The organism is Angelakisella massiliensis, assembly GCF_900104675.1.
Taxonomy (GTDB): Bacteria; Bacillota; Clostridia; order Oscillospirales; family Ruminococcaceae; genus Angelakisella; species Angelakisella massiliensis.
Window position 1 is genome coordinate 55157 of record NZ_LT629944.1, and the last position, 115343, is coordinate 170499.

A 115343-nucleotide genomic window follows, 5' to 3' on the forward strand; every position below is an offset into this window, starting at 1 on the left:
TGTGCCCCACTGCACCCCCTACCGCCTGGGCAGACATGGTTTGACGTCCCAGCTGCACGGCCATCTCCTTTGCCAGCTGCCCATAGGTAACTGTACTGCCCCAGGGAATCCGGCAAAGGAGCTGCCAAACCTGCTGCCGGAAAGGACTGCCCGCAGGGCGCAGAATCAAAGGCTCCTGGGGCTGTCTCCCGGCAAAATACTCATCCAGCCATCGTTCCAGGGAGCGGAAAACCGGGTCCTCAGCCTCTCCCCTCTGCCACAGAGCGGGGTCCCCCCCGCCCATTCCTTCATACTTTTGTCCCCGGAACCAAAGCCCCCGAAGAGCGTCATCCTCCGCCAAGGCAATGATCTCCCCCAAAGGGGTATTCATCCGGCGAACACGAAGCCCCAAAGCTGTTTCTGCTGTTTTACTCTCCACCATTTTACCTCCTCAGCGATTGTAGCGGAAGCGGGTACCCGCCAGGGACAGCCATACCTGACGGCACTGCTCCATCATCTCCTCCGGCAGCGGCGGCGTTTCCATAGCAGCCAGATTCTGCTCCAAATGGCTTTCCTTGCTCACTCCCAGAATCACCGAATCCACCTGCTGGTTGGAGGCGCACCACCTCAAAGCCAGCTCCACCGGGGTCATTTCTCCTTCCCGGGCGATTTCCCGCAGCCGTTCCACTGCCTGGAAATTTTCCTGGGACCAGTAGCGCTGCCGATAACCGCCATTGAGGCCGAACCGGCAATCCGCCGGAGGCTCCCCCTCATGGTGCTTGCCGGACAGCAGCCCTCCTGCCAGGGGGTTGTACACCACCAGCCCCATACCATGGTGCCGCAGCATGGGGGCCAACTCCTCTTCAATACCTCTGGTGATGAGATTATAGACATTCTGGCTGACCACGGGAGCAATGCCATTGCGGCGGTCGCTGATCCACAAGGCGTCGCAGATCTGCCAGGCGGCATAGTTGCTGATACCCACATACCGCACCTTTCCGGAGCGGACCAGCTGGGTCATGGTATCCAGCGTCTCCTCCAGGGGAGTATCATAATCCGGCTTATGGAGGTAATAAAGATCCACATAATCCGTTTGCAAACGGCGCAGACTGTCCTCCAGGCCCTGGATGATATGGCGGCGGCTGAGGCCACGATCATTGGGATCGCTGCTGCCGCAGGGATTGCACACCTTGGTGGCCAGAATCACATGATTCCGCCGTCCCTGGAGAGCCTTGCCGGTGATCTCCTCGCTGCGGCCGCTGACATACATATCCGCAGTATCCACAAAGTTAACCCCTCTGTCCAGGGCCCGATGAATCAGGGAAATCGCTTCCTTTTCCTCCACCTGTTCCCCAAAGGTCATGGTTCCCAAACAGGCCCGGGAGACCCGGATACCGGTACCGGTGAGCGTTCTCATTTCCATGGCTGGTTCCTCCTTTTAAAAAAGCAGATCTGACTTTGCTTCCATTGTATCCTATTGCCGTGCGGAAATCCAGAGCAATAAATATGAAGCGTACCGCATTTGACCGGATCAAGAAAATAAAAAACCGCTGATTACCAGTAGAGAATACGTTTTTCTCAAACCATCCAATTGATCTGAAAGTCCGGAGACTTTTTCTGAAATGACCGAAGAATATTTGATTGGATACAGAAGGAACCAACAGCCCCAAAAGGTGGATGCTGCTCTTTTTCATGCCCTGTCCCTTGATGAAGCAAAAGCTTTCATGTTACAATGCAAATGTGGACGGAAGATGTCCTGGAAGTTTCACCTGCTTTCAGAGGCATCTGACCCCTGTACGCAAAATCTGACCGCTGATGAAACCAGGTTCCATCTTCCCGGCCCGGTATGGGAGGGGCACTGCCTCTCTTTTCTGCAAACAAGTTTCCAGAAAGTTTGAAACATAAACTTTATATCAGCGGTTTCATTTTCGAGCCGCATCTCATTCAATGAGCCGCGGCAGGAGGTTCTCATATATGGAAAGCTATTGCGGGAAAAACTGCGTCCAATGCTCCTACCTAAACCAAGGGCGCTGTCCCGGCTGTAAAGACGGCCCGGGAATGCCTTATACCCGTGCCTGTCCCCTGGCACGATGCTGCCAGCAAAAGGGGCATCGTGGATGCTATACCTGCCTGTTTGCGGAAAACTGTCATCTGCTGCGGCAGAAGGATTCCTTGCCTTCCTGGAGGCCAACCGGCACTGCTTCCTTAAAAATCTCCTCACCGACTCCACCTCCTGCCAAGGAGCAGGCAGAACTGCTGCTTCGTGGATTTTGTCTGCTTTCTTTGTTGGAATTTCTGTCTTTTGGATGGTTTTTTCTCATTTCTCCCATCCTCTCCCATTCTCTTTCCCGGGGAATGTTGGTTTCTCTGGCTGCTTTGTCCACTTTGTTTTTCTCCTTGGCCTATTTCTATCTGAATCGGGCTCATACAGGTTACTATATCCCAGGTTCCGGTCCTCTGTGTCTGCTGCCAATCGCATTAGCCGCCATCTATATGGCGGGTCTGGAATCCGGTCAAAACAGTGTGGCATCCATGATGCTGGTGTATATGCTTCTGTTCTGCCTGGCAGAATGGGCGGCTTGCTTTTTTCACCGAAGTGTCGCTGCTTCCCTGAGCCCAAGCCTGGCCAAACGTTGGGCTATCCTGTACTGTTTCCTTCCCTTTCTTGTCTTTTTCAGCTCAATCGCCTATATGAGTTATCTTGTGGATCATCAAATCCCGGCCCCCATACTCCTGCCGTTGCTGCTGTGCCTGGTGCTTATGAAGGTTTTGAAGCTGATATTTCTCATTCAGACAGCTGTTACACTGGGCCGGTACCTTGGGGGAATGAAAAACGGTCCCCAAGCTCCCTGACCGTGAGGCGATTCCTGTTCCAGATGGGGTCTGGACCATGGGGCGGTCAGCCTTTGTCTTTTGGAACGTTTCGGGATACAACCTCACTTTCCACAGGCATTTTCTTTCCGGCGCCATATTCAAAAAATCCAATCATTTTTATCATCTTCGGGGAGGTGTTCATCCCATGGAAAGCTATTGCGAAAAAAATTGTATGCAATGTTCCTACTTTATTCAGCGCTGCTGTCCCGGGTGTAAATGGGGACCTGGTCAGCCGGTGCAGGGAGTCTGCCCCCTGGCCCGGTGCTGTCGGGAAAAGGGACATGGAACCTGCCGCTCCTGTTCCCTGGCCTATCATTGCGGGCTTCTGGCGCAGCGGGACTTTTTCCCACCCCGTCCAGCCTCCAGTCCATATCCTCCCCGCCAGGTCCGCCCCGCTTCCATTCCACAGGTACCGCCTCCCACAGTGGAAAAAGCAGCTATATTGTCCCGCTGGCTGGGTTGGCTCTTTTTTTTGGAACTGGCACAGATCATTTTTGCGGTAGTAATCGGTGTATTTCTAGTCTCCTTTAAAGTCAGTTCCATCCCGCCTATGGCGTCCCTTCTGTCAAATCTGCTGATTATCGGCATTTACTGTATCATTTATTTTCGTCTGTCGGAAGCGCAGTCCGGCTACCGCATTCCAGCGATAGCTCACATTGTTTGCTTTCCTTTGATCCTGGTCATTATATTTTTTCCCTCCTATAAGAATCTGACTTTTTACGCTGCGATACAGCTCATCAATACTCTCATTACCCTGGCAGCAGAATGCTTTGTTTATCAGGAAAATAGTAAGGCGATCCAGGGACTGAGCGGTGGGATTGCCCGAGGATGGAAATATCTGTATGTGGTGCTTATTTGCCTGACGGGCATTACGTTCTTCGGCGGACTGCTGTGTTTTATCGACCTTAGCCTTGGAGTTCTGCCGTTGCTGATGGCTTGCTTCGGCATTATGATCGAGTTTATCGTAAGCATGGTTCTTCTCCATAAAACAGTCAACACGCTGCTGGGCTACATTTCCGCCGCAGAGCAGTCCCGTGGGCCTTCCCTGTAAAGACATCTTTCCATTTTTCTTTCCTTTCCAGTCAAAAGACACACTCAGAAATTCACAGGCGCTGTGGGACATTCCACTTGCTTGCCCAAAACTAACTTCACACTGTTGAAGACGCTGTCGGATTTTTCTCCGGCAGTTTTCTTTTATCTTGGATAAAAAAAGAGCGGCGCAGCCTCTGCCGCACCACTCCATCCAAAAGCAATATTTTGTTTTTGCTCAGAGGCATTGGTCTTTTCCCGTATTTCCGCTCTTCGGCTTATTCTCCCGGGAAAAACCTCCCTTTCCGGAGTGCTGTATACTTTTATCCATTGGCATCCCAAGCCAAAAATTCCTGCACCCAGTAGATAACACCGTTTTTCCGATATACGCCAACGCCCATTCCATTGCCGTAATCGGAATAATCGGCCATCATTGTGGCTTTATGTCCAGGGGAATTCATCCATCCCTCTACCACCGCTTCAGGGGTCCGGGAGCCTTTGGCAATGTTCTCCATGAAGGTATAATGGCTGTACATCCCGCCGTCTTCTCCATTGAGACGATCATGGGAAAAATAGTCCGCAATCTCCTCCGCCCGGATCTGAGCATATTCCATGGCCGTTTCATGCTCCACCAAAGGCTCCAGTCCCGCCTTCTCCCGTTCCACATTGGTCAGGCGAATCACTTCCTGGGCAAATTCTTCCGCATCGTATTCCGGTACAGACAAAACCGGAATATCCATTTCCTCTGTCTCCAGGCCCCGGTACAGATTAAAATTTTCAATAAACCAGGCTTTCTGCTCCTCCGCCTCGGCATAGCTCAGGCCATTTTCCCGGATGATGGTACCCAGAATTTCGGCGGGAATTGTTCCCACCACATTGCCGCTGCCATCGGTGAATACATAAGCGGACCCACCATTATACGCTTTGCCTGTAACTGACACAGCAGGGGTGTCAGGGTCCAGGACATTGACCGTATACTTTGCCAGAGGACCATTTCCCGTCTGCTGTGAAGGCTGGCTGCTGGCGGAGGAAGCCGGCTGCTGAGGCTGCGGCTGAGACTGGGCCGGCTGGGGCTGAGACGTTTCGGAGGCCGCTGCCGCCTGAGAGGGCTCACTTTGGGAGGAAGAAGATTCCCCGGCAACAGAAGAGGAGGAGGCCTCGGCAGCTGCACTGCTGGAGGAGGAATTTTCCTCTTCTTCGGGGACTGCCTCAGATTCGCTCTGGGAAGAGACTTGCTGTTTCAGCTCATCCAATTCCTGCTGCAGCTGTTCCATCTGCTCCTGCAGCGCATCATATTCCTCCTGTGTCACACCGCTTTCAGCAGAAGCTGGCTCCGCTCCAGCATCGCCCGTACATCCCGTAATGGATAACATCATCAACAGCGTCAACGCAACTGAAAGGACCTTTTTCGCCAGCATCATATATTTCCTTACCCCTCTTCATATTCTTCTGCTATAGAGGATAACGCTTTTTCATTGTAATTTCAACCGCTTTTCCGCCTTGCCGGAAAGGGCCGGGATTCATCAAAAAGAAGGGAAAGCCCAAAATCCGCAGCTGTCCCCCCAACCACAAAACGTTTACCAAGGTGAAAGAAAGGGGTCTGCAGTGCGGCAGGAATGCGATGCGTGTGCGCTGATGCGGAACATCAAAAAGCTGTGATAAAAACAGAAAAATATATTTTAATAGAGCTTCACCCAACTATGACAAAAAGGGATTCCCCATACATATCGTACAGGGAATCCCTTTATTCAGCTTACTTCAAGCTCGCTCCGCCTATGGCCCGCCTTTGTTTATGAAAGCAGGTCATCTGACAGCACCGCCTGAAACAAAGGAAGATTACTCCTCGACAGGAGCTTCCTCAGCGGCAGTGTCCTCGTCCTGAAGGAGAGCCTTGATGGACAGGCTGGCGCGCTTTCTGTCATAGTCCAGCTCAGTGATCTTGGCCTGAACCTCATCGCCCACCTTCAGCTTGTCGGAGACCTTCTCCACACGCTCACGGGCGATCTGAGAAATATGAATCAGACCATCGATGCCGGGAATGATCTGGGCAAAAGCACCGAAAGCAGTGATGGACATGATCTTGACGGTGACCACATCGCCCACCTGATGGAGGGTCTTGATCTTCTCCCAGGGATTGTCCTCGGCCTTCTTGTAGATGAGGGAAACTTTCTTCTCCTCGGGATCCAGATCCTTGACGGTCACGGTGACCACATCGCCGATGGAAACAACCTCAGAGGGATGCTTGACCCGCAGCCAGGTCAGATCGGACAGACCAATGCGGCCATCCACACCACCCAGGTCCACAAACACGCCGAAGTTGGTGATGCTCTTGACGGTACCGGTGTACTGCTTGCCGATTTCAACATTCTCCCAGAATGCCTTGGCCAGCTCCTTGCGCTGCTCACGGATGACAGCGCTGATGGAGCCCAGAGCCCGGCGGCGCTGACGATTGGTCTCCAGGATCTTGAAGGAAACTTCCTTACGCAGCAGGGTGTTCAGATCGCCATCGCGGGGAACACCGGACTGAGAAGCGGGAATGAAAACCTTCACGCCGTTGGAAAGAACCAGAACGCCGCCCTTGATGACCTCGGTGACGATACCGGTGAGGATCTCTCCGGTCTCGCCGGCGTTCATGACCTTTTCAAAGCCGGCGGCAGCATCCAGACGTCTCTTGGAAAGCATGGTGGTGCCTTCCACATCGTTGACCCGGACGACCAGCAGCTCGATCTCGTCGCCTACCTTGACCAGATCCTCCGCCTTGGCGTTGGGATCGTCGGTCAGTTCATGGAGCGGAACATAACCGGCGTGCTTGGTACCGATGTCCACAGAGATCTCGTTGGGCTTAATGCCGGTGACGATACCTGTTACCTTCTCCCCGTTATATGTACTTTTGAAAGATTGCTCCAGCATCTCCTCGAAAGTCATGTCGTTGTTGATGTTATCCAGTCTGCTCATGGATTTTTGAACCTCCTTAATTATACAAGCCGGGGTCGAAGCACCGGCAGTAATTCCAATGATACGCGCGGCATGGAAAAGATTGCGAAACGGTTCAAGCTCTTCCGCCTCCTCCACCAATACCGTGGGGCAGTGTCCCTGGCAAATCTGGTACAGCTTCAGGGTGTTGGAGCTGTGCCTGCCGCCGATGACGACCATGGCGTCCGCTTGCCGGGCCAGCGTTTCCGCTTCTTCCTGCCTGACAACAGTGGCTTTACATATTGTATCAAATATCTTGAGATTTGTACACACTTTTTTTGCGCTTTCCGTGGATTTCTTCCATTCTGACAAGCGAAATGTTGTCTGCGCTGCCATTATATAGGAATAATCACCTTTATTTTCCAGTTCCTGCAACTTTTCCATCAATTCTTCCGCTGTCTGGAAGATGATACAGGGCTGATTGCAATGGCCCGCAATACCCACGACCTCGGGATGTGTGGGGTCGCCCGCCAGTAAAATCATGGTTCCTTCCGGCTGCTGCGCCACCAGCCGGTGAATTTTCTGAACGAAGGGACAGGTGGCATCCTTCCACTGAAGACCCCGGTTTTCCAGCTGCCGGTAAATTTCCGGCGGCACGCCATGGGCTCGGATCACCACCCGTGCACCGTCCGGAATCTCCGCTACAGTGTCATAGCTGCGGACCCCTTTTTCCTCCAGGTCCCGGGTGACGAAGGGATTGTGGATCACGGGCCCCAGCGTCGCCACTGTTCCGCCCAGGGCCGCCTCTTGATAGGTCATCTCCACCGCCCGGCTGACGCCAAAACAAAAGCCCGCTGACTTGGCGGTAATGATCTGTCTCATGACTGCTCCTCCGGGGGCAGCTCCATCATGTCGATGATCCGTCCCATCACCAGCTTGCTGACCCGCTTGAGAGAAGCGGTGCCCTGATCATCTCCAAAGCCCAGCTCCTCATATGGGATGGGTTTGCCGTATTTTACCCGAATGGGGCGGCGGTGAAGACCAGTCTTTTTTTCATATACCACCGCACAGGGAATGATCCCCGCTCCAGTGGCCCGGGCAATGAGCGCCATGCCGGACTTGGGGCGCAGCGGCTTGCCATCTGGAGAGCGGGTTCCCTCCGGGAAAATGCCCAGCAGACCGCCCCGACGGATCACTTCCTCCGAGCGGGTGATGGCGTTGGAATCTCCCGTCCCCCGGTCTACCGAAATCACACCCAGCAGATTCATCAGGCACCGGAGAAAGACATTGCTGAACAGCTCAGCCTTTCCCATAAAGTTGATCTGCCGCCGCATTCCCTGAGCCAAAAGCACCGGATCCCACATAGAGCGATGGTTGCAGGCGACGATGTATCCCCCCTGCTCCGGAAGGTTCTCCTGGCCGATATAAGTAACGTCCACCAGAAAAAATCGGACAATGGTGGTAACCCACTTGGCAAAACGATAAAACATAACGGTGGACTCCTTTCAGCGGACCTGATTCAGTTTTTCCCCAATGATGGAGGCCAGCAGCTCCACCGATCCCTGAAAATCCAGCTCTGTGGTATCCGCCAGAACGGCATCCTCCGCCTGACGCAAGGGAGCCGTCTCACGGTGAGAATCCCGATAATCCCGCTCCTTCACCTCCGCCAGAACGGTATCGTAATCGGTATCGATCCCCTTGGCCATCAGCTCCTTATAGCGGCGCATGGCCCGAGCCTCAGGAGCGGCGGTGAGAAAAATCTTGATGGAAGCATCCGGCAGCACCACGGTTCCAATATCCCGTCCATCCATGATCACCGGATTTTCCCGGGCCAGCTTCCGCTGCTGTTCCAGCAGAAAGGCCCGTACTTCCGGGATGGCGGATACCGCCGAGGAAGCTCTGGAAGCCTCGGGGGTGCGGATGGCTTCAGAGACATCCTCCTCCCCCAGAAAGATCCGCTGTCCTTCCGGGCTGAACTTCAGTGTGATCTGTACCTCCGGCAGCCGTGGAATCACCTGCGCCCCATCGGCGGGGTCCAGTCCCTGGCGGAGCATATACAGCCCCACAGCCCGATACAGGGCTCCTGTATCCACGTGGATCAGAGAAAAACGTTTTGCCAGCTCCTTGGCAATGGAGCTCTTTCCCGCTCCGGCGGGACCATCCAACGCAACAGCGATCATTTTTTCATTCCTCGTTTCTCAAGTATTGCCTGGGCCGCCTGCCAGGCAGTGGAAAATGCAATCTGTAAATTATAGCCGCCAGTATAGGCATCCACATCCAGCACCTCCCCGGCGAAATAAAGACCGGGACAGAGTTTGGACGCCATGGTGGACGGGTCCACCTCCCTGACCGATACTCCGCCGCTGGTGACCACAGCCTCCTCTATGGGCCGCAGCCCCTTGGGAGTGAGGGGAAATGCCTTCACCAGCTGCTCCAGCCGCTGCCGCTGGGCCCGTGTCACCTGATTTGCTTTCAGTTCCCCCGGCAGTTCCGCCGCGCGGAGCATCACCGGAACCATGGTTCTGGGCAGCAGCAGCCCCAGCAGATTTCCCAGGGCTTTATTGGGGTTTTCCCCCAGATCCCGCAGCAGACGGGCATCCAGCTGCTCCAGGGTCAGCCCCGGTTTCAGATCGATGGTCAGCCGATACCGGTCCGCCGGCCCCTTCATATAGGAGGAGGCAGACAGCACCAGCGGGCCGGAAACGCCGAAGTGGGTAAAAAGCATCTCTCCCAGCTCACTGTACAGGGGCTTCTTCTTTCCTTCCTCCCAAAGGGTGAGGGTGACGTTCTTGAGGGACAGACCCATCATGTCAGCGCAACAGCTCTCCCGGCAGAGAATGGGGATCAGGGAGGGGCGCAGTGGAGTGATGGTATGCCCTGCCTGCCGGGCCAGCTCATAACCGCTGCCGTCGCTGCCGGTAGCGGGATAACTCTTGCCCCCGGTGGCCAGCAGCACCGCCTGTCCACGGAACTCCCGGCCATCCTCCAGCGCTGCCCCCACCGCCCGGCCATCCTCCAGCAGCAGGCGGGAAACCTTGCCGCAGACCAGGGAAACATCCCCCTGGCGGATCAGGCGTGTCAGAGCGTCCACAATATCCCTGGCGCTGTCGGAAACAGGAAAGACCCGGTTGCCCCGCTCGGTCTTGAGGGGGACCCCCAGGCTTTCAAACAGTTCCATCGTCGCGCTGGGAGGAAATCCCCAGATGGCGCTGGTGAGAAATTTGGGATTCTGGCGGACATTCTTGAGGAAATCCTCCGGGGAACAGTTGTTGGTGAGATTGCAGCGGCCCTTGCCTGTGACCAGTATCTTTCTGGCAGGGCGTTCCCGGGTCTCCAGCACCCGCACCTTCAGCCCCTCCCTGGCAGCAAGACCGGCAGCGGTAAGGCCCGCGGCCCCACCGCCTATGACAATCAGATCATCCTGCTTCATTCCTTCTCCCCGGTTCCATCTGTTTTTTCATAAACGTTATACTCATCCCAAATCTTCTCCAATGTGGCATAGGTCTTGGAGATTTCATCCTTCTTCCGCAGACCCACAGCCACGATCAGGGCATTGATCAGGCTCAGCGGAGCGACAAGCGAATCCACAAAGGAGGCCATATCACTGCGGGCGAACAGCATCAGATCCGCCACCTCCGCCAAAGGAGCGGAAGCGCAGTCGGTGATAGCGATAACAGTGGCCCCCTGGCTCTTGGCAAACTTGGCCGCCTTCAGGGTCCGCTGAGAGTAACGGGGAAAGCTGATGGCGATGAGCACATCCCCTTTCTGGACCCGAACCATCTGCTCAAAGACCTCGCTGCTGCTGTTGTTGCTGACATTGCGGACATGGGCAAAGATATGATTGAAGTAAAAGGTCAGAAAGTTTGCCAGCATATTGGAGCTGCGGATACCCAGGATATAGATTTCCCTGGCAGCGGTAATGGATTCCACCACCTGGCCAAAAACATCCCGGGGCATATCCTCCAGCGTACGGCGGATCTTTTCCGCGTCCAGGTTCATCACTTTGGAGAGCACATCGGCATTGCCGATCTGTCCATCTATAATTTCCATCCGCTGGACGGTGGTCAGCCGGTTGCGAATAATTTCCTGCAAATTTTTCTGAAGCTGAGGATATCCCTCAAAACCCACCTCTGTTGCGAAGCGCACCACAGTGGATTCGCTGACACCTACCGTATCCCCCAAGCGGGAAGCGGTCATAAAAGCCGCTTTGTCATAATGTTCCGTGATAAACTTACCGATTCTCTTCTGCCCCTTTGAAAAATGAGGCATTTCCCGCTCGATTTTGAGCAGCAGATCGTTGGTCATATTGTTCTCCATTCCGCTCTTCTCCCAACGAGGAAGGGCATTTTATTTGCATCTGGCAGACCTCGCCCGCTTTTTCCTTTTGGGCAAATCCAAAGAAAAAAGCAAGTTGGCGCTGTCCCCATCCGTTATTCCCTATCATCATACCGGAAAAAAAGGCGAAAATCAAGAAAAACCCTGTTATTGTCACAAAAAATTGCAGGAGTTTTTCTCTTTTCCTGCATTTCAGTGTTTTTTCACTGGGATTTTGACTTTTAAAAGCTTCTGCCCATTCATTTCAAAAGCGTTTGACCATGGCGAAAAATCATGGTATAATAGCCAAAAAGTGGGTTTCATGCCGGTTTTGCGCTCTGTGGATCGCCGCCGGCACCTTTCATGTCTTTTGATGGACGCTGGAGCTGCGGCTGCTTTCATTTTTTCAGAATGTATGGGCCGGCCATGACCATTGTGATTACAGCACTGTTTATTATTTTCCTTTGAAAGGAGCTTTCCCGTGCAACACACCCTGTCCTACCATATTATCTGCCTTCAGAAGGACTTTGTACGTTTCTGCAACACCCGTTTGGGTGAAATGGGGCTGTCCAGAGGACTGCTGTTTTTCCTCATTTACATAGGCAAACACCCTGGCTGCTCCCATACCGCTTTATCCCGGGCATTGGGAATGGATACCGGCCACACCACCCGTTCCATTGCCAAGCTGGTGGAAACCGGCTTTGCCATTCGGGAACCCAATCCCTCCGACCGCCGGGGACTGGTCCTTCATCTGACCCCCAAGGGAGAGGAAACCTTTCACAAAATCTATGAGCTGTTTGTGGAGTGGGATGAGCTGGTCTTTGGTCATCTGGCTTCACAGCAGCGTGAGGATTTGACCTTGCTCCTGGATGAGGTTCTTACCCGCCGTCTGGAAAGCCATCCGGGATTGTTCGAGCCGGATCATTCCGGCCTGGAACAGGATGAGCTTCAGCCCCAGCATCTGCTTTGAACACCGGAATGATCTCAGTCCGTCTAAAACAAAATCATTAAAGCAACGCCCCCTGTGCAGTTTTTTGCCTGTACAGAGGGCGTTTTGAATTAACAAAACAGTTTTTCTTTTCTGAGATTTTTCCAAGATACTGCCGGTCTGCGCAGACCGCTTTCAAAAGAGAGCTTTCCCATCTCCGCTTTCCATCGTTTTTATCCTGTCTGAAAACACACCTGCTGCATATCCGTGGCTCATGCTCAATCCGTTGTTTTGAGTCATTTTCCCCATCAAAGTCCCATGGACAAAAGGGACAGTGTCAGCGAAGTCATCAGCCCTTTGGGCAGCTGAAACCAGCACGGAGGCAGCTCTCCCCATGTAATGGAGGCATAGTTCTGATAAAAGCTCACCTGATAGCCGCTGCCTTGGGCATGGGCCAATTCTGAGCCTGTTTTTTCCGGCTGCTGAGGCAAAAATCCCCACTGCTGCTGAAAATTCAAAGCCTCCCGCAGCTGTTGCGCCTTCTCCTGGGTCAACGCAGCTGAAAACTCCTTCCCCATGGCTGAGACTGTTACTTCACCTTTGAGCATAAGTTCCATTGTACGCTCCGGGTCCAGATACTGGGCCCCCAAAGCCGCCTGCTCTTGCAATGCTGTCAGCAGCTTTTCCCAGGTTCCCGACTCCGTTTGCCACAAAAGCTTTTTCTCCTCATCGGCAGCCATACCCTCCGGCAGCAAAAGCAAAGATATTTCACCGCTCTCCAGTGTCATCTGGGAAGGCTGTTCCGCTTCCACCTGGCTGTACTCCTCCGGTTTCCACTCCCATGGTTCGATCTCCTCCCACAGCTGCTGCGCCTCAGTGGAGGCAAGATTGATAAAATCCTGTGGCAGCACATCGGGAAGCGTCCCCTGGGGCACTGTGATCGTCATTTTCTCCCCATTCAGTGTCTCCGGCAGAAGGCTTTGCTCCTCCATAACGCTTTGGGGCTCCTGGGAATGGGAGGATGGAGTTTCCAATTCCTTCATCTGTACAGCAGCGCAGCCTGTAAGAAGCAGCGCCAGCAGTAAAACCACTTGCTTTTTCATCACTGGATTCTCCTTTCGGTCCCAAGGATTTCCAAGGGCTTTTTTTCAATTTTGTCCAGCAAAAGAAGGTTTCATACACTCCTCATCCCAATTTCCCCAGATGAAAGTATGTATATTGCAAAACAAAAGCGGCGGAATTTCTCCAGCCGCCAGATTTTTGCTTCTCCTTTTCCTGCGTGCCGCAAATGAGAGCGATGCCCTTTGAGAAACTGCGGCACAGCCCCATAAAACAGTCCCTGTCAGGCTCCCGCCTTCTCTCCTATCACAGTCTGAAAAGCCTTCAGCAAATTGGGATTGAAAGCGCCGCACTGTCCTCCCATAATCATCCCAAAGGCTTCCTGCTGTGTAAAGGGAAGCTTGTAACACCGCTCATTGGTCAGGGCGTCATAAACATCCGCCAGTGACACCACCTGGGCCCAAATGGAGATTTCCTCCCCCCGCAGGCCATCGGGATATCCCTTGCCGTCCCACCGCTCATGGTGATGGCGGCAGATGTCATAAGCATACTGATAAATTGGATTATCCTTGCTTTTTGGAATCTTCTCCAAAAGCTCACATCCCTTGATGGTATGGGTCTTCATTACCTCAAATTCCTCGGGGGTCAGCCTGCCCGGCTTGTTGAGGATGCTGTCAGGAATGGAGATTTTTCCCACATCGTGCATAATGGCGGCGGTTGCGATCTGCTCAATCTGCTCATCTGTGAAGGCGCAGCCCTCAAAGCCTCCCTCCCGAAGGCCCTCAAGCAGCTGCACTGTCAGATCATGTATCCGCTGAACATGCTCTCCCGATTCGCAGTCCCGAAACTCGATGGCTGTGGAGAGCGCTTCAATGATGGAAAGGTTCAGCTCCTGAATTTCCCGGGCCTGGATTTCCAGTTTTTCTTCCTGCCGGTTGACCAGGCTGCTCAAACGTTCTCTGGCTTGATACAGCTCCACCACGCTGCTGACACGCCGCCGCAGAAAATAGGGCACTACAGGTTTGCTGATAATATCCATCACACCCATATCATAGCCCTGACGCATTTTTTTCTCACTGCAATCCGCTGTGATAATGAATACCGGCACACGGGACAGCAGCTGCCGCTGATAAAGCTCCTCCAACAGCTGGAACCCATCCATCACCGGCATTACCACATCCAGCAGCACTGCCGCGATGGCGTCGGGATCCCGGCAAATGATTTCCAACGCCTGCTGGCCATTTTCCGCCTCCAGCAGGTCATAGTCTTCCCGGAAAGCTTCGCATAAAATAGCCCGGTTCAGCTCCATGTCATCCACTACCAAAATGGTGTTTCTTCCATGGCGCTGTGTCTGATGTTTGTCCTCTGCTTCTTCCAGAGCTCTTGCTATCATCCTTTACTCCGTTCCCCAGGGCTTTTCCCTGGCCATGTATTGATTTATCCTTCCAGCTGCCCGATGATCCGGCACGCTGACTCAAAAGCTTCTCTGACGGCAGGCATCAGCTGGGGCAGCTGCTCTGTCCGGCCCTGCCGCACTGCCACAACCACAGCGTCACAGGCAAAGCGCAGCTCCTCCAGGCCCAGATTTGCCGCCACCCCTTTGAGCGTATGAGCACTCATCTCCACCATTTTCCAATCCTTTGCCGCCATGGCGTCCTCCAGCTGCCGGAAAGTGGGATCTCCAGGCAGTCTGGTGAGAAAACGCATCAGCAGCTGCTCCTGTCCCCCAAAGCGGGACAGCGTGGTCTTCAAATCCATTTTCAGACTATCGGCTGCTTGTTCCAATTTCATTTTGCTTCCTCCTCGCCTTGTGTGTTCTTTATTTCATGGCCTTTTCATCCAGGTAAGTCAACAGTGTTTTATGCAGCACATCAAATTCAATGGGTTTGGAAATATGGGCGTTCATACCCGCTTTGGCCGTATCCGCCATATCCTCGGAAAAGGCGTTTGCCGTCACGGCGATGATGGGGATCCGCCCACTGTCCTCCCGTGCCATGGCCCGAATGGTCCGGGCAGCGGTACAGCCATCCATGACCGGCATCTGCATATCCATCAAAATCAGCTGGAAATATCCCGGGGGAGAATTTTCAAAGGCGTCCACCGCCTCCTGCCCGTTCCAAGCCCTTGTAACCTCCAGACCATGCATCTTCAGCAGCTCTTCGGCAATCTCCATATTGATGGCGTTATCTTCCACCAGCAATATCCGTTTGCCGGAAAAATCTTCTTGCTGTCCCAATGTGGAAAGTTCTTCGTGCTCCCTTTCCCCCGCTTGCTCTCTGGATACCCGCAGCGGTATGGTAACAACAAAGGTGCTGCCCTTTCCCAATTTGCTTTCCACACTGATCTGTCCGCCCATCTGCGTAACCAGTGTATGAACGATGGGCATTCCCAATCCGGTTCCTATCACATTAGCGGCCCCAAAACGTTCCTCACGCTCATAGGGAACAAAGATCCGGCGGCAGAACTCTTCGCTCATCCCCTTGCCTGTATCCCATACCGTCAGCTGATAAACCATTTTATCCTGATCGTTCCCGGAAAGCTGGCACAGCCGCACACCCACCTTGTCTCCGGGGCTGGTATATTTGACGGCGTTGGACAACAAGTTGTTGAGCACCTGATCCAGACGCATGGCGTCTGCACAAACAGTCCGGTCCTTCAGTTGGATCTCTACGGTCAGTTCCTTGTTTTGGTCATGTAATTGTTCCTGGAACAGCTCCACGCACTGCTGTACCTGATGTTCCAGGTTCAAAGGCTCCTCTTTAAAATTGTAGCCGCCGCTTTCCAGCTTGGACAGATCCAGCAGATCATTGATCAGCAGCAGCAAATGCTTGCTGGAATCGTTGATTTTACGAAAATAATCGGTATTTTTCTCTTGTGAATCCCCTTCCCGCAGCGCCAGCCCGGACAAACCGATAATGGCGTTGAGGGGGGTCCTCATGTCGTGGGAAATGCGGGAAAAAAACTGATTGCGGGAATCCATACTGCGGTGCGCCATTTCCAGCGATTCCTGGAGAAGGCGGTTTTTTTCAATCTCAGACACTTTTCTGGCGTTGATCTTTTTAAAAGCAAGGATCGCCTGTCCCCGGGAAAGGGCCTTGTCAAACAGCAGCTGAATGTTCACCCACTCATAATGGTTTCCAAAGCGCCTGCGGAAATCTCCGCCAAAACCGTTGCTGTCCTCCTCCACCAGCTTGCGGATATTTTCCAGGCTGAAGGTTTCAGCCAAAGATTGTTCCATATCAGGATGGATCACACTCTCAATGACCTCCAGCAGATGTTCATACCTGTCACTCTGCTGCAATTTGGGAAGAAGATCCTCCGCCGGACGAAAAATCTGGAATGTTCCCGCGTCCATGTCAATGAGGAACATGGCGTAGAACATATTGCTCAACGCCTGAATAACGCTCTCATACTGCTTATTCTTTTCCTCACTGGCCCGCTGCAGCAGAAAGGCCGCTACCGCCAGTGCCAAATAGAGCAGAAGAACTCCGGAAAAGAAGAACAGCATCAATCTGGCATTGGCAAGAAGCTTGGCATAGGGAATGGTAATAACAGAAACCCAGCCAAAATCTGTGGTATAAGAATAAATTCCCTGTTTTCGCCCCTGGGGATCCAGCACATAGCTTTCAGGATCAGCGGCAGCGCCCTGCTGCGCCTCCTCAAACAGATAGCTTACATATTCCTCCCCCATATTCTGATCGTCCACATGATTGCCGGCATAAGAAAGCAGGGTACCCTTGGCATCATAAATGGTCCAGAGGGAGCCTTCCGGGAGGCTTTCCAAATCGCTGCCCCGGTTTTTATCCACCATATACAGATCAATGGCCACTACATCATCAGAATTGTCAATTGTCCGGGACAAGGTAACCACCAGATTGCCGGTTACCACATCGATATAGGCATCTGTATAAGCCACTTCTCCCCGATTCTCCAACGCGTTCTGATACCACTGGGTAGAAGCCGCGTCATAGGTGGCGTCTCCCTCCCAATAGGTACCGGCCAGCAGCTGACCATCCACATAGCAATAAATATCCGTGTCGGCAATATCCAGCGACTGCTTCATGTACACCAGATATTCCTCCAGCCATTGGGTAATCCGGGCGGCTGCGGCATTTTCTTTTTTCATGGCGTCAATGGCTCTGGCAGCATTATCAAGGGCAAACTGATGCTTCATTCCCTGATTTTCCAGGTCTCTGGCCAATCTGGCCGCTACCTCGCTTCCGGCCAACTGAGCGTTTTGAAACTGCGACTGGGTGACAATATACAGTCCCACAAAACCTACAAGAAAAACTATGATCAGGAATGCATAGTTGAGCCGCAGCTGCCTGAGACCGCTGGCAAACAGCCCAGCAATTACACTCTTTTTTCTCCCTTTTCTCACCCTTCTGCCCGTCTCCTTTACTGTGCATCTGGAACAATTATACACATTTCCCCCACTGTGCACAAGAAAAACGCCTTTCTCTTTCTGTTTTCCTTTCAGCATTGCTTACAGCAAGCAAAAAAGCGGCGGGGGAAAATCCCCCGCCGCTTTCCTGCTTTATTCGGTTTTATTGTCAGCCAGGCTGAGCCTTACTCAGCGTCCGCAGCAATGTTTATACTTTTTGCCGCTGCCGCAGGGGCAGGGATCATTCCGTCCCACCTTGGCGCCCTTGCGGACAGGTTTACGGGCCTCGCTGCCATCAGTAGTGGCTACTGTGGGCTTTGCCACCTGTTCCCGCTTGACCGGCTCCTCCTTCTTCAGACGGATGAGCATCAGCTGCTTGACGGTGTCCTCCTTGATGGATTCGGTCATCTGCTCAAACATCTCGAAGCCTTCCATTCGGTACTCGATGACAGGATCCCGCTGGCCGATGCTCCGCAGGCCGATGCCCCGCTTCAGCTCCTCCATAGCGTCAATGTGGTCCATCCACTTGGTATCCACATTCCGCAGCAGCAGCATCCGCTCAATCTCCCGCATCAGCTCGGAACCGAACATCTGCTCCTTTTCACCATAAATCTTCATGGCCCGGTCGATGAGGGTTTGGCGGATCTGTTCCCGATCCACCTGCTCCAGCTGAGCGGTATCATACCGGAAGTCGGTGGGAACTGTCAGCCAGCCCAGATAATAGTCCCGCAGACCATCCAGATTCCATTCATCCTTGGGAACATTCTCCAGCAGATACTGGTCAACGCTGGTGGCAATGGTCTCCTCGATCATGGTGCGGATATTGCTGCTGATATCCTCGCCGTCCAGCACCTTTTTCCGCTGGCCGTAGATGATCTCTCTCTGACGGTTCATCACATCGTCATACTGAAGAACGTTTTTACGGATCTGGAAGTTGCGTCCCTCAATCTTGCTCTGAGAAGATTCAATGGTATTGGAGAGGAATTTGTTTTCAATAGGCATATCCTCATCCACGCCCAGGCTGTCCATCATGGACTGGACCCGCTCGCCGCCGAACAGGCGCATCAGGTCATCCTCCAGGGAAATGATGAACCGGGTCTCACCGGGATCTCCCTGACGTCCGGCACGGCCGCGGAGCTGATTGTCGATCCGGCGGGATTCATGGCGCTCGGTGCCCAGAATGAACAATCCGCCCACTTCCCGTACCTTTTCGGCTTCGGGGGCGATTTTGGCCTTATGGGCCGCCAGCAGCTCCTGGAACCGCTTCCGGGCCTCCAGGATCTCCTGGTTATCAGTATCACCGAAGGCTGTGGCCTCCTCAATAAGCTCATCGGCCATTCCTTCCCGGCGCAGGTCCGCTTTGGCCAGATACTCGGCGTTACCGCCCAGCATGATATCGGTACCACGGCCGGCCATATTGGTGGAAATGGTCACTGCTCCCAGCTTACCGGCCTGAGCGACGATCTCCGCTTCCTTCTCATGATACTTGGCGTTGAGGACCTCATGCTGGATTCCGCGGCGCCGGAGCATATTGGAGAGGATCTCCGACTTTTCAATGGAAACGGTACCCACCAGAATGGGCTGGCCTTTCTGATGGCACTCCACGATGGTCTCGATGGCGGCGTTGAATTTACCCTTCTCGGTCTTGTAAACCACATCAGGATGATCTTTCCGGATCAACGGCTTGTTGGTGGGGATCTCCACCACATCCAGACGGTAGATCTCCCGGAACTCGTCCGCCTCGGTCATGGCGGTACCGGTCATACCGGAAAGCTTGTCATACATCCGGAAAAAGTTCTGGAAGGTGATGGTGGCCAGGGTCTTGCTCTCCCGCTGCACACCGACCCCCTCCTTGGCCTCAATGGCCTGATGGAGTCCTTCATTATAGCGGCGGCCGATCATCAGACGGCCGGTGAACTCATCGACGATGATCACCTGGCCATCCTTGACCACATAGTCCACATCCTTCTGCATCACGCCCCGGGCCTTGATGGCCTGGTTGATGTGGTGGGCCAGGGTCAGGTTTTCCGGATCGTTGAGACTGTCGATATGGAAATATTCCTCCGCCTTTTGGGCGCCTCTGGGAGTGATGGTGGCGGTGCGGGCCTTCTCATCCACGATATAGTCCGCCTCGATGTCGTCCTGCTCCTCCTTGGCGTCCACTTCCTTGACCTTCATCATCTTCAGGGTCTTGGCAAAACGGTCCGCCTGCTCATAAAGATCGGTGGATTTGTCCCCCTGGCCGGAGATGATCAAAGGAGTACGGGCCTCGTCGATGAGGATGGAGTCCACCTCGTCCACGATGGCGTAATTGAATCCCCGCTGGACCAGGTTCTGTTTGTAAACCACCATGTTGTCCCGCAGGTAATCGAAACCGAATTCGTTGTTGGTACCATAGGTAATATCGGCGGCATAGGCGGCACGCTTTTCATCCTGCTCCATTCCGCTGACCACCAGGCCCACTGTCAGGCCCATCCACCGGTACAGCTTGCCCATCCACTCACTGTCGCGGCGGGCCAGGTAATCGTTGACAGTAACGATATGCACGCCTTTGCCGGACAAAGCGTTGAGGTAGGCGGGAAGGGTGGCCACCAGGGTCTTGCCTTCACCGGTCTTCATCTCCGCGATGCGTCCCTGATGCAAAATGATACCGCCGATGACCTGTACCGGAAAGTGCTTCATTTCCAGCACACGCCAGGCAGCCTCCCGGCAGGCGGCAAAGGCCTCCGGCAGGATATCGTCCAGAGTCTCCCCCGCCGCCAGGCGCTCCTTGAGCCGGGGGGTCATGGCCTTCAGCTCATCATCGCTCATGGCGGAGAATTTATCCTCCAACGCCAGCACAGCGTTGACCTTGGGCTGTATCCGTTTGAGCTCCTTCTCCGAATAGGAACCGAACAGCTTTTCCAAAAATCCCATCTGTGAGATCACCTCATGATTCTCTCGCCATCAGCGGCAGCGCCCCGTCCGGCGGTATTTTGCGGGCCAAAGCCCAATTGCTTCCAAGCATTCGTTTTATTCTACCCTTTCTTGCCTGCCCTTGTCAAACCATTCTGTGTCGATTCTATTGCCAAAGCGTAAAAAATAGTGCAGAAAAGGGATTTTCCTTTCAACTTTCTTCCACCTACTTGATAAAAAGTTGACGGGTCGTTATAATAATCGATGGTAAACCATCGGCAATCTACCAATACGCTGTTGAAAGGAGCAAGGATCATGAACTATTCCCACGAAGTAGAGAGTATGTGCACTCTCAGAAAGGGCCCCAACCACGGTCCCGCCCCCATTCCTGAGGAGGGAAGATGGGTCAAGGCCTATGAAATCAAGGATATTTCCGGCCTGTCCCACGGTATCGGCTGGTGCGCTCCCCAGCAGGGCGCCTGCAAGCTGACCCTGAATGTCAAGGAGGGTATTGTTCAGGAGGCTCTGGTGGAAACATTGGGATGCTCCGGCATGACCCACTCCGCCGCTATGGCCGGTGAGATTCTTCCCGGAAAGACCCTGCTGGAATGCCTGAACACCGACCTGGTGTGCGACGCCATCAACGTTGCCATGCGGGAGATCTTCAAACAGCTGGTCTATGGCCGCAGCCAGACCGCTTTCTCCGAGGACGGCCTGCCCATCGGCGCTTCCCTGGAGGATCTGGGCAAGGGCCTGCGCTCTCAGGTAGGTACCATTTTCTCCACCAAGCTCAAGGGCGTGCGCTATCTGGAGCTGGCTGAGGGCTACATCCTGTCCGTGGCGGTGGATGAGAATGACGAGGCCATCGGCTACAAGTTTGTCCGCCTGGGCAAGATGATGGAGGACATCCGTCATGGCGTCGATCCCAAGGAGGCCTTTGAAAAGAACATCAGCACTTACGGCAGATATGCCGACGCCCCCAAATACATTGACCCCCGCGAGGAATAAGAAAGGATAGGAGGTAATATCATGGCTAAGTTTGAAGGACAAGAGAGAAGAATGCCCAAAATCGAGGCTTGCCTCAAGGAATACGGTATGTCCACTCTGGAGGAAGCCAGAGACCTCTGCCTTTCCAAAGGTATTGATGTGGAGAGCATCGTCAAGGGCGTACAGAATATCGCTTTTGAGAACGCTGTCTGGGCTTATACCCTGGGCTGCGCTGTGGCCCTGAAGAAGAATGTTGCCACCGCCGCTGAGGCTGCTGAGGCCATTGGCATCGGTCTGCAGGCCTTCTGCGTTCCCGGTTCTGTCGCCGAGCAGCGGGCCGTTGGTCTGGGCCACGGCAACCTGGGCGCCATGCTGCTGCGTGACGAGACCAAGTGCTTCTGCTTCCTGGCAGGCCACGAATCCTTCGCCGCTGCTGAAGGCGCCATCGGCATTGCCCGCAACGCCAACAAGGCCCGTAAGGAAAATCTGCGGATCATCCTCAACGGTCTGGGCAAGGACGCTGCCTACATTATTTCCAGAATCAACGGCTTCACCTATGTGGAGACTGATTTTGACTTCGCCACCGGCGAGGTAAAGGTCATCCGGGAAGTTCCCTTCTCCGACGGTGAGCGCAGCAAGGTCAAGTGCTACGGCGCCAACGACGTTCTGGAAGGCGTGGCTATCATGAAGCTGGAGAAAGTGGATGTGTCCATCACCGGCAACTCCACCAACCCCACCCGGTTCCAGCACCTGGTGGCCGGCACCTACAAGAAATGGTGCTTCGAGAACGGCGTCAAGTACTTCTCCGTCGCTTCCGGCGGCGGCACCGGCCGTACCCTGCATCCTGACAACATGGCTGCCGGTCCCGCTTCCTATGGTTTGACCGACTCCATGGGCCGTATGCATGGTGACGCCCAGTTCGCCGGTTCTTCCTCCGTCCCCGCTCACGTGGAGATGATGGGTCTGATCGGCATGGGCAACAACCCCATGGTAGGCGCTACCGTTGCCTGCGCTGTGGCGGTTTCCCAGGCCAAATAATCCACACATTTATCTTTTCAGCCCCCGGAGTTTTTTCTCCGGGGGCTTTTTGCCGCTCCGTTTTCTGCCTGCCGTCATTTTTTCCTTTCAGCGCCGCTACAGCATTTTCCTCATTTTGCTTTTCTCAGAATAAAAATGCACTTTTTGTTCCAAATACATCCTCCTTTCCTTTTGCGTCATGCAGGTGTCAAAAGGCTTTCAATTTTGTAGCCTTGATTTTTGCCGCCAAAACTGGCCTTTGTGGGATATCAATGGTTTTTATCTCCAAAATGATTTCATTTTGTCAGCTATTTCAACCAACAGGGACATTTTTTACATTTGATTTTCAGGATTTATTTAAATGATTCTTTGAAATCGTTCAGTCCCTAACCACGATTTATTCAAAAAATCAACGTATACTGAATGCATCGAAGCTGGACCTTCACACTGCCGTACCGGCAGACAGCTTCGGTCCCGGACAGGATCGTTTTGGTCCGGCAGAATGAATGCAAAAGGAGATTTTATTATGAAAAAAATGATCGTTGCCGCTTTAATGGCCGCTCTGTTGGTGACCGCAACTGCCTGCGGCAGTACCAGCAGTTCCTCCAGCAGTTCCTCTTCCTCAGAGAGTTCCACTTCCTCACAGTCCTCCTCCGTTGAGAGCGAACCAGCTGAAGAAGCTTCCAATGCCGATGACGGCGAGGTGAGCACCGTTACCGGTGTGATTGAGGATGCCGCCATGAACTCCGTAGTGATCAAAACTGAGGATGGTCTCACGCTCAACTTCACTATTCCCGATGACGCTGATAAAACCGAAGTGGACGGTATGACCATCGGCGACACTCTGGAAATTACTTATACCGGTACCATTGATGGCGAGGATACTTCCGGCGCCGTGGTGACCAAACTGGTCCAGACTCCCGCTTCCGGCGAATCTGCCGCTTCCAGTGACGCTGCTGCTTCCGACGCGTCTGCCGCTTCTGGCGAGACCTCTTCCAGCGAAACTCCTACTTTGGAGGAAAGCACTTCTTCTGAGGCTGCCGCTTCTGACAGCGCCGCTTCCGATGCCTCTTCCTCTGCCACAGAATCTGCTGAGACCTCTGAGGCTCAGACTGCCGACACCACCTCTTCTTCTGAGGCTGCCGCTTGATTTTGCCGCACAATTTCTCTTTTACCAGTACATCATCCACAGAACCGGGGTCCTTTTGAGGGCTCCGGTTCTTTCACATTGACAATGTCCCCTGAAGAAAGCTACAATGGGGCAAGGTCGGAATCTCAAAATAAGTTTGAGACTTTTCCATTGAGTGCCGGGCTTCGTTTTTACTCTCATAACAGACAGCGGGGATACCAGTGATGCCCGAAATGGTGTGCTGCAAACCATTTACTGGACAGCTGCTGCCTGTTTGGAACTGATCAAGGAGGATATGCTGATGTTTTCTTTCCGTATTGCTGACAAAGCTGATGTGGATGCTGTTTTTTCTTTGATGGAGCAGGTGGTCCATTCTCTTGCGGATCCATCCCTTTTTATCCCTGAAACCCGTCAGTCGCTGGAACGGCATCTTAAAGAGGAAGGGATGATCCTGTTGGCAGAGGAAGAACAGCTGGCAGGATATTTGATGGTGCGCTTTCCCGGTAATGCAGAGGATAATCTGGCGGAGGACGCCGGGCTCTCTGCACAGGACGCTCTCCGCTGCGCCCATATGGAATCAGTGGTGGTCCATCCCGATTTCCGCGGCAGAGGTCTGCAAAAGCTGCTGCTTGAGCAGGCTGAACGGCTGCTCCCTGAAGGGATCGGCTTCGCTCTGGCTACAGTTGCCCCGGAAAATCACGCCAGCCTGACCAGTTTTCTCCGCATGGGTTATTCCATTGCGGATACCAAGATGAAATACGGCGGGAAAATGCGGCATATTATGATCAAAAAAGTCACCCATACCCAAGATCAAAAGTAAAAAAACAATTGGAAAAACAGCAAAAGTTATGACCAAACCATAAATTTTCCTTTGATTTTCTTGACGAAGGCCGACACTTCGTTTATGATGGTAAGGTATGATATGAAACACGGTATTCTGACCGGTTTATGGTACATTGCAATTTTTGTAAGAAGGAGTTTCTTTTTTATGAACCGCACTGTTGCCAAAAAGATTCTGGCCTTTCTGCTGGCGGCGCTGATTGCATTGTCAGCCTTGTCCGGGGTAGTGATGGTTTTCGCTGAGGACCCTGTTCCGCAATTGGCGGTCATTGACGATGATCTGTGGCATTTAAGCGGACGCACCTATCAGTATTATTTCAACACAGACGTTCAGGGGCTTGCTTTACCCGCCGGATTCTGGGAACATTATCAGCTGGAAGCTGAAATTCTGGAGGGCGAGGACGGCCTGAAGGTTTTTGAACTGACCCAGGACGAGGATGGGACCCCCATACTGACAGTGGAAGCGGAAGATGGTTTTGTCGCTCCACTGGGCGGCAATACTGTCCGTTACCTCCTGCGCTGTGTCAACAGGGAAACCGGCGCTCTGCTTTGCTATAATACATTTCTGCTGCGGACGTATCTGTGCGAAACAGCGTCAGAGCCTGTTACGGTTTCTCTGGAAGATCAGCTGGAGGCTGTGACCTTCCCGGAAGAGGCACAGCAGGGAGAGCTGCTGTTTGAGGATACGGCTTCCTTCACTTTTCCCTTGTCTGAAAAACGCACCTTTTTCCCTGGCTGGAGCAACGATTACACAGATGTGATTGAATCGTTGGCACAGCAGCACGGCGTCAGCTTTGACGTGCTGAATGTGCTGTTCACCCCCGTCTTTGACCAGGCAGGAGAATTGATCTTTTATACTGGGCGCCCTTACCTTTACCTGCTGGAAGGCGGCAACTTGATCCCCGTCTCCTCTTCCTACCATGATGGCGCTCATCATGTGACAACAGACCGTCTGGGCTGTTACCTCGCTTCCTCTCAACCCATCGACATAAAATAAGACCGTATACAGAGCCGTCCTGTATTCAGGGCGGCCGAGCGTGTCGAAAAAATTCGACACGCTTCCAGGGGGTATCCCATACCCCCTGGATACGCCGCTTGGTTCCTGACGAAACCAGCGGCGATACCCCCGGTTTCGCGCCCCGGTGGGCGCAGGTCGTGGTATAAAAATCAGGCGCATGTCCCTCTGAGTGTGCCGAAGGAGTTCGGCACACTTCCAGGGGGACCCAGTCCCCCTGGATACGCCGCTTGGTTCCTGACGAAACCAGCGGCGATACCCCCGGTTTCGCGCCCCGGTGGGCGCGGGTCGTGGTATAAAAATCAGGCGCATGTCCCTCTGAGTGTGCCGAAGGAGTTCGGCACACTTCCAGGGGGACCCAGTCCCCCTGGATACGCCGCTTGGTTCCTGACGAAACCAGCGGCGATACCCCCGGTTTCGCGCCCCGGTGGGCGCGGGTCGTGGTATAAAAATCAGGCGCATGTCCCTCTGAGTGTGCCGAAGGAGTTCGGCACACTTCCAGGGGGACCCAGTCCCCCTGGATACGCCGCTTGGTTCCTGACGAAACCAGCGGCGATACCCCCGGTTTCGCGCCCCGGTGGGCGCGGGTCGTGGTATAAAAATCAGGCGCATGTCCCTCTGAGTGTGCCGAAGGAGTTCGGCACACTTCCAGGGGGACCCAGTCCCCCTGGATACGCCGCTTGGTTCCTGACGAAACCAGCGGCGATACCCCCGGTTTCGCGCCCCGGTGGGCGCGGGTCGTGGTATAAAAATCAGGCGCATGTCCCTCTGAGTGTGCCGAAGGAGTTCGGCACACTTCCAGGGGGACCCAGTCCCCCTGGATACGCCGCTTGGTTCCTGACGAAACCAGCGGCGATACCCCCGGTTTCGCGCCCCGGTGGGCGCGGGTCGTGGTATAAAAATCAGGCGCATGTCCCTCTGAGTGTGCCGAAGGAGTTCGGCACACTTCCAGGGGGACCCAGTCCCCCTGGATACGCCGCTTGGTTCCTGACGAAACCAGCGGCGATACCCCCGGTTTCGCGCCCCGGTGGGCGCGGGTCGTGGTATAAAAATCAGGCGCATGTCCCTCTGAGTGTGCCGAAGGAGTTCGGCACACTTCCAGGGGGACCCAGTCCCCCTGGATACGCCGCTTGGTTCCTGACGAAACCAGCGGCGATACCCCCGGTTTCGCGCCCCGGTGGGCGCGGGTCGTGGTATAAAAATCAGGCGCATGTCCCTCTGAGTGTGCCGAAGGAGTTCGGCACACTTCCAGGGGGACCCAGTCCCCCTGGATACGCCGCTTGGTTCCTGACGAAACCAGCGGCGATACCCCCGGTTTCGCGCCCCGGTGGGCGCGGGTCGTGGTATAAAAATCAGGCGCATGTCCCTCTGAGTGTGCCGAAGGAGTTCGGCACACTTCCAGGGGGACCCAGTCCCCCTGGATACGCCGCTTGGTTCCTGACGAAACCAGCGGCGATACCCCCGGTTTCGCGCCCCGGTGGGCGCGGGTCGTGGTATAAAAATCAGGCGCATGTCCTGATTTTTATGATTTTGAATTTTGTTTTTCTTGGAAACAGGTTTTTCTACAATCTGAGCCGTCCTGTATTCAGGGCGGCCTGTTGCTTTTAAAACAGAAAATAGAAATATATTCAATAATTTGGATGATTTTGTTATTGCGCTTTTCTTTTCCGGTTTTCTTCAAAGCTCCGGCCGAAACCCGTGAAAATAGCGAAGAACGATTTAGAGGTGATTAGAATGGCTTCAAAAATTCCAGATATGGATGTCAAGCGTGTGAACCGCCGCAAGGTTTACCGCCAACTGCTTCAGTTTCAACGGGTTTCCAAGCAGGAACTTTCTAAGATTCTGGATATCAGTCTGCCTACGGTGGCACAAAACGTGCGGGAACTGATTGCTCTTGGACTGGCCGAAGAAAAGGAGGCTTTCGCTTCTACGGGAGGGCGGAAAGCCGCAGCCATCGCTCCTGTGCCCAACGCCAGAGCCGCTGTGGGACTGAGCATCACTCCCCAGCGCTACACCATGGTCTGCGTCAATCTGCTGGGGCAAATTATTTCCAAGCAGGTATGGAAAAAGGATTTTTCCCTGGACGAGGAATATCTGTCCCAGCTGCGCCGGTCCCTGGAGGAATTTTTGGTCAAATGCTCTGTGCCACGGGATCGGATCCTGGGGGTAGGAGTAACCTTGCCCGGTTCTCTTTCCGCTGACTGTTCCACCGTCATCTCTTCTCGCAGTCTCGCCATTTCCAATCTGCAAACCGAGATGCTCCTCTCCGGCTGCGGGCTTCCCTGCCGGTTTCTCAATGATTCTCATGCGGCAGCCATTACAGAATTCTGGGATCAGGAGAATCCCGGAAACCTGGTATATCTTTCTCTCAACAGCAGCGTCGGCGGGTCCTTTTCCTGTGGCGGACAGCTATACTCCGGTGACCGGATGCACAGCTGTGACTTCGGGCAGCTTGCCGTCATCAGCAAGGACGCTCAGGGACAGGATCGGGCAGCCCGACTGGAGGACTGCTGTTCTTCCCAGGTGCTGGCTCAGGCAGCCGGAGGATCATTGGAACGCTTCTTCCAGCTGGTGGAAGCCGGGGACCCTTCCTGCTGCAATGTCTGGCAAACCTACAGCGGACATCTGTGCCGGGCTGCCGCACAGCTTCATGCCATTTTCGACTGCGGCGTGGTGCTGGGCGGAGAAGTGGGCAGCTTTCTGGCGCCCCATCTCAGCTTTTTGCGCCGCATGATTTCCGACCAGACTTCCGGTGCTGATGACGTGTGCAGCTATCTGACTGCCGGCCGATATCCTGTGGAACCCTCCGCAGCCGGAGCCGCCCTTACCTTTATCCGGGACTTTTTCCGCTGCTTCTGACTGCCGGTCTGCCTGATATTTAACCCCCCCATGGATCGCTGTGTTCAGCAGTCTGATCCATGAGGGGCTTTATTTTTAAGAGAGGCTCCGTGCCACCGTGTCTGAAACGGGATACCTGTGCTGCGGTCCTGCCAATAAGGGGGATAGCTTATGGTTTTCTTTTATGGGAACAGGGAGCGCAGTCTGTCCCATACCTCCTGGGCCCGGACCGGCTTGACCAGATAGCTGTCAATGATGCCTTTTCGTTCGTTTTCCACCACCTGACGGTCCACAAAGCCGGTGAGCAGAAGGATACGCACCTCGGGATGGCAGGCTCTGGCCATCAGGGCGAACTGTGTTTCAGCCGTTCCGGAGGCGTCACATCCCAATACGATGGCATCCACCGTATTCTCCGTGCGCAAAACCTCCAGGGCCTCCTCCTGCCGCCGGAAGCTGATGGCTTCACAGCCCTCCTGACGCAGTGCCTTCTGGAGCATCAGCAGCACCTTTGGATTCGGCTCCACCAGCAGCACCTGGAGGGGCTCGCCCTGACGCTTGCTTTCTCCCTGGGAGGCGGCGACCCCTACCGGCAGACGAATGGTAAATACGGTTCCCTCACCAGGAACACTGTCCACCTGAATGGAGCCCTGATGTCCTTCAATAATGCTCTGTACAATGGACAGTCCCAAACCGGTCCCTTCCCCGTTCTTTTTGGTGGTAAAGAAGGGATCGAAGATCCGTTCCCGCAGTCCCTGTTCCATTCCGCAGCCGTCGTCCTGGAAGGTGAGCACCGCCCACTCTCCGGGGGAATCCACCCGCTGCTCCAAAGTACCTGTGACCCGAAAATGTCCTTGCCCACCCTTTTGTTCAATGGCATGATAAGCATTCACCGCCAGATTCAAAACCACCTGTCCCAGTTGGGTCTCGCTGCCCATGATCCGCCGCCCTTCCAGACAAAGGCTGCACTGGGCTTCCACTCCCTTGGGCTTGGCGCTTACCGCCATCTTCAGCGCATCCGCAACGACCTGCTCCAGATCCAGATTTTTCATCGTGGTCTCCCCATCCTTCCGGCTGAGAGCGGTGAACTGCTGGATGACCTCCTTTGCCCGGGCCGCCGCGGAATAAATTTCCCTGGCATCCTCATAGGCCTGCTCCTGCCCCGGTGTTACATCATCCATCAGCATCATGGAACAGGCCATGATGGGGGTCAGAAGATTATTCAGCTCATGGGCCATACCTCCGGTGAGTGTACCGATGGTCTCCAGACGCTGAAAATGCCGCAGCTTTTCCTCACTACGCCGCAGCTCCTCCAAAGAATCGTTGAGCTGACGCAGATACAGGTTTTCCTCTTCCATCCCCTTTTTCTTCCTGCTGACAGAATACAGCAGTGTCCCCATGATCGCCGAGGCGGCCGTCAGAATGAACAGTACGCTGCCAATGGAAATCAACGCCTGATTCATCGGCGCCATAATCTCATTGAAATCCGCCACAACACTGATGGAAAGAAAATCATTGCCAATCCAAAGGGGCGCAAAAGCGCATAGTTTTTTGGCGGGAGCCGGCGGCTGCTCCTGCCACCAATAGGACTGATAGACAGCAGTTCCCGCTTCTCCCCGCAGCTGCCTCTCCAGCAGCTCCTCCTCACCGGAAAGATCCAGCTGCCCATACCGCTGCCGCCAGCTTTCCAGCGCCGAACTGCCCACCACCTGTGAATCCACATGGACCAGTGTTATTCCGCTGGAATGGCACAGGGAAACCGAACCCCTTTGGCCAATGGAGACCAGGGACGCGGTATCTTCACACATTCTTTCCACATCCACCATGCTCTGTACCCGATGGTTGGTTCCCACAGAGGCGGAAATGGCCAGATACAGCTCCCCCTGTTCATTGGCATACACCCGCAAACCGGCAGCTGGTGCATCGGGGGTCAGATTCGTATAAGGGCCTTCCTTACGGGTGGTTACCAGCACCTCTCCCTGAGCGTCGGTAAGCATGATATCCGCAACAAAGCTGCCGGTGGCGGCATTATAGTTATCCAGAAAATCCAACAGGGTTTCATCCTCGCCAGTGGACAAATATTCCGCTACTCCCTCCACAAACTGGGGATTTGCCCGGATGACATCGAAATCTTTTCGATAGTTGTTCAGATAATTTTCCAAATTGCTGGCAGCGGAAGTCATCAGCACCGTCAACTGATGCTGCTGGCTGTCAATCTCCTTCTGCTGCATCTGCCGGTACAGAGGCGCGATGATCCATGTGCCTATCAGTACCGCTGTAGTCAGCAGAGCCATCAGCCGTACAAGATTCTGCCCTCTGCGCGTTTTGATCCAATTGAACTTCATAACCGTCCCCCGTTCGGTGATCTGGCTTTTATTGTAATACACCCCGAAAAGAAAGGAAAGCCCCCCTTGGTCAGGACGGCTCCTGCCTCCTTACAAAACGTCCGGTCTTTGTAAAATTTTCCTTTGTTTGAGAATTTTGCCTCCCCCTTTTTGCTGCCGCATAGTTTTTTCTGTACAACCCATCCCTTTATATGATACAATAACGTTATTATCATTGCTTCCTAAGGAGGAATCGCCGTGGCGAAGGAACGGGTATTGATCGTAGACGATGAACCCGCTGTCCGCAAGGTACTCACCCGGGTGGTGGAGCGTATCGGGCTGGAGGCGGAAACCGCTGCCAGCGGCGAAGAGGCTCTGGCACTGCTGAGCTACGGAAAAACCTTTGATCTGGTGCTGCTGGATGTCATGCTGGGAGGAATGGACGGCTTCGCGGTGGTGCAGCAGCTGCGGGAGAAAAAGAATGAGATCCCCATCATGATCCTCAGCGCCCGCTCCGAGGAGGACAATACCCTTTACGGGCTGGAGCTGGGGGCGGATGATTATATTGCCAAGCCCTTCAATCCTGTGGTGCTGGGCGCGAAAATCAAAGCCCTCATCCGCCGCAACAAAGCCGTTCAGCAAAATTCTCAGGCCCAGGTGGCCGGTCCCTTTGTATATCACAGCGATACCATGCGCCTGGAAAAAAACGGAGTGGAAATCCCCCTGAGCAGCAAGGAAAATATCATGATGAAGCTGTTTCTGGACCATCCGGGGGAGGTTTTTACCAAAGAGCAGCTTTACCGCCATGTGTGGGGAGATGTGATCGTGGACGGCAACGCGGTGATGGTTTATATCAGCCATCTTCGCGCCAAAATTGAAGAAAACCCCAAGAATCCCTGTTTTCTCCGCACTGTTTGGGGAATGGGGTATCAGTTCAATCCCGATGGGACGGAAGAACCCTTCTCCACATGAAGCTTTTCCAGGGATAACAAAGGTTGACAAAAGTTTCCCACAATGGTAAAATAATCGCAAATTTGATACTTTTCCGAGCTTTTTTCACCTACAGGCTTTGCCCAAGGTCAAAAGCCGCGCGCCCAACCGGCGCCAGGGTCCCGGAGGAAACTCCCTGGCCTTCCTCCCTTTGAAAAGGAAAAGCACCGCTGCCCGCTCCACGGCCCCGCCCTGGATGAATTGTGCGTCAGAATGCTTTCCTCCCCTCAAAGGGGAGGTTTTTTTATCGGTTCAAATGCCGGATCTACCGGTTACTGAAGGAGGAATTTGAAATGAACACCTTTGAACAGGATCTGCAGGAGGCGGTAGCCTTTCACGGACATCTCTGCGGGGGCCAGATGAGCGGCGTCCGCATGGCCCGGTACGCTCTGCGTTTGCTGGGCATTGAGGAGCCCAAAAAATCCAAGCGCCTGATCTGCTACATCGAAACCGACCGCTGCATCACCGATGCCATCGGTACTGTCACCGGCTGTTCTCTGGGCCGCCGTACCCTGAAATGGCTCAACTACGGTAAAATGGCCGCCACTTTTGTGGACCTGGAAACAAACAAGGCCGTCCGTATTTCTTCCAACGGCAAGCACTACGCTCCCCAAGGCGCTGATTTGGTGGAATATTTCTCCAAGCTTACGGATGAGGATCTCTTCAACGTTCAGTGGGTAACTGTGGACATGGCTCCCGGCGATCTGCCCGGACCTCCCTGTGCCACAGCCGTATGCAGTCAGTGCGGAGAATCCGTATTGGATGGCAAGCACATCATCCGCAATGGACGGGTCCTTTGCCGGGCCTGTGCCGACGGCGCTTACTACAAGCCCGCCCAGGACTGAGCCCACCGGAGCAGCAAAAAGGCTGGGGCGGCAGCCTCAGCCTCTTTCTCCTGACCCACGGGATTTGAACAATAAAACATTTTACTCCTCCGGCCAGTCATCTTCCGTGGTGTAATACTGGTACAGCAACCGGGGCAATTTGTCCCGGTTTTCCTTTGTCACCATCACTACCCGGACCATGGGATGCTCTGCCACTGACCGGAGAAACGGATTATCTTCCAGCCGCAATACCCCCAGCACAGGCCAGGGAAGAGCCAACCGCTCCAGCACCGCCTGGGTGAAGGGACGGATACCGCTTTCCATAAAGCCCAACTCGTCCATCAGGGTCACACATCCGGGGCGGGCGCTCTGTCTGAGCAGTTCCACTGCCAATCCCTCAAAGGCCCTGGGGTCACAGGGCTCCTTATGTTCCGGTGTTGTGAAATGGACCGCCTCCATCTTCCTTTTGCCATCGGGGGAACAGACATACACCCGTCTGCCCTGCTGATCCACCTGAGAGCGTGTGACAAAGCCAGCCACCTCTCCTGGCCACATTTCCAGGAACTTTTCAATAGCGGTGGTTTTGCCCACCTGTTTTTCACCTGTCAAAAAAAGATGTTTTTTCATCGTTTGCCTTACCCCTTTACAGAAACCGGCACACACCGGCATCCCTTTGGGCGCCCAAAAGGTTCAAGCCGTTTCTGTATCTGCTTTTTGTACCGGAAAGACTTGTAGCGCACCCAATGATTTACTTCATCCTACCACCGCAGCCCTCAAAAGTCCAGCTGCCCTTTGAGAAAGGATGTCTGCCAAATGTTTCAATGGACCGACCAAAGCATGGATTGGTACGAACAAGCTGCTCTTCATTGCGACTTTCACCGGCGTGTGGCCTGCCTGGCCCAGCCCTACCTGGAAGGATGCGATACCATCGCGGACCTGGGCTGCGGCCTGGGTTACCTGAGCATGGAGCTTTCTTCCTTCTGCCGGCGGATGATCTGTGTGGACGTCAGCACACCTGCCCTGGGCCGATTGGCGGAAAACTGCCTCCGACGGAACATCACCAACCTGGAGACGCTGGAAGCTGATTGGACCCTGTGGCAGCCACATCCCCTCCCGGACGCTGTGGTGCTCAGCTATTGCAACGGTCTGGGACGTAACCTGCCAGTGCTCTCCCGACTGGCCGGTAAGGTCATCCTTTCGATAATGCCTGCCTCCAACGAGGAAAATGACAGCTATGACCTCAACCGTTATCTTCCTCAGCGTGCCCGGTACCGGGGACGGGAAAACCACAAAACCGTTGTTCCGGTACTTCAGGCTCTGGGAGTGCCATATCAGGAAACTCCTTTTTCCCTTCCTTTTGGGCAATGGCTCCGGGATGAGGAGGAAGTGAAAACCTTTCTGGAATATTATTTTGATTTTCATCCCACCGCCTCTCAGCTGGAAGAATATCTGGCCTCCCACAAGGCGGAAAATGGGTACTATCTGCCCAATGTCAAACACGGCTATGTGGTGGCGGTCAAAGTCCAGGACCTGCCGCCCCGGCTGCTGAAAGGAGCAATGGATGATGTGGAGTCTCTATAAAAAATTACTGGAAGGAATCCCTGAGGACAGTCCTGTCATCACATCGGTACGGCCCGGTTTGTGGACAATGGTGACCACCGCGCAGGGAACCGCCGGTGTGGCCATGTTTCTGCGCCAGGGGGAATGTCCTGAGACAGATGCCATCCGAAACGCAGTAGGACATCCCCTTCGTCAAGCTGCGGAGCTGGTCACTTCCTGGAATTTTCTGGAGGCGGCAGTGGGAATGGCCGCCATCAATGCCTGGTATAACACGCCCCAAAACGCCAAAAATATGGGCTGGCAGGAAAGCGATCCTGAAACCGATATTTTTGAACAGTATCTGCCTGAGCTGGAGGGAAAAAAGGTAGCCGTCATCGGCCGCTTCCCCAGACTGGACACGGTGGTTGCACCCCATTGTACCCTTTCGGTGCTGGAACGGGACCCCGGTCCCGGAGACCTGCCGGACAGTGCCTGTGAATATATTCTGCCTGGGCAGGACTTTGTTTTTATCACCGGCTCCGCTTTTGCCAACAAAACCATGCCCCGGCTGCTGGAACTGAGCAAAAACGCCCGGGTAATCCTTACCGGTCCCAGCGTGCCCCTGGCTGATTGCCTGTTTGAGCACGCCGAATGCCTGGCTTCCAGCGTCGTGTTCCATCCAGAGGTTCTTTCCAACCATGAGGATGCCGGTATTCCTCCCAACCGCTTCCATCACAGCAGCCGTTTTGTGCTGGTGCGCCGTTAAGGCAGATCTGTTGTTCCGCAGTCTCTCTCTTCCACAAGCCAGGACAAAGCCGTCCGCTGGGTGAAAAATTTTATTTTTATTTTGACAAAAAGCGCCTGTGGTATCTTTCCTCTTTCAGGGCATGATGATAGAGGGAGGTGAAGCGGATGAATCAAAAAAAATTTGCCGGTGAGAACGCCATAAAACCGGAGAAAAAAATCTCCCTGGGGCCTGATCTTGCAGCTGATCCAGGCAAGCGGCTGTGTCCCAAATTCGACTGCACCGGCATGGCCCGGCAGCATATATCCGACGGAGGCCGTACTGGCCCACAGGTGTTGGATAACTGCGCCGAGGAGCATATCCAATAAAAGCAAAATGAGGCGGCTGCCTTTGGAAATATTCCAAAGGCCGCCGCCTCAGCGTATCAAACGAAATCTTTTAAAAGATTTTGGAAACCCACTGACGTGGAGAACAACCCCTCTTACAAGAAGCTGTCATACAAACTAAAAAAGATCAGGCAGACAAAGGCCGCAAAAATAGGTGGAAGAAAAAATAGCGGGTGGAAAAGAGAAATGGAGCGGAAAGCCCTGCTGTTCTTCCCTCTCAAACTGATAAAGGGTAAATCATAATATACCTTTTGTTTTGTTTTTACAAAATATAACTTTTTGTATTTTAAAAACTCCTCTGCGGCTCAGCAAAGCAGTCCCCATACATAGAACCAAACAGGTTTCTGCAAGGGATGGGATGGAAATAAGCCTGTCCTCCAATCTTCCTTTGTCTGTGGCTTTAAATCACCACTGCCTTGGGGGACGTTTCCCCGCAGCCGGCAAAACGGTCCATCACGCTTCCTTTTTCTCCTCCAGCTCTTTCTGCCGCGCCGCGTAAAGCAGACGTCCGATCTCTTCCATTTCCCGGTCCGTGGCCGCAATGATCTCGGCGCAGCGTTTGAGACGGGAGGCAATTTCCCCGGAATCCTCCTGGTTCTTTTTATAGTACATCTGATGCTCCAGGCTGGCCCAAAAATCCATCGCAATGGTCCTCAGCTGCACTTCCACCTTGACGTTGCGCTTTTTGTCGGCAAAAAATACCGGAATCTCCACGATCATATGATAACTGCGGTAGCCGTTGGGCTTTGGATGCTTGATATAATCCTTCACCTCCAAAAGCCTCACATCATCCTGACGGGTGAACATCTCCGCAACCTGGTAGATGTCCTCGATAAAAGAGCAGATCACCCGAACCCCGGCAATATCGCTGAGATTTTCCACGGCCGATTCCCGGCTCAGCTCCAATCCCCGCCGTTGCAATTTGTTGACAATGCTTTCCGGGCTTTTGATCCTGGAAGTAATAAATTCAATTGGATTTCGGTTATGCCGGGTGGACAGATCCTCATTGAGCACCTCAAACTTGGTGGTCACTTCCCGCAGCGCACAGCTGTAAAGGGTCTTTATCTTGGCAAACTCCCGAACCAGATCTACCAGTCTGGCATCATTCAGACGCAATTTACTTTCCTGGGTCTCATCCATATATTTGATCTCACGCTGTATAATGCTGCTCATCCTTTCCTTTATAAGCCGTTTTCCCCACATACTTTTAACCTGAGCTTTCCTGTTAAAAATTTCTTTCTGTCCAGGGGATATGAGGGGGCACTATTTCTCCTTCTTTTCCCTTCCCGCTTCTATGGGATCTTCTTCCCGCGGGAAATGCTGCCAACCACCGCCATCAAAAGCACCGGAAACACTACCGCCGCCAGCAGACCTGCCCTCAGGCCCATTTCAGGTGACAGCTCCGCCGCCAGACCAACCAGCTGCGGGCCGGTAAAACAACCCAAATCCCCTGCCAAAGCCAGCAGCGCGAACATCGCCGTCCCTCCCGCCGGGCAGGCCGCCGCGCTGAGACTGATGGCACCCGGCCACATCAGCGCCACGGAAAGCCCGCAAAGGGCACAGCCCAAAAGCCCTATAAGAGGATGCGGCGCGAAAACCGCCAGCAGATAACTGACCACACACAGTCCCCCGCTGCACATCAGCGCCGGAACCAGGCGCAGCCGCTCTCCTGACGCTCCATAAAAGGCTCTCGCACCGCCCATGAGCACCGCAAAGGCGCAGGGCCCCAGCAGGTCTCCCATGGTTTTATCCACTTCCAAAGCTGTTTCCGCGAAATAGGAAGCCCACTGGGACATAGACTGTTCGGCTGCCCCGGCGCAAACCATCACCGCAGCCAGCAGCCAAAACATTTTCATGGAGGACAGCTTTTTCAGCGGCAGTTCCTCACCCTCCGCCACCAGCCTGCCAATGGGCACCTTTGTAAAGACAAAGCCGTTGACCAGCGGCAGCAGCGCCCAAAAGCAAGGAATCAGCCCCCAGTTTTCTTCTCCCGCCAGCCTCAGGCCCAGTGTGGTCAAAAGAATGAACGCCACACATCCCCAACAGTAAAAGGAATGCAGCAGGCTCATAGCCTTGTCCTTTTCTTTGGAAGGAACTGCCTCCACAATGGGGCTGACCAGCACCTCCAGCAAACCGCCTCCCACAGCATTAAGCAGCGTTGACAGCAGCAGCACCAACAGCGGACGGGAGGATAAAGGTGTCAGCAGTCCAATGCCCACCAGTCCCGCCGCCGCGCACAGGTGCGCCAGCACCATACACCGGCGGTAACCCAAGCGGTCGGCATATCGGACCGCCAAAAGATCTGTTATGATCTGAAAACCAAAATTGGCGGCAATCAACAGGGAAATGCTGCCCAGGCTCAGCCCCAGCCGTGTCTGATAAAGCACAAACAGCAAAGGACTGATATTGTTCACCACCGCCTGTACAATATATCCCCCATAACAGGCCCAAATGGTCCACCGGTAGCCGCTGCTGAGCCGCTCCATGGGCTTCACTCTCCCTTTTTTCACGGCTTGCGCCCTTTACACATAAGATTCATCTTCTCCGGGAATACTGCCCTTTGTTGATTCGGACGGATGCGTACGCCGGAATTCTCCCGGTGAAATTCCATTGAGGCGGCGGAACACCTTGCAGAAATAGTTGCCGTTTGAAAAGCCAACCAGGCCCGCGATCATCTCCACCGAATGTTCCCGTTCCAAAAGATACTGCCGGGCCGCGTTGATGCGCACTTTGATCAGATATTGCCCCGGCGAGATGCCGAATTCCCGGGTAAACAAACGGATCAGATGGCATTTGCTCACCGCAATGCGGTCCGCCAGATCCTCCACTCCATCCAGATAAGGATACTCTTCTTCAATCAGCCGCTTTGCCTGCATAGCCAAGCTTTCCTCTTCCATTTCTCCGCCCCCTTGACGCCTCAATGGCTCTTCATATAATCCATCAAGATTTTACCCTTTTTAAAGGAGAAAATCAAGGGTATATCAATTACTTACCCTTGTCTCAGGGGACAGAGGATGATAAGATGGGTACATGAGTTAAAAACATCACCTTTCGTTGATGTTTTTTTAGCGGAACTGATACAAAAGGAGGCCTTTTCATGGCAAGCATTTCCCTGCGTCATATTTACAAAATCTATCCCGGCGACGTCACTGCGGTCAATGACTTCAATCTGGAAATCCCGGACAAGGAGTTCGTCATTCTGGTTGGTCCTTCCGGCTGCGGTAAGTCCACCACCCTGCGTATGATCGCCGGTCTGGAGGAAATCTCCAAAGGCGAGCTGTACATCGGCGACCGTCTGGTCAACGATGTGGCACCCAAGGACAGAGATATCGCCATGGTGTTCCAGAACTATGCTCTGTATCCCCATATGACCGTTTACAAGAACATGGCTTTCGGTTTGGAGCTGCGGAAGGTCCCCAAGGAGACCATCAAGCAGAAGGTAGAGGAAGCCGCCAAGATTCTGGACATCTCCCATCTGCTCAACCGTAAGCCCAAGGCGCTTTCCGGTGGTCAGAGACAGCGTGTGGCCCTGGGCCGCGCCATGGTTCGTGATCCCGCCGTGTTCCTGCTGGACGAGCCGCTGTCCAACCTGGACGCCAAGCTCCGTGCCGCCATGCGTACCGAGATCACCAAGCTCCATAAGAAGCTGGGCACCACCTTCGTCTATGTTACCCACGACCAGACCGAGGCTATGACCATGGGCGACCGCATCGTGGTTATGAAGGACGGCGTCATCCAGCAGGTGGATACTCCTCAAAATCTGTATGATCGCCCCGGCAACAAGTTTGTCGCCGGCTTCATTGGTTCTCCTCAAATGAACTTCATCGACTGCACCATCGAGAAGAAGGGCGAGGCGCTCTTTGCAAACTTCGGCAAATACAGCCTGGAAATCCCCAAGGGCAAAACTGCTGATGGCGTTTTCGACAACTACATCGGCAAGAAGGTCATCATGGGCGTCCGTCCCGAGGCCATTCATGACGATGAGCTGTTCCTGTCCAACTTCCGTGAACTGGAAGTGGAAGCCAATGTGGAAATTGCAGAGCTGATGGGCGCTGAGATCTATATCTACATGGTAGTGGAGGGCACCAACATTGTGGCCAAGGTTCCTCCTCGTTCCACCTACAAGCCCGGCGATGTCATCAAGGTTGCCATCGATATGAACAAGACCCACTTCTTCGATGCCGAAACCGAAAAGACCATCTGCAACTAATTTAGTCATCTTCATTCTTTTTCACTCTATCATAGAGACGGGGGAGAAGCCAAGTGCTTCTCCCCCGTCTCTGTCTGTCGAAAACCCTTTTTCCAAGAAAAAACAAAATTCAAAATCATAAAAATCAGGACATGTGCCTGATTTTTATACCACGACCCGCGCCCACCGGGGCGCGAAACCGGGGGTATCGCTGCTGGTTTCGTCAGGAACCAGGCGGCGTATCCAGGGGGACTGGGTCCCCCTGGAAGTGTGCCGAACTCCTTCGGCACACTCAGAGGGACATGTGCCTGATTTTTATACCACGACCCGCGCCCACCGGGGCGCGAAACCAGGGGTATCGCCGCTGGTTTCGTCAGAAACCAGGCGGCGTATCCAGGGGGTATTGGATACCCCCTGGAAGTGTGCCGAACTCCTTCGGCACACTCAGGCGGGGGAGAAGCCAAGTGCTTCTCCCCCGCCTCTATTTTCGGGCAAGGGTTTTTCTTTTCATCCAACAGGCATCTTTTTTGATGTCAAGCAGGATCAGGACGTGCTGCCCGCCTGGGCAGCTGAATCGTCTCCAGACAAACGGATCAGTGTTAAACTGAGCAGAGTCAGATTGGGTGCGCCTGTATAATTGATAACCGATTTGGAGGAAAGGCGAAGGGTGGCATTCTCCACAGCATTAAACGTACCTTGGGCACTGTAAACCGCACTGTCGGAGTCTTCGGAACGACTGACCTGTACAATCATCCCAGGAACATTCTGATTATTCTGCTGCAAAGAGAAGGTTGTATTCAAGGATACATTAGCCGGGACCTGAACATTGTACAGTGCCAGATAGGTTCCGGGTTTCTTGATGAGCACCCCTACACCGTCGCTGAAAAAGTCACTGGGCGAAGACGATTCGGAATTGGCGAGGGTAACTCCACCCGAAATCGCTTGATTGCTGACACTATCATTTTGCCAACTGTGGTACCAAGTGTTGGTTGCAAATGTGCCGGGTTGGCCTTGGGCTCCGGTTTCACCCTGGGGACCAGCAGGGCCCTGAGGACCGGCAGGGCCTTGAGGACCAGCGGGGCCCTGGGGACCGGTTTCACCCTGAGGACCAGCAGGGCCCTGGGGACCGGTTTCACCCTGAGGACCAGCGGGGCCCTGAGGACCGGTTTCACCCTGAGGGCCAGCGGGGCCCTGAGGACCGGTTTCACCCTGGGGACCAGCAGGACCCTGGGGACCGGTTTCACCCTGAGGACCAGCAGGGCCCTGGGGACCGGTTTCACCCTGAGGGCCAGCGGGGCCCTGAGGACCGGTTTCACCCTGGGGACCAGCAGGACCCTGGGGACCAGTAGGACCTTGGGGGCCAGCAGGGCCTTGCAAACCAGTTTCACCCTGCGGGCCAGCAGGACCCTGGGGACCGGTTTCACCCTGAGGACCAGTTTCACCCTGCGGGCCGGCAGGACCCTGGGGACCGGTTGGTCCCTGCAGTCCAATGGGACCTTGGGGACCAGTTTCACCCTGCGGGCCGGCAGGGCCTTGGGGACCGGTATCACCAATCGGTCCCTGAGGACCCATGGGACCCGCAGGACCGGGTCTGCCTTGGGGGCCTACAGGACCCTGGGGACCGGGACAGCAGCAACAGCGATTGCGATAAGCGTCATTCATAAAATCACCTCCTATATTGGTGCAATACTATGTTATGCCGCAGGCGGGCGGCAGGAACCTGAAGAAAGATAATACTAGAAGTATAATGTAGAATAAATTTATCCAAATCAACAAAGTTCTTTCTTCTGGCTCCTCCTTTTTATCAATGGGTGCCTGTGATATTTTCCATTGCTTTTTCCCATTTGTTTCTAAAAAGTCCTTTTGGAAGGCGGAATATTCTCAAAAATGTATTATTTTTTAGATATTATACATATTGTATTTTAATTACAACTATAGCCGCCAAATCAGCCAGTATCTCGAATTGGTCCTGTAAGGGTCTGTTACCAGTATGTGCGCCAAGGAAGCACTGGATTTTTATTTCACTCACATTCCTTGTTCCACGGACCGCAAACGGGCCGCCACTGTTCCAGCGGACACTTCCTATCCCTGACAGCGGTTTCTTTGCTCAATGCCTGAAGCCAGGACTTTTTATGATATATCTTCACTGGCAGAACCGGTGATTTCCTTACCAAAACAAAACAGGTACGGAAACCATTTACAGTTTCCGTACCTGAAACCAATTCAATATAAAAATTTTATCTGTCCTTAAACAGCGAGGTCAGGGAAATGGAACCCTTGGAATACTGAAGATATTTCCCTTCCGCAGCCAATCTGACTGTTTTTTCCTCCAGCCCCAACGCTGCCGCTCCATCAGCCGCAGTCAATGGACGCAATTCCTTTCCATGAAACAAAAATTCCTGCTGCCCGGCAACCAGCCACCGGGCCACCTGGGAGAGAATCTCCCACCGGCGCTGCAAACGGCCGATCAGCTGCCGCCCTTCCTCAATCTCCCGGTCCAGATATTCCCGGGTCAGCTGATCCACCAGATCCAAGCGCTCCAGATAATAATGATTGATGGCCAATCGGGGGCCAGACACCACCGACACCCGTAAACTGCCCTCCCACAGATCTGCTTTCACATCCGGCAGTACAACCGGCTGCGGGCTGGAATAATTGCTGCCGGGCTTGGGATTGAGGGTGCGAATCTCTTTGAGCGCCTGGCGAACCTCTTCCACAGTGCTGCCGGTATCCTCCGCGATTTGTTCCAGCTCGCCCCGGGCCAAAGGTTCCAGAAAATCCTTCACGATACGAATGGACAGCGGCATACAATCTTCCCTGCGGCGCAGCTGAAGCAGCAGACACTCCTGAAGATTTCCGGCGCATACGCCCGCCGGATCAAATCCCTGCAGCACCTGTACTGTCTGCTCCACCTGTTCACGGGAAAGACCGGTTTCATCCGCCAACTCTTCGATGGAACGTTTGAGATAACCTTTTCGGTCCAGACAACCAATAATATATTCCGCCACCGGCAGCAAAACTGTTTTCTCCGTAGTCATCAGCTGGAGCATCAGCACATCTCTCAGGGTGGGATTTGCCGCCACATTTCTGCCATATGGAGACAGCGGCCGGTCCCCGGGAATGATATCTTCATCCCGGGGTGTAAAATGCTCGTCCGCTTCCAGCACAGGATTATTCTCCAGTGCCTGCGCGACGTATTCTTCCAGCTGGAAGGACGTCATGGACAATAATTCATTCATCGACTCCATTTCCTGATGGGACATTGCTCTTCCTCCGTATTACTGCCAGAATCAAGGCTGCATATTAGTTTGAAATGCACAAAAACATTTCACAGTCATTCTCTATAAATGTATTATAGTATAAATCAAACCGCTATACAACCCCTTTCCCCGTTTCCCAGGAGAAAGCACCTTTATTCCTCTGTTTCCTCCCCCAAAAGCTCCCGGGCCGCTCCAGCCTCCAGAGCGGTTACCTGCTGAAGCTTTTTCTGGATCACCCTGGTGCGCACTCCCACCAAACGGTCCAGCTCCTGCTCCGCCTGCTCCAAACGGCTGCGGGTGCTTTGGAGTACCGCTCCAAACCGGTCAAACTCTGTCTTCACAGCCCCCAGCACCTGCCATACCTCGCCGCTGCGCTGCTGGATGGCGAAGGTGCGAAAGCCCATCTGCAGGGAGTTGAGCAGGGCAGCCATGGTGCTGGGACCTGCCACATTCACCCGATAATCCCGCTGCAGCTGCTCTACCATCCCCCGCCCCACTACCTCGGCATACAGTCCCTCAAAGGGCAGGAACATAATGGCGAAATCGGTGGTATAGGGCGGGTCGATATATTTATCCCGAATATCCTTGGCAAAGGCGCGAATCCGGCTTTGAAGCACCGAAGCGGCTTGCTGGACCGCTTCCGGCGAACCGCTGTCCGCCGCGTCCCGCAGATCATTATAGGCGTCAGCGGGAAACTTGGAATCAATGGGCAGCCAGACCGGGTCCCCATTCTGGACCGGAAGACGCACGGCAAACTCTACCACTGCCCGGCTTCCCCGTTTGGTGGCCACATTGACCCCATACTGCTCCGGCGCCAGAATATCCGATAAAATCGCTCCCAACTGCACTTCTCCCAATATGCCCCGGGTTTTGACGTTGGAGAGGACCTTTTTCAGGTCCCCTACCCCAACCGCCAGGGTCCGCATCTCGCCCAGACCGGTGTAAACCTGCTCCAGCCGCTCGTTGACCAGCTGGAAAGACTGGGTCATCCGGTCATCCAAAGTTTTTTGCAGCTTTTGCTCCACAATGGCTCTGATTTCGTCCAGCTGCTGGGTATTGTCCTGGCGAATGAGATTGAGCCGTTTTTCCACTGTCAGACGAATGTTTTCCAGCTTTTGTTCATTTTCCATGGCATAGCTTTGAAAACGCCGTTCCAGCTGATTCATCTGCACCGACGACTGACGGCTTACCGCTTCCATAGCCGAACGGGTGGCTTCACTCAGCTCCTGCCGCTGTCCTCTCTGCCCTTCATTGAGCTCCCGGCGCAGTTCCTCACATTTGTTCAGAACATCCCGGTTGCTCAAAGCGCTGACCCGGCTGCTCAGTACGATCACCAACGCCAGCAGCGCCAGCGTCAGCAGCACCAGAATACCCAGCGCTATCAATAAAATCTGTTCTGTCATTGTCATATATGATCTGACCTCCTGTGAAAACTGAGAAAAAAGCAACATCTGCAAACTGTCGGGAAAACATCCGGAAAGCCCTGTCGCCTTCTGTCAAACAGCAGCTGACACCTCTGGGATATACAGCCCAGTATACCACGTTTTTTTCCCATGGCGCAATGGATGAGAGGATATTGACACAGAAGGATCTTTCAGAAAAAAGTTGCAACAAAATCAGGAAAAAGTTATAATATAAAGAATTGTTTGACGCAAGCTTCTTGGGAGGGTGCTACATATGACAGATTTTTTGGTGCGGACCTTTATTCGTGACCACGAACAGGTCACCAACAACAAAGTGCGGGAACTATATGGCCGTCTGGGCAGTACAGTGGGTATTCTGGTCAACCTCCTGCTGTTTGCCGGAAAGTTCATCACCGGTACCATTTTCGGCAGCGTTTCCATTACCGCCGACGGCGTCAACAACCTGTCCGATGCCGGTTCCTCGGTCATCTCTCTGCTCAGCTTCCGGCTTGCTTCCCGTCCCGCAGACCGGGAGCATCCCTTCGGCCATGCCAGAATTGAATACATCTCCTCTCTGGTGGTGGCGCTGCTGATTTTGATGCTGGGCTTTGAGCTGGGCAAATCCTCTGTGGAAAAAATTCTGCATCCGGAAATGGTGGAATTCAACCTGCTGATGGCAGTGGTGCTGGTCTGTTCCATTCTGCTGAAGCTGTGGTTATATTTGTTCAACCGCAATCTGGGGCGACGGATCAATTCCTCCATGATGGCCGCTACCGCCGCCGACAGCCTTTCCGACGTAATGGCTACCTCCGCTGTGCTGCTGTCGGTTATTCTCAGCCCCATCATTGGTTATCCCCTGGATGGCTGGATGGGTCTTGTGGTGGCGGTATTCATCCTCCGTTCCGGCTACGGCATCATCCGGGAAGCGCTGGATAAGCTGCTGGGAGACGCCCCCACCCAGCAGTTGGTGGAGGATATCGAATCCTTTGTATCCAATCACGAGGGTGTTCTGGGTGTCCATGACCTGATGGTTCACAGTTATGGCCCCAACCGCTGCTTTGCCTCGGTTCACGCGGAGGTATCGGCCAATGAGGATATTCTCAAAAGCCACGACATGATCGACAATATCGAACGGGAGATTCTGGAGGAAATGGGGGTCCACCTGGTGATCCATCTGGACCCTGTGGTCACCGACGATCCGGAGGTTAACCGCCTCCGCCAGCAGGTGGCTGAGCTGGTCCAGCAGATCGATCCCTCCCTGACCATCCACGACTTCCGCCTGGTACGGGGCGAAACCCACAGCAACCTGATTTTTGATGTCACAGTTCCTTTTGATTGTACTGTCACCAATCCTCAGCTGCTGGAGCAGATTGAAAAGGGAATCAAAGCCCTTTCTCCTCACTATTACGCTGTGGTGACGATGGATCGTTCCTATACATCTTCCGTCGCAGGGACAGCGAAAATGGACTGAAAAAAACGGGCCGGAGACTTTTGAACTGCACCCCATTTGTTAGACAGTATGATATACTGACTAAGAAGTGGGGTGCTTTATTATGCCAAAAGGAATACCAAACAAACGTTATACACCAGAATTCAAGAAGCAGGTGGTTGAGGCAGTCATGCAAGATGGCCTTAGCTATGAGGAAGCTGCCAAGCTATACGAAGTCCATGGACATGGACGCATTCAAAGCTGGGAACGGATTTATCTGGAAGAAGGTCCGGAAGGCCTTGCTATAGAGCGTCGAGGACGCAGGAGTACGGGCGAAACGGAGAGACTGCCAAGCAAAGTGGAAGAGGATTTACTCGCTGAGGTTCAGCGGCTACGAGCAGAAAATGCTTACTTAAAAAACTTGCAAGCCTTGGTTTTGGAAGAAGAGCGACGCCAGCACAAAAAGCGCAGGTAGTTCAAAAACTGAGGCATGAATTCTCGCTGTCGTTTCTGCTCGAAATCGCTCAACTTCCTCGTGCTACCTTCTACTATCATCTGAAGCAGATGAGGGTACCAGACAAATACAAGGAAGTCAAAGCAGAAATCACCCTGATTTACCACGAGAACAAAGGACGGTATGGGTACCGCCGTATCACAACTGAGTTACATAACCGTGGATTTATTTGCAATCACAAGACTGTCCAGCGGCTTATGAAAGAATTAGGCTTAGTCTGCCGTGTCAGAATCAAGAAATATCATTCTTACAAGGGAGAAGTGGGCAAAATTGCTCCTAATTTGCTAAACAGGAATTTCTGTGCTGAAGAGCCAAACCAGAAATGGGTCACCGATGTGACAGAGTTCAGCCTATTTGGCCAGAAGCTCTATCTTTCTCCAATCCTGGATTTACACAACGGGTATTTGGTGAGTTATGCCATCTTTGACCGACCGATTCTGAGTATGGTTACTACCATGCTGGATAAGGCTTTTGAAACAATACCAGATGCAACAGAGTTAATCCTTCATTCCGACCAAGGTTGGCAATACCAACATAAGCAGTACCAGCGTATGCTTCGTAAGAAAGGAATTCAACAGAGTATGAGCCGCAAAGGTAACTGTCTGGATAATGCTGTTATGGAAAATTTCTTTGGCTTACTCAAAAGTGAGTTGCTGTATCTGCAAGAATTTGAATCTATGGAGCACTTCAAGCGGGAACTGCTGGACTATCTGGATTACTACAACAACCGCCGCATCAAGGCAAAGCTGAAGGGCTTGCCGCCTGCTCTTCACAGACAACAAGCCCTTTCGGCTGCTTAGACAATTTTTACTTTCAAATATTGTCTAACTTTTTGGGGTCACTTCACTTTACTCTCCGGCCCGTTTTTTGTCTGAAAATCTGTAAAAGGGAAAGAACCCCAGTCATCTGCGATCAAAGGGATTTTTCCATCTGAAAGTACACCACCGAAATTGTACCATCCAGCTTGCGGCAAAAGATTGGCCGCTGCTTTGATTTACTTTTTTGCGCTGGAGACGGCAGTGGTTCTTACCATTGTGCTGCTCCGGACGTTCCCTGATATTTACCCCCAACCTGGACCGGTCTAACAAAGATACCGGTCTTTTTTATTGGAACAGATTCTTTCATTCTTCCCCTGAAACAGAAGAACTCAGCTGAAAATATACAGGTGCACTCCAAAGGGCGGCGGTCATTTTTCCTCACAGCTCCAGCAGCCTGTACAACTCTTCATAGCTGTGGACAATGTAATCCGGCTTTGCGTTTCCCGCACCAACGGAATGGGGATTGTACCAGCAGGCCTTCATTCCCACTCCCTGAGCTCCGGAAATATCCGCCCGGAGTGAGTCCCCTACCATCAGGGAATTCTCCGCCTTTGCTCCCGCATCTGCCAACATGCGCAGGAAAAAGTCAGGGCTGGGCTTTTCACATCCCAAATCCTCCGAAACATATACCTTCCGGAACACATTGGCCAAAGGAGAGCGGGCAAGCCTTCCCCGCTGCACTGCGGCAATACCGTTTGTGGCCAGGTAAAGAGGATACTTGCGCGCGGCAGCCCGGCAAAATTCCTCAGCCCCGGGGAACAAAAAAGCCATCTCCCCCAGGTAACGGGTATATCCGTCACTGAGGGCCTCCAGGTCCGCTGAGAATCCTGCCGCCTCCAGCCACAGACGAAACCGTTCCCGGCGAAGGGCGGTTTTAGTGATGCCTCCCTGTTCCAGCAAGGCCCACATTCTGGCATTGATGTCACTGTACAGCTGGTACAGCTGCCCATCATGAGGCAGCGACAACTCCAGGCAGATGGCGGTAAAGGCCGCGCGCTCCGCCCGTTCAAAATCAAATAAAGTCTGGTCCGCATCCAAAAACAGATGGGTCACCTGCATCCGTTTTCCGCTCCTCCCGTTATTTCATGAACAAAATACCGGACCACCCCTGGCCTGAAAGGAAATCAAGACGGCGGCTCTTTTTCCTTTTGCAAAAGGTTTTACCATTTTCTGCAAGTATGGTACGAAACTGACTTTTTCAGATACAAAAAAATCATTTTTTTCCAAAAGCCTCAAGAAATTCTTTCTTTCCTTCGTTATATAGAGCAGATGGCTTTCCGATGTTTTCAGTATAACATACTCTGAGGGCCGGATAAACCCGGTTTTTCAAAAGTTCTTTGTGTCCCCATGTTGACAAAATTTGATTCATATCGTATTATTGTATTAGTTTCATAATACAATAATCAGAAAGGAGCCGATGGGATGCAGTGGCAGATTCAAGGGGACAGACCCATTTATATTCAGCTGCTGGAGCAGATCAAACTGGGGATCATCTCCGGCGTACTGCCGGCAGGAAGCCGGTTGCCTTCGGTGCGTGACCTGGCGGCGGAAGCCAAGGTCAACCCCAATACGATGCAAAAAGCTCTGGATGAACTGGGCCGGGAGGGGCTGGTTTTTTCTCAGAGAACCAGCGGACGTTTTATTACTGAGGACCGGCAGCTGTTGGATCAGCTGAAAACAGAGCTGGTAACCCAGCATCTGGAGCAGTTTCTGGGACAGATGCGCTCTATTGGTCTGACCCGCGAAGAGGTACTGGCCATCATCAAAGACAAGCTGAGTGAGGAGGAAAAAGAATGAATACCGACAACAGGTTCCCCCTGCTGGAGATCCGGAACCTGACTAAGATCTACAGCAATATCCAGGCTCTCAACGATATCTCCCTCACCCTGGAGCGGGGACGGATCGTAGGGCTGCTTGGACCAAACGGCAGCGGCAAAACTACCCTGATCAAGCTGATCGCCGGTCTGCTTACCCCCACTCATGGGGACATTTTCATTAATGGCTACCGGCCCGGTAAGGAAAGCAAGGCCATGATCTCCTATCTGCCGGACCGCACCTATCTCAACGACTGGATGAGGGTGATGGACATTATCGCCTTCTTTGCCGACTTTTACGCTGATTTCAGCTCTGCCAAAGCCTATGATATGCTTTCCCGGCTGCAAATCGATCCCCACGCCCGTCTGAAACACCTCTCCAAGGGCACCAAGGAAAAGGTGCAGCTGATTCTGGTCATGAGCCGCCAGGCTCATCTGTATCTGCTGGATGAGCCCATCGGCGGTGTGGATCCGGCTGCCCGGGATTATATCCTCAGCACCATCATCGGCAACTATAATCCTGATGCTACCGTCATCATCTCCACCCACCTCATCAGCGATGTGGAACGGGTGCTGGATGATGTGGTGTTCCTGGCCTATGGCAAGGTGGCCATGGTCTCCTCCGTGGATGACATCCGGGAAAAACAGGGCAAATCGGTGGACGAACTGTTCCGGGAGGTATACAGATGCTGAGTAAACTGCTGAAATATGAATTCAAATCCACAGCCCGGATCTTTATCCCGCTGTATGTGGTACTGCTGGTGTTCTCCCTGGTGGGGCGGCTTTCTCTGAGCAGAATGATGGACGGCGCCCCCATCAATCCCTCCTTCATAGCCTTTTATGATCTTGTGGTAGGTGTGGTGATGGTGGGCTATGTGCTGGTGATCTTCAGTGTCATCATCATCGGTCTGGTGGTGGTTGTGCAGCGGTTTTACAAAAATCTCACCGGCCGTGAAGGCTATCTGATGCATACCTTACCGGTGCCAACCCATCACCTCATCCTTTCCAAACTGCTGGTAGCTGCCGCCTGGCAGCTGATGGGCTGGATCATGATGTTTTTGTCAGTCATGCTGGTGGTGTATCAGGGAGAGGCCGCCCGCTCCCTTCAGGAGTTCTTTCGGGAAGTGGGCAACCCCATTTCCTTCATCTTCCGGCAGCTGGGTGTGAATCCCGCCGGCTTCTCGCTGATGATGGTGCTGTCCATCATCGTCTCCTCCCTGGCCAGCCCGCTGATGATTTACGCGGCCATCGCCTTGGGGCAGCTGTTTAAAAAGCATCGCATCGTGGGTGCTGTCGGCGCTTATATCGCTCTGTCCATGATCACCAATACCATTTCCAGCGTCCTGACCACCGGCTTCAATCTTACCGGCACCAATCTGTCCACTACTGCGGAAATGGGATTTTTCCTCAACGGTATCATGATTCTCTCCCTGGTGCTCCAGATCCTGATGGGTGTGGGATATTTCTTCCTGACCAACTACATTCTTTCCAATCACCTGAACCTGGAATAAGCATGGAGTGTTTCCTTTAAAAAGACCAAGTTTTCCTTGACTTTTACCCCCCGGCGTGATATGGTGTAGGTGTAAATTTTCAGGGAAAGACTGTGAAAAGGAGTAGTAAGCAGACACACCCATTCCTCAGAGAGCGGCGGATTGCTGAAAATGCCGCGTATGGGACCTGCTGAAGTAGCCTTGGAGTCCCGGATCGAAAGAAACTGCGGTTTTCAGTAGTCCCCGGCGCGGCGTCCCCGCGTTATCAAAGGTCTCGGAATGGTTTCCGTTCCGGTGGAGTGCGCCCCTTTTCAGGGGGCGAACGCAGGTGGTACCGCGTAAAAGAACCTTTTACGTCCTGTCGCGCAAGCGGCGGGACGTTTTTTGTTCCCTGGAAAAACAAAACTACGCGGGCGGCAAGGCCCGCGGCAGGAGGTAAAAGAATGGCTAAAGAACTGGCTAAAGTGTACGATCCCCAGTCGGTGGAAGATCGTCTCTATGCTTTCTGGCTGGAGAAGAATTATTTTCACGCCGACGTGGACCCCAAAAAGACCCCCTATACCATCGTCATCCCCCCACCCAACATCACCGGACAGCTGCACATGGGCCATGCTTTGGATGAGACCCTCCAGGATATCCTCATCCGCTGGCGGCGGATGCAGGGCTATTCCGCCCTGTGGCTCCCCGGCACCGATCACGCCTCTATTGCCACCGAGGCCAAGATCGTCAGCGCCATGAAGGAAGAGGGGCTGACCAAAGAGGACCTGGGCCGGGAAAAATTCCTGGAGCGGGCCTGGGCCTGGAAGGAAAAGTATGGCGGACGCATTGTGGAACAGCTGAAAAAGCTGGGCTCCTCCTGCGACTGGGAGCGGGAGCGTTTTACCCTGGACGAAGGCTGCAACAAGGCGGTCAACGAGGTGTTCTGCCGCCTGTATGAAAAGGGCCTGATCTACCGGGGCAACCGGATGGTCAACTGGTGCCCCCACTGCAACACCTCCATTTCCGACGCTGAGGTGGAGTATCAGACCCAGGACGGCCATTTCTGGCACCTGCTCTACCCTGTCAAGGAAACCGGCGAAATGCTGGAGCTGGCCACCACCCGTCCTGAAACCATGCTGGGCGATACCGCCGTGGCCATCAACGGCGCTGACCCCCGGTATGCTCATCTCCATGGCTGCCATGTGATCCTGCCCCTGCTCAACAAGGAGATCCCCATTGTCTGCGACGATCACGCCGACATGGAGAAGGGCACCGGCGTTGTGAAGATCACCCCCGCCCACGACCCCAACGACTACGAAGTGGGCAAGCGCCATGATCTGCCCATCGTTCGGGTATTCACCTACGACGGCCATATGACCGGAGCTGCAGACAAGGCCGCAGCCGACGAGCTGTTTGCCAGCGGCCGTGCTGCCGCCGGTGAGCCGGAGGTACTGGACTGCGGCAAATACGCCGGCATGACCACCATGGAGGCCCGGAAGGCCATCCTGGAAGATCTGGAGGCCGGCGGCTTCCTGAAATCCGTGGAGCCCCTCCAGCATGAGGTGGGCACCTGCTACCGCTGCCACAACACTGTGGAGCCTATGGTTTCCAAGCAGTGGTTCGTGCGGATGGAACCCCTGGCCGCTCCTGCCATTGAGGCGGTCCGTTCCGGCCAGACCAAATTTGTTCCTGAGCGCTTTGACAAAACCTACTATCACTGGATGGAGAACATCAAGGACTGGTGCATCAGCCGCCAGCTGTGGTGGGGCCATCGCATCCCCGCCTACTACTGCGCCGACTGCGGCGAGATGGTGGTCTCCCGGGAGGAGGTCCACACCTGTCCCAAGTGCGGCGGCGTCATGACCCAGGATGAGGACACCCTGGACACCTGGTTCAGCTCCGCTCTGTGGCCCTTCTCCACCCTGGGCTGGCCGGACAAGACCCCGGAGCTTGATTACTTCTATCCCACCAACACCCTGGTCACCGGTTACGACATCATCTTCTTCTGGGTGGCCCGGATGATCTTCTCCGGCTGCGAGCAGATGGGACAGACCCCCTTCGATACCGTCCTCATTCACGGACTGGTGCGGGACGCTCAGGGACGCAAGATGAGCAAATCCCTGGGCAACGGCATCGATCCCCTTCAGATCATCGACCAGTACGGCGCTGATACCCTCCGCTTCGCTCTGGCCACCGGCAACAGCCCCGGCAACGATATGCGCTTCTCTGACGACAAGGTGAAAGCCAGCCGGAACTTCGCCAACAAGATCTGGAACGCCAGCCGCTTCATCCTGATGAACCTCTCCGATGAGATCACCAGCTGCCGTCTGCCGGAGAAGCTGGAAACTGAGGACAAGTGGGTGGTCAGCCTTTACAACACCCTGGTCAAGGAAGTGACCGACAACCTGGAGAAGTTCGAGCTGGGCATCGCGGTGCAGAAGCTGTATGACTTCATCTGGGATATCCTCTGCGACTGGTATATCGAGCTGACCAAATCCCGCCTCCAGGCCGGCGGAGAGACCGCTCTGGCCGCCCAGCAGGTGCTGGTATATGTCACCGCCAATACCCTCAAGCTGCTCCATCCCTTCATGCCCTTCATCACCGAGGAGATCTGGAAGAACCTGCCTCATGAGGGAGAGGGAGAGAGCATTATGGTCTCCCAGTGGCCCACCTACAGTGAGGAGCTGACCTTCGCCAAAGAGGAAGCGGACTTCCAGAAGGTGATGGACATCATCAAGGCTATCCGCAATCAGCGTGCCGAGATGAACATCCCCCCCAGCAAGAAGGCCAAGGTGTGCATCGAGACCGCCGAGCCCAAGGTCTTTGAGGACGGCGCTCCCTTCATCATGCGTCTGGCTTCCGCCTCCCATGTAGAGGTGGGCGGGCCCTTCTCTCCTGAGGGAGCGGTACAGGTCATCACCTCCGCCGCCCGTGCCTTTATCCCCATGTCCGACCTGATCGACCGGGAAAAGGAGCTGGCCCGTCTGGAAAAGGAGCGGGCAAAGTGCCAGAGTGATATCGACTTTGTCCTCAAAAAGCTGGATAACCCCGGCTTTGTGGCCAAGGCCCCCGCTCAGGTGGTGGAAGCGGAAAAAGCCCGCCTCCAGACCCAGAAGGACCGCCTGGAAAAGATCCTGGAGAGCATCAAGGCTCTGGGCTGAGACAGGCTTTCAAAATAAACAAAAAGATAAAAAAGGAGGAGTATCCTGTGATGGGATACTCCTCCTTTTGAACATCTCGAAAAAGTTGGATACATATATCCAGGGGGTATTGGGTCCCCCGGTTTTGCGCTCCGGTAGACGTGGGGCGTGGCATAAAAATCGACCACATATCCACCCTGATTGGGGAAGCAAAGTCTGATGGAGAAGACGCTGAAGCCACCTGAAAATGGGCTTCAATCCGTTTCCTTTCCTGTTTGTTCCCCATTTCTCCCCTGCTCCCGCCTCAAAGCCAGCACCTTGGGGGCGGCGGTGAGAAACCAGACGGAAAACTGTTCCGGGTGGGTCAAAAGCTCCTGCTCCAGCTGGGGGATCGGCACCCATCGCAGCTGGGCTACCTCTGTGGGTTCCGCACGGAGAGGACCGTCATACTCTCCCACAAAAACATGGTCGAACTCATACTCATACAGCTGCTCATGAAACCGGTGACAATAAACAAAGGAAAACACCTCTGTCATGGGGCAGTCCGCTCCTACCTCCATCATGGTGCGCCGCCGTACCGCTTCCTCCAGCTTCTCCCCCGGCCTGGGATGGGAGCAGCAGGCATTGGACCACAGACCGCCGGAATGATACTTCTCCTCTGCCCGCTGCTGAAGAAGCATTTCTTCCCCACGGAAAAGAAATACCGAAAATGCCCTGTGGAGCATCGGCCTGCGGTGAGCCTCTGATTTGAAAGCATAACCGGTTACATTGTCATATAAATCCACCAGCAGCAGCTGGTCTTCTTTTTGTTCCATCATCGGACGCCTCCTTTTGGGGGTATCGCTTGTGCTGCAAAGTATCGGATCACAATGATATCAGTATACGGACCTGAAAGCAGAATTGTCAAGGTGCAAAAAATAAAGAAAGAATTTTACAGGAATTTGATAAAATATTTAAAAAAATCCCCCTCTGCCCATGGTAGAATGTAGAATCAGACAACAATCAAAATCAGTTGCAAGGAGTGACGGTATGCTGCAAAATCAAACCGTTCAGGCGGTCATCCTGGCGGCGGGAAGCAGTACCCGCTATGGTTTTCGGGATAAGCTGTACGAGCCCCTGGGGGGCCATCCGCTGCTGTGGCGGAGTGTTCACGCCTTTCTGGAGCATCCGGCGGTGGATGCCGTGGTACTGGTGGCGCGGCAGGACCGGGTGGAATTCTGCCGGGGACTGTTTGCCGGCGAAGAACGACTGACGGTCATACCCGGGGGAGAGAGCCGCTGCGAGTCCTCTCTGCTGGGAGTGAAAGCCGCTGAAGGAGACCTGGTGCTGGTCCACGATGGGGCACGGCCCTTCCTCAGCGGGGAGGTCATTGACCGGTGCCTTGCCGGGGCTTTGGAGACCGGGGCCGCTGTGGCCGGCGTGCCGGCAGTGGATACAGTCAAGGTGTGTGACAGCGGACGGATGGTTCGTTATACCACCCCACGAAAGGACACCTGGCTCATCCAGTCCCCTCAGACCTTCCGGCGAAAACTGCTGCTGGAAGCCTATGAGCAAGCGGACCCCCTGGACCCGTCTCTCACTGACGACTGCATGGTAATGGAGCAGGCGGGCTTTCCTGTCCAGGTGGTGATGGGCTCCCGGGACAACTTCAAGGTCACCCGGCCGGAGGACTACCAGCACGCCCTGGCCCTCTGCCGCCGGGAAGAGGAACGCCCCGCTCCCGCCTCTGTCTGGCGCACCGGAATCGGCCAGGACAGCCATCGCTTTGAGGAACCCGCCACCGGCAAGCCTCTGATTCTGGGTGGCGTGACCTTTCCCGGTTGTCCCGGCCTGTCGGCCAACAGCGACGGCGATGTGGTGCTCCACGCCCTGTGCAACGCCATTTCCGGCATCACCTGCGAAAACATCCTGGGCACCCGGGCGGACATTATTTGCAGCAGCGGAGAAAAGAACAGCCGGGTCTATGTGCTGGAGGCGTTAAAATATCTCCGGGGACGGCTGACCCATCTCTCCTTTACCATTGAGTGCGCCCGTCCCATCATCAGCCCTTACATTCCCCAGATGCGTCGGGCCATCGGGGAGCTGACCGGCCTTGGGGAAAATTCCGTGGGCATCACCGCCACTTCAGGAGAACAGCTGACCGACTTTGGAAGAGGGTTGGGCATCAGCGTTTTCTGCATTGCAACGGCGGAGGAGGTAGGCTGATGGATACTCTCACCCTTTTTCCCTGCGCCAAAATCAATCTCACCATGGAGGTATTCGGGCGTCGGGAGGATGGCTATCATCACATCCGCTCGGTGATGGAAAGTGTCAGCCTCCGGGACCGGCTGACCATCCGAAGGATTCCCTCCGGCTTCCGCTTTCACTGCTCCATACCGGAACTTTCCGGGGAGGATAACCTGGTGGTACGGGCCTGGCGGCTGCTGGCAGACCGCTTTGCTTTGGACGGAGCGGAGCTGGAGCTGGAAAAGCAGATCCCCTGGGGCAGCGGCATGGGGGGAGGCAGCAGCGACTGCGCCGGGACTCTCCTGGGGCTTGCGCGGATGTTTCAGCTTCCCCTCTCTCTGGAGGAGCTGATGAAATTGGGCAAATCCCTGGGGGCGGACGTTCCCTTTTGCCTGCTGGGACAGCCTGCCCTTGCGGCGGGAATTGGAGAAATCCTCTCCCCCCTCCCCGCCGGCCCCCAGCTGGAGCTGATCATCCTGATGCCTCCCGCCTCTTTTTCCACTCCGGAGATGTACCGCCGTCTGGACAGCCGCCCCGAAATCCCCACTCCCATATCCCTCACCTCCTTTTTGGAGGGATTGGAGCAAGGTGATGTGAGGCAGATCACCCATGGACTTCTCAACCACTTTGAAGAGGCGGTACCCGCTCCCCAACTGCTGAAAAAGGCCAAGGATTCCCTGCTGGCAGCCGGGGCCTGGGGCGCCTCCATGACCGGAGCGGGAGCGGCGGTGTTCGGCATCTTTCCTGACAGCGCCGCGGCAAACCGGGCTCTGGATCATCTTATTTTGGAGAAAGACTGGCAAATTTACCGCTGCCACACCCTGGCGGACCCATGGAGTGAGCAGGCGCAGAAAGAAGGAACGATATGATCGCATATGGACTGAGCGGAGCTATGACCCGCCTGGAGCGAGAGGGTCCCATTTTCCTGGGGCTGGTGGGCATCGGGCAGATGGGACGGGCGCTGCTGACCCAAACTCTTCACCTGCCCGGGTTCCGCCCCAGGGTACTGGTGGACCACAGACCGGAGCGGGCCAAAAAAATTCTGCTGGAAGCGGGCTTCTCTCCTTTGGATCTGGTGGAGACCTCCTCTCCCCAGCAGGCCCAGGCGGCTCTGGAGGCAGGGAAAACCGTTCTCAGCGAGGATGACAGTCTCCCCGCTCAGGTGGGGATGGTGGATGTGGTGGTGGATGCCACTGGTTCCCCGGAAGCGGGGGGACGCATCGCTCTCCAGGCCATCCAGGAGGGAAAGCACATTGTTTCCCTCAACGTGGAAAGTGATGTGGTGGCGGGTCCGCTGCTGACCCGTATGGCCCGCCAGGCGGGAGTGGTATATACCGGCTCCGCCGGGGATGAACCTGGAGCGGTGATGGAGCTGTATGACTTTGCTCTCACCATGGGAGTGACCCCCCTGGTCATCGGCAAGGGAAAAAACAACCCCCTCAACTACAGTTCCAATCCCGATACCGCCGCCGAAGCCGCTGCCCGCCATCAGATGAACCCCCGGATGCTGGCCTCCTTTCAGGACGGCACCAAAACCATGGTGGAGATGACCGCCATGGCCAACGCCACCGGTTTCCAGCCGGACTGCCCGGGGGCTCACGGCCCTGCGGGAGGGGTGAACGATCTCCTCCGGCTGTACCGGACACGGCAGGAAGGGGGCATCCTGGAACATTACGGTGTTGTGGAGTATGTAAACGGTGTGGCGCCCGGGGTATTTCTCATTTACACCACCCCCCACCAGGAGCTGCGGCAGGAGCTTGCCTATCTCTCCCAGGGAGAAGGCCCCCATTATCTGCTGTACCGTCCCTATCATCTCACCAGTCTGGAGACCCCCCGGACTATCCTCCGGGCAGTGCTGTATGGGGAAGGTTCCATCCTCCCCGCCGCCGGAGCTCCCTACGCCGATACTGTGGCTGTGGCCAAACGGGATCTGAAAGCTGGAGAAACCCTGGATGGAATCGGCGGATATACCTCTTACGGCACCATCCTCACCAGAACTGAGGCGAAAGCTTGCAATGCCTTCCCCATGGGGCTGACCTCTCCGGGGGTCAAAGTGCTCCGGGATATTCCTCAGGGAACTATACTCACCTGGGATATGGTGCAGCCGGACGAGGATTCCGTTCTGCTGAAGCTTCGCCGCCAGCAGGACGCTCTGGAAGCAAGGGGGAGTCTTTAAAACTCCCGCCAGGTATTCCAACAACCAAAGACCCTGGATACGGTCCGTCAGAAACGGGCACGCTCCAGGGTCTTTCTTTATCATTTTAGGTTTTGGGAAAAATTCAGAATCTTTTCCAGGTCTCCTTGGTAAACAGCAGCAGCAAGGGGAACAGCTCCAGACGTCCCGCCAGCATATCAAAAATCAGCACCAGCTTGGCGCCCCCGGAAAACAGGGAAAAGTTGCGGATGGGACCCACCAGCTCCAGGCCGGGACCGATGTTGTTGAGGGTAGCGGCTACAGCGGTGAAGTTGGTGATCAGATCGTGGTTGTCAAAGCCCACCAGCAATACAGACACGGAAAAAACCACAAAATAAGTGATGAGGAACACATTGATGGACCGCAGCACCTCATGGGTGACGGTATGACCGTCCACTACAATCTTCTCCACCCGCTGGGGATGGATGAAATGATGCAGCTCCTTGCGGATGGACTTGAACAGAATGGTAAAGCGGGAAACCTTGATACCACCGCCGGTACTGCCCGCGCAGGCGCCGATGAACATCAGCAGCACCAGGATAGTTTTGGACACCTCCGGCCACAAATCAAAGTCGGTGGTGGAAAAACCGGTGGTGGTGATGATGGAACCCACCTGGAAGGCCGCCTGCTGAAAGGCGTGAAGGGGGCTTTCATACATATCCCGAATGTTGAGAGTAATGATCAGGATGGCCGCGGCAATAATCAGCAGATAAGCCCGAACCTCCTCCATGGAAAAGGCTTTGCGGAACCGCCGCAGCAGCAGCAAAAAGTAGAAATTGAAGTTGACCCCGAAGAGGATCATAAACACTGTTACTACATTTTGCAGGTAAGTTGAATATCCAGCGATACTGTTATTTTTGATGCCGAAGCCCCCGGTACCTGCTGTACCGAATGTGGTGGTAACAGCATCAAACAAGGGCATCCTGCCCGCCAGCAACAGCAAAATTTCCAAAATCGTCAGCAGGATGTAGATGCCGTAAAGGATCTTTGCTGTGGACTGTACCTTGGGTACCAGCTTTTCCACCTGAGGGCCGGGGCTTTCCGCCCGCATCAGGTTGATGTGGGAACCTCCTGTCAGGGGCAGCAGCGTTAACAAAAACACCAGTACCCCCATACCCCCGATCCAGTGGGTGAAACTGCGCCAAAACAGCAGACTTCGCGGCAGCACCTCCACATCCGTCAGGATGCTGGCGCCGGTGGTGGTAAAACCGGACACCGTCTCAAACAAGGCACTGATGGGATCGGTAATTGCCCCAGTAAACAAGAAGGGCAGCGCTCCAAAGACGCTGATGACGATCCAGCCCAAGGCTGTAACCACAAAGCCTTCCCGGAGATACAGCATCCTTTTGGCCGGCTTGCGGCGGACCATAAGCCATCCAAGCAGCAGACACAGCGCAATGGTGATCATAAAGGCGGAAATACCGCTGTCCATATCCAAAAACGCCACCAGCAGCGGAAGGACCATCAGCGCCCCTTCGCACAGCAGCAGCCATCCCAGCAGATAAATGACCATATGCAGATTCATATCGGTCCTCCGTCAACAAGCAATGATATCCCGCAGATCATGCAGCCCTCGTTCCAGCGTCACCACAATGACGGAATCTCCCACCTGAATGCAGTCTCCGCCTCTGGGGATGATCACCTGGTCCCCCCGGGTAATGCAGCACAGCAGCAGATTTCCTTTCAGCGGCAGCTGCTGCAGAGGGACACCGGTGATCTCCGATTGCTCCGATACCGTAAACTCCAGCGCCTCCACCCGGTCATCCAGAATCCGGTACAACGTTTTGAGATTGTTTCCGGCCCTGTTTTGAAGCGCACGGACATACTGAATGATAAAATCGCAGGTGATGTACTTGGGATATACCACACTCCCCAGGTCCAGCCCGTCCAGAATGTCATCAAACTCCAGACGGTTGACTTTGGTAATGAGCTTGGCGTGGCTGTGCTTTTTGGCGAAGAGGGCCAAAAGAATATTTTCTTCGTCCATATTGGTCAGTGAAACAAAGGATTCCGCAATGGGCAGGCCCTCCGCCAGCAGCAGCTGACGGTCGGTACCGTCTCCATGCAGGATGGTGGCATCCGGCAAAAGCTCCGCCAGTGTGTCGCACCGCTCCTCATCCCGCTCCACGATCCGCACCCGGATACCTTTTGCGGTCAGATCCTTGGCCAAATAATAACCGATGGTTCCTCCTCCCACGATCAAGGCGCTGCGCACAGGATGGGTAGGCATTTTCAGCTTGACAAAAAAATCCACCGCGTTCTCATGGGTGGCCAGGAAAGAGACTAAATCTCCGTTTTGAAGCATAAAATCTCCTCCGGGGATGATGACCTCCGTTCCCCGCTCCACGGCGCACACCAGAATATCACATCCCACCCGGCCGGGAATGTCTTTGAGAAAAGCTCCGTCCAGGCCATGGTAGGGCTGAAGCTCAAACTTGATCAGGCGCACCCTGCCGTCCGCAAAGGTATCAATGTTGCTGGCAGCGGGAAAACGAAGCAGACGGGAGATTTCAGTGGCTGCCGCCAATTCAGGATTGATGATGGTGGAAATGCCCAGCTGCTGCTTGATAAAATCCAGCTCATGGCTGTAAGCGGGATTGCGCACACGGGCAATGGCGTGGCAATGTCCCGCTTTCTTCGCGAACATACAGCACAGCAAATTCAGCTCGTCAGAGCCTGTTACCGCAATAAGCAGATCGGCATCCTGCATTCCCGCCTCGGTAAGCACGTTAATGGAGGAGCCGTTGCCCACAATTCCCATAACGTCAAATTCCTCGGTGACCCGCTCGATCCGCTCCCGCTTGGTATCCACTACCGTTACGCTGTGCCCTTCCTCACTCAGCTGACGAGCCAGGGCCATGCCCACTTTTCCGCAGCCAACCAAGATAATTTCCATAAATTTATCCCGCCTGTTCCGTTGCTTTGTTTGTGCTGAATTCGCTTTTTACATGAAAAATCGGTCAAAAATCAACAAATAACATCCATTATTATAGCATTTTCTATATAAAAGTCTACAGCAGGACAAAGGTTTCCCCAAAAAATCTCTTGTGATACGCAAAAACGCCAGCTGTGTCCTTCAAACAAAGCACACAGCTGACGAAAATCAAAGCTTCTCTTTCAGCAGGAGGGGGAATCGTCCCGATGGCTCACCAGATAGGACAGTGTCATCAGACTATCCCGAAGATGAACATTGACAGTGGAAACATTCTCATGGCTGTAGGCAAAGTCATAAGAGGAAAAATTCCAAAACCCGATGATGCCCAGGCGTACCAGATGGTCCGCCAAACTCTCCGCCGCTTGTTTGGAAACGCAGATGATGGCGATACGGGGATGGTGTACGTTGCAAAAATCCTCCAGCTCCGAAATGTCCTGAATGGTAAGGTTGGCCAGCTGCTGTCCGGCGGTTCCATCCGTCCGGTCAAAAGCTCCGATCAGCTGGAAGCCGCAGCGACGCAGGTCCACCTGGTTGGCAATGGCCTTACCCAGATTGCCCGCGCCGATGAGAATGGCAGGGGTCAGATTGGTCACACCCAAAATACTTCCAATCTCCCGATGAAGCAGCTCTACATTATAGCCGTAGCCCTGTTGGCCAAAACCGCCGAAGCAGTTGAGATCCTGTCGGATCTGAGAGGCAGTAACTTTCATCAGCTGGGAAAGCTCTTTGGAAGAAATTCTGGTGACGCCTTTATCCAACAGCTCCCCTAAAAAGCGATAATAACGGGGCAGCCGATTAATGACTGAACTGGATACTGGTTTTTCATTCTTCATTATTCTTTCTCTCCTTTTCCGTCTTCTGCTACCTCTATAAAAGCCGCAGCCGCGGCCCGTGGTTTCCATACAAAAATAACGCTTTGGATAAATTCACCTTTAGAAAACATAACTAAAAACATAATACAACGGAACAGCCCCTTTGTCAAATCATTGGCTGGAAATCTTCTCGCGCCCCAATTGCAAACTTTCAGTTAATCTTTCCCCGGGGCGGTTTCTTTTTCTACAAATAAGGTGTATAATAAAAAAGCTGGAGGTCTTTTGCGAAAATTGTCCTCCAGACAGCGGTGATGCCCCTCCATAAAGGGCACCATCTGTCAGTCAACAACTTCAACGGGGGTCGATGGATTTGAAAAGCAGGACGGAAATGGGCATGGCGCTCCAACCGTTGACGCTGGTGTTGGTAACCGATCAGTTCAAGTGTGAGCGGCTTATCCGTGCCGGCCGTCAGTTGGCCCAGCGGGACGGCACCACCCTGGAGGTCATCAACGTGGCCGCCGCCGGCGTGGCGCAGAATCCTGAGGCTATTGAATATCTGTATCGTATATCCAAAGAGAACGATGCGGCAATGATGATTCATTACAGCGACGAGCCCTCCCGTTTCATCACCCAACTGATTCGGGATAACCGTCCTTCCAATGTGGTCACCGGCCTGCCCCAAAAAAGCAATTCCCTTCTTCACAAAATCTGGATGCGCTTTGAGCAGGTTTCCTTTTTTACTGTGGACCATGACGGCAAGCTCAGTCCTGTCACTCTTCGGGACCGGGTGATCGCGTAAAGGCCGCACCATATGTTTTGAGGTGTCATCATGAAGAAGGAAACCGTTATCTATCTTTCCTCCAATGGCCGCAGCCGCATTTCCGCGAAGCTGTTCCTGCCGGAGGATGATGTTCCCGTCAAGGGTATGGTCCAGATCAGCCACGGAATGTGCGAGTATGTGGGACGCTATGAGCAGCTGGCGCAATATCTTTGCGACCGCGGCTACGCCGTCTGCGGCAACGACCATTTGGGCCATAAAAATACCGCTCTGCTCAACCGTGAACGGCTGGGCTATTTTGGCAATGTCGGCAGCTGGAGCTATCTGGTGGAGGATCTGGAGCTGCTGCGCCAAAAGCTTGCTCCCCGCTTTCCCAGGCTGCCCTGGTATCTGCTGGGGCACAGCATGGGCTCTTTTATCGCCCGGATGTACCTTCACGCTTTCGGCATGAACATCACCGGACTGATTCTCAGCGGTACAGCAGGCACCACTCCCGCCGCACTGGCCGGTAAATCCATGGCTGCCTCTTCCATTGTGCTCCATGGCCCCCGTTATGTCTCCAACGCTGTATACGGCGCGGCCAGTAAATCCTTCAATCGCCGTATCCACCATCCCAGAACCTGGGCGGACTGGATCAGCCGGGACCCGGATATTTGCGCCGCTTATGTCCAGGACCCCTACTGCAACTTTAAATTCTGCGTGTCCGCTTACTACGATCTGTTTCAGATGCTGCTGCTGTGCAACCGTAAAGAATGGTATGGTGCTGTGCGCCGAACCCTGCCGGTACTGCTCATTTCCGGTGAGGAGGACCCGGTGGGCAATTATGGAAAAGGGCCCCGGGAAGTGGCGGAAAAGCTGCTTAAACGGGGCTTGGATGACGTAACGCTGCTGCTTTATCCCGGCGGACGTCATGAAATGTTCAACGAAATCAATCGTACAGAGGTTTACGAAGACCTGTACCAGTGGCTGGAACGGGAAACTACTGAAACCATTTGAATATGTTTCTCAAGCAAAAGCTCTCCATCCAGGACAGTCTGTGGATGGAGAGCTTTGTTTGATACTTGCCGGTTTTACCAGTTGGTCACAGCCTTCAGGTGCCGGTGCTGGAATGCTTGGGGATAGCCACAGGAAGGTCCCAACGGTACTGGGCTGCCAGAAAGCGAATCAGCACCACTACTCCCGCGCCCGCGAACATGGCCAGAGATCCCAGCGGTTTCATCAGCATCAAATGTACTATCGCTCCGGCAATGGAGGCCAGAGCATATACCCGTTTGCGCAGCACGATGGGCGTAATCCCCCCCAGCACATCCCGGAGGATACCGCCGCCTGCACCGGTGAGAACCGCCACAAAGACCATCAGAAAGGAATTGTTTTCATATCCCAGCTCCACAGCGGTATTCACGCCCACCACTGTGAATGCTCCCAGACCGATGGCGTCCATCAGCTCAATAAAACGAAGGAAGCGCTGGCTGCCCTCCTCCTCCAGCAGATGATTATTCCTGCGTATGAGTATAAAAACCGCCAGGCTGGTGATTGCTGAAACAGCCACATATACCGGTTTGCGGAACATACTGGGAGGAATGTTTCCCAGGATCAGATCCCGGATCAAACCGCCGCCCACTGCGGTACATCCCCCCAATACCAGTACGCCGAATATATCCATCCTGCGGCGGATGGCCACGGTGGCGCCGGAAAAAGCAAAGGCAATCGTGCCGATGATTTCAGTAAAAAATATAATTTGCTGTGAAACGCTCATGCTGGACCGCTCCTTGTCCCCAGAATTCCAAAAGCCAGGATTACCTGAGACATTGTAATCCCGCCAAAGCCAAAAAGCAACTGTTTTATCCGCCAAAAGCGGACATTTTTTCAAAAAAATCTCTCCTAGCAATAAAGGGGAAAAATGTCAAGTCTTGCGGCAGAGGAAAAATTCGGATAGAATATTTAGTGTTTGAGATGTATTTAAGACAGAAAGGAGGAATCCGATACGGATCGGATCAAGGATATCTATACCAGCGAGGCTTATGCAGGATTTCTGAAATATTGTAACCAGCGGGGCTGGGTGACAATGGATGATCTGGCCAGATGCTCCTTTGAGGAACTGGGCATCGCAGCCGATTTGTCGGTGGGAATTGTCAGCCGTATCCAGGCGGTTTACCGTGCCTACCAGAAGAGCAATTTTATTGAGAGCACACCGGTGAAAAAAGCCGCTGCGCCTCAGGCGGTCAAGGAGGAGGATTCTGCGGTGGTGGAAGCCTACTTCCGCGCCAACGCTTCCAAGCTGATCCACATGAATGAAATTGTACGGGCCACCGGACTGAAAAAAGCGGCGGTAGCTGCTGTGTTGGCCAAGGCTCCCTGGTGCCGGGAAGTGGATGGCTCCACCTATTTTTATCAGCAATAAAAAAGTCTCTCCAGGGACACTCTTTTACAGAAAAGAGCTTTTGAAACGCGGTATTTCGACCGCGTTTTTCTTTTTGCCGTAAAGTTGTCTATAAAATAGTATCAAAATGCAGATGTTTCTGCTACAATGAAATAAATGGGACAGAAAGGGGGATTTTATTTGCTGATCTCCGATCTATTGCCGGAGAAACAGATCTTGACCGGCGCTCATGCAGCGGATAAAAATGATGCTCTTCAGCAAGCGGTCCGTTTGCTGCGCTCTGAAAAGGTCCTCTCCAGTGAAGAACAATTTCTGGCACAGGTCCTGCGGCGGGAAGCCGAGGGATCTACAGGCGCCGGCGGCGGTCTGGCAATCCCCCATGGCAGATGCTCCGCTGTACTGCGTCCTGCCCTGGCCGCTATGACTATTCCTGACGGAGTGGAATATGCTTCCATGGACGGTCAGCCGGTTCGGCTGCTGTTCCTGATCGCCGCGCCGGAACAGGATAACGGTGTATATCTTTCTGTGCTGAGCACCCTTGCCCGGCTGCTGATGAACCGGGATCTGCAGCAAAAGCTGATTTTGGCGGCTGACGCCAGGGAGTTTCGCCAGGCACTGCTGGAAGCGGAACAAACTCCGGCCGGTTCAAAAAACGCACCGGAAACGGCAGAAGATGCAAAAACCGGTTCCCGCCGGTATCGTCTGCTGGCTGTAACCGCCTGTCCTACAGGGATCGCTCATACCTATATGGCGGCCCAGGCTTTGGAAAACATGGCTGAAGAGCTGCAGCTGTCTCTGAAGGTGGAAACTCAGGGGGCGGAAGGTGTGAGGAATTGCCTGACCCCAGCGGAAATCGCTCAGGCGGAATGTATCATCATCGCCGCCGACCGCAACATTCCAATGGATCGCTTCAATGGCCGTCCTGTGATCCAGGTGAGTACCTCCTACGCCATTCATCACAGCAGGGAGCTTTTGCTGCGGGCTGTGGACGGAGGCGGGATGCTTCAGGAAACAACCCGTCCTCAAATTACCGACCTGCTGCTGAAAAACGATCCGGACGGCGGACCCATTCACGGGGAATCCCTGCCCCGACGGTGGTACCGTTATCTGATGAACGGCGTTTCCCATATGCTCCCCTTCGTCATCGGCGGGGGAATCATCATTTCCCTGTCTTTTCTGGCCGATACCCTGCTGGCTCCGGGGGATTCCCTGTTTACACTGGGGCAGAATTCCTCTGTAGGAGACTTTCTGCGGACGGTGGGCTTGCAGTCCTTTCGGCTGATGCTGCCGGTTTTGTCCGGTTACATCGCTGTGTCCATCGGGGACCGGCCCGCGCTGATGGTAGGGTTTCTGGGAGGCGCTTTAGCCAGCGCAGGGGGATCCGGATTTTTGGGCGCCCTGCTGGCGGGTTATTTGGGAGGATATCTGGTGCAGCTGCTGCGCCGTCTTTTCGCCCCACTGCCCAAAAGTGTGGAGGGCATCCGTTCCATGCTGTTTTATCCTCTGTTGGGCACCTTGATCATCGGCTTTGCCGTTATGTTCTTCATTAATCCTCCCCTGGCCGCACTCAATGTGCTGGCCACCAGCGCCCTGGAAAATATCAGCGCTACCGGAGGGATGCTGCTGGGCGCTGCCCTGGCTTCCCTGATGGCTCTGGATATGGGAGGTCCTGTCAACAAAGCGGTTTATCTCTTCGGTACGGCTTCCCTCCTCAGTCCCAGCGGCGATCTGCTGCCTTCCGCCATTATGGCGGCCATTATGGCTGGAGGCATGGTGCCGCCTCTTGCCATCGCCCTGTGCGCCACCTTCTTTCCCAACCGCTTCCGTCCCAGAGAACGTCAATCCGCCCTGACCAACTATATACTGGGCCTTTCCTTTGTTACAGAAGGCGCGCTTCCCTTCGCCGCCACAGACCCGCTGCGGGTCTTTCCCAGCTGTGTGGCAGGCGCTGCCGTAGCCGGAGCCTGGACGATGGCCTTTCGCTGCCGGCTGCCCGCTCCCCACGGGGGGATTTTTGTGCTGCCGGTGATGGAAAAACCTTTGATGTTTCTGGCCGCTCTCCTTGTGGGCTCTGTAATCGGAATGCTGCTGATGGCTTTTCTCAAGCCTTCTGTCCAAAGCAACGATTGAACCGGTTTTCCGGGCATCTCAATCTGCTTTGTTCAAAACGGTTCTTTCCTTCCCTCAGACTTTTGAAATAAAACAAACTGACACGGGCGCTGCTGCACTTGGGTGCAAGGCGCCCGTTTTTGCTGTTTAGCGGGAAAACCAATAGGCGCATCTGATCACATTCCATACATCAAAAATGTCATATGGGTCTTCGGGCTGTCAAGGCGTTCTGCTCCTCCGTTTTTTCGGCCTTCCTGCCCCAGGCAGCGTTTACACATTTGAATGGGGCTTTGAAATTTTCAGCTGTCTTTCCATAGGGATGGGGATGTCGGCAAAATCTTGACAAATGATAGGGAAAAGTGTATTGTAATAATTGTCTACCAATTAAATCTACAATTGGAAATCAAAATACGGGAGGCAGCAGAAAAATGCTGGAACTGAAAAACATCTCGCTGACTGTGGAAGACGGCGCGGAGCTGCTCAACGACGTCAGCTTTACAGTGGATGACGGCAAGCTGGTGGTCATTACCGGCCCCAACGGCGGCGGAAAATCCACCCTGGCCAAGGTCATCGCTGGTATCATTCAGCCCTCCTCCGGTCAGATCCTGTTTGACGGAGTGGACATCACCAATAAAAGCATCACCGAACGGGCCAAAATGGGGGTCAGCTTCGCCTTTCAGCAGCCGGTACGCTTTAAGGGTCTGACGGTCCGGGAGCTGCTTCATCTGGCGGCAGGCGAGCAGCTGACCGATGAGCAGGCTTCCACCTATTTGTGCGAAGTGGGACTGTGCGCTTCCGAGTATATCGACCGGGAAGTAAACGGAAGCTTGTCCGGCGGTGAAATCAAACGGATCGAAATTGCCATGATCATGGCGCGGCGCACCCGCCTGTCCATCTTTGATGAGCCGGAAGCAGGCATCGACCTGTGGAGCTTCAACAACCTCATCGATGTTTTCCATAAATTGCGCCGGGAACTGAAGGGCTCTTTGATGATCATCTCCCATCAGGAGCGCATCCTGGATGTGGCGGACCGGATCATCGTTCTGGCAGACGGAAAGGTGGCCGCCCAGGGGTCCAAAAACCATGTCCTCCCCGAACTGCTGGGAGGCAAGTGCAAATTCTGCTGCGGACAGGAGTGTGTCAACGACCATGAATGAGATTACCAAAAGCCTTCTGGCCATGATCGCGGACCTGAAAGGGGAACCCGACGGGGCCTATAATATCCGGGAGGACAGCGGCTGCGCGGGCCGTCAGTCCACTGCCAACGTGGATATCGTTCCCAAAAAGGATAAACCCGGCATCGACATTATCGTCAAACCCGGTACCAAGGGAGAAAAAATTTATATTCCTGCCTGCGTCACCCACAGCGGCGTCAATGACCTGGTTTATAATGACTTCATCATCGGCGAAGACGCGGACGTAACCATCATCGCCGGCTGCGGCGTTCACAGCGAAGGAGAGGAGGACGCTGTCCATAACGGCATTCACAGCTTCTCCGTGGCCAAAAATGCCCGGGTACGGTATGTGGAAAAGCATGTGGGCACCGGCAAAGGCACCGGCAAACGGCTGATCAATCCTCAAACCTATATCGTACTTGACGAAGGCTCCTATCTGGAAATGGACACCATGCAGATCAAAGGCGTGGATTCCACCAAGCGCATCACCAAGGCTGCTGTAGCGGCGGGGGCTAAAGTGGTGGTGAAAGAAAAGCTGATGACCCACGGGGAGCAGTACGCTGAAACCGCCTTCACTGTGGATCTCAATGGGGAAGGCTCCGGCGCGGACCTGGTGTCCCGTTCTGTGGCCAGGGATCATTCCCGTCAGCTGTTCCGCTCCTGCATCAACGGCAACGTGGCATGTACCGGCCATTCCGAGTGTGACGCTATCATCATGGATCAGGGTGTGGTCAGTGCCATTCCTGAGCTGACTGCCAACCATGTGGATGCTGCCCTCATTCATGAAGCCGCCATCGGCAAAATCGCCGGTGAACAGCTGATCAAGCTGATGACCCTTGGCCTCACACCTGAAGAGGCGGAAGCCAAGATCATCGAAGGATTCCTGAAATAACTTTTTGAAAGACAGCAAAGGCCCCCGGTGGTAAACCACCGGGGGCCTTAAGTGTGCCGAAGGAATTCGGCACACTTCCAGGGGGACCCAGTCCCCCTGGATACGATTCTGGTTCCTGACGAAACCAGCGGCGATACCCCCGGTTTCGCGCCCCTGTGGGCGCGGGTCGTGGTATAAAAATCAGGCACATGTCCCTCTGAGTGTGCCGAAGGCATTCGGCACACTTCCAGGGGGACCCAGTCCCCCTGGATACGCCGCTTGGTTCCTGACGAAACCAGCGGCGATACCCCCGGTTTCGCGCCCCGGTGGGCGCGGGTCGTGGTATAAAAATCAGGCACATGTCCCTCTGAGTGTGCCGAAGGCATTCGGCACACTTCCAGGGGGACCCAGTCCCCCTGGATACGCCGCTTGGTTCCTGACGAAACCAGCGGCGATACCCCCGGTTTCGCGCCCCGGTGGGCGCGGGTCGTGGTATAAAAATCAGGCACATGTCCTGATTTTTATGATTTTGAATTTTTTCTTGGAAACAGGTTTTCTACAGTTTGATGCCCCCGGTGGTAAACCACCGGGGGCGTTTTATCTGCTGAGCGTATGCAAAAGCTGTTGGAAAAAGCTGTGCCCAAAGGGAGTGCTCTTTTGAAACTGTATCCTTCAGATGACGGACATCAGATTTTCCCGAAGGAACTATCCCTTCCCACTAAAGCGATATTCCTGATGTGCTTAAAACGCTTGCGCAAATATCAGGGATTCTTCCTGGATGGAGAGCAGGCACCGTAGCTGCTGATAATATCCTCCGCCACCTGACGGCGGGTAAGGCAGCGGTCCATCGCCCGTTTTTCAATGGCTCTGTGGGCCTGAGGTTCGGTCATCTCTTCTTTGTCAATCAGCAGCCATTTGGCCCTGTTGACCAGACGGATCTCCTCCATTTTTTCCTCAAGGGTCAGGGTCTTTTTCCCCGCTTTTCTCAGCCGTTCCCTGGCACTTGCCATCCATTCCAACGCCTGAATCGCCATCTGCCGGGAGGTGGGCTTGGGCAGGAGAAAAACTCCCTGCTCCGCTGCCTGATCATAAATTTCCGGATACATCTCCCGTCTGACCAGCAGTAATACTACCGATTCTCCTTCCCGGCACAAATCCACCGCAAAACCCACAGCGGTTTCGTCAGGCAGGGGAGCATTGACAATAACAAAATCAAACGCCTTTTCAAGCAGAGCCCGTCTGGCCGCACCCACACTGGCCTCCTGTCTCACCAAAGTATAAGGAGGGCCGGAAAGCAGCGGAAGCAGCGCCCCATTAAAGCTTTCCGACGCTGACACCAGCAGAACACTGTAGGACCGTTCCTTGAGGCTCATCGCAGCTTCCCTCCCCTTCTCTTATTTTCTACAGCAAATCTTCATCGTTGTCCGCAGTACAGTTCCACCAAACCAGCCGGCATCCTCTGTTTTATAAAATCACTGTTTCTGGCCGTTGCCGCCGCTTCCTGCAGGCTTTCCGGCAGGGCTTTGAATTTTTGAAGCACTTCTCCCGGGGCAGTGAACAGATTGATGTCTGCCGGTTCCACCAGGGGAAGCTTCTGGGAAATGCCATAAAGACCCGCATAAATCAGCAGGGCAAAAGCCAGATACGGATTGGCCATGGGATCCGGCGAGCGCAGCTCCGCCCGGCGATAGGCGTCCGCAGCCGCCGGGACCCGGATGAGCTGAGAACGATTTTCTTGTGACCAGGAGATATACCGGGGTGCTTTGGCGCTGCCGAACCGCTGATAGGATTGAGAACTTGGGTTAAGAAAAACTGTCATTTCCGGAATCTTTTCCAGAATACCAGCGATGATCCAGGGCAGCAGATCTTCTCCACTGTCGCTGCGGGCGGAAATATTGATGTGGAATCCGTTTCCCGGCCGTCCTGTCAAAGGCTTGGGGGAAAAATCCGCCCACAGTCCATTGGCCCCCGCCACCGCCTTGACCACTGTCTGAAAAGTCATGGCGTCATCCGCCGCGTTCAGCGGCCTGGAATAGCGGAAGTCGATCTCGTTCTGGCCCGGGCCCTCCTCATGATGAGAGCTTTCGGGGAAAATGCCCATTCTCTCCAGAGTCAGGCAGATCTCCCGGCGGACATTTTCTCCTCTGTCCTCCGGCGCCGCATCCATATATCCCGCCTGGTCATGAGGCTCTTTGGTAGGCTCCCCTTTTTCGTTGAGGCGGAAAAGATAAAACTCCAGCTCTGAACCGAAGAAAAAGTGGATTCCCTGCTTTTCCGCCTGCTCTACCGCCTTTTTCAGCAGGCTCCTGGTGTCGTTGTCCAGCACGGTCCCGTCAGGATGGCAAACCGAGCAGAACATCCGTACCACACGCCCATGCTCCGGACGCCAGGGCAGATCTGTCAGTGTCTCCGGGTCCGGCCGCAAAAGGAGATCGGATCTGGTCTCATCCCCGAAGCCCCGAATAGCGGAAGCATCAATCGCAATGCCATGTTCAAAGGCCCGGGGCAGTTCTCCCGGCATGATGGCAATATTTTTCTGTCTGCCGAAAATATCACAAAAGGCAAGACGAATGAATTTAACGTCCTCCTCCCGGACGTATTGCAGTACTTCCTGGGGAGAATATTTCATACAAACACCCGCTTTCCTGAAATTCAAATCCTGCCGCTCAGGGATACGCTTTTCCATGGCACAGCCAACTGATCCCGGCAGCCTTCAGATGGGAGAGAAGAAACTGAAAACAAACCTTTCCCCACACTCTTCTCCCATTTCTTTAATGGAAAAGCGTTCGTAAACAGAGGGCACCTTCCCCCTGAAAACGAACGCCATTGCTCATTACTGTTGTATTTTAGCATCCAAAAGCGGCCCTTGTCAATGCCGCGATGATATCTTCCTGCCGATCTTTCTTTTTTTAAAAAACCAATCAAGTTTCTCCTTTCTCCGCCTGGTGGGGCAAGAAAATTTTCTTTCACATTTTTGTCAAAAACTGACTGTTATATCCCGAAAGAGTGCGCACACAATAATAGCGCAAACGCCAAAACATCAAATTCAACAACTACTTTTAAGGAGTGTATTTTCATTATGGCTAACAAGAAAGCGAAGGAAGCTCTGTCCAAGATCAAGAACGAGGCTGCCCAGACTGTGGGCGTTACCCTGAAGCAGGGTTATAACGGCGACCTCACCTCCCGTCAGGCCGGCAGCATCGGCGGCGAGATGGTCAAGAAGATGGTGGAGTCCTATGAGAACTCCAATTCTTCTTCCATGCAGTAACATTCTGATCCCTCAGTGATCGTGGGCCGGGTTTCTTCGGAAACCCGGCTTTTTTCTTTGCAGAAAATGTGCGGAACTAATCTCATCTGTTTTCATCCATAACGAGCCTGCTTTCTACCGCTGTTTCCAGTGCTGTGATAAGCATCTTTTCCCTACCGGCCCCAAACAGAGTATCTCTGGCTTCATCAGCACAAAAGAAATACAGCAAAGCAAAAACTTGACTTTGCCGCCGGTTTGGCTTACATTAATGAATAAAAACACCTCTCAGCCACTGTAAAGGAGCAACATGAAATGATCGGAACCATTGCCAACACCGCCACCATCCTTGCCGGCAGCATCATCGGCAGCACCCTGCGCAAGGGGATCGGAGAAAAATACAAGTCCGCCCTGATGGACGCCATGGGCCTTGCCGCCACCGCTCTAGGCATCAATTCCATCGTTCAGGCCATGCCACAGTCCAAATATCATGTGTTGTTTATTGTCAGCCTGGCTCTGGGAGGCGTTATCGGCACCCGACTTTCTCTGGATACGGCTTTTGAGCGGGCGGTTTCCCATATTTCCCGGGGCTCCGATCTGGCCCGGGGATTGTCCACCGCTATTTTGCTCTACTGCGCCGGCACCCTTTCCATTCTCGGGCCTATCCAGAGCGCCCTCCAGGGGGATCATACCTATCTGTTCACCAACGCCATTCTGGACGGTATCACTTCCATCGTCCTCTCCTCCACCTTCGGCATCGGCATCGCCCTGGCGGCGGTGGTTCTGTTTTGCTGGCAGGGAGCCATTTACCTGCTGGCGGGGCTGATCGCCCCTTTTGTTACCGACACACTGATGACTGAAATCAGTCTTGTGGGAGGGGTCCTTATCCTCTCCTCCGGTCTGGGAATCCTGGGCATCAAACAGATCAAGACGCTCAATCTTCTCCCCGCCCTGTTGATTCCTCCGGTGGCAGTGACCATCCTGTCTGCCTTTGGGATTTGAAGCCGCCCTTTTACCCTTATGGACACTCATCCTGTCGCAAAACTTTCTCCCCTGTTTCCTGTCAGGGAAACCGGCGCTGTAAAAAAACAAAGCCAATCGGAAACGACGTTTCCAGCTGCCTCAATGATTCTGACAAATCGCTGGAGCAGAACAATTAGCGTGAAGCTTTTGCAAAGAAAGAAGTTGGATTTTACAATAAAATCCAACTTCTTTTCGTTTCCTATAGTGAAAGAGAAAAGACTTTTTCACAAAACACACCAAGAGTAAGGAGGCATCATGATGAAAGTCCCAACGATTCTGTCTTTTTCATCTTTGCTGCTGGCTGCGGCCATGATACTGAACGGCTGCGCTCCAACGGCGGAGCAAAACGTTTCCCCGGAAGTTTTTCATCAGGATTCCTCCTCCTCTTCTCAATCGGTTTCCGCTTCCTCTTCCACCCCATCCGGCTCCAATACGGAGGAGGCGGTATTTACCGACCTGACCAGCTTGGTGTTGTCCCAAGAATTCCCTTCTCTGGAACAGATAGCCCTCACCCCCGACGGGGACAAAATTCTTTTGCTCACTGCAGGAGGGGAAAAAAGCCGCCTGGTGTCGCTGGAACTGTCCTCTCAGAAAGAAACGGTTATAACGGAGCATTCCCGGATTTTGCGGATGGACTGCTGGAATGATGAAGTCTATCTTCTCACAGAAGATTCCGTGATCAAACAGAACCTGGAAACCGGAGAAAAATGGACGTTTCCCACAGCGGAGGATGTCTCTCTGCCATCGGCCCGTGTTTCCGGGGACGGCGCCTCTCTGGCGGTACCGGGGAAAGGGCTGCGGCTGATCCCGCTGGAAGGAAATGGAGAGCCGGTCACACTCCTCCCTGGAGAATCCCGGAATGTGACCTTGGTTCGTCCCCTGGAGGAGGGGCTTTTTGCCGTCGCCCTGCGGGGAGAAGAGGGAGAGAAATACACCTGCGTTGTAAACAGCCAGGGAGAGATCCTTTTCCAGGGACAGCTGAATGGATCTTACCCCACAGTCTGGCAGGAGGGAATTCTTGTGTCCCAGGATCAGGAAACCCAGGGTGACGGAACAGTGGCCCTGGTGAATCTGGAGGCCGGTCAGGTCAAGGAATTCACCCTCAAGAACAGGGGGGAAGAAAACGCCGCCGCCATCAGCGCTGACGGCCGATGGATCTTGACCGGACTGTTTGAGGACAGTTCCGGTATTCTCTGGGTAAACCTCTATGATACGGACAAAGGCCAAAGCTGGCACTATACTCTCCCCTCCTCCCTTTTTCAGGGAACGCCCAATCTGGTGGGCGGGGGAGATTCCCTGCTGCTGACCAATGATGGCGTCGGCTTTCTGCGCCTGTTGGATTCGGAGGGTTATCGGCTGGTTCAGGTGGATTTTCCTCAGGAAAAGGGCATGGGAGAACAGGTTCTGGTGAAAGAACTGAACCAGGAGTTGTTTTTTCCCTCATAAAAATGATTTTGCTGCATAAAAGGCCGCCCCTGACAGGAACATTTTCCGGTCAGGGGCGGTGCCTTTATGCAAAATTTTCACTGTCTCGGCAGCTGTCAGGGCAAAGAAGGATTTTCCTGTCACTGAAAACGGCAGGCGATCCCCGCCTCCTTCAGCAGCGTCAGGGCAAAACCATAGTTGCCCCGCAGACGGTCCAGTTGGCTCCTGGAAAACAAAATCAGCCCTGCGCCGCTCTCTCCCCCGCCATGGCGGAGAAACACATTGGGCAGCAGCAGCTGGGAACCTGCCAGACGTGCCAGATACTCGCCCTTATTGGGATCATTGAGCAGCGGCAAAATCACCGTATTTTTCCCTGTGGGATAGGGAAGCTTTTTTTCCACATCCAGCCACAGGGGAAAATCCGCCGCAATCACCAGATCCAACCCTGTACAGCTTTCACGGGGAGCCGACGGTCCTTTCTTATCCAGCACAAACAACCGCTGACCGCAAAGGCTGCCCAGTTTCCGGCGAAGGCGAGAGGCTGTATGGCCGCTGCCGATGAGCAATACCTGTTTATTTTCAGCGTCCTTTTTCATGACACTCCCTCCTTTGACAGACGAATGGTGACTTTAGGACAGGTAAAAAGTTTTTCCCGGATACCTTGGGGAAAGAAGCCGCCCGTCCGCTTTGGAAGGCAGTGGAAGGGCCATCCTCAGAGGGCGGGCGGCGAACAAGCATCTATCTTTCCCACAGAAGAGGCTTTTTCACTTATTTCAGAACAACAGATGGGAGATGAGGGCCAGAACAGGAACAGCAATGATGGTACGGACGATGAACACCAGCACCAGCTCGCTCATTTTCACCTTCATGGAAGAGCCCAGCATAGCGTTGCCCGCCTCGGTCATAAAGACGATCTGCATGATGGCCAGCATCACCACAAAGAAAGCGCTCTGAGGGGCCACACCCTGGCCGGAGATGGCGATGACAGGGAGGCTCACTTCAATGAAGCCCAGCAGGGCGCCGGGAGCGATAGCCGCGGCATCAGGCATTCCCAGCAGGGACAGGATAGGGGCAATGGGCTTGCCCAACCAGGTGAACACAGGGGTGAAATGGACCAGTGTCAGGGTAACCACCACAATGGGGATCATATAGGCGATGATCCGCTGAGAGAATTTCAGGGCGTTGAGGAGGCTGCCCACAAAGGCCTTGAGGGTAAACTCCTCACTTCTGGCGGCTGCGGCGGCCAAAGCCCGCTGGAAACGGCTGCCTTCCTGGACCGGCTGAGGCTTTTCCTCTTCACCGGAAATATATTCGTTCTTTACCAGGGAGAGAGGGGGAATCCGTACGGTGACAGCAGTCATGAAGAACACCAGCAGCAGAGTGATAATAACCATCTGCCCGTAGCGCTCCTCCACACCGGCCATGGCGGCCAGCACGCTGATATAACCCACGCTGACGGTGGAGAAGTTGGTGATGGCGGTCATGCCTTCCTTCCGGGTATAGATGCCGGAAGCGTAGTATTGATCGGACATATAAACGCCTACAGCAGGAGAGACCATGAAGGCGGACAGACAGTTGACAGCAGCCTGACCGGGCATTTTGAAGATGGGGCGCATCAGAGGCTCCAGCAGCGTGCCCAGGAACTCCACGATACCGGACTTGAGCATAAAGATGATCAGCCAGCCGGCGATGGTGACGGTGAGCATGACGTTCTGGGCCAGGGTGATCACCTGTCCGCCTATGTCGGGATTCTGGAAGATGGAGGCAGGGCCGACTTTCAGAAGGATGCACAGGACAAAGATAAAGGCCAGAATGTAAAAGACGAATTTGGAGGGTTTGTCATCCTTGTGGAACTCCACAAACTTGGGGGATTTGACCACTTTGGCCATAAAGATGGTGAACATCAGAACAGAGAGGGAGATCACCACCAAAATAGGGAGAATCGGCCCAAGGAAAGCCTTGATGGTGTTGATGAACACCACAATGGGCACTGTCGCGCCGCTGACGGGGATGAGGAATAAAAAGATACCGATGAGGCTGAGGATGATAAATTTCGCGATGCCTTTGGTTCCGACTTTCTCAGTCATAAATAAGTACACCCTTTCTACATTCGGCCACAGGCCGGATTACACAGCTTCAAAACACCAGATGGGATACCAGCGCCGCCAGAGGAATCCCCAGAGCGGTGCGCACAACAAAGGTCAGCAGCAGGTCTTTGAGACGGATGGGCACCTGGGAGCCCAGCATGGCGTTGCCCGCCTCGGTAAAGAAGATAATCTGTATCACCGACAGCAGCACCACAAAGAAGGCGCTTTGGGGAGCCACTCCCTGGCCGGCGATACTGATGGAGGGCAGGCTCACCTCCACAATGCCGATGAGCACTGACGGCGCGATTTTTGCGGCGTCCGGCAGCCCCAGCAGCGCCAGGATGGGGGCAATGGGCTTGCCCAGCCACTGAAACAGGGGGGTATAGTGGACCAGGGTGAGCACCAGCACCACACAGGTGATCATAACACCGATGATCTTTTGGGCAAAGCAGAGAGCGCTTACCAGACTGCCCCAAAAGGCTTTCCAGGTAAATTCCCGGCTTTTTTCCGCGCCTGCGTCCAGGGCCTTGCGCCACCGCTGGCTGAAGGTCATTTTTTCCGGGCGGCGCATTGCGGGAGTCTGGGGAGTGCCGTCGGCATAAATCTCCGGTTTCAGGGAAAGGGGCGGAATCCGGACGCAGATCATAGCCATCACCAGCACCAGGATAAAACTCCACAGAATCACCTGGCTGTACATCCCCTCAATGCCCGCCATGGACACCAGCACCCCCATGTAGCCCACGCTGATGACGCTGAAGCTGACGATGACGGAGCAGGCTTCCCGCTGGGTATAGCTTTTGGAGAGATAATACTGTTCGGTGAAATATACGCCCACCGAGGCGGAGGAGACAAAGGAGGACAGGCAGTTGACTGCCGCTTCACCGGGGAGACGAAACAGGGGGCGCATTACCGGTTCCACCAGAATGGAGACAAACTCCACCACACCGGATTTGAGGATGAATACCACGCCCCATCCCGCCAGGATAATGGTGGTCATGACGGTGGAAGCCAGCTCCAGCACTTTTCCTCCCACATTGGGGTCCTGGAGAGGCGCCGGACCCACACCCAGCAGAATCAGTACAATCAGCAGGGCGGTGGAGAAGAAGAAGCCCACCTTCACCGGACCTTCCCGCTGCAGATACTTCCGAAAGGGTTCCAGCCTCAGACCTTTTCCCAGTACCACAAACACTGCCAGAGACAGGCAGGACAGCACCGGCAGCAGCACCACCCACCGGCCCAGGAGGGCCTTGAACTGTCCCGAAGCCCAGACGATGGGGGCACTGCCCCCTATCACCGGAACAAAAAATAACACGATTCCCAGGACACTGAGCAAGGTGAAGCGAAAATAATCAGTTTGTCTGCGTTCCATGTTGCTCTCCTCTTTTCTTCTGTCTCAACGGCCCGGGAAATTTCAGACCGTTTCTTCCACCAGTTCTTTGCAAAGCGGTGGAAAACTGGCCAGGCTGCTGCTTTTTGCCTTTTGGATCTGCTTTCCGTTTTTGGGAGAAAGCATTGGTCAGGGCAGAAGCCGGTTTTTGTGGATCCATTCAACCGAATTTCCAATGGAACCGGTTTTCATCTTCCGCCATAAGAACGGCATTTCACCGTTCAGTGGAATTTGGCCAGTACGTCCTCCATCACACCCTTGGCGGCCCAGACCTTGTAGTCCCGGTCAAACTTTTCAGGGGTGATCTTCATGATCAGGTCGGACAAAGCCTTGCCGGCAGCGGCTACCGTCTCATGGGTCAGAGCCTTGCCCACCAGCGCTTCCTCCGCTGCGGTCACCTCCACAGGAGTGAGAGAAATGGCTCCGGCGATGATCCGGGCGGAGCGAACCACACCCTGATCATCCTGATCCAGACGCACCGCCAGGCCGATACGGGAGATGGTCACCTTGCCCCGGAAGCCCAGCTTCACAAAAGCGGTACAGCCTGCACCTTTTTTCACCCGGAAGGCCACGATGGCTTCCTGATGGCCCAGGGAGGTACGACCAGGGCCCAGCACCACTTCATGGATGGGGGCTGCCCGCAGTCCCGCCGGACTGGCTATGACCACCTGGGCCTCCAGCATCCACAGCACCGGCAGGGTGTCTCCGGCCGGGGAGGCATTGGCGATATTGCCGCCGATGGTGCCGTTGTTGCGGATCTGAGGCGAACCCACATCTCCTGTCGCGTCAGGAATAGCTCCCAGCTCAGGGCGGAGGAGAGGGCATTTTTCCAGCTGGGTCATGGTGCAGGCAGCACCGATTTCTATATAGTCCTCTTTCTCCTCCACAGTGCGGCACTCCTTGACGCCGCCCATATACAGCAGGGCGTCCGGTTTCACCGCTCCGCTGTGGAGACGGATGATCAGGTCCGTGCCGCCGCTGATGATCTTGCTCTCAGGGGTCAGCTGACTCAGATCCCGGCAAAGTTCTTCCATATTGTTGGGATGATAGTTCTTCATCATGCCTGCTCCTCCTCCATTTCCCGTGCGGTGCGCTGGACAGCCCGGATGATCTGGCTGTAACCGGAACAGCGGCAGATATTGCCGGAAAGGGCCACCCGGATCTCTTCCACTGTGGGATGGGGATTATGCATCAGCAGCGCCTTGGCGGACATGATCATACCAGTGGTGCAGTAGCCGCACTGGACGGCGGTTTCCTCCACAAAGTTCCGCTGGATGCGGTCCAGCTCCCCGTTTTCCGCCAGTCCCTCAATGGTCAGGACACTGCGGCCCTCCAGCTGGCAGGCCAGCACCAGACAGGAATGGACCGCTTCCCCGTCGATGATGACGGTGCAGGCGCCGCATTCTCCTTCGCCGCAGCCTTCCTTGGTCCCGGTCATGTGGAGATCCTCCCGGAGGAGATCCAACAGCCGCTTGTCAGGAGCCACCTCCAGGGAAGTGGTCTTTCCATTTAATACAAAGGTCAGTTTCATCTTATTGAACCTCCTTGGATCTCAGATACTTGGTGATGGCGTCAGGATTGAGGGGGATGAAGTTCAGTTCGCTGTCCAGAGCATCGTTGACAGCACCCATGACCGCGGCGGAAACCGGATTATGTCCCACCTCACCGATGGACTTGGAGCCGTAGGGGCCCTCAGTACCGCCGTCCTCAATGAACTCTACCTTGACGCTGGGGGCCTCAAAGGAGTTGATGACGTGATAATCTTTCAGGCTGCCGCTGGGCACACCGTTGTCCCTGATAAGGACGTGTTCGGAAAGAGCCGCGCCGGCGCCCATCACCACAGCGCCCTGGGTCTGGGCCACACACATCTCACGGTTGATGGCCTGGCCGATATCGTGAACCGCCAGGTAATCCAGAATTCTGGTCATGCCGGTATATGTATCCACTTCCACCAGCGCGAAGTGAGCGCCTGCCACACCGGGATTGGTGGTGGGGATGTACTCGTGGCTGACAAAAACCTCCCGCTTGATCTTCTGCTGGGAAATATCCGCCACATCGCTCCAGGCAAAGGAGATGCTGGGGTCCTTTTTGGAGTAGACCTTCTGGTTCTCCACCACCAGGTCCTCCACCGGAACACCGGTGTACTCGCTGATGTGCCGCGCCATCCGCTCTTTGAGCTTGGCGGCACAGTCCTCCACCGCCCGGCCCAGAACATAGGTGGTGCGGCTGGAGAAGCAGCCTACATCCAGAGGAGTGAAATCGGTATCTCCTTCCAGAATCCGCACCTGCTCCGGCTGTAAGCCCAGAGCTTCGGCAGCGATCATCTTCATGGCCATGACGGTACCGCAGCCGTGATCGTGGAGGGTCATGTTGCAGCGGACGGTGCCGCTTTCATTCAGGCGCATCTCCACACGGGCAAAGTCGGTTTTGCCGGGATAGAAGTTGTTCACATGGCCGCCGACGGATACGCCCAGGCCCCTCTTGTACCGCTTGTTCTCAGCGTTGAATCGGGCCACTTCCTCTTTCTTCTTGGCCCACTCAAAGTGATCCCGGCCCTGTTCCAGTGCCTGATAGATCTTGTAGTTGCCCAGAGAGGTATTGGACATGGGATCGATATCGTTTTCCCGCATGACGTTCTTCATCCGCAGTTCCACGGGGTCGATGCCCAGCCGTTTGGCGGCCACGTTCATGTTGTACTCCAGCATGATAGCCGCTTCAGGGCCGGTCCATCCGCGGAAAGCGCCGTTGACGATGGTGTTGGTGATGACCGCCCGGGAAGAGAAACGGCAGTAGGGATATTTGTAGACCCGGAACATCTTGTGGGCCACGGTGCGGGCATAGTTGATGGAGTTGCCTACATAGGCGCCGGCATCCAGCGCCAGATCACATTCCACGCCCTGGAGCTTGCCATCCTTTGTAAAGCTGAACTTGGTATCAAAGTGCATGGGCGCCCGGCTGTAGGTGGAGATCATGGTCTCGCTGCGGTTATATACCACCTTCACGGGACGTCCCACCCGGATGGCGGCAGCGGCGGCCAGAGGCTCCAGCACCCATTCCTGTTTGCCGCCGAAGGAACCGCCCATGGTGGTTTTGACCACGCGGATGTTGTTGTAATCCATTTCAAACAGCTCGCCCACCATGGTACGGATACCAAACACCGCCTGGTTGGGGGACCAGATGGTCAGCTCCCCGGTATATTTGTTGTAATCGGCCACGCAGGCGTGGGTCTCCATGCAGACGTGGTTGATACGGCCGATATCGGTGGTGGTCTCAATCTCCACCAGATCTCCTTCCGGCTTCTCGCCTACAGTATGATGATACTCGCCGAAAACCGCTCCTTCAGGAAAAACGTTGTCGATCTTGCCGCTCATGCTGTCCTGGAGGTTGAGGGAATAAGGCAGCTCTTCGTATTCCACCTTGATCAGTCTCACCGCTTCCCGGGCGATTTCCGGAGTTTCCGCCACAACAGCGGCTACACGGTCTCCCACAAAGCGGACATGAGAATTGAAAATCCGCTCATTCTTCACCAGATCCTGACGGAACTGGGTTTGATAGCGGCTGTATTCCTTTTGGGTGGTGTTAAAGCAATCCAGCACATCCACCACGCCGGGCAGAGCCAGGGCCGCGGAGCTGTCGATGCTCTTGACAATGCCATGGGGAATGGTGCTGAAAAGCACCGCAGCATGAAGCATTCCCCGCAGCTCCATATCCCCCGCGTATTGGATTGTTCCGGTCACTTTGCCTACCGCGTCGTGGATAGGCCGGCTGGTTCCAACAAATTTCATGGTCACTTCTCCTCCATGGCCCTTCCCCTGCCTCGGGGCTTGAAAAAGGCCGGTTTGTTGTTGTGTACTTTTTGTCAGCCAATGGGGCAGATACAAGCAATTCATATCACGCCCGCATTATTCGTTAAAATTGTAACGCTTATTAAGTTACATGTCAATACTTTATTAAGTTTTTTATCTACAATTTTTTACTTAAATATTTTTGTATATTTAGCTAAGTAGATATTTTAATATCAATCTTGCCCAGCTATTTCTTTCCCGCAACAAAAAACACCTCTTGCCTGAAGTTTGGAGACGAAATGCACTTCGTCCCCCAATTTTCAGGCAAAAGGTGTTTTGAGCGTACTGTGAAAGTTCAACACACTTTCTGGGAGTATTGAGTAACCCTGACTGCGAACCTGGCTGCCGATAAAATCAAGTTCGATCCCCCGGTTTTCCCACCCAATGGGAGCGGGATAGCAATCAGGCGCATGTCCTTATGATTTTGAATCTCCTTTTCTCTTTGAAAGCAGGCTGCGCTCCCATATCACCGGCATTACCGCCGGAAAAAGGAATACAGACATACCAGAGCAATCAGCAGCAGCAAAAGAATCCGCAGCACCTTACCGCCACGGACAGCCCGGATCATTTCCATCAGCCAGTATACCGCCCAAAGAAACAGCGCTGTGAAAATCAGCCCCATCCCAACCAGCGTTCCCACAGTGAAAAAAGGATGAGGATAAGCGACGCCCGTAAACATCAACAACAAAAGTATCAGAAAACCAAGAACGGTACAGCCTATGGCAGCAGGATAAAGATATTTTTTCATTTTTACTTCCTCTAAAGCATGATGGCAAACAAGGTTTCCCAAACGACAAAACCGCTGTGTCCAAAATGACCAGGCACAGCGGTTCTATTTCCATTTATCTGTTTTGGAAGCGGATCACATCGGTTCCAGCCGCCGGACAGAATCCCGGCAGACCAGTTTTCCCTTTACAGTGATGGTTTCCGCCTGCCCCGGGCCATTGCGCAGCCGAAATACCGCACTTACCGCTTCTTCCGCCATCGCCGCCAGATCCACATAGATGGTGGTCAGCTGAGGGTCGCACATGGTGGCAAAGATATAATCATAAAATCCCACCACCGATATGTCCTCCGGCACCCGATAGCCCTGGCTTTGCAGATACCGGATAAAATGATAGGCAGTTTGGTCACAGTTGCAGACAAATGCTGTGGGCAGATGCTCCGGCAGCTGGAAGGTCTGGCGGAAGTTGTCATCCTCCCGATCCTCCAGAATCCAGTCCTCATAATAAGGAAGGCCGTGAACCAGCAGTGCTTTGCAATAACCGAAAAAGCGGTCCTGAATCCCACTGTTTGCCCAGAGGCTGCCTACAAAGCCGATCTCTCTGTGGCCCATCTGATACAGATAGCTGCTGATGCGGAAGCTGTTGAGAAAGCTGTCCGCCGTTACTGCCGAAGCCGGCACTTCATCATTGTAAAAATCCACCAGCACCAGAGAAAGCCCGGTTTGATGAAGCTTTTTCAAATACGCTGTGGACATGGTGCCCAATACGATGATACCGTCCACCCGTCCCGTATTTGCAAAGGGAGGCAAAATCCCTGCGCTTTCCTCTTCTTCCCTTACGATCTCGATCAGCCCCAGATGCCTGGCTTTCTTCAGCGATTGGATGACATTCTGGGACATAGACCAGTAAAAGGAATGCTCCGGCTTGGTATACCGCTGGGCGATGACCGCTCCCACAGTGCCGGTGCAGTCCGCCGCCAGCTTGCCGATGGTGGGCACATAGCTGTAGCCCATCTGCTCCGCGGTGGCCTTGATTTTGGCGCGCAGTTCTTCACCCACACCCTCTTTGTCCGCCAGCGCTTTGGAAACCGTTACGCTGCTGACGCCCAGTGCCCGGGCTATATCGGACATCCGAACTCCGTTTTTCATGGTAACTCCTTTGATCCGCAAAAGTTGATTTGCAAAAAATAAAGTAACTGTAAGCTTATGATACTATTTCTTTTAAGAAAAAGTCAAGGCTTGCGGGGCTCTGTGTCCTGCGGACAGATGAATTTCAAAATACGCTGATAATCCTCCGGCGTATCCATATCCATCGCCACCCCCGCTGTATCTGTCTCCATCAGTTTCCACTGGTCTTTCCACTGTTCCAGCGCTCCCCGCAGCCCCATGGTGCCGTCATGGGCAAAAATGCCGGAAAAACAGCTGCGGCCAATGACTGGCGGATGCCCCTTCTTGCCCTGATATGCCGGATAAAGCACAGGGGGCCTTGTGCGGCGGAACTCCTCCAGCAGCGAGGCCACCAGCGGCGCTTCCACCAGAGGACAATCCACCGGCAGCAGCAGAATGCAGTCACACTCCCCCGCTGCCCGCAATCCTGTCAGGACTGAAGAAAACATCCCCTGTTGGTATTGGGGATTAAAGACAGCCTCTCCGCCTGCTTTGATAATTTCCGGCTCCAGCGTCTGCCGCTCATGGCCGGTGACCACGATCACCCGCTCCGCTCCCCCCTGACGAAGTACACGGATCTGATGTCCCAGCACCGTCTCTGCTCCCAGCGGCAACAGCGCTTTCAGCTGTCCCATCCGGCTGGAAAGCCCCGCCGCCAAAATGATTCCCACCGCCTGCATTAGTCTTTCCTCCCTGACGCTTCCATTTAATAATCTTTCATTTTAATCAGTATAAGCCATCCCGCTGCGCGTGGCAAGAAAAACAAAGGGACCGTTGTAAGGGACAGAAGGACACTTTTTGACACATTTCCACCATATTCAAAGAAAAATATTAAAAAAAAGATAGATTTTTCGACGATTTTAGCGTTTTGCGCAATTTTTTTGCTTCCACTTTGGCGTTTTGTCTGCTATACTGTTTGCAAGCATCGAGCGCCTCGCGGGTCAAACGAGCCTCGATGAAGAAATGAAATGGAAGAAGGATCGAGTATGAAAATTACCAACGTGAAAATTGAGAAATTCTACATCGAGCTGACAGAACCCTTTAAGGTGGCTTTTGCCGAGGTGACCCACTCGGTAAGCGTTCTGATCAAGATCGAAACCGATGAGGGTATTGACGGATATGGAGAAGCCGCTCCCTTTGCTCCTGTCACCGGTGAGACTGCCGAAGGCACCATCGCTGTACTGGAAATGTTCCGTCCCGGCCTCATTGGTATGAATCCTCTGGATATTGAGAAGATCCATGCCATGATGGACAGCCTCATTCACGACAATGGCTCTGCCAAGTGCGCTGTGGATATTGCCCTCCACGATATCAAGGGCAAAGTGATGGGCCAGCCGCTGTACCGTGTACTGGGCGGTTACCAGAAGGTGGTACAGAACGATGTGACCATCGGCATCAGCACTCCTGAGAAGATGGCGGCAGCCGCGGCGGACTATGTCCACAACCAGGGCTACCGGATTCTGAAAATCAAAGCGGGCATCGATCCCGACGAGGATCTGCGCACCCTGAGCCTCATCCGGGAAGCGGTAGGTCCCTCCATCCGTCTGCGGGTGGACGCCAATCAGGGCTATACCATCAGCAAAGCCATCTATGCCCTGGAAGGGATGAAGAAATACGGCATCGAGGCGGTGGAGCAGTGCCTGCCTGACTGGGATCTGGATGGCGCTGTTTACCTCAAGCAGCATGTCACCGGCATTCAGCTGATGCTGGATGAATCCATCCACACCACCAAGGACGCGGCCAAAGCCTGCAAGCTGGGCGCTGCCGACATCTTCAACATCAAGCTTATGAAGTGCGGCGGCCTCTATCGCGGCGCTCAGATCAGCACCTTGGCGGAGAATTTCGGCATCACCTGCATGGTAGGCTGCATGCTGGAAACCAAGATCGCCATCACCGCCGGACTGAGCCTGGTGGCTTCCCGGAAGAACATCACCGAAGCGGACTGCGACAGCTTCCTCTATTATAAAGACGCTGACAATGGTATGCCCGGCGGCTTTGAGCGGAAGGGCGACCAGTTCACCCTCTCCGAGAAACCCGGTCTGGGCCTGGATATTTCCTTCTGATATCCCCCTTTGAGAAAGAAGAAAAGGAGAAGTGACCTATGTTTCCTCTGTTCCAAACCTCTGAAAGCATGCTGGCGGTAGTGCTGTGCATGATCGCCGTGGCTTTCTGGGTACAAAAATTCAAGGGCTTCCGGACACTGGGCCCCGCTTTGTTCGTTATCGTTGCCGGCATCATCCTGGTCAACCTGAAAATCGTTACCAATAACTGCCCGCTGTACGGTACCATTTCCACCTACTGCATTCCCATTTCCATCTCCCTGTATCTGCTCAACGTGGATTTCAAGAAGATCGTCAAAATGTCCCGGCAGCCGCTGATGTCCATCGCCTCCGCGGTGTTCAGCGTCAGCCTGGTGGCCCTGATTTTCGGTACCATCTTCGCCCCTCAGATCGATGAGGGCTGGAAAGTGGCCGGTATGTTCGTGGGTACCTATACCGGCGGCAGCTCCAACCTGACCGCCATCGCCACCGGCCTCAACGCCTCCGCTTCCACCATCGCCGCGGCCAATGCTGCTGACTATGTGATCGGTATGCCTTCTCTGATTCTGATGTTCGCGGCTCCCGCGCTGATGAAAAACTCCAAAAAGTGGCAGAAATTCTGGCCCTATTCCTTCACCGACGAGGAACTGCAGGGCGACGGCAGCCACACTGAGCTGATGGCAGCTCAGGAATGGAGCATCAAGGAGATCGCCATCCTGCTGGCCATTGCCGCCTCCGTGGTTGCCATCTCCACCAAGCTTTCCACCTTCTTCAGCGCTGATTTCGCCAGCGCCGGACGCATCCTGCTCATCTCCACCCTCTCTATCCTGGTAGCGCAGGTTCCTGCTGTCCGCCAGCTGAGAGGCGCCAACAACCTGGGCCTGTTCTTTGGTATGATGTTCCTGTGCGTGGTGGGCTTCTCTGTGGATATTCAGGGCTTCCTGGGTTCCGCTTTCGCCATCACCGCTCTGTGCTTCTGCGTCATTTTCTTCAGCCTGGTTCTCCATCTGATCATCACCAGAGCGCTGAAAATCAAGTATGAGTACGTTCTGCTGGGCATCGTTGGCGCTATCGCCGACGGTACTTCCGCCGCTCTGGTTGCTTCCGGCGCCAAGTGGAAGAGCCTGATCAGCGTCGGCCTGCTGATGGGTATCATCGGCGCTGTCTGCGGCAACTACTGCGGTATCGCCATCGCTTATCTGGTGCGTGCCCTGGCCGGAGTGGCATAACAGTCTTCAAGTAAAAATTTTTTCTTAAGCTTTTCGGCGGGGGAACGCCTTGGGAGGGTGAACATGGTTATTCCGTGTCACTGTGGATCCCGGGGCATCCCTCGCCGTTGAAGCACTAAAAATATGTAGTTTTGATTTTCCTTTTCAGCTATACTGAGTACGAAACCAAGCGGCACACGGCTCTCCGCCTGTTTCCCGGCTTCTGATCTTTCTACGGCTTCTGACTTTGAAGCCATTTCCAAAGAAGCGCAGATAAAGCCTTTGGTATGACAGGAGATGGAGAGCTCCTGTTTGGATGGAAAATCACAGCTGATTAAAACAAAAAAGGAGAACGGACCATGACACAGTGGAATTTCTATTTTTCCGGCGTGCTTTGCGGAAAGTTCCTGGAGGACGACACTTCCCTGATGGTGGAACGACTGGATGAAAAAACCGTACAGTGGCTTCCTAAAGCTCCCCTCACTGAGGAAAACGACGCTTTTTTCAAGGTGTTGTGCAACAGAAGTATGCTTTCCTTCTTCCAGCATCGTAAGGAATATGAGAGCAAAATGTCCTCCGCTCCGGAAGTGTTTGTCACCGAAAACGGTCAGCGGTTCCAGGCACGGCGGGGTGAAGCCTATTTCCAGCGGGATATCAAATTCCCCATGGATCTGTTTCATCAGGGTGGCGTTATTTTCGCGGTAGTGATGAGCGGTCGGGATTACACCGCTGTTTTGGTGAAGAAAGGAATGGAGCGGCAGACCCCTGTGGCACTGTGGGAACAGGTTTTCCCCGGCACCATCGCAGATGGCGATGAGTATCAGCCAGGGCCCTGCTTCCCCATCCGGATGCTGGGAACCTTCCAGGTGCCGACCCGGGATGGCGAAAAGCTGGCCACCGATGTCTATCTGCCGGTTGATCCCATCCGCACCCGCTTCCCCTCTGTACTGGTGCGGACCCCTTATGGAAAGGGGAAGGGGGCGGAAGGCTATTTCCGTTTCCTGCACCGCGGCTATGCTGTTATCATCCAGGATGTGCGGGGCCGTGAGGACAGCACCGGAGAATGGGAGCCGCAATATCATGAAATTGAGGATGGCGATGACACCCTTAACTGGATGGCTGCTCAGGAGTGGAGCGACGGCCAGGCGGCTATGACCGGAGGCTCCTATCTGGGATATGTACAGTGGGCAGCGGCGGCCAGCGGCAATCCCCATCTGAAAGCTATGCTCAGCAGCGTCTGCGCCGGCAGCGCCTTTGTGGATATCCCCCGCCGGGGCGGCTGCTTCAATTCCGGTATGCTGGCCTGGGCCTTCGCCATGACAGAACAGCGGATGCGTCCCGATCTGATGGTCCGGGATGACTGGGATGAGGTGCTGAACATCCGTCCCCTGAAGGATATCCCCGTCAAAGCTTTGGGACACGAGGTGCCCTTCCTCTCCCACTGGCTGAAACACCGGGATCTGGACGAATTCTGGAAGATGTCCAACTGGCAGAAGCGCTACCAGGGCGGTGCGGTGCCGGCACTGATCATGTCCGGCTGGTTTGATGACAACGGTATGGGTACCACCGAGGCCCTGGAGCTGGTGAAAAACTGGCCCAAAGGCAGCTGGAAAGCGATCCTTGGTCCCTGGATGCACAGCGGAAACGCCAACTATGACCTTCATAAGGTTTGGCTGGGTGAAGATGCTCTGCGCTATGATATGGACATCCAGTGCATGCTGTGGCTGGAGCATTTCCTCAAAGGCGTGGACAACGGCATTGAGAAAACTCCTGCGGTGGAGTATTACACTCTGGGAGACAACCGCTGGAAAACAGCGGATAGCTGGCCGGTGGAAAGCTCAAAGGTCTGCACCTATTATCTCCAGAGCGGTTCCGCTCCCGCTGCCGGAACCGGGGACTGCTGCGGCGCCGGTTTGCTCAGTGCTCAGGCCCCTGGGGACAGCGGTGTGGAAGGCTATGTCTATGACCCGGAAAATCCGGCCACCCATATTGTGGATATGTCTGAAAACGAGCTGGAGGTACCGGAGGATTACACCAAAGAGGAAGGCAGAGCAGATATCCTTTCCTTCACCACCCCTGTGCTCACCGCTCCTCTCACCGTTACCGGCGAGCTGCGCGCAACCCTTTATGTCTCCTGTGACTGCCCGGATACCGATTTTGTGGTACGCCTGACCGATGTGGACGAAAACGGACGGTCCGTCAAGCTGGCGGACGGCGTCATCAGCGCCAAGTACCGCAACAGCTTCGAGCAGCCGGAATATATGGAACCAGGACAGGTGTATAAAATTCCTGTGCGTACCACCAAAATCTCCAACACTTTCCTTCCCGGCCACCGGATGCGTCTGACCATCACCTCCAGCGCCAAGAACTTTATCTTCCCCAACAGCAACACCGAACTGGGCTTTGACAGCCAGGAGCGTCGCAAAGCCAACATTACCCTCCATTGGGGCGGCATAAACGCTTCCTGCGTGGAGATTCCGGTGGAAGAATAATTTCTATCTGTATAAAATACGCTTTATATCCAAATAGGATAATTTCAAAAAAGATTTTTTGTTAAACCAATCTCTGCAAAATGAAAAGCACAGCGCCGCGGAACCAGCTATCAAGCCAGTTCCGCGGCGCTGTTTGTTTTCTTTAAGGCAGCTGCAAACGTTTTTGCGATATTTGCCCATTACAGAAGAGCGTCTACTTCCTCCCGGGTGGGGATGGAGGTCTGGGCCCCTTTTCTGGTGACGGAAATGGTGGCAGCTGTATTGCCCATCCGGATGGCGTCCATGAGCGAACGTCCCTCCGCCAATCCGGTAACAAATCCGCCGTGGAAGGTATCTCCCGCCGCTGTGGTATCCACCGCCTGGACCTTTTTGGTCGGGATCAGCTGCGCTCCCTCCTTGGTCACCAACAGAGCACCTGCGCTGCCCATGGTCGCCAGAACCGCACCCACACCTTTCTCGCGGATCAGCATTCCCGCAGCCTCTTCCGCCTGTTCCACCGTATCGGTGGACATACCGGAAAGCTTCGCCAGCTCAGTCTCATTGGGTGTGAAATAATCCACCGACCGCAGCAGCTCGTCCGGCAGGCTGTCCGGCGCCGGGGCGGGATTGAGCACCACAGTCTTGCCATGGGCCTTGGCCAGACGCACCGCTTCCATTACCGCCTCCATGGGGATCTCCAGTTGAAGTACAATAATGTCATGGTCAGCAATCAGCTGCTCATGGGCACGGATGACCTCCGGACCGCACTGTCCGTTGGCTCCAGCAATAACAATAATGCTGTTTCCCCCCGTGCTGTCCACGGTGATGACCGCCAGGCCTGTAGGAACACCCGGGCAGACAACCAGAGGAGAAACATCCACCCCGGCGGCGCTCAGGCTGTCCCGCAGAATGCTGCCATTGGCATCATCTCCAATGCATCCCAGCATCGCTACATTCTTTCCCAGCTTTCCCGCGGCACAAGCCTGGTTCGCGCCCTTTCCGCCAGGCACATAGGCCAGGGATTTGCCCATGATGGTCTCTCCGCGAAGGGGCATTTGCTCTACGTTTACCACCATATCCATATTCAGGCTGCCAATAACCAAAATACGCTGTTCCATTCCTTTTCCTCCACCATTTTCAGTAACACTGCAACGGAAATCCTTTTTTCTTATTATAAAACCATTGGAAGGGAAAGTCCATCCTTCCCTTCCCGCTTAAAGCTGGAAAAGGCGGCGCGGTCAAAACCGCGCCGCCTCAGCTGAGCTCTTATGATGGAAACAAAATCAAACAATCAGAGCAGCCAGTTTTTCCGCCATGTCCTTGATATCTACGCCAGCGGCAAACTGCAGGCAGGTACCAGTGGGATAGCGGGTCTTTTCCACCCAGCGCTCCGGAATACCGGAAATGCCGTACTTGGCTCCCAAAACGCATCCTGCTACCGCACCGATGGTGTCAGCATCCCGGCCAAAGTTGCCGGCCAGCAGTACACCTTCCCGGAAACTGCTGTTCTTCATCCGCAGGCAGGCAAACGCGGAGGGAAGCGCTTCAGCAGTTGTGGCCCAGGTGGTGGTGAACAGCTCATCATGGAGAGGCATCCAGGCATCCATGACACAGCCTTTGGCGTCATCCACGATCTGGAAAGCCCGGTTCATGTTGTAATAGAGCCAGGATTCCTGGGGAATCACCTTGAGCACAGCGTCAAAGATCTCATCCATGGAGGCATCCACCATCGCCAGAGAGACAGCCACAGCTACTGCTTGGGCGCCCCAGATACCATCTCTGTAATGGCTGACAGAGGCATCGATTTCCGCCAACTTGGCCGCACGCTCCGGATCTCCGGCGCAGATGATTCCCACCGGACCGATCCGCATAGCGGAACCATCGCTCATATGATAGGTATTGAACTTGCCGGACAGGGGAGGCCGCAGGCCTTTCCGCAGATTGTTGGCAGCCTCAATTTCACTGGCGCCGCCCCGCTTGAATTCATCCTGTACCGCCACATCCTCCAGCCAGGCCTCGACTACCTTTTCGCTGGTCAGCTCGCCACCGCACTTGATGAGGGTCTTTGCGGTGAGCAGAGCAAACTCGGTATCATCGGTGCTCCAGGAAGCGCCTTTGTTGAAGTCAGTGGTGAAACCATAGTTGACACGATTTTCCTGCTTTCTGCACGCGTCTCCCAGGGAGTCTCCGATGGCCAGACCGGACAGGGCGCCGTATGCCTTCTCAAAGGCCAGTGCAGGGTCTGCCGCCAGTTCTTTTCTTGTTCTCATGAATGGACCTCCAGCTTTGTTAGTTTGATGATCCGCCAGGGGGCCTCAAGCCCCCTGGCTCAGTTTCCGTATTGCTTTTGTTCCAAGGGATTTCAAATGAGGATCAGCCCAGCACACCGGCCAGATACTCACTGAAAGCGTCGCCGCCGGCAGCATTCCACTCCGCCACAAAGTCATCAAACTCGGACAGGGGCTTGACACCTCTGACAAAGTCGGCGGAATACTCATCATAAAGCAGCTTCATGGCATCCCACTGAGCGGTCAGCTCCTCGGGAACCAGCACGTTGACATCCTCTACATAATACTGATCGGAGAGGGTCAAAGAATCCTGAGCAGCCTGGCTGTAGATGGGTTCGGCCAGAGGAGGCTCGGGGTTGAAGTTGTTGGTGGTAGGATGAATACGGGACCACCACTCAGGGAAGCGATCGGTAAAGACGATCTGATTGTTCTCGATGTTGTAGTGCTTGCCTTCGATACCGCACTTATCCAGGATACGTCCCTCGGGGCTGGCCATGAATTCCAGGAAAGCCCAAGCGGCATCCTTGTTCTCGGAATAAGCATTGATGGCAAAACCACGGGAAGCCTTGGTGGTATCCACCGCGGAGTAACCCTCGGCAACACCCTTGGCCGGAGGCAGCGCCACCAGCTCGGTGCCCTGAACAGATACCATCTTGTCATTGTAGATCTTGATGGTGTCACCAGCGTTGCCAGCGATCATACCAGCCTTGCCGTCATAGAACTTCTGCTCCATGACATCCCAGGTGTTGGTCAGATACTCGGGATCCAGCAGGCCCTCTGCATACAGCTTGGCGTAGAACTCCAGCTTGTTCTTCTCAGCCTCTGTAGCCTTGGAGAATACCCACTTGCCATCCTGCTTTACCAGAGTGGCGGTAACGCCGAAAGCCTGATTGAAGATGCTGTTGATCCGGGCCAGGTTGCCATCACCGTTGTTGTTGGCATTATCGGTGGTCAGCGCATATTCCACCAGACCCTTGTCCTTCATTTCCTTGAACAGAGCATAGTAGTTGTCCACAGTGGGATCTTCCACCAGCTTGGCATAGCTGTCCAGAGATTCCGCCCAGTCCTTACGCATGACAGGGACGGGAGTACGGGCAGGCTCCAGCCACAGCAGGTAAGGATAGTTGGTGATCTGAGCCTCATTGACGGGAAGCATGATCTCCTTGACAAAAGTGGAGCCCTCCACATAAGGAGTCAGATCCTCCAGCAGACCCTCCTGGGCGATAGCCAGGTCACCACCCTGGAAATAAATGATGTCCGCATCGATCTCTCCGGTACGCAGGCCCAGAGGAACCGCGGTGCCATAAGAACCCGCCGGGGGCTCCACGATCACCAGATCGATATACTGGCCGTGGGAAGCCATTTTCTCCTCCACAACCTTCTCCATCTCAATGACGTCCTCCTCAGTGGGCAGAACATCTTTGATGAGCAGGCTTACGGTAACCGGAGCATCAGCAGAACCAATATCAGGCCACTCGCTGCTTCCGGTGGGGGCCGCAGTGCTGCTGCCGGAGCTGGCAGGCTGAGACGCAGCGGAAGATGCTTCCTCCTGAGAACCGCCGCAACCGGTGCACAGCGCCATGGTCATCATGGCCGCCAGGGCGATTGACAACAATCTTTTCATTCTCTTAACCTCCTGAACAATCATTTGGGGTTCGCGATACACTGTGGTTTTATCTGCTATTCCCGCTTCACGGCGGGAAAGAGACCAAAAGAATCATTCCTTTACACCGCCGGCCATAATGTCCTTGGTGTAATATTTCAGTACCAGGGGATAGATCAGCAAAATGGGGATGATGGCTACGATCATAACGGCATACTGCAGAGCGGTGTAATCGATCTGTGCCAGTTCATTGTAGTTGAGCAGGTTTTGGGTACCGATGAGGGTGGTGACATCGCCATCCACCACAAATTTCCGCAGTACCACCTGCAGGGGGCTCTTGGAAAGAGAACTGATGTAGACACCGGAACGAAGGTATTCATTCCACCGGATAACGCCATAGAACATGGTCAAAGTGGCAATACCGGGCTTGCACAGGGGGGCCGCCACAGAAAAGAGCATCCGGATATGTCCCGCGCCGTCAATGGTGGCCGCCTCAAACAGGGAGGTGGGGACCGCCTCAAAGTAGCGCATCATAATAACCAGATAATAAACATTAACGGCCATGGAGAGAATAACGGCCCACTGACTGCCCATCAGCCCCAGATCTTTGACCACGAAGTATTCGGGAACAAGACCGGGATCGAAGAGCATCATGATGATGAAGAACACCATCAGCACCCGTTTACCCAACAGCTTCGGCCGGGTCATGACATAGGCGGCCGTGATGGTCAGCAGCATATTCAGCGCCGTACCCACCACAGTGATGAAGATGGAGTTGAACAAGGAAGGTACGATAACGGGGTTGCTGGCAATGACCTGATAATTGATGAAATTCAGATCCTTAGGGATGATTTCCAATCCCATCATGGAGCCGGAAACCTTGGGATCAGAAAGGCTGCGGGCCAGCATATTCAGCATGGGGATTACGATGCTCAGGGTAAAGAGGAACATGATGAGCATCAGCACAATCTGGGAAAGACTGATTTTATATTTGCGTTTTGGCTGTTTCATCCTTTTCTCCCCTCCTTACCAGACACCCTTGCCGGTGGCCTTCTTGGATGCCACATGGGTCAGCAGCACCAGTACCACACCCACAAGGCCCTTAATGAGCGCCACGGCACAGGACAGGGAATACTGTCCGTTCTCCAGACCCAGACGGTAGATGTAGGTGTCCAGAATATCGATGACGCTGTTGACAGCGGGGTTGGTGAAGTTGAACACCTGATCGAAACCGGCGGACATAAAGAAGCCCAGGTTCAGGATGAACATGGTGGTCATGGGCACTACCAAAGCGGGCAAAATGATGCTCTTGATGATCTGCAGACGGTTGGCGCCATCAATGGCCGCGGCCTCATACAGGTCAGGGCTGATGGCCAGGATGGCGGTGAAATAGACGATGGAATCCCATCCCAGGCTGCGCCAGCCTTCAGAGAAGAACAGCACCCAGCGGATGGCTCCCTTATCGGTCATAAAGTCAACCGGTTCCATGCCAAAGAAGCCCATCAGCTGATTGACCGCACCGGTGCTGGGATTGAGCAGCGCCATCCAGATACCGGCGATAACCACCCAAGACAGCAGGTGAGGCAGATAAGAGACCACCTGCACATATTTGCGGAACCGGGTGGAACGGATCTCATTGAGCATCAGCGCGAAAATCACGAAGAATGGGAACAGCAGCACATACTTCATAAAGCTGATGACCAGGGTGTTCCACAAAATGTCCCCAAAGGCAGAGCTGTCAAAAATCATCTTGAACCATTTCAGCCCTACCCATTCCCACGGACCTCTGGCACGATAGTTGTAAAAAGCCATCCGCAGGTTCCAAATTGGCCACAACCGGAACAAAATGAAGTAAATCAGTGTCGGCAGCAACAACAGATACAGGACCTTGTCCGCCCACATCTGATGCAGAGCCCGACGCCATCCTGGCTGCTGATTGATGATGACTGGTTGTTTTGCTTTCATCTGCTGACCTCCTGTTTCCATGGATTTTCGCCTTAAAAAGCAGTAATCGACGAAAGAAATAGATAAACCGGTTTCGTACACTGTTTTTCATTATAAATATCTTTTTGGGCGTTTTCAAGGGGATACTCGCCCAAAAAAGGAACGATATATTTGTATTATCCCTACAAAACTCTTTCTAATTGACAATTTTTTATTTATTTTTATAAAGATTGGGCTTTCTGCAATCTAAGGGAACATTTTATGGTTCACTGAAATCGTAAACCAGTTACGTCAAAACAAGCAAAAAATGAGGCTGAAATTTTACTTTCAGCCTCATTTTGTATTTTCTTGTTTCGCTTTGATAAAAGCTCTTTCCCTGCAGCTCTTCACAGAGAAATGATCATTTTTTATTGCTTCTGGGCCTGGTGGTGCTGCGCAGCGTCAGCGTGGGAGCCACTGTAATGTGGCGAAGCCCACCCTCCTGACCATTGATAATGGCCATCAGCATACGCGCGGCTTCCCGGGCCATATCATAATGAGGTTTGACCACCGTGGACAGCTGCGGTTCAAAAATCTCCGACAGCTCAATGCCGTCAAAGCCGATCACTTCCACCTCTTGGGGCACCTTTTTTCCTGCTCTCTGCAGAGCCTTTACCACACCGATGGCAATCAGGTCGCTTCCTGCAAAAACCGCGTCAAATTTTTCCCCGCGGCTGAGCAGACCATTGATCGCCTGAAAACCATATTCAATGGAAAAGGAGCCGAAGCCCACCAGCTTCTCATCCAGCGGAATGCCCGCGCCATCCAACGCTTGCCGGTAGCCCTCATACCGCTGAATGGCACCGGAAACCCCTTCCGTACCATCCAGATATACAATCCGCCGGTCCCCCGACTGGATCAGATACTGCACCGCCTGCAATGCTCCTTTGACATTGTCGCCTGTAACGCTGCCGTCGCTGAGATAAAGATCAAACGTACGGCCGATCAGCACAATTGGTACGTTATATTTGCTGAACTGCGCCAGAAAACTGTCATTGGAGATACCGGAGCAAAGGATCACACCATCCATCCGATGGTCCACCATGGACAATAAGTGCGTCTTTTCTTTTTTAGGGTCGGAATCAGAGTTGCAAAGGCACATGGAATAGTTGTTTTCGTCCAGGCAATCCCCTACCCCCCGGATGATGGCAGGATAAAAGAGGTTGGAGGCATCGGGAATGATCAAACCAACCATGCCCGAACGTGCTGTGGTGATACTCCGTGCCAGTGTGCTTGGGCGATAGTTGAGATCCTTCATGGTTTTAAGGATTCTGCGTCTGGTTTCCTTGCTGACGCCTTCATTCTTATCGTTGATCACTCGGGAGACCGTGGCCTTTGAAACACCGCAGATCTGAGCGATATCTGCAATGCTGTATTTTTTTTGCATTTCAGTCTCTCTCCTTGCTTGATTTTACGAAACTGGTTTCGAAAAAAAGCGCATTCGCCTTTTCCTTTCTCTTTAGCTTGATTATAAAATGCTCACGAAGCAAACACAAGTGATTTTATTGATTTTTCCAGCTTTTCTTTCGCTTTGAGTAGTTGTCATAAAGGTTTGTTCAAATTATTATGTATTTTGGCCCATTGTTTTTTCCTTTTTTTCTGGCTATAATGATGGTTGTGAGAGAAACCGGTTTCTTTATGAAATCGGAAACAACAACACGCTGTTTCAGGAGGTAACTCAAAAATGGTCGATCGCTATTTGGAAAAAGTTTATGCAGGTTTTCTGGGCATGAACATTGGCATCCGGCTGGGCGCTCCGGTAGAGCCTACCATCTGGACCTATGACAGAATCCGCAATACATACGGCGATATCCACGATTACGTCAAGGAATTTAAAAATTTCGCCGCTGACGACGATGCAAATGGTCCCGTTTTCTTCCTGAGGGCATTGTGGGATGATGCCGCCAACCGGCCGCTGGAGCCTCAGGATGTGGCCCGTGCCTGGCTCAACTACGCCCGTGAAGGCGTCGGCATGTTCTGGTGGGGCGGTTATGGCCGCAGCACCGAGCACACCGCTTATTTGAACCTGAAGGCCGGTATCCCCGCTCCCAAATCCGGCTCCATTGAACAGAACGGCAAGATCATCGCCGAGCAGATCGGCGGGCAGATCTTCATTGATACCTGGGGTCTGGTCAATCCTGATAACCCCGCCAAAGCTGCTGACTATGGTCAGGTGGCCGCCAGCGTTTCCCATGACGGCAACGGCGTTTGGGGCGCCCGCTTCTTCTGCGCCGCGATCTCCAAAGCCTTCACCACCAGCGATATCCGGGAGATCATTGATGCGGGTCTTGCTCAGATCCCCGGCGACAGCGATTATGCCAAAGTGGCTCACGCTGTGCTGGACTTCCACAAGGCCCATCCCCATAACTGGAGAGACTGCTACCAGATGCTGGTACGGGATTGGGGTTATGACAAGTTCGGCGGCGTCTGCCACATCATTCCCAATGCCGGTGTCTGCGTGCTGTCCATGATCTATGGCGGCGGCGATTTTGCCCGCACCATCGAGATCGCCACCATGTGCGGCTGGGATACCGACTGCAACGCTGGTAACGTAGGTACCGTACTGGGCGTGGCCTGCGGCATCGAAAATCTCCCTGAGCGTTATCGGGGCCCCATCAATGACGGCCTGGTATTGTCCGGTATTTCCGGCTACCTGAATATTCTGGATATCCCCTCCTATGCCAGAGAAGTGGCTGTTCTGGGCTATCGTCTGGCCGGGGAGGAGGTCCCCTCCAGCCTGGCTGAGAGCTTCCGGCCCGGAGAAGTCTATTTTGACTTTGAACTGCCCGGTTCCACCCACAATATCCGCCTGTCCGATCCCTTCTTCTGCAAAGCCTGGCACAGCACCGAGCACGCGGCTGCCGGCAGCGGTTCTCTGAAGATCCTGGTGGACCGTATGAGCCGGGGCGACCAGTGCAAGGTTTTCTACAAACCCTTCTATCGCCGGGACGATTTCTCCGATGAGCGCTACAGCCCTGTCTTTACCCCCACTGTTTATTCCGGCCAGACTGTTTCCTTCCAGCTCTATCTGGATCAGTGGACCGGTTGGGAGACTGTGGGTATCGCTCCTTATGTCCGTACCACCAGCGACAAGAAGGATCACCTCCAGGGCTACATTAAGCTGGTACAGGGTCAGTGGATGACTGTTCAGTTCCAGATCCCCGATGTGGGCGGCGACCTCATTGATGAGGTGGGCTTTGTCATTGAGGGCTACTCCGTTTCCAAAGCCAAGACCCTGGGCTGCATGTATCTGGATGAGTTCTCCATCTCCGGCAAGGCTTCCTACACCATCGCCATCGCCAAGCAGGCCAAGGAGCTGGGAAGCATCACTCCCTTCTCGGTGGATCATGGCGCCTGGGAGAAGGAAGATGGTAAGCTGTCTCTGATGCGCTGCGAGCCTTCCTTCGCTTATGCAGGCAATTACTACAGCAAGGATTATAAAGTTTCTGTTCCCGTCACTCCCCTCAACGGTGATTGCCACCTGATTCTGGCCCGGGCACAGGGCGCGATGCGCGGCTATGCCGCTGGTCTGTGCGAAAACGGCACTGTCCGGATCTACAAAAATGACTTTGGCTTCTCGGTACTGGCCGAGGCTCCCTTTGAGTGGAAGCCGGAGCGCAGCTATCTGCTGGAGCTGGAAGTAAAGGGCAGCACCATCTCCCTGACAGTGGACAGCCGCAAGCTGCTGACTGTGGAGGACGATTCCTTCTCTTATGGTATGTATGGCTGTGGTTCCATCACCATCGGACGCACCCTGTTCGGTGACTTCAAAGTGGAGGAGCTGTAAGTAATATGAAAGAGCTGAAAATCCTTTCCCCCTGTGGGATTTTGGGTTACGGTTATCCTGAAAGCTCCTTCCTGGCAGGAATGGAGCATCATCCCGACGCCATCGTGGTAGATGCCGGAAGCACCGACGCCGGTCCTCACAAGCTGGGGGCCGGGGTGGCTATCGTCAGCCGCCAGGCCTGTAAAAAAGACCTGGAGATCATGATCCTCAATGGTCTCAGGGCCGGCATCCCTGTTGTCATCGGTTCCGCAGGTGGTTCCGGCGGGCGGGTCCATGTGGAGTGGACCTGGAGTATCATTCGGGAAATTCTCCAGGAAAACGGCTATGAAGATAAAAAAGTGGCTGTTGTCTGGGGTGATATTCCCAAGGAAGTAGTTGCCCAGCGTTTGGCGGAAGGCAAAGTCACTCCTCTGGGGATGGCGGTACCGGAACTGACTGCGGAGCGCCTGGAGCGCACCACCGCTGTGGTGGCTCAGATGGGTCATGAGCCTATCGTCAAGGCGCTGGAGACCGGCGCTGACATCATTCTCTGCGGCCGTGCCTACGATCCCTCCCCCTTCGCCGCTGTGGCCGCTTTCCATGGCTTCAATCTGGCCTACGGCTATCATGCCGGAAAGATCCTGGAGTGCGCCGCCCTGTGCGCCGAACCCGGCACTACCAAGGATTGTATGCTGGGTACTATCCGGGAGGACGGCTTTGTGGTCACTCCCCTCTCCAGCGAGCGCCGCTGCACCTGTACTTCCGTAGCGGCCCACACCTTCTATGAAAAGGATCATCCTTACCTGCTCCATGGTCCCGGCATTGTGCTGGATCTGGAACAGTGCACCTTTACCCAGATGGAAGACGGCCGCAGCGTCTTTGTCACCGGCAGCCGCATCCATACCACCGATCCATACTACATCAAGCTGGAAGGCGCCATGCAGGTAGCCTATCGTACCTTTGTGGTAGCGGGCATCCGCGATCCTCTCCTCATTGGCAGACTGGAAGAGGTGGAGGCTCTGGTAGAAAAGCAAGTGCGGAACTATTACAAGGAGCTGCCCCAGGATTCCTTCCGTATTCACTTCCTCAACTACGGCATCGATGGTGTGATGGGCAAACTGGAGCCCCGCAGGGATGACCTGCCCCATGAAGTGGGTGTGGTATTTGAAGTGCTGGCAGACAGCCAGGAGCGGGCAAACGCCATCTGTGCCACCGTCCGTTCCACCTTCCTCCACTATGGCTACGAGGGCAGAAAGTCCACCGCCGGAAATCTTGCCTTTCCCTTTGCTCCCAGCGATGTTCCCTTCGGTCCTGTGTATGAGTTCTCGGTCTATCATCTGATGGAAGTTCGGGACGGCTGTGAAATGTTCCCCTTGGAAATGAGAACAGGAGGCGACAAAGAATGAAAAAGCGCCTGTACGATGTGGCCAAAGTTCTCCGTTCCAAGAACAGCGGCCCCTTTGAAATCACTCTGGACTGCCTCTTCGATGACGCTGCCATTTACGAGAAAATCAAAAACAGCGGCATCATCAACAAGGAGCTGGTCTCCCGGCTTTACGGCATCACCCCGGACCGGATCACCAACATTGTCTTTTTTGACCCGGCTCTGGGCTTCAAGATCACCTTTGCCCGGACCATTTCCTCCGGCACCTCCCTGGACACCGATGTTTACGGCGCCCAGCAGCACGCTCCCCTGATGGAACTGATGGTGGAGGTTTGATTCTATCCGCAATAGCAAAAATGGCCATGTCCTGCTTCGCAGCGGGGCATGGCTTTTTGCTTTTCACAAGTATCTGTCCCCATGATTGATACTGGAATCCGCCGTTGGAGATATGCAAACATCTGTCAACCGCATTTTCGCGGAATTAATATTAAGAGCTCTTGACATTTTCTTCTTTTTCCTGTATCCTCAAAATGTAAAGTATATTTAACATTTTGCGTCAGGAGGTTATCCCAATGAAAAAAATGGATGAAATGGAGCGCAGCATTCAACTTCGTTCAGAAGAATGGGGCTATCGTGTCGCACTGCTGATGCTGTGCGGATGGACGCTTTTTAACAGTTGGCAGACCCTCGCGTATGGCGCAAAGCACAATCCTCTTCCTTCCCTGATTCTTTGCGCCGCTGTCAGTGTGCAAAGCTTTGTACAAATGGGGCTGAAACAGAAGATGGTGGAGGGAGACGAAGAATACCGTCAGCCCAATCTATTGCTGCGGTCCATCATCCTCTCCATTGTGGTCACAGCAGTGATCCTGTCGGCGGGTACCTATTTCCTGGTGAAGGCATAAGCCCATGAAAAATATCGTCAAACAGCTGAGAAAACAAGCAGGACTGCGCCAGGAGGATCTTGCCAAACTGCTGGGGGTCAGCCGCCAGACCATTATCGCTATCGAAAATGACAAATATGACCCTTCCCTGGAGCTTGCGATGAAAATTGCAAAGCAGCTGGGACTTGGGGTGGAGGAGATCTTCTTTTGGGAGTAATTGGTGTGAAATCAATTTCTTTTGGGGCATTTTATCACATCTCTCCTGCAGCAGGCAGCAGATCGGCCGGTTGATTTTACAGAAATGATCTGCTGCAGAAGGTTTCTTTTTTCTTTTGTCAGATAATGTTTTGTCCACTGATGCAGCGGAAAATCAAGAGACAGAAATCCTTTCCCGAGCATTCAAAAAGATTCTTATTTTATTGATATCATGCATTTGGCGAGGCTGATTTTCTCTTTCACGCAGCACTTCTTCCCATGAGCAAATTTCTTTTTTCTCTTGACAAATATACTCATTCAGGATACAATAAGCTCGTCAGTGACACCCCCCCAGGGTGGGGGTGATTTGTTGGGAGCCTCAAGAGTGAAAAGGAGCTTTTCCATGAACAAACAAAAATTCAATGTTACCGGCATGACCTGCAGTGCTTGCAGCGCTCATGTGGAAAAAGCGGTGCAGAAGGTACCCGGCGTCTCTCAGGTAACGGTGAACCTGCTTCAAAATTCCATGCAGGTCAGTTGGGATGATACCGTTTCTTCTGCCGACACCATCATCGCCGCGGTGGTGGATGCCGGATATGGCGCTTCTCTGGCTGCCACCAAAAAGGCCGCTGCCGTTTCTAAAAATGAAAACACTGCCGCCCAGGAGATCCGCTCCATGAAACTGCGGCTGAAAGTGTCCTTTCTTTTTCTGATTCCCCTGATGTATGTTTCCATGGGCCATATGATGGGTCTGCCATTGCCGGAATTTTTCCACGGCAACGCCAACGCCATCACCTTCGCTTTCACTCAGCTGCTGCTGGTGCTGCCCATTATGTACATCAACCGCAAATACTATATCAACGGCTTCAAAGCCCTATTCCACCGCAGTCCCACCATGGATTCTCTCATTGCTGTGGGTTCTTCTGCCGCTGTCATCTATGGTATAGCAGCCATCTACGCCATTGGCTGGGGGCTGGGCCATGGGGACGAAGCGTTGGTATCCCGGTACTCCATGGACCTGTACTTTGAATCCGCAGGCACCATTCTCACCCTCATCACTCTGGGAAAATTCCTGGAAGCCCGCTCCAAGGGCCGCACCTCCGACGCCATCGCCAAACTGATGGACCTGGCGCCCAAAACCGCCACCCGTCTTCGGGACGGCGTGGAGGAAGAAGTGCCGGTGGAGGAGGTACTGGCCGGGGATGTACTGGTGGTGCGCACCGGGCAAAGCATCCCTGTAGACGGCGTGGTGCTGGAGGGCTCCGCTGCTGTGGATGAATCCGCCATCACCGGTGAAAGCCTGCCTGTGGAAAAGGCGGCGGGCGACCGGGTCACCGGCGGCACTGTCAGCCGGTCGGGTTACTTCACCTTCCAGGCCCTCCGGGTTGGGGAAGACACCACCCTCGCTCAGATCGTACGGCTGGTGGAGGATGCCAACAGCTCCAAGGCGCCCATCGCCAAGCTGGCGGACCGTATCAGCGGCGTTTTTGTACCGGTAGTCATGACCATTGCGCTGGCCGCTGCCCTCATCTGGCTGGCAATGGGTTATTCCCTGGAACACGCTCTGTCCACCGGAATTGCGGTGCTGGTCGTCTCCTGCCCCTGCGCTCTGGGGCTGGCTACCCCCACTGCCATTATGGTAGGTACCGGAAAAGGCGCGGAACTGGGCATCCTCTACAAAACCGCCGAGAGCCTGGAAAATATCCACAAGATCGATACTGTGGTGCTGGATAAGACTGGTACCGTTACACAGGGCAAGCCCGCCGTCACTGATATCCTCCCTGCTCCCGGAGTGGATGGTAAAGAGCTGCTGCGGCTGGCCGCCGCCATAGAAAAGCCTTCCGAACATCCTCTGGCCGCCGCTGTGGTGGCCAAGGCCGCTGAGGAAAATCTGACTTTACCCCAAGCGGAAAATTTCTCTGCCGTAGCCGGTCAGGGTGTTCTGGGCACGGTGGAAGGCCAGGCCATGCTGGCAGGAAATCTGAAAATGATGGAGGCGAACGGGATTTCTCTGGAAAGCCTTGCTGGTAAGGGAGAGGCTTTTGCAGAGGAAGGAAAAACGCCCCTGTTCTTCACCTCAGGCAGCAAGCTGTTAGGTATTATTGCCGTAGCGGACGTGGTCAAGCCCACCAGCCAGAAGGCAATTGAAGAGCTGAAAAAAACGGGAATCCATGTGGTGATGCTCACCGGAGACAACGCCCGTACCGCTGAGGCCATCCGCCGTCAGGTGGGCGTGGAACAGGTCATCGCCGAGGTCCTGCCCCAGGACAAGGAGGCTCATGTCCGTCGTCTCCAGGAGGAGGGCCATAAAGTGGCCATGGTGGGCGACGGGGTCAATGACGCTCCCGCTCTCACCAGGGCCGATGTAGGTGTGGCCATCGGAGCTGGTACCGACATCGCCATTGAATCCGCCGATGTGGTGCTGATGCGCAGCGATCTGCTGGACTGCGTTACCGCTATCCGTCTGGGCAAGGCAGTCATCCGCAATATCAAGGAGAACCTGTTCTGGGCCTTCTTCTACAATTCCATTGGCATCCCCCTGGCGGCAGGCGTTTTCTATCTCTCCCTGGGGCTGAAGCTCAATCCCATGTTCGGCGCCGCCGCTATGAGCATGAGCTCGGTGTGTGTGGTGAGCAATGCCCTGCGGTTAAAACTGTTCAAGGCTCCATGGGCCGCCCCCGCTGCCGCCTGCGGCGGAGCCTGCCCGGTGGATTCCGCTTCCCGGGAAAAGGCCCCTGCCGCCGCTTGCAATGGGAGCTGCCCAGTTGATTCTGCTCCTCAGGAGACGGTCTGCGCTGTCTCTGAAGAAATAAAACAATCATCATCCAATGAGCAATTACAAGGAGGAACTTTTACCATGGAAAAGAAAATGATCATTGAAGGTATGGCCTGCGGCCATTGCTCCGCCCGTGTGGAAAAAGCCCTGAATGCTATTGACGGCGTTTCCGCCACTGTGGATCTGGCGGCCAAATGCGCTACTATCACCCTCACCAAAGAGGTGAGCGACCAGGTTCTCACCGACGCCGTTACCGAGGCCGGTTATGACGTCATCTCCATCCAATAAGGAGGAGAGGCTATGAAAGCGGACCATGAAAAGGTCAGCCGTCTGTTAAAAACCGCCCGGGGGCAGTTGGATGGGGTGCTGCGGATGATCGATGAAGATCAGTACTGCATCGACATCGCCAATCAAATTCTGGCTGCCGAAGCCATCCTCCGCAAAGCCAACCGGGAGGTAGTCCGGGCACATATGGAGTCCTGCGTTGCCCAGGCCATGGAAAGCGGCGACGAACAGGCCAAGCAGCAGAAGTTGGATGAAATCCTCCGGCTGCTGGAAAAAATGGAGCGGTAAGCGCTGCAAAAAGTTAAAACGGGCCTTTCCCGGATGAATTGGGAAGGGTCCGTTTTGGTTTGCGGGAAAATCCGAGGAAGAGACGAGAAAGGGGGATACGTCCAAAGGGTCGCAACCCTTTGGAAACCCATCGCCCCGGCTGCAGCGATCTGGTTAGGCTGAAACAGTACCTGCCACGGTCTTAATTGGTACCTTTCAGTTTTAAGGGAACGAGCGGAAGGGAAAGGCTCTGCCCCTGTCCCGGCACAGGCAGTTTTGCCCGCTCGCTATTGGTCCGGGTAAAGCCGGACAAAGCCGCTCGCTGCTTTTTTCTCCAGCAGGACATACGAAAAGTCAAAAGTTTTTTCTTTGCCCGCTTTTCATTGGTTTCTGCCGCAGCTTGACTTTCGTATATACCTTGCTTACCGGATAACCGGTCTGGCAGATACCGCCTGGCACTGACGGATGACTGCGTTGCACCGGCGGGTATGATACTCCAGGTAGGCTTTCTGAGCCTGCCGGCGGAGCCGGTTCTGATCTTGGTAGGTTCTCCACCTGGCACAAGTTTTGTGGCAGCCCTCAAAATAATCCGGGCAGGTATTTTTGCAGGGGATCATAGGAAAACGCTCCTTTCAAAGATGGAATCATACCCACAGAAAATCAACAAACAAAAACAGCCGGACCTTCTGAGGGCAGTCAGCAGCAGCGCCTGCCCCATTGAAAGTTCCGGCTGATTTTAACCTGTTGCAGAGAGGGGTGCAAGTTATCGGGACAGAAGCCCGTACCTGTTATTTGAGCACACATCGGCCAACGCTCCTCTCTGCATTTCTATGTTTGACTGTTTTTATTGTATCGCGGACGGGAAAATTCTTCTCACCCTCTAAGGTAAAATCTTGTTAAAGATACTGTCCGTTCAGAAATTCCCGGAAGATTTCTGTTTCTGCTGGTATCTCCGGCTGTTTGAGGCACAGCCGCTATGCTGTTGCCCTTTCCCGTTTGGTTGTTTGTACATTCCTATGCATATCCAGCAGCTCCTATTCCTTTACAAAGATGGAGCACAGATAAAATTCCTCACCATTATGATAAAACAGCCGGTAAAACCCCATTAGATTTCACCGGCTGTGACCGTTTATTTCAGCGCTTCCAGCACCTGGCTGATGGAAACACCATGCTCCCGGGCCGCCCGGGCTACATCTTCATATTCCGCCTTGGATTTGGTAAAGCCGTCCCCCTGGGCCACTTTTACCCGGATCTCTCCATAAGGAGTGGAACGGGTAAGGATCTCCCGGAGCAGAACATAGCGGCGGCACTGTTTTTCCCGCACTCCCAGAGTGGTGGTGTGCCGGAGCATCAGGTCCGCAAACTTCTTTCCTTCCCCATCCCGGCAGACGCAGGTAAGCAGTACACCGGGGCGGTTCTTTTTCATCCCCGCCGGAGTGGTAAAAACATCCAGCGCTCCCGCTTCCATCAGCAGCTCCTGGGCATATCCCAGCGCCTCTGGAGTCATGTCGTCCAGGTTGCAGCTCAGCTCCAGTACTTGGTCCCCTTCCCCATCGGTATTGCCCAGATGGGCCCGGACACAGTTGGCCCACTCAAAGTCCTTTTTGCCCATCCCGTAGCCGGTAGCGGAAATGGTCATCACCGGCATGGAACCGAAGGAAGTGGCAAAATGCCGCAGCAGCGCCGCGCCGGTGGGGGTACACAGCTCTCCCTGCACCGCGCCGCCATAAACGGGAACCCCCTGAAGGATATGGGCGGTGGCCGGAGCGGGAACCGGCAGGATACCATGAGCGCAGCGGACCTGACCGCTTCCCACATGAACCGGGGAAACCACCACCTGCTCCGGGGCCAGCTCCTCCATCAGAAGGCAGAAGCTTACCACATCGGCTACAGCATCCATGGCGCCCACTTCGTGGAAGTGAACATATCCCACCGGCACCCCATGGGCATGGCTTTCCGCCTCGGCAATCAGCTTATATACCGCCAGTGCCTGATCCTTGACCCAACCACTCACCTGCAAGTGACCGATGAGATGACGGATCTCCTCCAGACCGGCATGGGAATGACTATGGGGGCCATGACCGTGAGGATGAGTGTGAAGATGGGGATGCTCATGGTCATGAGGATGAGCGTGATCATGGGGATGTTCGTGGTCGTGAGGATGCTCGTGATCGTGGGGGTGCTCGTGATCGTGGGGGTGCTCGTGATCGTGGGGATGTTCGTGGTCGTGAGGATGCTCGTGATCGTGGGGATGCTCGTGATCATGGGGATGCTCGTGATCATGGGGATGTTCGTGATCATGGGGATGTTCATGGTCATGATGATGGAAATCGCAGCTTTCTTCCTCCTGGCCATCCACGGTGACGGTAACATGGGTACCGGTGATACCACATTTCACCGACGGCTCCGCCCGCACCTCCACACCGGGCAGGCCCATGGCATTGATCCGGGCCAGGGATGCTTCCTTGTCCGGTACCAGCTTCAGGAGGGCGGCGGTGAGCATATCGCCGGCAGCTCCCATATTACATTCCAGATACAGCGTTTTCATCTTATTTTCCCTCCATATGGTTGATCATACTGGCAAGATAACCCGCACCAAAACCGTTGTCAATGTTCACCACGCTGACGCCGCTGGCACAGGAATTGAGCATGGATAACAGGGCGGAAAGGCCGTGCATGGAGGCGCCGTAGCCCACACTGGTGGGGACGCCGATGACAGGACAATCCGCCAGCCCTCCAATGACGCTGGCAAGGGCCCCCTCCATTCCAGCGATGGCGATGATGACCCGGGCGCTCATGATCTCCTCCATGTGGGACAGCAGCCGGTGGAGTCCCGCCACCCCCACATCGTACAGCCGCACCACCTCATTGCCCAGCACCTCAGCGGTGAGAGCCGCTTCCTCCGCCACCGGCATATCGCTGGTGCCTCCGGTGGCCACCACGATCTTTCCGATGCCATCAGCCTCGGGCATCTGGCCCACAATCCCCACCCGGCTCAGAGGGTCGTATCGCAGGGGAAGGCTTTTTCCCACCAGCTCCGCCGCTTCCACCGCCATCCGGGTGATAAGGATTGCTTTCTCTCCCCGGTCGGTCATGGCCTGGGCGATGGCTCTGATCTGCTCCGGGGTTTTGCCCGCGCCATAAATCACCTCGGCGGCTCCCTGACGCAGGCCCCGGTGATGGTCCACCTTGGCAAAACCCAGCTCCTCAAAGGGCTCCATTTTCAGCTGGAGCAGCGCTTGCTGGGGGGAAAGTTCTCCGGCACTCACCTGCTCCAACAGGTTCAGCGTTTCCTTTTGGGTCACTTTACTCTCCCTCCTTTTTTCTCGGTTCCAGATCCAGCAATACCTGGGAAAAGGCCGGAGCCAGTGCCGCACGAATCTCCTCCCGCCGGTCCAGGGCAGTTTGCAGCTGGTCCTCCGGCAGCTGAAGTCGGGCCGCATCTCCCAGCACCCGGACCCGGAAATCGGTGAAGCCTAACTGAAACAGAGCATCCTCGCTTTGTTCCACCCGCTCCAGGAGGCTGTGGGTAATGGTCCTCCCCGTAGGAATCCGGGTGGCGAGACAAGCATAAGCGGGCTTGTCCCAGGTAAACAGCCCCACTTCCCTGCTGCGCCGGCGCACTTCCTTTTTGGTGATGCCGCATTCCCGGAGAGGGGAACGGACCTCCAGCTCCCGCAGGGCTTTCATTCCCGGGCGGTCACCGGCATCATCGGAGGCATTGGTGCCGTCTATGAGTACCGGCCATCCGTCTGCCGCCGCCTGCCGCCGGATGAGGCTGAAAATGGCGTTTTTGCAGTGATAGCACCGGTCCCCGGGATTACAGGCCACCTGGGGCAGATCCAGGACATCGGTCTCCAGCACCGTCATCTTAGCCCCCAGCTGACCGGCCAGCTTCCGGGCATCCTCCAGTTCAAACCGGGGCTGAAAGGGGGTTTTGACATAATAAGCCTCCACCTGGGCGCCGTAATGGAGGGCTGCCCACAGGAGAAAAGCGGAATCCACACCCCCGGAAAAGCCCAGGGCGACAGTGGGATTTTCAGCGAAAAATTCAGAAAGTTCCATCTGTTGCGTCTCCTTTCAGAGATTGAGGTTCTCAGGAGGCCAATGATTGAACGGGTGACAACGGCACCACCACTGGAAAGCCGTGGCTTTGTTCCACTGTCACCGGCATCTCGTACACCTGGCTGAGTAGCTCTCCGGTCATGATCTCCACGCCTCCCTGTGCCCGAACTCCATGATGTTCCATCAGGACAAAGCGGTCACAGTACCGCAGGGCCAGATTCAGGTCGTGGATCACCAGCAGTACAGTCAATCCTTCCTCCCGGGCCAGCCGTGAAACCAGAGCCAGCATCCCATGCTGGTTCTTCAGGTCCAGGCTGCTGGTAGGTTCGTCCAGCAGCAGCACCTGGGGTTTTTGAGCCAGAGCCCGGGCCAGCAGCACCTTCTGCCTCTGCCCACCGGAAAGCTCATCCAGATAGGCCATGGAAAGGTCCGTCAGCTCCATCCGCTCCAGAATCTCCTCCACTACCCTGTAATCCTCCGCCGTGGGAGAAAAGCGGATAAAGGGCTTGCGTCCCAGTAGCACCGTATCAAAGACTGTGAAACGGGCGGCTTCTCCATACTGTGCCACATAGGCCACCTGCCGGGCAATCTGTCGGGGGGAGCAGGCCAGCAGATCCTGTCCATCCAGCAGCACTTTGCCGGACTTTGGGGTAAGAATCTTACACAGGCACTGAACAAGGGTGCTTTTGCCCGCGCCGTTATTGCCCAGAATGGCGGTGCAATGCCCCTTCGCAGCTTCAAATGACACTCCCTCCAGCACAGGACGGGAGGCGGTATAGCCGAAGGTGAGATTTTCCACCGAAAGCATTCATTTCGCCCCCTTGTAGATGAGATAGAGAAACAGCGGCGCTCCCAGAAAAGAAGTGACCGCGCCGATGGGCAGCACCATGGGGGAGGCCGCCACCCGGGCCAGCAGATCGCTGAGGAGCAGCACACTGGCCCCCGCCAGTGCCGAGGCAGGAAGGAGGAAGCGGTGGTCGCTGCCCACCAGCCGCCGGACCATGTGAGGCGCGATGAGGCCCACAAAGTTGATGATCCCCACAAAGGATACCGCCGCTGCCGATAAAAGGGCCGCCAGGGTCATGGTCACCAGGGTCAGCCGTTCCACCGGCACCCCCAGGCTTTTGGCTGTCTGAGGGCCGCTCTGGAGAGCGTTATAGCTCCAGCTGTGGAGCAAAAAGTAAGCGAAAGCCACCAGCAGTACCAGAAAAATCAGTCCGGTTTCGTTCCAGCCGGCCCGCCCCAGGTCTCCAAAGGTCCAGTAGACCACCGAAGCCAGCACCACATCATCGGCAAAATACTGCACCAGGGTAGCGCCGCCGGTAAACATAGAGGAAAGGGCAACACCAGCCAGTATCATGGTGGCGGGGGTGGACATCCGCACCCGGGAGAGGGCCAGAATGACACAGACCGTCACCATCCCCCCAAGGAAAGCACAGAAGGTCACCAGTGTGGGATTATAAATGGTGATGGTGCCGCTGGTAGAGCTGCCCTGCTGGGCTCCCGCTCCCAGACAGACGATTGCCACCGTGGCCCCGAAGGAAGCCCCCTGAGAGACCCCCAGAGTGGAAGCGGAGGCCAAAGGATTGTGGAGGACGCTTTGCATTACACAGCCCGCCACAGCCAGACCGCAGCCCACCACCACAGCTGCGGCGATCCGGGGCATCCGCACATTCCAAACGATGGTGGAGGTTTGCGTTGTACCCCGGCCAACCAGAGCCGCCAGCACCTGCCCCAGGGTCAGCCCGGAGGAACCGGCCAGGATGGAGGCCAGCACCGCCCCCACCAGTACCAGCGCCAAAGCTGCCAGCAGCAATATCTTCCGGCCCAGATAGCGCCGGTACTCCCCCATGGGGGAAGGGTTATGGGCCAATGGTGATGGGTTCAAAGGACAGACCCGCCTCCTTCATCTCGCTGTAAAAGGCTGCGCCTAAAAACAGTTCCAGCAGTTCATCCGCCTTCTGGTCCATATCCACATCGGCAAACTGCTCCGGGAACAGCACCTTTCCGGCATAATAGGCGTCGGCAATGGCGATTTCAATATTGGTGGCGTACTGGTTGAAGCAGGGCAGAGCATAAACTTTCCCCTCCTGCACCGCCCGGAGAGACTGGAAATAGGCGGGATTTTTGGCATATTCATCCTGAACCAAAGACATATTGGCCGGGTCCAGAAAGATCACGTCCGGGTCCCATGCCAGAATCTGCTCCAGGTCCACCTCAAAGCCCCCCTCCTGACGGATGCCGTCCGCCACGTTTACCGCTCCGATGGCGGTGAAGGGGCCAAAATTACTGTAGGTTCCCCCAAAGCCATGGCCGCCGGAATAGGTGACAGCTCCGGCATAGGCGGAAGGCTTTTCCTCCTGGGGAATGTCCTTGGCCCGTTCCGCCAGGTCCTGCTTTATTTCCTCCATAGCCTCCACCAGCTGGGCACACCGCTCCTCCCGTCCCAGCACCTGGCCCACCAGGGTGAGGGCCTGGGATACGGAGGGGTCAAAGAGATTGCTTTGGTAGCCGATGGATACCACTGGAATCCCTGTTTTTGCTGCCAACTCTTCCAGCGCGTCGCTGGTGTAGGCGGTGAGGATCACATCCGGTTGGAGGGAGATGATCTCCTCCTCATAGGCGGTATACCCTCTGCCCCCACCCTTGCCGATGCTGGGCAGGTCCTGAAATTGAGGGGAATAGACATAGTTATACGGCCGGGCAATCTGCCGCTTCTTGTCAGTATCCTCCACGCCGGTGACCAGATCGGCTCCCTGGGCGTAGCAGACCAGCCGCAAAGCGCCGGAACCGGTGCAGATGACCGAGTCGATCTCCTGGGGAAGCTCCACTTGGCGACCCATCAGGTCGGTGACAGTGCGGGTGGCCTGCTGTCCTGCTGAGGCGATTTCCTCACCGGGAACAGAGACGGCGGAGGATGTGGCTGGAACCGAAGTCTGTCCGCAGCAGGAGAGGGTCAGCACAACCGCTGCAATGAGTGAAATGGTTCTGGAAAATTTTTTCACGCTTTCTCTCCTTACCAGCCCCGGCTGTAATCTTTAAAGCAATCCAGGCAGACCTTTTTCCCATCCTGGAGGCGAATCTTGTGCTCCGGCGCCCCTTCGCCGCACTGTTCACAGATGACGGTACGGAACAGCCGCGCCCGCTCGGGCAGCTGGAAGGAAGGCTTGCCGAAGGTGAACACTTCCTCAGCTGGAGCCTCCAGAATGTAGCGGATCTTTTCCTCCCGAGTCATCTCTTCCGGCAGAGGCTTGAGGTAAAGGCGAAGGGTGCGCCCGCTTTTTCGCTCAAAAAAGCTGAATGCCTGCTTGCCGGTGGGGCGCAGGAGAAGATTTCCCTTACCCATGGTACAGCTGAGAATGGCCTGAATACCGTCCACACCACAGGCGTCGTTTTCGGTGACACAAACCAACTCCTCGTCCTCCGCCCGATCAGCAGCAAATTTCTCCAACACAATTATCGCCGCCCGGACACCGATGGCCAGTCCCGGGCACTGATGGCCGTGAAAGGCCACCGCTTTATCCCAAAGTTCCTTGTTCATCTGTCAGTTCTCCCTTATTGTCATTTTACCTGCCAGTACAGTGCGGTGATGGTGGTATCCGTTTCTTCTTCCACCATACCATCCCTGGCAATACTCCCCAGATATCCGGCGATCTGCCGCTCTTTCTCCCCATCCAGCTGCCCAAAGGTAGCCATGCGGCGGGTGTAAAAGGAAATCGCCTCTTCCAGGGGCAGCACATGGTTCCAATGCTGCACCTCATAATCCAACCGGGGACAATATCCTTCCAACCACAGCAGACTGAACCCATAGGCCAATTCCTCATCGGGGCGGGCAAGGTCGGTATCCACCCCGATCAGCTGCCGCAGAGGATCCAGCACCGAATTGGTCCGGCGGGTGGGCTTGGTCAGCAGGCACCAGTTCCGGCTGGCACGGGACAGCTTGCGGAAGGTTTCGGCGGAGCAGATGGCCGGAGTGGTGTTGGCCAGCACCAGATCGAAGGCTCTTTCCCATCCCCGCTGTGCCAGCTCCACCTGCCGCCAGTTGTCGGCAGAAAAGGTGACCGTGCTTCCTTCCTCCTCTGCCCGCTGCCGGGCAAACCGGATCATCTCCGGGGAAATATCCGTCCCATGGACCTTCATCCCCCGGTCTGCCAGCAGAAAGGAATATCTTCCCGCCCCGCAGCCCACATCCAGAGCGGTGCCGCCAGGCTTGATCATCCCGGCATCCTCCAACAGACGGACTGTAAGGCTGTTTTCCCGCCGGGGCAGTTGTCGGGAGTTTTCCGCAAAGCTGGCCGCCCTTCCGTCCCACCAGGCGGTCATGGCTGTATCATTGGTTTGGCTGCCGGTCCAGGCTGCCTCAATCTGTTCCAAAAGCACAGGCTTTCCTCCTTCATTTCTTTCCTCTGCCATAAAACAAAGCAAAAAAGAAAAGGCCATTTCACCCGTCCCTCGGGGACAGGCAAAACAGCCTTCTGCACTGTTATTTCAGTGATATGCCGCCTCTTTGGCGGTAGCGTGGGGGAAAAACCGGCTTCCTGCCGGTGTGGCCGGCTTGTGCCGACAATTCTTATTTATTTTACCAAAAAGCTTTTTTCCTGTCAATCGCCGGCAGCACAGTGCATCTTGCTGATACTGTTTGTTTCAGCTGCGGCAGTTCCGGAGAAGGGCACAAGCATCCTCTCCCTGAAGAAATTATCCGCCAATGATATCCAGGCAGGTGATTCCAAAGCTCCGGCGATATGATATAATAACAAACAAATATACCTCATCGCCCCTGTGAGGAAAACGCCGTCTGCCAAGGGGAGATAAAAAGGTACTGTGCGGATCTGATTTTTGAAAAAAGATTGTCGTGTTTTCATTTCACAGCGCTCTGCTTGTGTATTGTAAATCATGCTAGGAAAACCATACCATACAGAACCCTTTTTGCCGCATTACCAGAAGTTACTTACCTGTGTACTGATGAAATCGCTACGCCATAAAAAATTCCGCTGATGGCTTTTACCTGTCCATTTTTCAAGGAGGCTTTATGATTGACCACCTTTTCCCTTAAAATTCTGGCTGTGATCTCCATGACCCTGGACCATGTGGGAATGTTGTTCTTCCCTCAAAGCATCCTGCTTCGGGCTGTTGGGAGACTGGCTTTTCCCATTTTTGCCTTTCTCACCGCTGAAAGCTGCCGCAAAACCCACGATCCGGACGCTTATATACAGCGTTTGCTATGCTGTGGAATCATCTCAGAAATTCCTTTCGATCTTTTCTGCTTCGGCACCATTTTCTCCCCCTCCGGGCAGAACATTTTCTTCACCTTATTTCTTGGAGCCCTGGCCATTCGTCTGTGGCAGCTGCAGGGGAATCGACGATTTTTCTCACTGCTTCCTTTGGTCGCCGCCGATATGTTTGCGGTAGACTATGGTTTTTTGGGAGTTGCCACCATTGTGCTCCTCTTCTTGGCGCTGGAACGACAGGAGCCTGTTTCTGCCGGTGGTATTCTGGTGATCAACTGCATTTTATTCAGTGTCATTTATGGTTGGCCGGTGCAGCTGGCTGGAATTGCCGCACTGGTTCCATTGCATTTTTATAATGGCCGTCGGGGCAGAAGTTGGAAACGATTTTTTTACAGCTTCTATCCGGTTCATTTGTTATTGTTGTGGCTGATCTTTCAAATTTTATCATAAACCCTAAAAACCGTATAAGGGGAGTCTGTTGATGGAGTTTATTTTTGTGATCAATCCTGCTGCCGGCAAACGGGACCCATCTGCCCAGCTGATCCGGGAAATCCGCAGGGCTTTTGAAGGCATTTCCAACCGCCCCGTGATCCACCTGACTACAGGTACAGGCGACGCTGCGCTTTTCTGTTCTCAATACTGTGCCTCTCATCCCCAGGAGGAGCTGGTTTTCTTCGCCTGCGGTGGAGACGGTACCTTGGAGGAAATGGTAACAGGGTTGGACGGGTTTCCAAACGCCGCCCTGGGTGTGATTCCCAAGGGCAGCGGAAACGACTTTGTCCGCAATTTTCCAGGCCTTGGTTTCTCCTCTGTGGAAGCCCAGCTGTCCGGGCACACGTCGGTCATGGATCTGATTGAGGTCAATGGCTCTCTGGCGGTAAATCTATGCAACGCAGGTTTGGATGCCAATGTGGCACGGGATAAGGAGTATTTCAAACGGCTGCCACTGGTAAGCGGCTCAGGGGCTTATTTATTATCCATTCTTCGCAATCTGATCCGAATTGAGGGCATTTCCGCCTCCATCTCCATCGACGGTGGAGAGCCGGAACATCTGGAGCTTATGCTGCTGGCATTGGGAAGCGGCGGCTACTATGGCGGAGGTTTTCATGGACTTCCCAAGGCCAGGCCGGACGATGGATTACTGGATTTATGTATGGTACAGCTTCTGGATCGAAGAACGATCTTTCGCCTTCTGCCCTGCTATCAGAAAGGAAAGCATCTGGAAGACCCGGCTCTGACAAAACTGATCCGCTACCAGCAATGTCGGCAAATCAAGGCAGAATTCTCTCAACCTGTCACCTTTTGTATGGATGGGGAGACCTGCCTGGTATCTCATCTGGAGGCTAAAATACTTCCCGGCCGCCTTCGCTTTTGGCTGCCGGCATCCGTCAATGGTACGCAGCACTGAAGTCATCCGTTTTACATACAGCCCCAGCAAAGCTGCATTTTGGCCCAGCACTCTTTTTTCGCGATGATTGAT

The 115343-nt window shown here is 54.3% G+C and carries 100 protein-coding genes, 3 pseudogenes, 1 riboswitch and 1 other annotated feature (1 of these 105 cut by a window edge); of the genes and pseudogenes, 48 read left to right on the forward strand and 55 right to left on the reverse strand.

Annotated features, from left to right (window positions below; genetic code table 11):
- Together BQ5383_RS00660 and BQ5383_RS00665 are read right to left on the reverse strand one after the other, a co-directional pair.
- A protein-coding gene (locus tag BQ5383_RS00660; protein ID WP_235821909.1) for a methylated-DNA--[protein]-cysteine S-methyltransferase crosses the window boundary here: on the reverse strand, nucleotides 1–421 show its 5' portion. 134 nt of this gene lie to the left of the window's left edge; only the first 421 of its 555 coding nucleotides appear in the window; its start codon is at nucleotides 419–421; its stop codon lies off the left edge, out of view.
- Between the two features lie 9 nt (nucleotides 422–430).
- Nucleotides 431–1402, reverse strand: coding sequence for an aldo/keto reductase (locus BQ5383_RS00665; protein ID WP_071428893.1), 972 nt, complete (start codon nucleotides 1400–1402; stop codon nucleotides 431–433).
- Between the two features lie 199 nt (nucleotides 1403–1601).
- Between BQ5383_RS00665 and BQ5383_RS00670 the strand changes: the two genes are divergently transcribed.
- The 3 genes from BQ5383_RS00670 to BQ5383_RS00680 all read left to right on the forward strand — a co-directional run bounded on the left by BQ5383_RS00670 (nucleotide 1602) and on the right by BQ5383_RS00680 (nucleotide 3904).
- The gene (locus tag BQ5383_RS00670) at nucleotides 1602–1877 is read left to right on the forward strand and encodes a hypothetical protein (RefSeq protein ID WP_071428894.1); all 276 of its coding nucleotides are present in this window, start codon (nucleotides 1602–1604) and stop codon (nucleotides 1875–1877) included.
- A 76-nt stretch (nucleotides 1878–1953) separates the two neighbouring features.
- On the forward strand, nucleotides 1954–2832 hold the full coding sequence (locus tag BQ5383_RS00675) for a DUF3795 domain-containing protein (protein WP_071428895.1): 879 nt from the start codon (nucleotides 1954–1956) through the stop codon (nucleotides 2830–2832).
- Nucleotides 2833–2998: 166 nt separating this feature from the next.
- The gene (locus BQ5383_RS00680) at nucleotides 2999–3904 is read left to right on the forward strand and encodes a DUF3795 domain-containing protein (RefSeq protein WP_139193301.1); all 906 of its coding nucleotides are present in this window, start codon (nucleotides 2999–3001) and stop codon (nucleotides 3902–3904) included.
- A 301-nt stretch (nucleotides 3905–4205) separates the two neighbouring features.
- Here BQ5383_RS00680 and BQ5383_RS00685 read toward each other — a convergent pair whose 3' ends face one another.
- The 6 genes from BQ5383_RS00685 to BQ5383_RS00710 form a co-directional block, all read right to left on the reverse strand.
- A complete protein-coding gene (locus BQ5383_RS00685) occupies nucleotides 4206–5303 on the reverse strand; it encodes a CAP domain-containing protein (protein ID WP_083389771.1) in 1098 nt (365 codons plus the stop codon).
- A gap of 415 nt (nucleotides 5304–5718) precedes the next feature.
- The gene (locus tag BQ5383_RS00690; RefSeq protein ID WP_071428898.1) at nucleotides 5719–7677 is read right to left on the reverse strand and encodes a bifunctional 4-hydroxy-3-methylbut-2-enyl diphosphate reductase/30S ribosomal protein S1; all 1959 of its coding nucleotides are present in this window, start codon (nucleotides 7675–7677) and stop codon (nucleotides 5719–5721) included.
- Nucleotides 7674–8285 carry a lysophospholipid acyltransferase family protein gene (locus tag BQ5383_RS00695; RefSeq protein ID WP_071428899.1) on the reverse strand — a complete coding sequence of 204 codons (612 nt, stop codon included), beginning with the start codon at nucleotides 8283–8285 and terminating at the stop codon, nucleotides 7674–7676. Before BQ5383_RS00695 ends, BQ5383_RS00690 begins: the two co-directional genes overlap by 4 nt.
- A gap of 15 nt (nucleotides 8286–8300) precedes the next feature.
- On the reverse strand, nucleotides 8301–8975 hold the full coding sequence (gene cmk, locus BQ5383_RS00700) for a (d)CMP kinase (protein WP_071428900.1): 675 nt from the start codon (nucleotides 8973–8975) through the stop codon (nucleotides 8301–8303).
- Nucleotides 8972–10225, reverse strand: a complete 1254-nt coding sequence (locus tag BQ5383_RS00705) for a BaiN/RdsA family NAD(P)/FAD-dependent oxidoreductase (protein ID WP_071428901.1) — start codon at nucleotides 10223–10225, stop codon at nucleotides 8972–8974. Before BQ5383_RS00705 ends, cmk begins: the two co-directional genes overlap by 4 nt.
- Nucleotides 10222–11112 (reverse strand): MurR/RpiR family transcriptional regulator, encoded by an 891-nt coding sequence (locus BQ5383_RS00710; protein WP_071428902.1) that lies wholly within the window; start codon nucleotides 11110–11112, stop codon nucleotides 10222–10224. Before BQ5383_RS00710 ends, BQ5383_RS00705 begins: the two co-directional genes overlap by 4 nt.
- A 34-nt stretch (nucleotides 11113–11146) precedes the next feature.
- Here BQ5383_RS00710 and BQ5383_RS00715 point away from each other — a divergent pair, with 34 nt between their 5' ends.
- Both BQ5383_RS00715 and bilQ read left to right on the forward strand, forming a co-directional pair.
- Nucleotides 11147–11539, forward strand: a complete 393-nt coding sequence (locus tag BQ5383_RS00715; RefSeq protein ID WP_071428903.1) for a hypothetical protein — start codon at nucleotides 11147–11149, stop codon at nucleotides 11537–11539.
- Nucleotides 11540–11590: 51 nt separating this feature from the next.
- On the forward strand, nucleotides 11591–12079 hold the full coding sequence (gene bilQ, locus BQ5383_RS00720; RefSeq protein WP_071428904.1) for a bilirubin utilization transcriptional regulator BilQ: 489 nt from the start codon (nucleotides 11591–11593) through the stop codon (nucleotides 12077–12079).
- A 266-nt stretch (nucleotides 12080–12345) separates the two neighbouring features.
- Here the strand turns inward: bilQ and BQ5383_RS00725 are convergent, their stop codons facing one another.
- From BQ5383_RS00725 to secA, 5 genes are all read right to left on the reverse strand, one after another.
- Nucleotides 12346–13140, reverse strand: a complete 795-nt coding sequence (locus BQ5383_RS00725; RefSeq protein ID WP_071428905.1) for a hypothetical protein — start codon at nucleotides 13138–13140, stop codon at nucleotides 12346–12348.
- Nucleotides 13141–13379: 239 nt separating this feature from the next.
- Nucleotides 13380–14489: an HD domain-containing phosphohydrolase gene (locus tag BQ5383_RS00730; protein WP_071428906.1), complete on the reverse strand. Its 1110-nt coding sequence runs from the start codon at nucleotides 14487–14489 to the stop codon at nucleotides 13380–13382.
- Nucleotides 14490–14533: 44 nt separating this feature from the next.
- Nucleotides 14534–14887, reverse strand: a complete 354-nt coding sequence (locus tag BQ5383_RS00735; protein ID WP_071428907.1) for an Hpt domain-containing protein — start codon at nucleotides 14885–14887, stop codon at nucleotides 14534–14536.
- A gap of 28 nt (nucleotides 14888–14915) precedes the next feature.
- Entirely contained in the window at nucleotides 14916–17477 is a 2562-nt protein-coding gene (locus BQ5383_RS00740) for an ATP-binding protein (RefSeq protein ID WP_071428908.1), read from the reverse strand.
- Between the two features lie 192 nt (nucleotides 17478–17669).
- Nucleotides 17670–20396 carry a preprotein translocase subunit SecA gene (gene secA, locus BQ5383_RS00745; RefSeq protein WP_071428909.1) on the reverse strand — a complete coding sequence of 909 codons (2727 nt, stop codon included), beginning with the start codon at nucleotides 20394–20396 and terminating at the stop codon, nucleotides 17670–17672.
- A gap of 294 nt (nucleotides 20397–20690) precedes the next feature.
- Here secA and BQ5383_RS00750 point away from each other — a divergent pair, with 294 nt between their 5' ends.
- The 6 genes from BQ5383_RS00750 (at nucleotide 20691) to BQ5383_RS00775 (ending at nucleotide 28222) form a co-directional block, all read left to right on the forward strand.
- A complete protein-coding gene (locus BQ5383_RS00750) occupies nucleotides 20691–21383 on the forward strand; it encodes an iron-sulfur cluster assembly scaffold protein (RefSeq protein ID WP_071428910.1) in 693 nt (230 codons plus the stop codon).
- Between the two features lie 21 nt (nucleotides 21384–21404).
- Nucleotides 21405–22400, forward strand: coding sequence for a GGGtGRT protein (locus tag BQ5383_RS00755; RefSeq protein WP_071428911.1), 996 nt, complete (start codon nucleotides 21405–21407; stop codon nucleotides 22398–22400).
- 505 nt (nucleotides 22401–22905) lie between these two features.
- The gene (locus BQ5383_RS00760) at nucleotides 22906–23529 is read left to right on the forward strand and encodes a hypothetical protein (RefSeq protein WP_071428912.1); all 624 of its coding nucleotides are present in this window, start codon (nucleotides 22906–22908) and stop codon (nucleotides 23527–23529) included.
- Nucleotides 23530–23809: 280 nt separating this feature from the next.
- Nucleotides 23810–24328 carry a GNAT family N-acetyltransferase gene (locus tag BQ5383_RS00765; protein ID WP_071429853.1) on the forward strand — a complete coding sequence of 173 codons (519 nt, stop codon included), beginning with the start codon at nucleotides 23810–23812 and terminating at the stop codon, nucleotides 24326–24328.
- Between the two features lie 168 nt (nucleotides 24329–24496).
- On the forward strand, nucleotides 24497–25345 hold the full coding sequence (locus tag BQ5383_RS00770) for a hypothetical protein (protein WP_071428913.1): 849 nt from the start codon (nucleotides 24497–24499) through the stop codon (nucleotides 25343–25345).
- A 1752-nt stretch (nucleotides 25346–27097) separates the two neighbouring features.
- Nucleotides 27098–28222 (forward strand): ROK family transcriptional regulator, encoded by a 1125-nt coding sequence (locus BQ5383_RS00775; RefSeq protein WP_071428914.1) that lies wholly within the window; start codon nucleotides 27098–27100, stop codon nucleotides 28220–28222.
- A gap of 161 nt (nucleotides 28223–28383) precedes the next feature.
- Here BQ5383_RS00775 and BQ5383_RS00780 read toward each other — a convergent pair whose 3' ends face one another.
- Nucleotides 28384–30543 carry a sensor histidine kinase gene (locus tag BQ5383_RS00780; RefSeq protein ID WP_139193303.1) on the reverse strand — a complete coding sequence of 720 codons (2160 nt, stop codon included), beginning with the start codon at nucleotides 30541–30543 and terminating at the stop codon, nucleotides 28384–28386.
- A 237-nt stretch (nucleotides 30544–30780) separates the two neighbouring features.
- Here BQ5383_RS00780 and BQ5383_RS00785 point away from each other — a divergent pair, with 237 nt between their 5' ends.
- Complete coding sequence (locus BQ5383_RS00785; protein ID WP_071428916.1) at nucleotides 30781–31494, forward strand: response regulator transcription factor; 714 nt, start codon at nucleotides 30781–30783, stop codon at nucleotides 31492–31494.
- Nucleotides 31495–31553: 59 nt separating this feature from the next.
- A riboswitch (molybdenum cofactor riboswitch) is annotated at nucleotides 31554–31690 on the forward strand.
- A gap of 115 nt (nucleotides 31691–31805) precedes the next feature.
- Nucleotides 31806–32357 carry an FmdE family protein gene (locus BQ5383_RS00790; protein WP_071428917.1) on the forward strand — a complete coding sequence of 184 codons (552 nt, stop codon included), beginning with the start codon at nucleotides 31806–31808 and terminating at the stop codon, nucleotides 32355–32357.
- A gap of 81 nt (nucleotides 32358–32438) precedes the next feature.
- On the opposite strand, the gene BQ5383_RS00795 is transcribed toward BQ5383_RS00790, so the two are convergent.
- Nucleotides 32439–32963, reverse strand: coding sequence for a nucleoside-triphosphatase (locus tag BQ5383_RS00795; RefSeq protein WP_071428918.1), 525 nt, complete (start codon nucleotides 32961–32963; stop codon nucleotides 32439–32441).
- 186 nt (nucleotides 32964–33149) lie between these two features.
- Here BQ5383_RS00795 and BQ5383_RS00800 point away from each other — a divergent pair, with 186 nt between their 5' ends.
- From BQ5383_RS00800 to BQ5383_RS00810, 3 genes are all read left to right on the forward strand, one after another.
- Nucleotides 33150–33917 carry a class I SAM-dependent methyltransferase gene (locus tag BQ5383_RS00800; protein WP_071428919.1) on the forward strand — a complete coding sequence of 256 codons (768 nt, stop codon included), beginning with the start codon at nucleotides 33150–33152 and terminating at the stop codon, nucleotides 33915–33917.
- Nucleotides 33898–34641, forward strand: a complete 744-nt coding sequence (locus BQ5383_RS00805) for a Rossmann-like domain-containing protein (protein WP_083389774.1) — start codon at nucleotides 33898–33900, stop codon at nucleotides 34639–34641. The genes BQ5383_RS00800 and BQ5383_RS00805 overlap by 20 nt, the downstream gene beginning before the upstream one ends.
- Before the next feature lie 146 nt (nucleotides 34642–34787).
- Nucleotides 34788–34988, forward strand: coding sequence for a hypothetical protein (locus BQ5383_RS00810; RefSeq protein ID WP_071428921.1), 201 nt, complete (start codon nucleotides 34788–34790; stop codon nucleotides 34986–34988).
- A gap of 471 nt (nucleotides 34989–35459) precedes the next feature.
- Here BQ5383_RS00810 and BQ5383_RS00815 read toward each other — a convergent pair whose 3' ends face one another.
- The 3 genes from BQ5383_RS00815 to BQ5383_RS00825 form a co-directional block, all read right to left on the reverse strand.
- A complete protein-coding gene (locus tag BQ5383_RS00815; RefSeq protein WP_235821910.1) occupies nucleotides 35460–36179 on the reverse strand; it encodes a GTP pyrophosphokinase in 720 nt (239 codons plus the stop codon).
- A 119-nt stretch (nucleotides 36180–36298) separates the two neighbouring features.
- Nucleotides 36299–37492 carry an MFS transporter gene (locus BQ5383_RS00820; protein ID WP_071428922.1) on the reverse strand — a complete coding sequence of 398 codons (1194 nt, stop codon included), beginning with the start codon at nucleotides 37490–37492 and terminating at the stop codon, nucleotides 36299–36301.
- 36 nt (nucleotides 37493–37528) lie between these two features.
- A complete protein-coding gene (locus BQ5383_RS00825) occupies nucleotides 37529–37903 on the reverse strand; it encodes a helix-turn-helix domain-containing protein (protein ID WP_071428923.1) in 375 nt (124 codons plus the stop codon).
- Nucleotides 37904–38103: 200 nt separating this feature from the next.
- Here BQ5383_RS00825 and BQ5383_RS00830 point away from each other — a divergent pair, with 200 nt between their 5' ends.
- Entirely contained in the window at nucleotides 38104–39216 is a 1113-nt protein-coding gene (locus tag BQ5383_RS00830) for an ABC transporter ATP-binding protein (protein ID WP_071428924.1), read from the forward strand.
- A gap of 1005 nt (nucleotides 39217–40221) precedes the next feature.
- Here the strand turns inward: BQ5383_RS00830 and BQ5383_RS21315 are convergent.
- From BQ5383_RS21315 to BQ5383_RS00845, 3 genes and pseudogenes are all read right to left on the reverse strand, one after another.
- Nucleotides 40222–40857: pseudogene (locus tag BQ5383_RS21315) on the reverse strand (collagen-like domain-containing protein); the annotation flags it as partial.
- A 575-nt stretch (nucleotides 40858–41432) separates the two neighbouring features.
- Nucleotides 41433–42458: an RNA polymerase factor sigma-54 gene (locus tag BQ5383_RS00840; RefSeq protein WP_071428926.1), complete on the reverse strand. Its 1026-nt coding sequence runs from the start codon at nucleotides 42456–42458 to the stop codon at nucleotides 41433–41435.
- Between the two features lie 149 nt (nucleotides 42459–42607).
- Nucleotides 42608–43864 (reverse strand): DNA recombination protein RmuC, encoded by a 1257-nt coding sequence (locus BQ5383_RS00845; RefSeq protein ID WP_139193305.1) that lies wholly within the window; start codon nucleotides 43862–43864, stop codon nucleotides 42608–42610.
- Nucleotides 43865–44132: 268 nt separating this feature from the next.
- Between BQ5383_RS00845 and BQ5383_RS00850 the strand changes: the two genes are divergently transcribed.
- The 3 genes and pseudogenes from BQ5383_RS00850 to BQ5383_RS00860 form a co-directional block, all read left to right on the forward strand.
- Complete coding sequence (locus BQ5383_RS00850) at nucleotides 44133–45329, forward strand: cation diffusion facilitator family transporter (RefSeq protein ID WP_071428927.1); 1197 nt, start codon at nucleotides 44133–44135, stop codon at nucleotides 45327–45329.
- A gap of 82 nt (nucleotides 45330–45411) precedes the next feature.
- A pseudogene (locus BQ5383_RS22050) lies at nucleotides 45412–45636 on the forward strand (transposase); the annotation flags it as partial.
- A gap of 15 nt (nucleotides 45637–45651) precedes the next feature.
- Nucleotides 45652–46601, forward strand: a pseudogene (locus BQ5383_RS00860) (IS3 family transposase); the annotation flags it as partial.
- A gap of 396 nt (nucleotides 46602–46997) precedes the next feature.
- Here BQ5383_RS00860 and BQ5383_RS00865 read toward each other — a convergent pair.
- Nucleotides 46998–47678, reverse strand: coding sequence for a YjjG family noncanonical pyrimidine nucleotidase (locus tag BQ5383_RS00865; RefSeq protein ID WP_071428930.1), 681 nt, complete (start codon nucleotides 47676–47678; stop codon nucleotides 46998–47000).
- A 363-nt stretch (nucleotides 47679–48041) separates the two neighbouring features.
- On the opposite strand from BQ5383_RS00865, the gene BQ5383_RS00870 reads away from it, so the two are divergent.
- The 4 genes from BQ5383_RS00870 to BQ5383_RS00885 all read left to right on the forward strand — a co-directional run bounded on the left by BQ5383_RS00870 (nucleotide 48042) and on the right by BQ5383_RS00885 (nucleotide 53063).
- Nucleotides 48042–48416, forward strand: coding sequence for a GntR family transcriptional regulator (locus tag BQ5383_RS00870; RefSeq protein WP_071428931.1), 375 nt, complete (start codon nucleotides 48042–48044; stop codon nucleotides 48414–48416).
- A complete protein-coding gene (locus BQ5383_RS00875) occupies nucleotides 48413–49126 on the forward strand; it encodes an ABC transporter ATP-binding protein (protein WP_071428932.1) in 714 nt (237 codons plus the stop codon). The genes BQ5383_RS00870 and BQ5383_RS00875 overlap by 4 nt, the downstream gene beginning before the upstream one ends.
- Nucleotides 49120–49944: a hypothetical protein gene (locus tag BQ5383_RS00880; protein WP_071428933.1), complete on the forward strand. Its 825-nt coding sequence runs from the start codon at nucleotides 49120–49122 to the stop codon at nucleotides 49942–49944. Before BQ5383_RS00875 ends, BQ5383_RS00880 begins: the two co-directional genes overlap by 7 nt.
- Nucleotides 49945–50027: 83 nt before the next feature.
- Nucleotides 50028–50287: a binding site (T-box leader), on the forward strand.
- A 79-nt stretch (nucleotides 50288–50366) separates the two neighbouring features.
- The gene (locus BQ5383_RS00885; protein WP_071428934.1) at nucleotides 50367–53063 is read left to right on the forward strand and encodes a valine--tRNA ligase; all 2697 of its coding nucleotides are present in this window, start codon (nucleotides 50367–50369) and stop codon (nucleotides 53061–53063) included.
- A 233-nt stretch (nucleotides 53064–53296) separates the two neighbouring features.
- Here BQ5383_RS00885 and idi read toward each other — a convergent pair whose 3' ends face one another.
- Entirely contained in the window at nucleotides 53297–53860 is a 564-nt protein-coding gene (gene idi / locus BQ5383_RS00890; protein ID WP_207646797.1) for an isopentenyl-diphosphate Delta-isomerase, read from the reverse strand.
- Nucleotides 53861–54071: 211 nt separating this feature from the next.
- On the opposite strand from idi, the gene ispD reads away from it, so the two are divergent.
- The 3 genes from ispD to BQ5383_RS00905 are packed head-to-tail and all read left to right on the forward strand — an operon-like array spanning nucleotide 54072 to nucleotide 57444.
- On the forward strand, nucleotides 54072–55247 hold the full coding sequence (gene ispD, locus BQ5383_RS21410) for a 2-C-methyl-D-erythritol 4-phosphate cytidylyltransferase (protein ID WP_071428935.1): 1176 nt from the start codon (nucleotides 54072–54074) through the stop codon (nucleotides 55245–55247).
- Nucleotides 55247–56137, forward strand: coding sequence for a 4-(cytidine 5'-diphospho)-2-C-methyl-D-erythritol kinase (ispE, locus tag BQ5383_RS00900; RefSeq protein ID WP_071428936.1), 891 nt, complete (start codon nucleotides 55247–55249; stop codon nucleotides 56135–56137). The genes ispD and ispE overlap by 1 nt, the downstream gene beginning before the upstream one ends.
- Nucleotides 56134–57444, forward strand: coding sequence for an NAD(P)H-dependent oxidoreductase (locus tag BQ5383_RS00905; RefSeq protein ID WP_071428937.1), 1311 nt, complete (start codon nucleotides 56134–56136; stop codon nucleotides 57442–57444). The genes ispE and BQ5383_RS00905 overlap by 4 nt, the downstream gene beginning before the upstream one ends.
- A gap of 103 nt (nucleotides 57445–57547) precedes the next feature.
- Here BQ5383_RS00905 and BQ5383_RS00910 read toward each other — a convergent pair whose 3' ends face one another.
- From BQ5383_RS00910 to BQ5383_RS00920, 3 genes are all read right to left on the reverse strand, one after another.
- On the reverse strand, nucleotides 57548–58987 hold the full coding sequence (locus tag BQ5383_RS00910) for a TrkH family potassium uptake protein (RefSeq protein ID WP_071428938.1): 1440 nt from the start codon (nucleotides 58985–58987) through the stop codon (nucleotides 57548–57550).
- Nucleotides 58988–58999: 12 nt separating this feature from the next.
- The gene (trkA, locus tag BQ5383_RS00915; RefSeq protein WP_071428939.1) at nucleotides 59000–60358 is read right to left on the reverse strand and encodes a Trk system potassium transporter TrkA; all 1359 of its coding nucleotides are present in this window, start codon (nucleotides 60356–60358) and stop codon (nucleotides 59000–59002) included.
- A gap of 221 nt (nucleotides 60359–60579) precedes the next feature.
- Nucleotides 60580–61230: a redox-sensing transcriptional repressor Rex gene (locus tag BQ5383_RS00920; RefSeq protein WP_071428940.1), complete on the reverse strand. Its 651-nt coding sequence runs from the start codon at nucleotides 61228–61230 to the stop codon at nucleotides 60580–60582.
- A gap of 349 nt (nucleotides 61231–61579) precedes the next feature.
- Between BQ5383_RS00920 and BQ5383_RS00925 the strand changes: the two genes are divergently transcribed.
- Nucleotides 61580–62008, forward strand: coding sequence for a hypothetical protein (locus tag BQ5383_RS00925; protein ID WP_139193307.1), 429 nt, complete (start codon nucleotides 61580–61582; stop codon nucleotides 62006–62008).
- A 30-nt stretch (nucleotides 62009–62038) separates the two neighbouring features.
- The gene (locus BQ5383_RS00930; RefSeq protein WP_071428942.1) at nucleotides 62039–62983 is read left to right on the forward strand and encodes an alpha/beta fold hydrolase; all 945 of its coding nucleotides are present in this window, start codon (nucleotides 62039–62041) and stop codon (nucleotides 62981–62983) included.
- A gap of 94 nt (nucleotides 62984–63077) precedes the next feature.
- On the opposite strand, the gene BQ5383_RS00935 is transcribed toward BQ5383_RS00930, so the two are convergent.
- Nucleotides 63078–63743: a trimeric intracellular cation channel family protein gene (locus BQ5383_RS00935; RefSeq protein ID WP_071428943.1), complete on the reverse strand. Its 666-nt coding sequence runs from the start codon at nucleotides 63741–63743 to the stop codon at nucleotides 63078–63080.
- Nucleotides 63744–64052: 309 nt separating this feature from the next.
- Between BQ5383_RS00935 and BQ5383_RS00940 the strand changes: the two genes are divergently transcribed.
- The 4 genes from BQ5383_RS00940 to BQ5383_RS00955 all read left to right on the forward strand — a co-directional run bounded on the left by BQ5383_RS00940 (nucleotide 64053) and on the right by BQ5383_RS00955 (nucleotide 68543).
- Complete coding sequence (locus tag BQ5383_RS00940; protein ID WP_071428944.1) at nucleotides 64053–64388, forward strand: hypothetical protein; 336 nt, start codon at nucleotides 64053–64055, stop codon at nucleotides 64386–64388.
- A gap of 159 nt (nucleotides 64389–64547) precedes the next feature.
- Nucleotides 64548–66497 carry a PTS fructose transporter subunit IIABC gene (locus tag BQ5383_RS00945; RefSeq protein ID WP_071428945.1) on the forward strand — a complete coding sequence of 650 codons (1950 nt, stop codon included), beginning with the start codon at nucleotides 64548–64550 and terminating at the stop codon, nucleotides 66495–66497.
- A gap of 407 nt (nucleotides 66498–66904) precedes the next feature.
- Nucleotides 66905–67633 (forward strand): ABC transporter ATP-binding protein, encoded by a 729-nt coding sequence (locus tag BQ5383_RS00950; RefSeq protein ID WP_071428946.1) that lies wholly within the window; start codon nucleotides 66905–66907, stop codon nucleotides 67631–67633.
- Entirely contained in the window at nucleotides 67626–68543 is a 918-nt protein-coding gene (locus BQ5383_RS00955; RefSeq protein WP_071428947.1) for a SufB/SufD family protein, read from the forward strand. Before BQ5383_RS00950 ends, BQ5383_RS00955 begins: the two co-directional genes overlap by 8 nt.
- 740 nt (nucleotides 68544–69283) lie before the next feature.
- Here BQ5383_RS00955 and BQ5383_RS00960 read toward each other — a convergent pair.
- Nucleotides 69284–69895 (reverse strand): ANTAR domain-containing response regulator, encoded by a 612-nt coding sequence (locus BQ5383_RS00960; RefSeq protein ID WP_071428948.1) that lies wholly within the window; start codon nucleotides 69893–69895, stop codon nucleotides 69284–69286.
- A gap of 41 nt (nucleotides 69896–69936) precedes the next feature.
- Nucleotides 69937–71151, reverse strand: coding sequence for a glutamine synthetase family protein (locus tag BQ5383_RS00965; RefSeq protein ID WP_071428949.1), 1215 nt, complete (start codon nucleotides 71149–71151; stop codon nucleotides 69937–69939).
- A gap of 450 nt (nucleotides 71152–71601) precedes the next feature.
- Here BQ5383_RS00965 and BQ5383_RS00970 point away from each other — a divergent pair, with 450 nt between their 5' ends.
- The 3 genes from BQ5383_RS00970 to BQ5383_RS00980 all read left to right on the forward strand — a co-directional run bounded on the left by BQ5383_RS00970 (nucleotide 71602) and on the right by BQ5383_RS00980 (nucleotide 74235).
- A complete protein-coding gene (locus tag BQ5383_RS00970) occupies nucleotides 71602–71790 on the forward strand; it encodes an alpha/beta-type small acid-soluble spore protein (protein WP_071428950.1) in 189 nt (62 codons plus the stop codon).
- 291 nt (nucleotides 71791–72081) lie between these two features.
- Nucleotides 72082–72768: a DUF554 domain-containing protein gene (locus BQ5383_RS00975; protein ID WP_071428951.1), complete on the forward strand. Its 687-nt coding sequence runs from the start codon at nucleotides 72082–72084 to the stop codon at nucleotides 72766–72768.
- A 276-nt stretch (nucleotides 72769–73044) separates the two neighbouring features.
- Entirely contained in the window at nucleotides 73045–74235 is a 1191-nt protein-coding gene (locus BQ5383_RS00980; protein WP_139193308.1) for a WD40 repeat domain-containing protein, read from the forward strand.
- A gap of 119 nt (nucleotides 74236–74354) precedes the next feature.
- Here BQ5383_RS00980 and BQ5383_RS00985 read toward each other — a convergent pair whose 3' ends face one another.
- The 10 genes from BQ5383_RS00985 to BQ5383_RS01025 form a co-directional block, all read right to left on the reverse strand.
- Complete coding sequence (locus BQ5383_RS00985; protein ID WP_071428953.1) at nucleotides 74355–74810, reverse strand: hypothetical protein; 456 nt, start codon at nucleotides 74808–74810, stop codon at nucleotides 74355–74357.
- Nucleotides 74811–74987: 177 nt separating this feature from the next.
- Complete coding sequence (locus BQ5383_RS00990) at nucleotides 74988–76301, reverse strand: YjiH family protein (RefSeq protein WP_071428954.1); 1314 nt, start codon at nucleotides 76299–76301, stop codon at nucleotides 74988–74990.
- 49 nt (nucleotides 76302–76350) lie between these two features.
- Complete coding sequence (locus tag BQ5383_RS00995; protein ID WP_071428955.1) at nucleotides 76351–77670, reverse strand: YjiH family protein; 1320 nt, start codon at nucleotides 77668–77670, stop codon at nucleotides 76351–76353.
- Nucleotides 77651–77848: a hypothetical protein gene (locus tag BQ5383_RS20510; RefSeq protein WP_139193309.1), complete on the reverse strand. Its 198-nt coding sequence runs from the start codon at nucleotides 77846–77848 to the stop codon at nucleotides 77651–77653. Before BQ5383_RS20510 ends, BQ5383_RS00995 begins: the two co-directional genes overlap by 20 nt.
- A 61-nt stretch (nucleotides 77849–77909) precedes the next feature.
- Entirely contained in the window at nucleotides 77910–78749 is an 840-nt protein-coding gene (locus BQ5383_RS01000) for an FAD binding domain-containing protein (RefSeq protein ID WP_235821911.1), read from the reverse strand.
- Nucleotides 78746–79219, reverse strand: a complete 474-nt coding sequence (locus tag BQ5383_RS01005; protein ID WP_071428956.1) for a (2Fe-2S)-binding protein — start codon at nucleotides 79217–79219, stop codon at nucleotides 78746–78748. Before BQ5383_RS01005 ends, BQ5383_RS01000 begins: the two co-directional genes overlap by 4 nt.
- A 1-nt stretch (nucleotide 79220) precedes the next feature.
- Nucleotides 79221–81473, reverse strand: a complete 2253-nt coding sequence (locus BQ5383_RS01010) for a xanthine dehydrogenase family protein molybdopterin-binding subunit (protein ID WP_071428957.1) — start codon at nucleotides 81471–81473, stop codon at nucleotides 79221–79223.
- A gap of 535 nt (nucleotides 81474–82008) precedes the next feature.
- Nucleotides 82009–82281: a hypothetical protein gene (locus BQ5383_RS01015; protein WP_071428958.1), complete on the reverse strand. Its 273-nt coding sequence runs from the start codon at nucleotides 82279–82281 to the stop codon at nucleotides 82009–82011.
- A gap of 114 nt (nucleotides 82282–82395) precedes the next feature.
- On the reverse strand, nucleotides 82396–83406 hold the full coding sequence (locus BQ5383_RS01020) for a LacI family DNA-binding transcriptional regulator (protein WP_071428959.1): 1011 nt from the start codon (nucleotides 83404–83406) through the stop codon (nucleotides 82396–82398).
- Between the two features lie 83 nt (nucleotides 83407–83489).
- Nucleotides 83490–84104 carry a nucleotidyltransferase family protein gene (locus tag BQ5383_RS01025; RefSeq protein WP_071428960.1) on the reverse strand — a complete coding sequence of 205 codons (615 nt, stop codon included), beginning with the start codon at nucleotides 84102–84104 and terminating at the stop codon, nucleotides 83490–83492.
- Nucleotides 84105–84410: 306 nt separating this feature from the next.
- Here BQ5383_RS01025 and BQ5383_RS01030 point away from each other — a divergent pair, with 306 nt between their 5' ends.
- The 3 genes from BQ5383_RS01030 (at nucleotide 84411) to BQ5383_RS01040 (ending at nucleotide 89163) form a co-directional block, all read left to right on the forward strand.
- Nucleotides 84411–85487 carry a mandelate racemase/muconate lactonizing enzyme family protein gene (locus tag BQ5383_RS01030; protein ID WP_071428961.1) on the forward strand — a complete coding sequence of 359 codons (1077 nt, stop codon included), beginning with the start codon at nucleotides 84411–84413 and terminating at the stop codon, nucleotides 85485–85487.
- Between the two features lie 38 nt (nucleotides 85488–85525).
- Complete coding sequence (locus BQ5383_RS01035; protein ID WP_071428962.1) at nucleotides 85526–86692, forward strand: DUF819 family protein; 1167 nt, start codon at nucleotides 85526–85528, stop codon at nucleotides 86690–86692.
- A 338-nt stretch (nucleotides 86693–87030) separates the two neighbouring features.
- Nucleotides 87031–89163, forward strand: coding sequence for a CocE/NonD family hydrolase (locus BQ5383_RS01040; protein WP_071428963.1), 2133 nt, complete (start codon nucleotides 87031–87033; stop codon nucleotides 89161–89163).
- A gap of 179 nt (nucleotides 89164–89342) precedes the next feature.
- Here BQ5383_RS01040 and rbsK read toward each other — a convergent pair whose 3' ends face one another.
- The 6 genes from rbsK to BQ5383_RS01070 form a co-directional block, all read right to left on the reverse strand.
- Complete coding sequence (rbsK, locus tag BQ5383_RS01045) at nucleotides 89343–90260, reverse strand: ribokinase (RefSeq protein ID WP_071428964.1); 918 nt, start codon at nucleotides 90258–90260, stop codon at nucleotides 89343–89345.
- A gap of 165 nt (nucleotides 90261–90425) precedes the next feature.
- Nucleotides 90426–91412 (reverse strand): ADP-ribosylglycohydrolase family protein, encoded by a 987-nt coding sequence (locus BQ5383_RS01050; protein WP_071428965.1) that lies wholly within the window; start codon nucleotides 91410–91412, stop codon nucleotides 90426–90428.
- 103 nt (nucleotides 91413–91515) lie between these two features.
- Nucleotides 91516–93054 carry an extracellular solute-binding protein gene (locus BQ5383_RS01055; protein WP_071428966.1) on the reverse strand — a complete coding sequence of 513 codons (1539 nt, stop codon included), beginning with the start codon at nucleotides 93052–93054 and terminating at the stop codon, nucleotides 91516–91518.
- A 93-nt stretch (nucleotides 93055–93147) separates the two neighbouring features.
- Nucleotides 93148–94044 carry a carbohydrate ABC transporter permease gene (locus BQ5383_RS01060; protein ID WP_071428967.1) on the reverse strand — a complete coding sequence of 299 codons (897 nt, stop codon included), beginning with the start codon at nucleotides 94042–94044 and terminating at the stop codon, nucleotides 93148–93150.
- Nucleotides 94045–94059: 15 nt separating this feature from the next.
- Nucleotides 94060–94998 (reverse strand): ABC transporter permease, encoded by a 939-nt coding sequence (locus BQ5383_RS01065; protein WP_071428968.1) that lies wholly within the window; start codon nucleotides 94996–94998, stop codon nucleotides 94060–94062.
- Nucleotides 94999–95377: 379 nt separating this feature from the next.
- Complete coding sequence (locus BQ5383_RS01070; protein WP_071428969.1) at nucleotides 95378–96403, reverse strand: LacI family DNA-binding transcriptional regulator; 1026 nt, start codon at nucleotides 96401–96403, stop codon at nucleotides 95378–95380.
- Nucleotides 96404–96700: 297 nt separating this feature from the next.
- Between BQ5383_RS01070 and BQ5383_RS01075 the strand changes: the two genes are divergently transcribed.
- The 7 genes from BQ5383_RS01075 to BQ5383_RS01105 all read left to right on the forward strand — a co-directional run bounded on the left by BQ5383_RS01075 (nucleotide 96701) and on the right by BQ5383_RS01105 (nucleotide 104591).
- The gene (locus tag BQ5383_RS01075; RefSeq protein WP_071428970.1) at nucleotides 96701–98803 is read left to right on the forward strand and encodes an ADP-ribosylglycohydrolase family protein; all 2103 of its coding nucleotides are present in this window, start codon (nucleotides 96701–96703) and stop codon (nucleotides 98801–98803) included.
- A gap of 5 nt (nucleotides 98804–98808) precedes the next feature.
- Complete coding sequence (locus tag BQ5383_RS01080; protein ID WP_071428971.1) at nucleotides 98809–100188, forward strand: acyclic terpene utilization AtuA family protein; 1380 nt, start codon at nucleotides 98809–98811, stop codon at nucleotides 100186–100188.
- Nucleotides 100185–100502 (forward strand): DUF4387 domain-containing protein, encoded by a 318-nt coding sequence (locus BQ5383_RS01085; protein ID WP_071428972.1) that lies wholly within the window; start codon nucleotides 100185–100187, stop codon nucleotides 100500–100502. Before BQ5383_RS01080 ends, BQ5383_RS01085 begins: the two co-directional genes overlap by 4 nt.
- Before the next feature lie 236 nt (nucleotides 100503–100738).
- Entirely contained in the window at nucleotides 100739–101068 is a 330-nt protein-coding gene (locus BQ5383_RS01090; RefSeq protein ID WP_071428973.1) for a hypothetical protein, read from the forward strand.
- Nucleotides 101069–101072: 4 nt separating this feature from the next.
- On the forward strand, nucleotides 101073–101264 hold the full coding sequence (locus BQ5383_RS01095) for a helix-turn-helix transcriptional regulator (protein WP_071428974.1): 192 nt from the start codon (nucleotides 101073–101075) through the stop codon (nucleotides 101262–101264).
- 381 nt (nucleotides 101265–101645) lie between these two features.
- A complete protein-coding gene (locus BQ5383_RS01100) occupies nucleotides 101646–104306 on the forward strand; it encodes a heavy metal translocating P-type ATPase (RefSeq protein WP_071428975.1) in 2661 nt (886 codons plus the stop codon).
- 12 nt (nucleotides 104307–104318) lie between these two features.
- Nucleotides 104319–104591, forward strand: coding sequence for a metal-sensing transcriptional repressor (locus tag BQ5383_RS01105; protein ID WP_071428976.1), 273 nt, complete (start codon nucleotides 104319–104321; stop codon nucleotides 104589–104591).
- A 401-nt stretch (nucleotides 104592–104992) separates the two neighbouring features.
- On the opposite strand, the gene BQ5383_RS01110 is transcribed toward BQ5383_RS01105, so the two are convergent.
- From BQ5383_RS01110 to BQ5383_RS20515, 10 genes are all read right to left on the reverse strand, one after another.
- Nucleotides 104993–105187, reverse strand: coding sequence for a hypothetical protein (locus BQ5383_RS01110; RefSeq protein WP_071428977.1), 195 nt, complete (start codon nucleotides 105185–105187; stop codon nucleotides 104993–104995).
- 512 nt (nucleotides 105188–105699) lie between these two features.
- Nucleotides 105700–107118, reverse strand: coding sequence for a nickel pincer cofactor biosynthesis protein LarC (gene larC, locus BQ5383_RS01115; RefSeq protein ID WP_071428978.1), 1419 nt, complete (start codon nucleotides 107116–107118; stop codon nucleotides 105700–105702).
- Nucleotide 107119: 1 nt separating this feature from the next.
- Nucleotides 107120–107875: a nickel pincer cofactor biosynthesis protein LarB gene (gene larB, locus BQ5383_RS01120; protein WP_071428979.1), complete on the reverse strand. Its 756-nt coding sequence runs from the start codon at nucleotides 107873–107875 to the stop codon at nucleotides 107120–107122.
- Nucleotide 107876: 1 nt separating this feature from the next.
- Complete coding sequence (gene larE, locus BQ5383_RS01125; protein ID WP_071428980.1) at nucleotides 107877–108635, reverse strand: ATP-dependent sacrificial sulfur transferase LarE; 759 nt, start codon at nucleotides 108633–108635, stop codon at nucleotides 107877–107879.
- 31 nt (nucleotides 108636–108666) lie between these two features.
- Nucleotides 108667–109443 (reverse strand): ABC transporter ATP-binding protein, encoded by a 777-nt coding sequence (locus BQ5383_RS01130; RefSeq protein WP_071428981.1) that lies wholly within the window; start codon nucleotides 109441–109443, stop codon nucleotides 108667–108669.
- On the reverse strand, nucleotides 109444–110487 hold the full coding sequence (locus BQ5383_RS01135) for a FecCD family ABC transporter permease (protein WP_071429863.1): 1044 nt from the start codon (nucleotides 110485–110487) through the stop codon (nucleotides 109444–109446). It abuts the gene before it with no gap.
- A gap of 10 nt (nucleotides 110488–110497) precedes the next feature.
- Nucleotides 110498–111640, reverse strand: coding sequence for an iron ABC transporter substrate-binding protein (locus tag BQ5383_RS01140; protein ID WP_071428982.1), 1143 nt, complete (start codon nucleotides 111638–111640; stop codon nucleotides 110498–110500).
- 11 nt (nucleotides 111641–111651) lie between these two features.
- Nucleotides 111652–112176 (reverse strand): FmdE family protein, encoded by a 525-nt coding sequence (locus BQ5383_RS01145; protein WP_071428983.1) that lies wholly within the window; start codon nucleotides 112174–112176, stop codon nucleotides 111652–111654.
- A gap of 20 nt (nucleotides 112177–112196) precedes the next feature.
- Nucleotides 112197–113015, reverse strand: a complete 819-nt coding sequence (locus BQ5383_RS01150; RefSeq protein ID WP_071429865.1) for a class I SAM-dependent methyltransferase — start codon at nucleotides 113013–113015, stop codon at nucleotides 112197–112199.
- Between the two features lie 221 nt (nucleotides 113016–113236).
- Nucleotides 113237–113497 carry a hypothetical protein gene (locus tag BQ5383_RS20515; RefSeq protein ID WP_139193310.1) on the reverse strand — a complete coding sequence of 87 codons (261 nt, stop codon included), beginning with the start codon at nucleotides 113495–113497 and terminating at the stop codon, nucleotides 113237–113239.
- 171 nt (nucleotides 113498–113668) lie between these two features.
- Here BQ5383_RS20515 and BQ5383_RS01160 point away from each other — a divergent pair, with 171 nt between their 5' ends.
- Together BQ5383_RS01160 and BQ5383_RS01165 are read left to right on the forward strand one after the other, a co-directional pair.
- Complete coding sequence (locus BQ5383_RS01160; protein ID WP_071428985.1) at nucleotides 113669–114313, forward strand: TraX family protein; 645 nt, start codon at nucleotides 113669–113671, stop codon at nucleotides 114311–114313.
- 31 nt (nucleotides 114314–114344) lie between these two features.
- The gene (locus BQ5383_RS01165) at nucleotides 114345–115271 is read left to right on the forward strand and encodes a diacylglycerol/lipid kinase family protein (protein ID WP_071428986.1); all 927 of its coding nucleotides are present in this window, start codon (nucleotides 114345–114347) and stop codon (nucleotides 115269–115271) included.
- Nucleotides 115272–115343: the final 72 nt, after the last annotated feature.

Coding starts and splice junctions, on each gene's coding strand:
- BQ5383_RS01040 (WP_071428963.1), top strand. CDS start 87,031: ATGACACAGTGGAATTTCTATTTTTCCGGCGTGCTTTGCGGAAAGTTC.
- BQ5383_RS00930 (WP_071428942.1), top strand. CDS start 62,039: ATGAAGAAGGAAACCGTTATCTATCTTTCCTCCAATGGCCGCAGCCGC.
- BQ5383_RS00710 (WP_071428902.1), bottom strand. CDS start 11,112: ATGGAGAACAATATGACCAACGATCTGCTGCTCAAAATCGAGCGGGAA.
- BQ5383_RS00865 (WP_071428930.1), bottom strand. CDS start 47,678: ATGCAGGTGACCCATCTGTTTTTGGATGCGGACCAGACTTTATTTGAT.
- BQ5383_RS00965 (WP_071428949.1), bottom strand. CDS start 71,151: ATGAAATATTCTCCCCAGGAAGTACTGCAATACGTCCGGGAGGAGGAC.
- BQ5383_RS01030 (WP_071428961.1), top strand. CDS start 84,411: ATGAAAATTACCAACGTGAAAATTGAGAAATTCTACATCGAGCTGACA.
- BQ5383_RS01050 (WP_071428965.1), bottom strand. CDS start 91,412: ATGAGAACAAGAAAAGAACTGGCGGCAGACCCTGCACTGGCCTTTGAG.
- BQ5383_RS00800 (WP_071428919.1), top strand. CDS start 33,150: ATGTTTCAATGGACCGACCAAAGCATGGATTGGTACGAACAAGCTGCT.
- ispE (WP_071428936.1), top strand. CDS start 55,247: ATGGATACTCTCACCCTTTTTCCCTGCGCCAAAATCAATCTCACCATG.
- BQ5383_RS00950 (WP_071428946.1), top strand. CDS start 66,905: ATGCTGGAACTGAAAAACATCTCGCTGACTGTGGAAGACGGCGCGGAG.
- BQ5383_RS00735 (WP_071428907.1), bottom strand. CDS start 14,887: ATGAAATTGGAACAAGCAGCCGATAGTCTGAAAATGGATTTGAAGACC.
- BQ5383_RS20515 (WP_139193310.1), bottom strand. CDS start 113,497: ATGAAAACACGACAATCTTTTTTCAAAAATCAGATCCGCACAGTACCT.
- BQ5383_RS01005 (WP_071428956.1), bottom strand. CDS start 79,219: ATGAAACTGACCTTTGTATTAAATGGAAAGACCACTTCCCTGGAGGTG.
- BQ5383_RS01020 (WP_071428959.1), bottom strand. CDS start 83,406: ATGAAAAACGGAGTTCGGATGTCCGATATAGCCCGGGCACTGGGCGTC.
- BQ5383_RS00935 (WP_071428943.1), bottom strand. CDS start 63,743: ATGAGCGTTTCACAGCAAATTATATTTTTTACTGAAATCATCGGCACG.
- BQ5383_RS01105 (WP_071428976.1), top strand. CDS start 104,319: ATGAAAGCGGACCATGAAAAGGTCAGCCGTCTGTTAAAAACCGCCCGG.
- BQ5383_RS00690 (WP_071428898.1), bottom strand. CDS start 7,677: ATGAGACAGATCATTACCGCCAAGTCAGCGGGCTTTTGTTTTGGCGTC.
- BQ5383_RS01060 (WP_071428967.1), bottom strand. CDS start 94,044: ATGAAACAGCCAAAACGCAAATATAAAATCAGTCTTTCCCAGATTGTG.
- BQ5383_RS00920 (WP_071428940.1), bottom strand. CDS start 61,230: ATGAAGAATGAAAAACCAGTATCCAGTTCAGTCATTAATCGGCTGCCC.
- BQ5383_RS00990 (WP_071428954.1), bottom strand. CDS start 76,301: ATGACTGAGAAAGTCGGAACCAAAGGCATCGCGAAATTTATCATCCTC.
- larC (WP_071428978.1), bottom strand. CDS start 107,118: ATGAAAACGCTGTATCTGGAATGTAATATGGGAGCTGCCGGCGATATG.
- BQ5383_RS00870 (WP_071428931.1), top strand. CDS start 48,042: ATGCAGTGGCAGATTCAAGGGGACAGACCCATTTATATTCAGCTGCTG.
- idi (WP_207646797.1), bottom strand. CDS start 53,860: ATGATGGAACAAAAAGAAGACCAGCTGCTGCTGGTGGATTTATATGAC.
- BQ5383_RS00960 (WP_071428948.1), bottom strand. CDS start 69,895: ATGAGCCTCAAGGAACGGTCCTACAGTGTTCTGCTGGTGTCAGCGTCG.
- BQ5383_RS01100 (WP_071428975.1), top strand. CDS start 101,646: ATGAACAAACAAAAATTCAATGTTACCGGCATGACCTGCAGTGCTTGC.
- BQ5383_RS01130 (WP_071428981.1), bottom strand. CDS start 109,443: ATGCTTTCGGTGGAAAATCTCACCTTCGGCTATACCGCCTCCCGTCCT.
- BQ5383_RS00875 (WP_071428932.1), top strand. CDS start 48,413: ATGAATACCGACAACAGGTTCCCCCTGCTGGAGATCCGGAACCTGACT.
- BQ5383_RS00775 (WP_071428914.1), top strand. CDS start 27,098: ATGGCTTCAAAAATTCCAGATATGGATGTCAAGCGTGTGAACCGCCGC.
- BQ5383_RS01145 (WP_071428983.1), bottom strand. CDS start 112,176: ATGAACAAGGAACTTTGGGATAAAGCGGTGGCCTTTCACGGCCATCAG.
- BQ5383_RS01095 (WP_071428974.1), top strand. CDS start 101,073: ATGAAAAATATCGTCAAACAGCTGAGAAAACAAGCAGGACTGCGCCAG.
- BQ5383_RS01070 (WP_071428969.1), bottom strand. CDS start 96,403: ATGCAAAAAAAATACAGCATTGCAGATATCGCTCAGATCTGCGGTGTT.
- BQ5383_RS00885 (WP_071428934.1), top strand. CDS start 50,367: ATGGCTAAAGAACTGGCTAAAGTGTACGATCCCCAGTCGGTGGAAGAT.
- BQ5383_RS00850 (WP_071428927.1), top strand. CDS start 44,133: ATGACAGATTTTTTGGTGCGGACCTTTATTCGTGACCACGAACAGGTC.
- BQ5383_RS00825 (WP_071428923.1), bottom strand. CDS start 37,903: ATGGAAGAGGAAAGCTTGGCTATGCAGGCAAAGCGGCTGATTGAAGAA.
- BQ5383_RS00975 (WP_071428951.1), top strand. CDS start 72,082: ATGATCGGAACCATTGCCAACACCGCCACCATCCTTGCCGGCAGCATC.
- cmk (WP_071428900.1), bottom strand. CDS start 8,975: ATGATCGCTGTTGCGTTGGATGGTCCCGCCGGAGCGGGAAAGAGCTCC.
- BQ5383_RS00725 (WP_071428905.1), bottom strand. CDS start 13,140: ATGAAAAAGCAAGTGGTTTTACTGCTGGCGCTGCTTCTTACAGGCTGC.
- trkA (WP_071428939.1), bottom strand. CDS start 60,358: ATGGAAATTATCTTGGTTGGCTGCGGAAAAGTGGGCATGGCCCTGGCT.
- BQ5383_RS00695 (WP_071428899.1), bottom strand. CDS start 8,285: ATGTTTTATCGTTTTGCCAAGTGGGTTACCACCATTGTCCGATTTTTT.
- BQ5383_RS00880 (WP_071428933.1), top strand. CDS start 49,120: ATGCTGAGTAAACTGCTGAAATATGAATTCAAATCCACAGCCCGGATC.
- BQ5383_RS00805 (WP_083389774.1), top strand. CDS start 33,898: ATGATGTGGAGTCTCTATAAAAAATTACTGGAAGGAATCCCTGAGGAC.
- BQ5383_RS01000 (WP_235821911.1), bottom strand. CDS start 78,749: ATGATGAAGAACTATCATCCCAACAATATGGAAGAACTTTGCCGGGAT.
- BQ5383_RS00840 (WP_071428926.1), bottom strand. CDS start 42,458: ATGTCCCATCAGGAAATGGAGTCGATGAATGAATTATTGTCCATGACG.
- BQ5383_RS00970 (WP_071428950.1), top strand. CDS start 71,602: ATGGCTAACAAGAAAGCGAAGGAAGCTCTGTCCAAGATCAAGAACGAG.
- BQ5383_RS00755 (WP_071428911.1), top strand. CDS start 21,405: ATGGCTAAGTTTGAAGGACAAGAGAGAAGAATGCCCAAAATCGAGGCT.
- BQ5383_RS00670 (WP_071428894.1), top strand. CDS start 1,602: ATGACCGAAGAATATTTGATTGGATACAGAAGGAACCAACAGCCCCAA.
- BQ5383_RS00730 (WP_071428906.1), bottom strand. CDS start 14,489: ATGATAGCAAGAGCTCTGGAAGAAGCAGAGGACAAACATCAGACACAG.
- rbsK (WP_071428964.1), bottom strand. CDS start 90,260: ATGGAACAGCGTATTTTGGTTATTGGCAGCCTGAATATGGATATGGTG.
- BQ5383_RS00790 (WP_071428917.1), top strand. CDS start 31,806: ATGAACACCTTTGAACAGGATCTGCAGGAGGCGGTAGCCTTTCACGGA.
- BQ5383_RS01055 (WP_071428966.1), bottom strand. CDS start 93,054: ATGAAAAGATTGTTGTCAATCGCCCTGGCGGCCATGATGACCATGGCG.
- BQ5383_RS00845 (WP_139193305.1), bottom strand. CDS start 43,864: ATGACAATGACAGAACAGATTTTATTGATAGCGCTGGGTATTCTGGTG.
- BQ5383_RS00995 (WP_071428955.1), bottom strand. CDS start 77,670: ATGGAACGCAGACAAACTGATTATTTTCGCTTCACCTTGCTCAGTGTC.
- ispD (WP_071428935.1), top strand. CDS start 54,072: ATGCTGCAAAATCAAACCGTTCAGGCGGTCATCCTGGCGGCGGGAAGC.
- BQ5383_RS00750 (WP_071428910.1), top strand. CDS start 20,691: ATGAACTATTCCCACGAAGTAGAGAGTATGTGCACTCTCAGAAAGGGC.
- BQ5383_RS00955 (WP_071428947.1), top strand. CDS start 67,626: ATGAATGAGATTACCAAAAGCCTTCTGGCCATGATCGCGGACCTGAAA.
- secA (WP_071428909.1), bottom strand. CDS start 20,396: ATGGGATTTTTGGAAAAGCTGTTCGGTTCCTATTCGGAGAAGGAGCTC.
- BQ5383_RS00780 (WP_139193303.1), bottom strand. CDS start 30,543: ATGAAGTTCAATTGGATCAAAACGCGCAGAGGGCAGAATCTTGTACGG.
- BQ5383_RS01015 (WP_071428958.1), bottom strand. CDS start 82,281: ATGAAAAAATATCTTTATCCTGCTGCCATAGGCTGTACCGTTCTTGGT.
- BQ5383_RS00815 (WP_235821910.1), bottom strand. CDS start 36,179: ATGAGCAGCATTATACAGCGTGAGATCAAATATATGGATGAGACCCAG.
- BQ5383_RS00685 (WP_083389771.1), bottom strand. CDS start 5,303: ATGATGCTGGCGAAAAAGGTCCTTTCAGTTGCGTTGACGCTGTTGATG.
- BQ5383_RS00770 (WP_071428913.1), top strand. CDS start 24,497: ATGAACCGCACTGTTGCCAAAAAGATTCTGGCCTTTCTGCTGGCGGCG.
- BQ5383_RS20510 (WP_139193309.1), bottom strand. CDS start 77,848: ATGGATCCACAAAAACCGGCTTCTGCCCTGACCAATGCTTTCTCCCAA.
- BQ5383_RS00665 (WP_071428893.1), bottom strand. CDS start 1,402: ATGGAAATGAGAACGCTCACCGGTACCGGTATCCGGGTCTCCCGGGCC.
- larE (WP_071428980.1), bottom strand. CDS start 108,635: ATGGAACTTTCTGAATTTTTCGCTGAAAATCCCACTGTCGCCCTGGGC.
- BQ5383_RS00830 (WP_071428924.1), top strand. CDS start 38,104: ATGGCAAGCATTTCCCTGCGTCATATTTACAAAATCTATCCCGGCGAC.
- BQ5383_RS00940 (WP_071428944.1), top strand. CDS start 64,053: ATGGATGATCTGGCCAGATGCTCCTTTGAGGAACTGGGCATCGCAGCC.
- BQ5383_RS00675 (WP_071428895.1), top strand. CDS start 1,954: ATGGAAAGCTATTGCGGGAAAAACTGCGTCCAATGCTCCTACCTAAAC.
- BQ5383_RS00820 (WP_071428922.1), bottom strand. CDS start 37,492: ATGGAGCGGCTCAGCAGCGGCTACCGGTGGACCATTTGGGCCTGTTAT.
- BQ5383_RS01075 (WP_071428970.1), top strand. CDS start 96,701: ATGGTCGATCGCTATTTGGAAAAAGTTTATGCAGGTTTTCTGGGCATG.
- BQ5383_RS01065 (WP_071428968.1), bottom strand. CDS start 94,998: ATGAAAGCAAAACAACCAGTCATCATCAATCAGCAGCCAGGATGGCGT.
- BQ5383_RS01035 (WP_071428962.1), top strand. CDS start 85,526: ATGTTTCCTCTGTTCCAAACCTCTGAAAGCATGCTGGCGGTAGTGCTG.
- BQ5383_RS00910 (WP_071428938.1), bottom strand. CDS start 58,987: ATGAATCTGCATATGGTCATTTATCTGCTGGGATGGCTGCTGCTGTGC.
- BQ5383_RS00810 (WP_071428921.1), top strand. CDS start 34,788: ATGAATCAAAAAAAATTTGCCGGTGAGAACGCCATAAAACCGGAGAAA.
- BQ5383_RS00705 (WP_071428901.1), bottom strand. CDS start 10,225: ATGAAGCAGGATGATCTGATTGTCATAGGCGGTGGGGCCGCGGGCCTT.
- BQ5383_RS00985 (WP_071428953.1), bottom strand. CDS start 74,810: ATGAAAAAGGACGCTGAAAATAAACAGGTATTGCTCATCGGCAGCGGC.
- BQ5383_RS01010 (WP_071428957.1), bottom strand. CDS start 81,473: ATGAAATTTGTTGGAACCAGCCGGCCTATCCACGACGCGGTAGGCAAA.
- BQ5383_RS00905 (WP_071428937.1), top strand. CDS start 56,134: ATGATCGCATATGGACTGAGCGGAGCTATGACCCGCCTGGAGCGAGAG.
- BQ5383_RS01165 (WP_071428986.1), top strand. CDS start 114,345: ATGGAGTTTATTTTTGTGATCAATCCTGCTGCCGGCAAACGGGACCCA.
- BQ5383_RS01025 (WP_071428960.1), bottom strand. CDS start 84,104: ATGCAGGCGGTGGGAATCATTTTGGCGGCGGGGCTTTCCAGCCGGATG.
- BQ5383_RS00760 (WP_071428912.1), top strand. CDS start 22,906: ATGAAAAAAATGATCGTTGCCGCTTTAATGGCCGCTCTGTTGGTGACC.
- BQ5383_RS01135 (WP_071429863.1), bottom strand. CDS start 110,487: ATGGGGGAGTACCGGCGCTATCTGGGCCGGAAGATATTGCTGCTGGCA.
- BQ5383_RS01090 (WP_071428973.1), top strand. CDS start 100,739: ATGAAAAAAATGGATGAAATGGAGCGCAGCATTCAACTTCGTTCAGAA.
- BQ5383_RS00680 (WP_139193301.1), top strand. CDS start 2,999: ATGGAAAGCTATTGCGAAAAAAATTGTATGCAATGTTCCTACTTTATT.
- BQ5383_RS00795 (WP_071428918.1), bottom strand. CDS start 32,963: ATGAAAAAACATCTTTTTTTGACAGGTGAAAAACAGGTGGGCAAAACC.
- BQ5383_RS01110 (WP_071428977.1), bottom strand. CDS start 105,187: ATGATCCCCTGCAAAAATACCTGCCCGGATTATTTTGAGGGCTGCCAC.
- BQ5383_RS01085 (WP_071428972.1), top strand. CDS start 100,185: ATGAAAAAGCGCCTGTACGATGTGGCCAAAGTTCTCCGTTCCAAGAAC.
- BQ5383_RS00980 (WP_139193308.1), top strand. CDS start 73,045: ATGATGAAAGTCCCAACGATTCTGTCTTTTTCATCTTTGCTGCTGGCT.
- BQ5383_RS01080 (WP_071428971.1), top strand. CDS start 98,809: ATGAAAGAGCTGAAAATCCTTTCCCCCTGTGGGATTTTGGGTTACGGT.
- BQ5383_RS00765 (WP_071429853.1), top strand. CDS start 23,810: ATGTTTTCTTTCCGTATTGCTGACAAAGCTGATGTGGATGCTGTTTTT.